The organism is Bacillus sp. OTU530 (genome assembly GCF_038440375.1).
In genome coordinates, this window is record NZ_JASATP010000011.1 from 1 (window position 1) to 114,673 (window position 114,673).

The following is a 114,673-nucleotide window of genomic DNA, read 5'->3' on the forward strand; positions in this document are numbered from 1 at the left end:
AGCGAACCATTCAGTGCCCCTTTAGGGGTTGGTCAGTAACAAAGGCTTTCAGCCGTAGAGCAAACCACCCGTTCTCACGGGTGGTTTTGACTTTTGGTTTTTAGTAATTTTAAAATAGCTCTTTAATTGCAGGGAAATAAGCCGTTTTATTGGAATATTATGTAAAGAGGAGGTTGTTTTTATGACATTATTTATAATACTTGCTGTAATCTGCTTTGTCCTGTTTTTAGGCAGTTCTTTATTAAGAATGGATGTAAACAGACATAGATATAGTACAAATAGTTTTAAAAAAAATCATATTGATAGCCCTATGTATATTCATAATGGCTCAGCTTGGACAACTTCTGATTCTTCCTACTCAGATTGTGGATCAACAGATTCTGGAGGATTTGGTGGAGGAGATGGTGGAGGCTGTTCATAAGGTGAAATAAAAGGAGGCAGAGGAAAGTCTCTTCTTACTAGGGGATTATAAACAGGTAGGTTAGTAACCTTATTTCTGATAAGCTATCTTATATCAACCAGTCACCAAAGGGCTGGTTTTTTGTTTGTCTTACCGTAAAACCTTACCACCGAAGACAGACTTATTTTTCACTTCTAGCCTAAGAAATAATGGATAAGTAAAGCTTTTTGATAAGTAAGTCTGACCTGTCTAGATTTGCGAAATCATCTCATAAAACCCTCCAAAATGAAATAAACCCTTTTGTTAAAATTGCCTAACAAAAGAGTGCTTCATTCAATTTAATCAGCCTTTTGTCAGAGCATTCGGTGTCCATCAGGGTTATAGACAATGCTACCCTAATGAAAAACGAGAATATTCGTTATCTCAGCGTTTTCAGCGTTTCTGCTTCGGTAGAGATGCTTTTTTGCTTTCCTGAAAATTAATGAGGAATAAGTTCAAAGCTGACATACCTGCTAAAATGCAGTAGAAGGTGGACGAGCTAAACGAGAAGAGGAACAACGTATTGGATTGACAAGAATTACGTATAATGGAAATTAAGGTAAAAAATTACATAAAGTTATTATATTTCACACATTGGATAAATTATGTATTAAATAGAGCGATTGATGGAGGTACATTTTATGACGGAACATAAAATAGAAGATAGTAAAATGCCGCAATTCCCAGAACCCTATTGGAGAGATTTGTTAGAATTTCCGTCCTTTCCAAAGCTTGATAGGGATATTGAAGCAGATGTAGCAATAGTAGGAGGAGGCATTTCTGGAATTATCACTGCCTACTTGCTTGTACAAGAAGGATTACAAGTAGCCCTTTTAGATGCTAGTACCATTTTAAATGGCACCACTGGTCACACCACTGCCAAAATCACTGCACAACATGACTTGATTTATGATGAATTTATTAATCATTTAGGGGAAGAAAAAGCTAAACTTTACTATGAGGCCAACAACGAAGCGTTGCTTTTTATTAAAAATATGGTTCAGGAGCATAACATCGAATGTGACTTTACGGAAGAAGATGCTTATATCTATGGAAATACCGATTCTTCTGTTAGTAAGATAAATCAGGAATATGAAGCCTACAAGAAGCTGGGAATTGCCAGTCAATATGTAGAAAGTATTCCTCTCCCTTTACAAGTAAAAGCGGCTATTGTCATGAAACAACAGGCACAATTCCATCCGTTAAAGTTTTTGCTTCATCTGCTTCAAGCTTTTGTCAAAAACGAAGGTATGATTTATGAAAATACAACAGCAGTAACTATTGAGAAAGGAGATCGCCCGAAAGTTATCACAAGGGAGGGGTATAGTGTTACATGCAAAAACGTTGTATCCTGCTCGCATTTTCCTTTTTATGACATGCCTAACTTGTATTTTACACGGATGTATGCAGAAAGATCCTATGTACTCGGAATAAAGGCAGAAAAAGACTACCCTGGTGGAATGTATATAAGTGCAGATTCCCCAACACGTTCCCTTCGTTATACAACCTTTAACGGAGAGAAACTCATCTTAGTCGGGGGAGAAAGTCATAAAACGGGTCAAGGGATACCTACAATTCAGCATTATGAAGCATTGGAAGCTTTCGGAGAGGAAGTTTTTGGTATAAAAGAAATCCCTTACAGATGGTCTGCCCAAGATTTAATCACCTTGGACAAAATCCCTTACATTGGCCGTATCTCAGACAATCAATCCAACATCTTTGTCGCGACGGGATATCGAAAATGGGGGATGACAAATGGAACCGCAGCTGCCTTATTGCTGAGGGATTTAATTATAGGGAAGGAAAATCCTTATACGGAATTATATAGTCCTTCAAGATTTCATGCTGATCCAAGTATTAAGAACTTTATCAAAACAAATGCCGATGTGGCGAAGCATCTCATTGGTGGGAAAATAGGAATTATTTATAGAACCCCAGAGGATGTCGATATTGATGAAGGTGCTGTTGTCAATGTAAACGGAGCAAGGGCTTGTGCATACAGAGATGAGAAAGGATGCTTACATCTCGTCGACTCCAATTGTACTCACATGGGATGTGAACTTGAATGGAATAATGGAGAGCGGACATGGGATTGTCCTTGTCATGGTTCAAGATTTTCTGTAGATGGCGATGTAATAGAAGGACCAGCAGAAAAGCCTTTGAAAAGAATAGAATTAGAATAACCCTTGATACTTAGCGGTAGTTATCAGTAACCTTGCCAGGAACGAAAAAACTGCCAAGCATTAGCTACTCTATGATTCAGGTTGCCTTGTTGAAAAATAGCTTACAGAATCTATGATAGACAAAGTATAAGAGCGGGATAATTTGGACAAGACTGACATTGAAAAAGGAGGTTTTGTCCATGAAATATACTCGGAAATGGCTGTCTTTTATTGTTCTTGCTGGAGCTTTGTCTGTTACAGGCTGCGGTGCTTCCGGAACTGGAGAGGGCGCACAACAAGCGCCGAAAGAGGAAGCTCAATCTGTAACTCAGCTGCAGCCTGATCTCAAAACGGGAGTGAACAGCGTGCTGCAGGAGGTGCAAAAGCTAGAAAATTATTTAAAAACCTCATCTCAGCAAGAAACGATTAACAAGTTTGGAAAAGAGATCGCTAAAAAATGGGACTCATTTGAAGAGGATGTAGAGAAAGCATATCCAGATCAATATACCAAAATTGAGGCGAATTTATATCCTCTCATTGCCGAGACAGGAAAGCAACAGCTAGATATAGCCAAAATTCAGGAGTTGGTTAAAAAGGTACAAGCGGATTTGAACATATTCCTAAAGCAGCTTCAATCGTAATTGGAGACTCTTGATGTGTTAAAATGCGACGGGGTTATATGCAAAAAGTCATTGACAGAAGAATCATAACTATAATATGATTATTTCAAATAGTCGAATAAATCTCCTAAAGGGGAGTAGCTTTTACAACAAAGTCGTCATTTCGGAGCTGTATTGCTTCCGGCTTTGTTGGCAACATAATGTTGTTAGCAAGACCTTTACTTTTTCTGTGGTAAAGGTCTTTTATATGTACGTAAAAAACCTTTACCAACAACGGTAAAGGTTTTTTTGCGCTTTGCGTGCCCAGCTAAGCTGGTTATACAGTATTTACAATGAAAAGAGAGGTAGATGGAGCTATGAAAAAAGTTAAAGTATCTTTATCAGAGTTAATCAGAAAAAATAAGGAGGAACTTTTAAAAGATAAGAAACAACTTGAGAGAATTGAAAAACGTATCGATGAAAAATATGTAAATGCTAAATAACACTATTGTATAAAAAATGTAATATCAAATGACAGGATGCTTTCTAAGAAGAAGCTTGATATTACCTAGACATTTTTCGTGGTGCTATGACTTCTAAATAGTATGCAAAGCAATGTTAGTTGGCTTTTGCTTAGATGAATTGCCCTAATCAATAACATAGATCGTTTTTTCAGCGTGGAAATGAGGAGTGTATACGAGTGGAGAACTGGATTACAAATATCATAGAACAATTCGGATATATGGGGATTTTGTTATTAATTGCCTTGGAGAATATATTTCCGCCGATCCCTTCAGAGGTTATTTTGACGTTTGGCGGCTTTATGACTACTACGACAAATTTAAGTGTAATGGGAGTTGTGCTGTTTGCTACGGTTGGGTCTGTAGGTGGAGCTGTTATGTTATATGGTATTGGCCTTCTTATGGATGTAAATAAGCTAGAGAAAATAGTCGATAAATGGGGCTTTATTCTGCGCTTGACGAGAAAGGATATTTATAAGGCAAATGCTTGGTTTACAAAATATGGGGTATGGACTGTGTTTTTTTGCCGGCTTATCCCGTTAGTAAGAAGCTTAATCTCGATTCCAGCCGGTATGTCACGTATGAACTTCGTTGTGTTTCTCTTGTTGACAACGCTTGGCACGCTTATCTGGAATGTGATTCTTGTAAATTTAGGTGCTGCAGTAGGTGGTTCCTGGGAGAGTATTGTAGGCTATATGGATATATATTCAAATATCATTTATGTAGGTTTGGGAATTCTTTTTCTGCTATTTGTAGTGATGGCTATCAGGAAAAGGAAAGCAGTGGAGATGAAATAAGCAAGGCTATGGGGGAGTCCCTATAGCTTTTTATACTGTATTAAGGTATAAACTTCCAGATATCAGCCATTCGGCATAGTCGGAAAGTTTAAGAAGACAGCGTAAGTGCAACTACACTCCGGTCTTTGCCTAACAACTCGCCAATGAGATGAGCTATGCTGCATAAATAGGGATTTTAAAATTTCATGTAATGTATTAATTTTTATTTAAAACATATGCCAATTAATTTTTCAACCTTCCCAACCTCCTCGAAATTTTAACTATTACTTATAGCATTAAGGATTATGAGGAAAACTAAATTTTGTAGAATATGGAAGGGGTGGAAGCCTGATGAGAAATTTAATTTATTTTCTGAATGATAAAATGGAAGCAGAACAATTAGCAGAGGATCTAAAGGTTCAATTAGAAATCAACCGCTTTAGGAATGTGATGGTAGTACCTGTTAATGAGAAAAAAGAACTCATTATCCAAGTTCCTGAGGCAAACGGAGAATTAGAAGAAGCAGTAGAAGCTTTTATGGCGGACTATAAAGAAGGGGTAATGCTGGAATAAAAAAACAGCACAGAGGACATTAGCCTCTGTGCTGTTTTTTTACACTGTAGAAAAGTAGTAATTTCCAGCTGGAAGTCATTTGGCGTAGTGGGAAATTTTCGGAATACAGCGTAACTACACCTTTGTCTTCTAGACTTCTGAATCAGGCAAGATCGGACGAAATGTTACAGGAGATGTTAAGACAACTGAGGTATATAAGTTACCATAAGGCATCAAGCGATCTACAAGTAAACGTAAGCCATCCATCCCTGATACAGCTGCTTTCATAAAATACCCAATATGACCTGTTACACGATGACATTCAATAATATCCGAGTCTTCAGCAACCATCTTCTCAAACTCAGTTGTAGATACTTTAAGATCGCTGATTTGGATAATTAAGAGGGTATCCTTTCCTATCTTAGCTGGAGAGATTCTCGCAGAGAAGCCTTCGATGACTCCACGCTCTTGAAGCCGAAGCAGCCGTTCGGTAATGCTTGGCCGGCTTAAGGACAATTTCTTAGAAAGGTCGCTAACAGTCATACGAGCATTTTCTTGTAAAAGATGAAGTAAATCAATATCAATTTGATCCATATTCATGCGCCTCTCATAATGAAGGATATTTTAATGAAACGTATTCAATATGTAAACTGAAATGGTGATAAAATGTTTATTTTTTTATGTAAAACCTCCATTTTAAATTATATCATGTAAATGGTAAATGTACATATACTGAAACTGTTTGGTAAGGAGAAGGTTATGAAGAGATCATTCTACATAGTATTAGGATGCTTACTTACGAGTATCGGAACAATTATTTTACAACATGCTCATGTTATGACAGGGGGAACCGCCGGACTTTCATTGATTTTAAGCTATAGGTTAGATATTCCTTTTGGTGCGGTATTTTTTCTAATCAATATTCCATTTTATGTGTTAGCGGCTAGAGTAATGGGCTGGAGCTTTACAGTAGCGACCCTTGTTTCTGTTACCTTGGTGTCTTTTATGACAGGACTCGATCGATTGCTTCCTGGTTTTTCTATTCCTATGCCTGTTGGGGCTGTGCTAGGTGGCGCAATTATTGGCTTTGGAATATCAATGTTGTTTATGAACCGTACTTCGCTTGGAGGTACGAATATTCTTGCGCTTATCTTGCAAAAAAAGCTGAATTGGAATCCGGGAAAACTTAATTTCACATTTGATTTTCTTGTTGTGTGTTTCGGATTTTATTCTGTAGGGGTAGTACAGGGTTTACTCTCTATTTTATCCATTGCAATTACCTCCAGCGTCATTAGCTATTTTAAAAGCAAGATTGCGGCTAGCAATCAGTCTACTCAACATCATGGCTATGTAAAGCAATACTCAGCTCAGACAACGATTAAAGCCAGTTAATGAAAAAGCAGGTTTCTCTGCCTTAGGGTAGGAGTATCCTGCTTTTTTACAATGTAGGAAAGTAGGAATTTCCAGCTGGCAGCCATTCGATGCGGTCGGAAATTTGAGGAATACAGTAGAAGTGCTACTGTTCCTCTGTCTTAACCAATCGGTGAGTTTTCTTTAAATTACGATATAGAATTGGATGATGCTATAATCACTCAATTGGATGAGTACAAAAGGTGTTTTTGATTTTATACTTTAAGTATAAATTTCTAGCTGGCAGACCATTCGACGTAGTGAGAAATTTTAGGAATAAAGTATAATACGGAGAGGTTATAAATGAAACGTTGGACAATTGAATGTCTGTTACTTGCTGTTGTTGTAATTTGGGGTATTAATTATACGATTGGAAAGTATGGGGTCGTCGAATTAACTGCTATTGATTTTACTGCAATTCGGATGCTGATAGCTGCTCCTTTATTATTATTTATTACATTAGGGATAGAGCGTTCTATTCTTATTAGACGGGAAGATCTAGGGCGCTTAGTGATTGTGAGTATAGTGGGAATTACTCTTTATCAGACGCTATTTATGGAAACCATTAAATATATTTCTGCGACGAATGCTTCCCTTTTAATTTCGCTATCCCCTATTTTTACAACGATCTTCTCCTTGTTAATGAGACAGGAGAGATTTTCAATTCAAAAACTGCTCGGCTCTCTTACAGCATTTATAGGAGCTGCGCTTGTATTGCTTGTGCAAGATCCAGCAAATCATCAAAAAAATGTAGTAATGGGTACGATGATTGGGATTCTTGCATCTGTGAGCTGGGGAGTGTATCCTATTTTGGCAAATCCATTAATAAACAAGTATTCTGCTTTAAGAGTGACAGCGTGGTCAGCTATGATAGGAGCTGTGCCATTATTCTTGTTAAGCAGCTCAAATTTGCTTTCTCTCTCTTTTCACTTAAAGCTTACAACCTGGCTAGCATTATTGTATTCTATTCTCTTTGTTACAATCTTCGGTCTTGTTGCATGGTATGTAGGAGTCCAAAAAATTGGTGCGACGAATACCATGGTATATATGTATGTAACGCCTTTAGCTGCGGTTTTATTTGCAGCTATCTGGGCACATGAACATGTTTATTTTCAACAGATTATCGGAGGCAGTATCATTTTTATTGGGTTATGGCTTGTAAAACATAAGAGAATCGTCCGGATGAGCAGAGCGGAGCATGATTAATTCAAAGCTGGTTTGTTATCTATTTAATTAGGTTCAAAAAACAGTCACTTGTGTAAATATACTAAAACTTACTGATATTTAACTAAAACAGCTTCTTTTGGAATGAAAGGAGCTGTTTTTCTATTCCATGAGTATATGAAATATATAGCAAAATACATACCAAATACGATTACTATTTGTTATATGATTACTAATATTGACCCGTTACTTTAAGTGTAATTCTTCACAATCCGTTTAGTAAATCAAATAAGCAAAAGGCGATGCCCTTATTCAAGCACCGCCCTCGAAAATGATAGTTTTTAAAAACACGTAAACGAAAGAATTCTCCTTGTATCAATACCAAACATCATCCAAAACCTGCCATTCCATCTGAAACTAGCAACAGATCTTGGACCTACGAAAATGGGATAAAACCAAAACCCTTCACCATTGTTGAGCCATATAAAAGTATTACGAAACAGGCACAACCTAATTGCTCCTGGATCAACAGCAAATGGTGAAGCAACTGCTTGTTGAGGAATAAATGATGGAGGAGGAGCAGTTGGGGGTTGTGATCCGGGTAGACCTGGTAAACCCGATGGTCCCGGAAACTCAGGTCCTGGTAACCCCGGTAAACCTGGTGGTCCCGGAAACGGGGGCGCTGGTAAACTTGGAAATTGACGCTCCAATTGCTGATCATAATTTATATAGGAGTATACTGTCTGATCATACATTTAAAAGATCACCACCTTATCTAAAATAAATTTCTAAAGTATTAGTATGTTGTACTGTTCCTTTATGAAGCTCATTCGCAGTCTAAATTACTGCCCATTTGCTTCCGAAACATATTGTATTTGGCAATTAAAAAATGGTTATGGCAGTATGTTTTTTGAATGTAAAAAAGCCGAAAATATGCAAGAAATAAATAAAAATTTGCATATTTTCGGCTTGTTGATAATTTCAATTTATTTTAACACATAATGCATTAGTCAGCTTTCACAGGTTCTACCGAAAATTTCTATATCACTATATAAAGTAAAAGTGCAAGGGGATTTGTAGTAGTAAAATCATTGTAGAAGGCGAGGTTTATGCTTTAAATCGCGCCCTTTTATTAATAAGATTTCGTATATGTTTTGGTACATATACGAAATCTTCAAACTAGTAATATCACCGCTTAACTTTGTTTTGGTATAGATTTTACTCTATATTTTTGTGTGGGGCCGTTTTTTTCTATAACTTTTGGAGGTTGTGTCTGTTGCTCTTACATTTTAAGAAAGGCCAAATTTCTAGCTGGGGGACTATTCGACGCAGTGAAAAATTTGAGGAATAAAGTATAACTGCAACTACGCCTCTGTCTTCGCCAATCGGCGAATTTTCTTTAATAGAAGCAAGGAAAAAGCAGCCCTAGGCATTTTCTGGTCATTGTAAAAACAACCCAAAAGGATACTTACATAAAAAATATTCAACATCTAAACCTCTTTAATCTTCATAAACGTTCTGCACATGAAAAAAATAAACGATATAATGAAAAAAAAGATAAAGAAGAGGTACATCATATGTATAAGCCTGAGTATTATATTGTTTTTGATATTGAACGGAATTTTAGGCCGTATCAGTCGGATATTCCGGCAGAAATTGTGGATATAGGTGCAATTAAAATTGAAGCGTGTACGATGAACGTAGTGGCTAGCTTTTCCTCTCTTGTAAAGCCAAAATCCTCTCTTTCTCGACATACAACAAAACTAACAGGAATTACAAAGCAGGATATAAGGGAAGCGGAACGGTTTCCTCAAGCGATTGAACGATTTCGGGAGTTTGTTGGAGAAGAGTATATGCTAGTAACGTGGGGAAAGGAGGATTACTCTTTTTTGAAGGAGGACTGTGCGTTGCACGGTGTAGAATGTCCGAATTTAGAGAAGGATAGACGCTTTGATCTACAGAAATTTGTCTTTCACGCTTATGAGGAGTTATTTCCTAATCAGCCAAGCTTGAAGCTGGCGGTTGAGAAGCTTGCTTTACAGTGGGAGGGTGAGCAGCACCGTGCGTTCGATGATGCGAAAAATACTACAAGTATTTTTCTAAAGGTAGCTATGGAAAAGGATTTATATGGTTCATATAGAAGACAGAGCGAGCCGCTGCTTTTGGAGGAGGGAGTACTTACAGATAAAGGAAGAAAGAAGCTGACCCGCTGGGTGTTTAAGGAGTTGAAGAAGGGACAGCACTCTTCGTTGACATGGGGGGCTTTTACAAAGAGCCGTACATGGGAAAATGCACTCGATCAGCATGACTTTGACGATACAGCTTTACAGCAGCTGCAAGGGTATTTTAAAACGGCTCTGCGTAAAGCAAAACAACAGTTGCATGCATTGAATGCGTTGAAAAAGAAAAGTGACGGAATGGATCAAAAGCCAATCTAGGTTTGAGTGATAACCATAAAAATATTATGTAAACAGATAAGTTTATTCTTATCATAAATATATGCTTTTCGGGAAACGTAAGAAAGAATATGGGTGGAGAGAGGGGAAAGACAATGAAGACAACAAAGGCCATCATATTTTTTCTTTGTTTCTGTATGATCCAATCTGCAGCAGCTGCTGCTAAACTTGAGGATGAACATACACCAATTAGCTTCAAAGTTGAAATGCTTCCGTGGAAGCAAGTAAATGAAGTGCTGCCGAACAAATCGAAATTTACCGTGATAGATGTGGAGACAGGTTTGCATTTCAGGGTGCAAAGAAGAGCTGGCAATAGACATGCTGATGTACAGCCTTTAACGAGGGAAGATACAAAAATTATGAAAAAAATTTACAATGGCAAATGGAGCTGGAAACGAAGAGCAATCATTGTTTTATCTCATGATCAAATGATTGCCGCTTCTATGCATGGAATGCCGCATGGTGCAGGGGCACTTATAAATGGCTTCCCAGGGCACTTTTGTATTCACTTTGCTGGAAGCACGACACATAGATCGGGTCGCGCTGATGTATCTCATGAGATGATGATTTTGAAGGCAGCGGGGAAGCTAGAAGAGTATTTGCAGTATGCTGATCCTTATCAAGTAGTGAACACGTTTACGGTTGCCGTGAATCAACAGGATGCGAGCATGTTAGATATGGTCATCACAAACCCAAGTAAGGCAAACAAGCTGCATCGTGCTGTTTCAAGAATTGAGTCCATCAGATTTGCAAATCTTCCTTCACGGTCTCAAAAGAACACAAGTGAACTGCTGTGCATGGAATTTGCATTAAAAGCGGATTTATATTTGAGAGAGGAAGGGAAGAGCAAAAAAACGGTTCGTTTTATCATGCGGCGTGATCATGTAGCAGATCGGTGGAGAATTGACTCAACTGCTTTATTAGAAAGTTTTATCAAATAGTTCTATAAGGTCTAGTAATAAAGTAATAAAACAAAGGAGGGAGAGAAATCTTTTTTTCAGCTCATCATAATCACCATTTTAAAGCCTATTCCTTTGAACATATTTTCATGATAGGAGTATTACTAGCTGGTCTTGCAGTAATCTTTGTATACCGTCTATTTTTTCGGCGGCATGAGGATGCTTTTATTCGTACTGCACTTTTGTTGCTAATCGGATTTGAAGCAGGATATCATAGTTGGCTGATTTGGGATCATTCATGGAAACTTAGTACATCCTTGCCGCTTGAATTGTGTGATATCAATATGTACATATGTATTCTGCTTTTATACACTAAACGTTTTTTATTATTTGAGATTCTATACTTCAATGGCATAGGCGGAGAGCTGCAGGCCATTTTGACTCCTGCTTTATCCTTTTCATTTCCGCATTTTCGGTTTTTTCATTTCTTTTTCGTACACTCTATTGTGATTTGGAGTATCGCTTTTTTTGTATTTGTTAAGCAATATCCAGTATATGTCCGTTCTATTTGGAAAGCATATGTTTTTTTGCATATAGCAGCAGGAGTCGCTTTTATAGTGAATAAGCTGACGGGTGGAAATTATATGTTTTTGGTGCATAAACCACGGAGTCAATCCTTGCTGGATATACTTGGTCCATATCCATGGTATCTTCTATCCTTAGAAGGGGTGACTATCGTCATATTTTTTCTGTTGTGGCTTCCTTTTCGTCGACGAGAAAGGATTATGTGAGTGATTTGTTATGCGGATAATCCGATTGGATAAAAAGGGTTTCCGTTAGTGCCCACAAAATTAAGTGCATGAGGTTTTTTTATTGACTAGAAGGATGTTGCTCTCCCTTGTTGAATGTAAAAATAGAGGGAGTGATAAAAATGAAAATAAAGGAGCTCATCGAACAACTGCAAAAAGTGTCTAACCAAGAAGCTGAAGTTTTGGTAAATCATTGGCTTGTTGCTACTAAATCGGATAAAGTGATTGTTAGCTTAAGTAAAGTGCAAGATGTAGTGTTTCCAGTTGACGGAGAGTTCAACACAATTACAATTAATACTGAAAAAGTAGAAGAGGATATTTGAATGATATTAGCTGAAACATCCTTGATTGGATGTTTTTTATTTTTCCTAAGTGACTATATAGGTTGAATTTAATTTTTGCATCTTGTTACAAAGCCTATTAATAACCTTCTCAGAGGTCTTATTAATAGATACCACTTTTTGCTTCATCTCTTCTGAATAACTTGAGATTGAAGGAAATGTTTGTGTAATTTCATTCACCGTAATTTAAGAAATTTTAACATATGGAAAACATCTTTTTATAGCATTTTCTTAGCTTAGTGGTTATAGAAACAACAGCCCTAATTTCCATCGACGAACATGTTGTTTTAAAACTGGATGTAAATGTACAAGAAGATTCATTTCGCAAAAAAGATGGCGCGATAGACCTTGAGGGGCTAAATAGGCATGTATTAGTATAAAGGAAAGTAAAAGATAAGTAATAACCTGATTCCTTAAATGGGATAAGGAGAATGAAAATATGATAAAGGAGGTGGATTATGCTTAAGGCTGCTGTTGTAGGAGTTAATAATATTGGCAAGATACACTGCCAAAACTACGTAATGAATCCGGATACTGAACTTGTGTGTGTATGTGATTTGGATGAAGAACGGGCACGATCGATTGCGAATCAGTACGGGGTAATGGCTTATACGGACATGCAGACCATGTTACATAATGAAGAAATCGATATTGTTAGCATTGCTACCGCAGGAGAGGAGAACGGTGGACATCATTATGCACCAGCTATTATGGCAATTGAAGCGGGGAAGGATGTCTTAGTTGAAAAACCTATCTCCAATCATATAGGAGAAGCAAGAGAGATGGTTCGCCTTGCTGCGGAAAAACATGTCCGATTAGCTTGTAATTTAAACCATAGGTTTGTACCATCTGCTTATAAGGGAAGAGAGCTCATTGATAAAGGAGCTTTAGGAACGCTATTATTCATTAATATGAAGTTAGCTATTAAGAATCAAAAGGAAATGACTCCTTGGTTCCATCTTCGGGCATTGCATCCACATTCTATTGATGTTATGCGTTATTTCGGAGGAGACATTCAGAGGGTACAAGCTTTCTTAACACAGGCACCGGGGAGAACGAGCTGGTCTACGGCATCCATTAACCTCGAATTTTCCTCAGGAGCAGTCGGTCACTTGACCGGAAGCTATGATATGTCTATGCGCCATCCAATTGAGCATTGTGAGGTTGCAGGGGATAAAGGCAGATTTATCATCGATAATGTGTATGAGAATTTTACATTTTATCCTCATGAAAGTGATGGGCTCGTAGTACTTCGTAATTCTATTATGACAGGTGTTGGAAGTTTCCATGAAACATTTAAAAATAGGCTTGATCATTTTATCAGTCAAGTGAAGGGAGGAGTTGACCCGAGCCAAGTCGATGCTTCAGGCTATGATGCACTTGCATGTCAGGAGGTGATCGAAGCAGCAATTCGCTCTCATAGGGAAAACGGAGCAGTCATAGAGGTTCCTCAAGTGAAAAAAACGGTAGTGAAATAACTAATAAGAATTAGGTGTCTATTAGTAACTTAGAAATTCATCCTCAAAAAATCTACTTAAAGAATACTTTTATATGTTATTCCTATGACATTTCAAAAAGACTGAATCCGGATCATTTCATTTTTTTAATAATAATTTCTGATTTTATTTTTCTTAATATTAGATTAATTACATATCGGTAAAGGGGGTGTTTGTTTTCTGGCTCTTCTTGCTAGCATGATGAATTAAAGAGGTAACAATCTTCTTAGAAAAACAGACAGCCTTAAAATGAGCAATAATAGATAATTCTAATCGGTTATAAATAATTGAAAACGGTTTCAACTTTGTGTATGTTTCTATATTTTATCTGTTTGTGAATTCATTGCTGAATGAGGGGGAGATAAAAATGCTTAAATTGAAATCGAAAATTTCCAAATCGTTAGCGGTTGGGATCGCACTTTCTACTATATTGGCAGGGTGTAGCGGAAATAGTGAGTCAACAAGCGGTAGTGAGTCTAATTCAAATAAGCCGGTTACTCTTACGATGCTTTTGGGGGAAACGCAGAACACACCGGGTTTTCAAGCTGTTGTTAAAAAAATTGAGGAAAAGTACAATATTAAGACAGAGGTAGAAGTACATCCAGGTGGACCAGAAGGCGAGAATATCATGAAAACACGTCTTGCTACAGGAGAGATGGCCGATTTAACAATCTTTAATTCGGGTTCATTATTAAAAACGTTAAATCCTGAGCAGCATTTCGTGGATCTTACGAATGAGCCATTTATGGATAAAGTATCAGATTCGTATAAAAAGGTAGTATCTGATAATGGAAAGGTTTTTGGCATTCCTGCTTCCTCCAGCCAGGTTGGCGCATGGCTTTATAACAAAAAAGTATATGCAGAGCTAGGTCTTTCTGTTCCGAAAACATGGGATGAGCTGATGGCCAATAACGAAAAGATAAAAGCGGCTGGCAAAACTGCTGTAATAGGTTCATATGCTACTAGTTGGACATCACAGCTCATTTTACTTGCAGATTACTATAACTTGCAAGCTGAAGAACCAAATTTCGCAAAAGATTATACGAAAGGGAAAGCAAAGTATGCATCAACTCCTGCTGCCCTTAGAGGGTTTGAAAAATTGCAAGAGATTGGGCAAAAGGGCTATATGAATAAAGACTTTAATGCAACTACCTATGACCAAGCTATGCAAATGCTTGCTGAAGGTAAAGGTGTCCATTATCCAATGCTGACTCAAGCTCTTCCAATCATTGCTAAAAATTATCCTGACAAGATAAATGATATTGGCGTCTTCCCGCAACCAGGTGATAGTGCGGATAAAAATGGATTTACTACCTGGATGCCTAATGCGGTCCTCATTAACAATAAAACAGAGCATCTAGAGGCTGCAAAAAAATGGTTAGAATTTTATATTTCTCCTGAAGGTTTAGAAACTTATGCGTCTCAATCTAAGAATATTGGACCGTTTGTAATAGAAGGTGCTTCTGTTCCTGATGATGCATATGAGGCTGTCAAGGACATGATGCCATACTTTGAAGAGGATAAAGTAGCCCCTGCTCTTGAATTTTCTACTCCGATAAAAGGTGCTAACTTACCACAAATTACTCAACAGGTTGGCGGTAATATTACATCCGCGAAGAAAGCTGCAGAGATGTATGACAAAGATGTTGAGAAACAGGCGCAGCAGCTTGGCCTTGAGGGATGGTAAACCAATGCTTTTACACTTTAAGAAAGTATAAATTCCCAGCTAGAAGTTAATTCGACGTAGCGGGGAATTTTAGGAATAAAGTGTAAGTGCAACTACACCTCTGTCTTCGCCCAAGAGCAGGGCTCGCCAATCGGCGAGTTTTCTTTAAAAAATAAATAAAAAGAGAGCGCTTACAAGAGGTGCCTCCAAGATAGTGACCATCATATTTGGAGGCGGCCTCTTGCTCGTTCTAAAGGAAATAGGAGGGATAGACAAATGAATAGTGGGACAAAAAACATGTATTCTTATGCCTTTCTCATACCAGCAACGATTATTTACACTATATTATTCTTAGTGCCGACAATTATGTCATTATTTTTCAGCTTGACCAGATGGACACTTTTTGACTGGCAGTTTATCGGATTTGAGAATTACCTGAACTTTTTCTCCGAGCCCTCACTTCGTATCGGTTTTAAAAACACCCTTATTTATGCCTTTACTACGATGGGGCTAAAGGTAATTATTGGACTTTTACTTGCACTATTTCTTTGTTCTAAAATTAGAAACAAAAATTATTTGAGATCCGTTGTTTTTTTTCCGGCTCTGCTAAGTACAATTGCAGTCGGTGTTGTATTTAAATCAATGATGCATCCTACTTTAGGGCTTATTAATAAAACGCTAGAGGCACTAAACATCCCGGGTATCGACTGGCTGGGTAATCCTCACATTGCGTTGTTATCCGTTGCTTTGGTAGACGTATGGAAAGGTGTGGGGATTGCTACAGTTATATTCATTGCGGGTATCATGGCCATTCCGTCTGAGTATTACGAGGCGCTTAAAATCGATGGAGGAAATTCATTTCAGGAATTTGTCCATTTAGTACTCCCATTGTCAAGACCTGCTATGAATACAGTTATTATTCTAGCGCTTATTGGTGGATTACGTACATTTGACCTTGTTTGGGCAATGACAGGAGGAGGACCGGGATTTACAACCGATTTACTTGCCTCCATTGTTTATAAACAATATGCCGGGGGCTTCTACGGACTTGCGACAGCTGGTAATGTTCTCTTGTTCCTATTTGTAGGACTTATTGCGTTTCCGATCTTTAAACTACTTAACCGAAAAGAGGTGGATCTATGAGCATTAAGCATGAGGATAGTAATGTTGTCCTGCAAAACAATTTCGTAACGGAAACGAAAACGGAGACAGTGAATAATAAAAAGAAGAATAGATTACTTGCTATTGAAAGTTTTGCTGTTCTGGTATCTATTATTCTATTTGGGATACCGTTTTACTTTGTTATTATTAATTCGATGAAAAGTGGTAAGGAAGCTGCCGAGATGAATTTAGCCTGGCCTAGCGCTTTTCACATGATTGAAAACTATAAAGAAGTACTTACGGTAAGTAACGGTGTTGTTCTTCGTGCTTTCTTTAACAGTACGCTGATCACTATTTCATCGATAACAATTTTAATTCTCGTATGCTCTATGGCAGCATTTGTGTTACAACGTAGAGAAGGAAAAATTTCAAAAAAGGCTAACTATCTAATTCTAATGGGGCTAATGATACCGCCTGCCATCGTTCCAACGATTTGGGTTATGCAAACGATTGGTTTGTTTAAAACGTTACCAGGGATTGTTCTGCTCGAATCTGCACTGCATTTCTCATTTGCATGTATGCTATATAAAGCTTTTATGGCAACCATACCGCGTGAGCTCGATGAGGCAGCCCTCATGGATGGCTGCAGCAGCTTTAGATTCTATTTCCAAATCATACTGCCGTTATTAAAGCCGGTAACATCAACAATTATCGTTCTATCGTCAATTCAAATTTATAACGATTTCGAAAACATGCTTTACTTTTTCCCAGGTGCAGAGAATGCAACTGTGCAATTAACGCTTTATAACTTCATGGGCATGTTCGGGACTTCCTGGCATTTACTATTTGCTGATGTGCTGCTCATCTCTATTCCGCCACTGGTTCTATTTATTTTCTTTAACAAGAAAATTGTTGCAGGAATGACGGCTGGAGCTGTTAAAGGATAAAAATCAAAAGGGGATGGCTGTATAGACCATGTCGATGGCTCAATAAACAATGAATGGAAATTTTTGTAGTTTTACTATTTAGATAAGCGAAACAGAGGAGGAGATTACCGAAATATAATCGGATTTGTAAGCGCTTATATTAAGTAGTTATACGAAAATTTTTGATAAAGGGGAGACCGGAATGAAACTAGGCGTCAATTCAGTTCTATTTGGCGGATATGACCTAAAAACAGCTGTAGAGTATATCAAATTTAGCGGGTACAAGGGGATTGAACTAGCCTCTATAGTTGGGATGGCGGAGCACCTGAGCGACACGGCAAGTGATGCTCATCTGCATGAAATTCGAAAGCTGGTAGAAGATACGGGACTTGAATTGTATTGTGTTGAAGCAGCTACCAATATTTTAGTTCCTGAAAATCTGGAACGAACAAAAAGGGTATTTGCGAGAGCTGCAAAATTAGGGATTCCTATCGTGACAGTAGGAAGCTCGGGTGAATCCGACAATGAAGAAAAAACGGAAGCTTCTATTTTAGCAATAGAAAAACTAGCTCAAGCAGCAGGGGATGTGGGCATACGATTTGCACTTAAGCTGCATTACGGTCAAAGCATTTACAATACGAAAACAGCTCTTCGTCTTATGAAAGAAGTCAAACATCCAGCACTCGGGCTGAATTTTGATGCCACTCACGTGGGACGTGTAGGAGACGATCCAGTTGCTGCTATTGAAGCACTAAAGGACTATATTATTCATAGTCATATCCGTGATACTTTCATTGAACAGTTGAAAATTGCTGCGCCAGAATATCAAATTGCTGGCAGAGGAACTGTGCCGTTGAAGGACGTAGTCAATAAGATGGTGGAAATTGGATATGAGGGTGCTACTGTATTAGAAATTATCGGAGCAAAAGATTATGAGTTGCCAAAGGTAGTAGCTATCGCGGCAGAAAGCCGTGGATACTTAGGTCGTCTGTTCCAAGAAGCTAGGGAAAGAAAGGAGAATGTAATATGCTAAAAGTTGCCGTTGTGGGGGTTAATAATATTGGGAAAATTCACTGTCGCTACTATAGCCAAAATCCAGATGTTAAGCTTGTGGCAGCCTGCGATTTAATCGAAGAACGTGCAAGAGCAATGGCTGATTTATATGGATGTAAGGTCTATACGGACATGAAAGAAATGTTAAGAAATGAAGAAATAGATATTGTTAGTATCGCTACTTCGGGTGAAGAAAATGGTGGAGATCATTTTGAGCCCGCAATTATGGCGATAGAAGCTGATAAGGATGTTCTAGTAGAAAAGCCAATCTCCAATAATATTGAAGAGGCTAGGGAAATGGTTCGTTTAGCTGCAGAGAAAAATGTCCGATTGGCTAGCAACCTAAATCACCGTTTTGTTCCTGCAGCGTATAAAGGAAAAGAGTTAATAGATAAGGGAGAGTTAGGAACTCTATTATATTTAAATATGAAGCTTACGATTCAAAATCCAAAGGAGACAAGTCCATGGTTCCATTTACGTGCGCTGCACCCGCATTCAATTGATGTGTTGCGTTATTTTGCAGGTGATATTAGACGAGTGCAGTCATTTATGACGAAAGCACCAGGACGAAATATTTGGTCTACAGCTTCAATCAATCTTGAATTTGCATCTGGGGCAGTTGGCCACTTAACAGGAAGCTATGATTCTGCCGGCCGTCACCCGATTGAATATTGCGAAGTAGCAGGTAATAAAGGAAGATTCGTTATCGATAATGTTTATGAAAACTTCACTTTTTATCCACATGAGCGGGACGAATTGTTGGTTCTACGTAATTCCATTATGACTGGGGTCGGCAGTTTTCAAGAAACATTTAAAAATAGACTTGATCATTTCATAAAACAGGTTAAAGAAGGGGTTGCCCCTGATCAAATAGAAGCTTCAGGTGCACACGCGCTTGCAGGACAAGAGGTGATCGAAGCAGCTATTCGCTCCCAGATGGAAGACGGTGCCGTCATTGAGGTTCCCCAAGTTAGAAAGGCGATGTTGCAATGATCGGGAAAAAAAGCTGGATTATTCCAGATGGTTTTTTACAGCCTAAAAGCCTGGGGGAACAGATTAGTCATGAAGCAGTATGCGTTTTGAATTTAACAGAAGAACACGCATCCATTCGGTTAACCTTTTATTTCGAGGATATGGATCCGATGGAAAACTTTATCACTGAATGTGGTGCAAGGAGAACCCATCATATTCGTCTAGATAAAATTGTGGACCAAGATGGTAAACAAGTACCTAGAAATGTCCCATATGCGATAAAAGTAGACAGCTCCGTACCCATTGTCGTACAGCATAGCAGGTTGGACACTTCCCAGGAAGCATTAGCATTGTTTACGACAATGGCATATCCTACGGAGTAGTTTTATTATCGGGGATTAGTGGAATAGCAGCTCCTTTAAATAACATGCTACATGTTGAATTGACAGGATAACGAACATATCTAGTGAAGAAAGAGAGGCGGAACACTATTGAGATTAGTAAGCAGCCAGTTCATGAATGAAAAGGAATTTCCTTTTTATATCCGTCGCTATATTCATACTAGTCATAACATGCCGTCTATTCATGACCATGATTTTGTAGAACTGGTTTATGTTGTTGATGGTGAAGCAACACATGTGTTTGAAGGAGAACATTACGATATTTTTGCCGGAAATGTTTTTATTATTAATCCTGGAGAGATACATACCTATCATATTAAGCCAGGAAAACGCTTAGAAATTATTAACTGCCTGTTTATGCCATCCCTTATTGATAAAATCTGGTTGAATTACTTGGGGATATCAGAATCAATGGACTACTACTATATTCATCCATTTTTAGATAAGCATGAACGGTTTCATCACTGCTTACATGTAAAGGGAACAGATGCTGGACATGTTCTTGCGTTATTAGACGGCATAGCTGCTGAATTTGAGGAAAAGAGAACCGGATACCCAACCCTTATCCGTCTTCAATTGGTTCAGGTGCTTATACAGCTATCCAGAATTTATGGAGAGCAGCAAATCACAACGAAACATGCTTCTTTGCGTTCACAGGAAAGAAATACACTCATTCAAAGAATTTGTGGTTATTTAGAAAGACATTATGATCAGAAGATTTCGCTTGCAACCCTATCAGAATTATTCAATATTAGCTCAAGGCATCTTAATCGGGTGTTTAAAGAAGAAACTGGAAAAACAGTGATCGAGGCTGTTCATCAAATTCGTATCGACAGGGCAAAAAGTCTCCTTCTTGAATCAAATGAAAAAGTTCTTTCGATTGCGATTGAAGTTGGATATGATGACCCGGCATTTTTTACTCGGTTATTTAGCCGGCAGGTTGGATGTTCACCTGGAAAGTTTCGTGACTCTTTCATCAATGATAAAGCTCTGTAATTAGACTTTAATTGAATGAAGTAGACTTTTGATGGAATGTTTTAAGAACTCTTACTTTCTTAGGAGGAAATCGAAACTATGAAAAAACCAAATGTGATTTTGTTCGGTATTGATAGCTTGAGACGAGATTATATGAGCAGTTATGGATATCACCGCTTGACCACCCCTCATATGGATAAAATTGCAAAGGAAGGAGTTTTATTCGAGAAGCATTTTAGCCCTAGTATTCCAACTACTCCAGCTTATGCTTCTATGCTGACTGGTATGGATTGCTTTGGAACAGACGTTGTTGCACTACGGCACGAAGGTCCTTTAGGTGATCACGTTCATACATTAGCAGAGGTTTTAGGGGACAATGGCTATAACACAACTTGTGTAGGCTTTACCGGGAATCCTTCATCAAGAGGATTTGACCATTATTTGGATTATGAGGCATGGGTCGCCGATGAAACCGGACGGTGCCCTAAAGCAGAAAATTTGAATGGAGTAGCTATTCCAGAGTTAAAACGACTAGCCAGGGAGGAAGAGCCATTTTTCTTGTTCCTTCGTCATATGGATCCACATTCACCATATCTTCCTCCTCGGCCGTTTGAAAGAATATTTTACGATGGAAATGAGAAGGATCCTGAAAACAAATCGATGGAGCCTGTATACAACTTTAAGCCGCATGCGGACTTTTTTAAGTCCTGGATTCCTGAGGGTGTGACGGATGAAAAATACGTTTCGGCACAATATGAAGGGGCTATTGCCTATATGGATGCGTGCATCCAAAATATCTTTGCAACTGTTGAAGCCTTAGGCATCGAAGAAGAAACGTTAATCGTTATTACCTCTGACCATGGTGAGACACTTTACGAGCATGATTGTTATTTCGATCATCATGGAATATATGATAATTGTTTAACGGTTCCGTTAATTTTGAAGTTTCCTGGTAAACTTCCTGAAGGAAAAAGGTATTCTGATGTAAGCTTAATCCAAGATATCATGCCGACAATTCTTGAACTTATTGGAATTGAAACAAATATTCTATTTAATGGACGTAATCTTGTTCAACTAATAAAGGGTGAAGAAGTTCCTTCGGTAACGGAGTTTTATATTACAGAATGTACTTGGATGCGGAAGCATGGATGGCGGACACCTGAGTGGAAATTGATTCAGGCTCTCGAACCGGATTTTCATTTCAAGCCAGAGATTGAGCTCTACAATTTAATTGAGGATCCTAATGAAAATAATAACGTAGCACAGCATGAACCTCATATCGTAGCAATGCTTCAAAAGAGAATGAAGGATTACATTGCAAAGCGAGAGGAGCAAACAGGCAGAACCAATCCGATGTTCACAAATACAAATTACCATGGACAAGGTGACGGACCAATCAAGACATCTGAGGAAGCATATGAGAAGCTATATCTTGGGTCAATTACAAGTGCTAGAGCCATTCAAGCCAAAGAAAAACAGGATGTAAAGTAAGGAAAAGAAAAGGAGTTGACATAAAAAGCCCGCTTTCAGCAGACTTTTGGATTAACTCCACACTCTGACAAAGGGATTGCTATCGCAATCCCTTTGTCATTTATCAAGAATATTAAAATGCTTTCTTAAAAAATATCCTCTCTTCAGTGTGATAATTTATGAAATTTTGATTATAGGGATGCATAAAATTAACCTTTTTTATGCATCCAATTCTCTGCTCTAAAACCCAAAAAAAGTTGTATTATGATATAGTTATCTTAATAAATGAAAAGGAGTTGAAGTTTTATGTTTAACAAGCATATTGCTGAGATTGTAGCGAACGGGGAGGGGTGTGCAAAATAATACCTGCATAAGACCTCCCAAAGGTTACAATTGAAACTTTAGGAGGCTATAACTTTGAATACAATAGATATGAAGCATTTAGGACTTACTGAAACATTTATTCAGGAGTCTCAAAAATATAGAGATCTTTATATAGGGCGAGTGTCATCTCAATTTAAAAGTGTATATAAGGTAATCACAGAAAAAGGGGAATTAACAGCTGAAATATCGGGAAAGTTTCTCCACAGCGTAGGAGCAATGTCTGAATACCCGTCTGTCGGAGATTTTGTCATGGTCGATCGAACTGATAATGCACAAGGAAATGGAATTATTCACCATATACTTACACGGAAAAGCGTGTTTGCGCGAAAAGTGGCAGGAACTACAAGTGATCTCCAAGTAGTGGCTACAAACATTGATACCATTTTGATCTGTATGTCATTGAACAATGATTTTAATCTTCGGAGACTAGAGCGTTATCTTTCTATCGCTTGGGATAGCGGAGCGACTCCGGTTATTGTGCTGACTAAATCGGATCTTTGTAAAGATCTTGAGAGCAGGCTTTACGATATATCATTGATTGCTATCGGTGTGGATGTTCTTGTAACGACTAGTTTATCGGACGATTGGCAACCAGCCATGAAAACGTATCTATCAGGTGGTCAGACTGTAGCATTCATTGGCTCTTCTGGTGTTGGAAAGTCAACCTTGATTAATTGTCTTCTCGGTCACAGCGTATTAGATACCGGTGGCATCCGAAATGATGATAAGGGGCGGCACACGACGACAAGACGAGAGCTAATCTTTTTGCCTGGCTTAGGTGTTGTCATTGATACACCCGGGATGCGGGAACTTGGGATTATTAGTGCGAATTTGTCAAAATCGTTTGCAGACATTGATGATCTCGCGGCTCAATGTCATTTTAACGACTGTTCTCATAAAAGTGAACCGAAATGCGCCGTGCAAAAAGCCATAGAGGATGGTCATTTGTCAGTTGAACGGTTGGAAAGCTATTGGAAGCTAGAAAAAGAAGCGAAGTACGATAACTTGAATTCTAGAATGATTGAAAAAGAAAAAATAAATGGCATCTTCGGCAGCATGAGTGGCATGAAAAATGTAAGGAAATTTTTTAGAGAACAAAACAAAAGAAGATAAAAAGTTGTTTAGGAGCGCAATTACAAAAGGTCCTAATGAAGTCAAAACCACCCGTGAGTAAGGAAACGGGTGGTTTTGACTTTGGGTTTTACAAATGAATTTAGTCCTATTGAGGTATGAATTTGTTACAAAAGACCTTATATGCAGCAGCTAAACCCTACCTAATTTACTTCTTTGTAGTTGACGAGTTTGTTTTCAACAGTCTGAGACGTTGATAGCCCTAAATTTTTAGCTTTATATATTTTGAAGCATATTGAAGGGGTTTTTGTATATGTACTATGAACGAGTCATAACATCTAGTCTTTCACGACTTGGATTCCTTTTCCATTCATCCCATGAAAGGCCTGATTCAGAAAGGATTTTTTCAATTCTTTTACGAAATGGCAGGCCTTCCTTTTCTAACTGAATGAACATGGGATCCTCCTTGCCTTGTAAGACTGTATCCACCCAATTATGAAGATCCAGCTCAAACTGGTCTGCCAGTTCGATATGTGTTTCTGCTAGATTAATCGTTTCCTCGGGATCAGAGGATAAATCATATAGTTCTCTTTGGGGACGTGTAAAAGGTCCGCCGTCAAACGTTTGGATATATTTATATTTTTCTGTTCGTACCCCTCTTGCTGCCTGCCAGGCGCATTCACTGAGATAAACTTTTGAGCGCGTCCCATCCTCCTGGCCGAGAATTGATGGCCATAAGCTTTGACCATCAATATTTTCAGGGATTTTAATAGAGTCTATGTCGATTTCGGTGTTTGTATTAATAGCTTCTAAGATGGTTGGAAATAAATCTACCTGTTGAATGAGCCCCTTTACTCGTCTGCCTTGCGGGATATGTCCAGGCCATCTCATAATGATGGGGACATGAACTGTTGCATCATATAACCCACAGTGATCCCAGTAGACATCATGCTCTGTTAGGCTCTCACCGTGGTCACCAAATAAAATAAGAAGAGTTTCGTCTTTGATTCCAAGTTCTTCTAGATAATGATCGATTTCCTTCAGTTTATTATCTAAGTAGCGTATTTCAGCATCGTATAAGGAATTGATATAATCAGCATCCGTAACAGGGCCAAGTAAATCAAAATGGTGATGCTTAAAAAACGGATAGGCCATATGATTATAGGCCGGTTCCATACTGCGATTTTGTTGATCGAATGGATCTTTATTTTGATCGTAAAAAAGAGGGATATATTCTTGCGGTGGCAGATACGGTGTATGAGGATCCCAATAGTGTAGAAACAGAAAAAAGTTTTCATCTTTATGTTCTTTAAGCCATGGCTTTGCCAACTCATTTATTGTGTGTCCATCAATCCAACGAGTTCTCCCAACGCTATTTGTATAATAACGAAAGCCTCGAGCAAACCACTCTTTTAGTTGATATAAATTATCTACTGCCCCTGTTGTGAAACCCGCTTGACGAAGCATTGTCGGAAGCCAATCTATTTTTTTAGAGAGAGTTGTTAACTCCGATCCATGTGATACGACTCCATTGTGAAGTCCTATCCTTCCAGTGAAAATCGAGGTATGTGCTACCTCGGTTGGGATATCTGAAGCAAAGGCCTTTTCAAACAGAACACCTTCAGAGGCAATCTTATCTATATAGGGACTTGTTGGTTTAGTATATCCATAGCTGCTTAGTCTCTTAGCACGGAGAGAGTCAAGTGAAATCATAATTATTTTCATGGTGTTCCTCCTTTATCTTTCGTTCAAATGAAGGCTTTTAGATAGTTCTTGCATATGCGTATTACCATTATAAATTCCTGTATGTAAAATTTCGAAACCGATTACGCCATACAAATGGTTGATTCGGACATAATGCTTATATTAATCTAGTACCACGGTTTTTTCTTCTTTTCGTTTTAAATGTGAAAATGCAAGGTAGGCGGACCACATGACAATAAAGCCTATTAAGCTTCCTCCAAAAAGAGGGATTAGTCCCGGGAAATTTGACATTGTAAAGTAAAGGATGATCCCTGCTGCTATGAGCATAATTGTTGAAAGTGGAGAAACACTCATAATCAAAAAGGTGGTTTTGAGAATCTGTGGTATTTTCATTTCATAATGCACAAATACAGGGAACACGTATAAAAGAAATACAATGTAAATAATTGTGATGATAACAAGTGGATATCGAAGCCATACTACAACCTCACTAACGGTTTGGTTCAGGAGAAGATAATACATAAAGAGAGTAAATCCTATAAAGGTTAGAATATATCCTAGAAGGTTGCTTCTTAAAAAATCTTTTTTATAGGAAACCCAAAACGTTGAAAAAACGGGGATTTCAGTATCACCCATAAGCCATTTTCGGATGACAGTAAGCATGGCTGTTGTTGCCGGAAAAACTCCTCCAATGAGACAACCTAGAAAAGAAAAAGCAATGAATAGAGCATTTAAATAAGCAAGCTTTAAAATCCAGTCAGAAATCTTTAAAATGCTAAATGCCTTTTGTTGCATAGATACAACCTCCTAATCCTTTAAGAATAAATACAGCGCTTTCAATTTTATGTAAGGTTTGATACATATTTGATTGATTTAAAATTATAGCAAATACAGGAAGAATAAACAAACTTAATTTTCTGAAAATGGTTAATGCTCGAGGATTATTATTGTTTATTAAATTGTTCCTAGTACTTGATAGATTATTTTGGACCTTATCTTTCTTCCCATCCTTTAAAAAACTTCTAATCAATAAATCGTTTTATTTGGGTGAATTTATATAAAAACAAAAAGAATCTTCATTATGTCCGGATAAACTTTGTGCGGAAAATTAATAGTGTTTAGCATAAGGATATAACTACATCAAAAATATCGGGAATATTAAAAGTGGGGTGGGGGAATGGGAATCCAACGGGTCAACCTTTGGGTTGTTTTATCCATTAGCTTAAATGCATTAGGAAATAGTCTTATGATCACTGCAAACCTAGGAAGTTCCCCTTGGACATCTGCAGGCCAAAACCTTGTGTCAATCATGCCATTGTCCATTGGGTCCGCCATTATTCTTTTTAATGTATCTTCTTTTGTTCTTAGTTATTTATTGAAAGTAAGGTTTACTTTGTGGACGATTGTAAAAAGTATCGTTCTTTCTCTTGTGTTTGGTTTATTCATTGATGTATTTGTCTTTTTACTTGGTCTAATTTTTGCGTCAGAAAACATATGGATCCGGTCACTATATTTAGTAATCGGGATCAATTTTATCGCAATTGCATTAAGCATTCATTTCCAGTGTAACTCCGTTTATTTACCATTAGATTATCTGCTGCAAGCGTTTGCGAAATTAAAGAAAAGCTATACTGTCGGAGCAATCTTATGCATGTCTATTCCTTTATCTATTAGCACCAGTATTTGTTTATTTCAACACCATGTAACTGGTGTAGGAATAGGGACAATTCTTTTTGTTCTTGGAGTTGGGTTTCTAATTGATCGATATAATCAAGTGATTTTCATTAACAAGCCTTCATATTCGTCCATGAAAGTTGATGATTCATTATAAAACTGTACTGGATTAAAAATATATACAAAAATTTCCGTTTAAAACCTGAACAGGTACTCCTAGGCAGTTCGCAATCATTTTTTGCTTCTCTCCAAGGATATCCCATGTTTGGTTTCATAGTAGATAAACCTGATTATGCAGTTACACAAAGTATTGTCGAGAAGTTGTTGATGCGTCAAGCTATTCATGAGACAAGAGAACTCCTTTTCATAAATAGTGGGTGGTATTTCTATTCTGTGGAAAGAGGATTATCTTGTCTTTTTTGTGTTCCATTTTAAGAAAGGATAAGCGTAACTACACCTCTATCTTCGCCCAAAGGCAGGGCTCGCCTTTAATTTGTAGGTTCTTGGGGAAGTGTTCGAGTACAGCATATGTACTGGGACTTTAAACCTTCGATCAAATTTCCAGAAGAGACTATTTCGTGATAAAGTAGAAGAAAAGGTATTTTTGAAAACAAGAGGGGGAGAGCAATTGACTCAACCATATTTTTACGGTGCTGTGCCTATTACTATACAAACATCTGATGCTGACAGACAGGAGATTTTAAGAGAATTTCCTGCTCCTAGGCTTGTAAGCGGGTCGGAAACATTTGATATTGAACAAGCACAAGCAGGACACCGTCTAAACAATGCCCGCTTTTTATATATAGATCACTCCGTAGAACGAACAAAAACAGATAAACCTTATCTGAAAATTCGTTTTAGCAACAATGTATGTACAATCAATACGAAAATGTGGGACAATGACGGGTCTGTCGCCACATCTATACCATTGCTAGAAGAGTACGCTGTCTTCGAAATAGCAGGAAAGGTGGAAGAATATCAAGGCTTTAAAAGTGTTACCATTGATCAGCTTATGCCGGTAACCAGACAGGTGAATCCTTTTTCTCTTATACCAGCTACACAGCAAAGCCTGGAAGATTTTATTGTAGAGCTATATTGCTATGTACAGGAGACAGAGGAGCCGTATCGGACTCTTATGCTGTCAGCGATGAAGCGGTTTTGGAACGATTTTTCAGTGCGTCCGGCTGCAAAAGGACATCACCATGCATATTTGGGCGGACTGCTCAAGCATACGGTAGGATTAATGCGTTTAGCTCGATATATTGTAAAGTCAACCAATCCATATAAAGGTATCTTAGAGCTTATTGCTGTTATCGAACGAGAATATAAAAATGAGCTTCGGAAGGATTATATGTCGGATAATCCTGGCGGAAATGTAAGGAACCTTGTTTGGAGAGATGCGATTGATCATGTGTATAATCATTTTTATAGCATGGTGAAGTATAAGGAGGAAATACCGAATGCTTCACGGTTAATATGCTCCATTTTTTACCATGATCTTGGCAAATTACTTGAATATCATCATGCGGGAAAAGGGTACGATGATTTTCGCTTTCTCTTTCCAACAGCGGATTTGTCAGCTCTTGAAGAGAGAAAGCCGACCGGTATTTCTATGGACCCTATCGGAATGTATGTTGGGCATATTCCTTATGGGACAATGCTGCTAGCGAAGATGTTAGAGACGGAGCATATTTCACTTCCGATTGCGGATGTTCATCAGCTGATGCACAATATTTTATGTCATCACGATAAATTGGAATGGGGAGCATGTGTAACACCAGCAACAATGGAAGGACATCTCATTCATATTGTGGATTTTCTCGATTCTAGATATGAAAGGACCGAGGAGATCAAGTGAACTACTATGCTCAAAAAGCTTCCGTAGCTGCTCAATAGCAGGAAGCTATAGATGTCTCGTCAGGGGGAGTGTATCAAATCTAGTAAGGAGAAGTTTATATTGTCACAAAAGAAATTACGTAGATACTTAGCCGTTGTCATTAGTCTAGTGACTGTGTACATCCTGATCCTGCAGACATTTATGTATCGGTATAGTCATATGGAACTGCCATCCCATGCCGATTATCTGATAGTGTTAGGCGCACGTGTAAAAGGAGAAGCTCCTTCTCTGTCACTGCGTTATCGTATTGACAGGGCAGCGCAGTATTTAGAAGATAATCCGCAAACCCTTGCAATTGTTTCAGGTGGAAAAGGGAACGGTGAGAATATGTCTGAAGCTGAGGTGATGAAGCTTGAGCTCATAGAGTACGGCATCCCTGAACATCGCATCCTCATGGAGGATAAGTCTACAAGCACAGAAGAGAACATCGCATTTTCAAAGGCTTTTATTCCTGCAAAGGCAAAGAAAGGTCTAATTGTCACTAATGATTATCATGTATATCGAGCAGTATCAGTTGCTAGGAAGTCAGGATTATCTGTTCAGGGATTAGCGGCGGATACTCCAAAGCGTGCGCTCATTCAATCGTATATTCGCGAATATGTGGCATTGACAGTATACTTCATAAAAGGAAGAATGTAACAAATAGCACAAGATATCAAAACGCTAGCAGTTATAGCGGTAAGTTAGGGTATACAGTATAAACAGCACTGGCCACAATTGGGTATACTACACTATAAATTCCTGAGATAGCAACTAGCACAAATAGGATGATAATAATAGCTAGTAGGAATCCTTGTGTGTAGTTGTTATTGTCAGCAGCCTCTACTATGCTCATGGTGTATGCCTCCTTAGCCAAATATGATTATCTATACGATATGCAAAGGGACGCTGCATGTGCATAAGCTAAAGAAAACTTGTCGATTGGCGAGCCCTGTCTTTGGGCGAAGACAGAGGCGTAGTTGCACTTATACTTTATTCCTAAAATTTCTCGCTACGTCGAATGGTCTTCCAGTTAGAGATTTATATCTTCTTACAGTGCAAAAGAGGCTCAAACAATCCGCTGCTTTTAGATGAATAACTGCCTTTATACGTGTTATACGGAGAAGTTTTGATTTTAGCGAAGGTTCTTCTAAACTGGACAAGTTTAATAAAGAGCGGAAATCCATAATGGAAGCAGCAGCTGTTCCATAAAGAATAGTAATGCAAATGCAGGCAGCCTAAATCCGTTAGGTGCGGAAAGGAGACGAATTATGTATAAAACAATTAGCATATTTGTTCTTATATTATTAACATATTTAGCAATAAATATTTATATCGGTTGGCATGGCTTGTACGCTTTATCCTATTTTTCAACAAATATTATTCATACTGTATATTGGGTCATATTCTTTGTGATTGCCTTTTCCTATCTGTTCGGAAGAATCAAATTGTTGCCAGGATCCATTCGAAGGTTCATGCAGCTCATTGGCTCCTATTATTTTGCGGTGATGGAGTTTGCTATTATTCTTTTACCTTTAGCTGATCTTGTTGCATGGTTTTCGAGAATAGCAGATGTCCCCTTTAATATGTACATGCCAATTCTTATAGCCGCAGTTTCGCTTCTCTTCCTTGGTTTACTGGTTTGGGGATCTTGGAATGCATGGGTACCTATTGTGCGCACTTATGAAATTGATATTGATAAGCCAGCGGGGGATTTACAGGAACTGCGAATTGCGGTTGCATCAGATCTTCATTTAGGAAATATTGTCGAGAACCGGCACTTAACTCGGCTTGTTGAACGAGTCAAGGACATGCAGCCTGATCTAGTACTTCTTCCAGGTGACGTGATCGATGATGTGATTGAGCCATTTATACGAAAGGAAATGTCCAAAGTTATGAGCCAGCTGCAAGCACCGTTTGGTATATATGCTGTGCCTGGTAATCATGATTACTACGGCGGTCATATCAAGGAGTATGTAAAGCAAATGGAGGCAATTGGCATTCGTGTTTTGCAGGACGAATCTGTGCTTATTCATGGTTCCTTTTATCTTGCAGGAAGAAAGGATAAAGCAGCGGAAACAATCGATCCTGCTGGCCGGGTGAGTGTACAGGAGCTACTACAAGATTTAAATGTAACACGGCCAATTATTATGATGGATCATCAGCCTTATCACTTTGATAAAGCCGCAGCAGCTGGTGTTGACTTGTTGTTATGCGGTCACACGCATCGCGGGCAGTTTGCTCCTAATCACTGGATTACACGCAGGGTATTTGAGCTGGACTGGGGATATATGCTAAAGGAGAAGATGCATGTTATTGTGTCTTCCGGTTTTGGTACGTGGGGTCCGCCAATTCGGCTTGCCAGCCGCTGTGAGATACTTGAACTGACTGTACGTTTTCGTTCGTAACTAGGCGAAGTTGCTCTTACACTTTGTTCCTCAAATTTTCCGCTACATCGAATTCGTTTCTGGTTGGAATTTTATATGCCAAAATGCAAAAAGACCGCTCCAAGTATGTATGATAAACGGAGCGGTCTTTTTGATGTAATCTAATTATAGCGCGTTGAATGTATCTGTTAAAACAGGAACAATTTGCTTTTTGCGTGATACAACGCCCTTCAATACAGCTGTATTGTTTGTAAGTGTTACGTTGTATGCTTTTTCTACCGCATTTGTTGCACGACCAAGAGCAAGTCCAACGGAATCGTTTGTTAAAATATCAGTCACGACGAATAAGAATAAATCTAATCCTTTTTCTTCGATTACACGATTTAATACTGATTCGACTTCTGCTTGCTTGGAAAGAACATCATTTGTGTCAACTGCGTTAACTTGTGCGATTTCTACCTTGTAGTTACCCATTTGGAATTCTTTTGCATCAAGGGAGATTAATTGCTCAACCGTTTTGTCACTCAAATCAGCGCCTGCTTTTAACATGTCTAATCCGTACTTGTCTGCATCTACACCTGCAATTTCAGCAAGCTCGCGAGCTGCTGCTACATCTTCCTCTGTGCATGTCGGAGATTTAAAAAGTAAAGAGTCAGAAATGATAGCAGATAGCATAAGACCTGCAACTTGTTTGGAAATTTCTACGCCGCGCTCTTTGTACATTTTATTTAAAATTGTTGCTGTGCAGCCTACAGGCTCTGCGCGGTAGTATAATGGGTCGCTTGTTTCGAAGTTCGCAATGCGGTGATGGTCGATAACTTCTAATACACGAACTTGATCGATATCATCTGCACTTTGTTGGCGTTCGTTATGGTCTACTAAGATTACGTTGTTTACTTCAGCTGCAACCTTTTCCACTAAGCGAGGCGCTTCTGCTTTGAAGTAGTCTAAGGCAAATTGCGTTTCGTTATTTACGCCGCCTAAACGGATTGGCTCTGCATCTACTCCAAGCTCCTTCTTTAATGCCGCATAAGCGATTGCGGAACAAATTGAATCTGTGTCTGGGTTTTTGTGTCCGAAAACAAGTACTTTTTCCATGTGTATTCTCCTTTATCACTGTAAAAATCTCGCGGAAGGATATAAAATCTCCGCACCAAAACTATTTTAGCACATTTCTACTCTATTTTACCCCTGAATATTGTTAGCTGATGAAATATCTTCTTGTAAAAGTAAATTTTAATCATTTTACAGCATTCATCGGCAATCTGATAATTTCGATAGGGGATTTTCTTGTGATCGCTCGATAAAAGGAAATAAAACTCGATGGCAGCAGAAAAATGACGAGAGGAAATCGGTATAGATACAGAAGGAATATAGGAAATTTATGAGAAATTAATAGTTACAGGTAAGAGATACCTGTAAGTGTCCGGAGAAGGTGGGGATAGCATGGAAGTTGTGAGAACGCAGCTAGAACAGAATCACACTTGCATCTTTGTTAGCTTTTCTGGTTTAAAAGCAAAACTTGCTGATGGGGCAGGAGTTGTCAAGGAGCCGCTATTGCGCGTGCTGTTAGACGAGCAGGGCGAATTACAAGAATTCGGCTTTGTAGGCAAGGTGGCGCTGCTGCAATCTAACTTTGCTGCTAAGAAGGAAGGAAAACCGGCTCCGCAGCTCTTGAAGCTGAAGCCGCCTTCGCCAATGAATACGGAAGTGGCAGGCGAAGAATTAGAGTGCATGATAACACCGATGCTTTCTATTGTTCGAAGAGACACAGCACAGGGATATGAATACATGCTCGTGCACAAAGAAAAAGAGCAGGCAACAGTACGGCGCAAAATGAAGCGCAAGAAGGCTGAGACAATGAAAGTCACAGAACAGCTATTGTTCATTGTTCCGAAGACGGGTGAGAAAGGAAACCGAAAAGGACAGGAGAAAGCTGTGAAACGAATTATGACAAGAATTGCCCGAGTGGATCACAAGAAGACGCAAAATAACATATATGTAGCTCGTGAAAAATTGAAGGATACTCCAATTAGGGTGCTTAAGATGAGGCTGTTCGAAGAAAACGCTTGGCTTGGTATGGTTTCTTTACGCTTTCTTGGTCCAGGTGATTGGAAATTTCCGCTTCCGCGTGCAGAACCATGTGCATGGAAATAAATCATAATCCATTTTAAGGAGGGGAGCTTATCTTTTATTTGAGAATAAGATCCGTAGGGGATCTTCTATAGATAAGAGAAATAATGAAGGGAGGAATAAAGAAATTTCTTTTATGTTAGCTGCGCACATAGGCGCGGCTTTTTGTTTTGTGTTCAAAACGTGGCACGTGTTACTTGGGATAGGAACATGATATGATAGCTAAGAATTATTTTAAATGGAGGCTATAAAATGAAAATTGAAGTATGGTCTGATTTTGTATGTCCATTCTGTTATATTGGAAAACGCCGTTTTGAGCAAGCGCTGGCGAAATTCCCTCAGCAAAATCAGGTGGAAGTGATATACCGTAGCTTTGAGCTTGATCCGCATGCTGATCGTGATAGTAAGCATGATACGCATGAAATGCTTGCTGCGAAATACGGGATGAGCTATGAACAAGCACAAGCAATGACAAATAATGTTGCGCAGCAAGCAGCAGGAGTTGGATTGACCTTTCACTTTAATACAGCGATTCAGACAAACACATTTGATGCACATCGCCTGATGTATTTCGCGGCCCATCACGGAAAGATGCATGAAATGACAGAGCGGCTATTGCGAGCTCATTTTACTGATTCAGAACATATTGGCAATCATAAAATATTGGTGGCTTTGGCTAAAGACATTGGTTTAGATCCAAATGAAACTGCCAATATGTTAGCTGGAGAGGAGTACGCAGAAGAAGTGCGCAAGGATGAGCAGGAAGCGAGAACGATTGGTGTCCAAGGTGTTCCGTTCTTTGTCATAAATCGAAAATACGCAATTTCCGGCGCGCAGCCAAGCGAGGTGTTCTTATCAGCATTAGAAAAAGCGTGGAGTGAAGAACAGCCCCTTACGATTTTGCATGATTCTGCGGGTGATGGATGTACTGACATAGCATGTGCACCTAACAGTGAAAACGAAGCAAAATAAAAAATAACAAAGAAGGCTCCACTGTCTAATGCAGCTGAGGTCTTTTTTGTTTACACTTTAAGTATAAATTTATAGCAGGAAGCCCATTCGACGTAGCGAGAAATTTTAGGAATAAAAAGTATAAGGGCAACTATGCCTCTATCTTCGCAGGGGGCAGGGCTCGCCAATCGGCGAGCTTTCTTCAGGGGATGCTTTGTTCTTTCTTTACACAAGCTTCATTTTTTATGGTATTATAAGGAACAAACATCGAACAAAGACAAGGGGGGCTGATGATGACTCTTCCATTTTTTGCGAAACTATTGATTTCTCTTTTCCTTGGTTTGTTCATCGGTCTTGATAGGCAGTTAAAGAATAAACCGCTTGGAGTGAAAACAAGCATGGTTATCTCTGTTGCAAGCTGCTTAATCACAATTGTTTCGATTCAGTCGGTTGCTAAATATTCTGTGCCAGGGCATACGAATATGGATCCAATGCGTCTTGCTGCACAAATTGTTAGTGGAGTGGGTTTCTTAGGAGCAGGTGTAATTTTAAGGAGAAGCAATGATGTAATTTCAGGTTTGACGACTGCTTCCATGGTTTGGGCAGCTTCGGCTTTAGGAATCGCCGTAGGAGCGGGTTTTTATTTAGAAGCTGTTGTCGCTATGCTACTTATTATTCTTGCCATTAACGTATTTCCATTTGTTATCAAGCGAGTCGGTCCTAGCTCTTTAAGACAGAAGGATTTGTCCCTTAAACTGATTGTGAACGAGAGCCAAGACTTAAATGCAATTTTCAAGCAAATCAAGAAACTACATATCCAGGTGAAGCGTGTCAAAGTGAAGGATGTAAAGGATGGTCAGCGGCAGTTGGAGATGGTAATTCTCGCTGCGGAAAATCTGTATACAACGGATATATATAGTTCCTTAAAGGAATTGAACGAAATTGTATCGGTTGATGTTGAAAGCAGGTAAATTTGCATGATTTTTATGTTTGCGGTCAAACTATGAGCGGAGAAGGGAGCAGTGGCTATTTCTCCAATCGTGCTCAGGAGGCCAAAACATGGGAAAAGATAAAGCATCTAAAAACAATCGAATTCATGCAAACCTCAACACAGAGTATTCTAGGGAGTTCAGTGCACAAGCTACAAATAATGGAAAGCAAAAGTATCAAGATACACCGAATCATCAAAATGCTGGAAAACAGCAAGGATAGTATATTAGAAATCCCCGCTCTAAGGAGCGGGGATTTTTGGTTGCATCACAAAATATGTTGGCTGTGTTCTCTGCTTCTACACTATTGCTGTTTATTCGCATTTTGTTTTTTACTTGTATTTCCAGCGGCTCCCATAGCTGACTTTGGGTCCGTTTCTGTGGAGAATTCATATTTGTTACTAGAGGTTGCATCTGCATTTTGGTTAATCTTTCCCTCTTGAAAATACTTTTTAGCCATAGTGGTTTAACCTCCTTTTAACAGCTATTGCAAGCAAATGAGGATTGCTCACATTTTTTAGTATGGATTGTTCAGTGCTTTTCATTAGTCCAATCGGCGATTTTATGGATTATTTCTTTGGAAAAAGTTTGATGGCTTATCTGATATTTTCAAATGCCCCAGAAAAACTGTGGTATAATACAATATATTGAAAACATGTAGTCTTGACATATATACAATAGGAGTGAAAGAGAGATGTTGCAACAAATAAATCGGCAGTTGGAAAAGTGTATGCCGGCTATTACTCCCATTAGTGTAATAATAGGAGTTATCTTGACGGATAGCTTTAAGTCTTACTCCTATTTAGTCCCATGGATTTTTGCTTTTATGACTTTTGCTGGCAGTTTAAGTTCCAATTTCAAATCTCTGCGGCAAGTGATTTCCCACCCTTTGCCTATGCTAACAGCACTGCTTATTTTACATGTCATTATGCCTGCTTGGGCTTGGGGAATTGGTCACCTTATCTTTAGCAAGGATATGTTTACCGTTACAGGACTTATTTTAGCGGTTATGATCCCAACAGGAATTACAAGCTTTATTTGGATTTCTATTTACAAAGGAAACATAGCCCTAGCTCTTTCTCTTATTTTAATTGACACATTTCTTTCTCCCTTTATTGTGCCATACAGCCTTTCGCTATTTGTCGGGGAGAAGATCGTAATGGATGTGTTTGGAATGATGAAAGGGTTATTTGGAATGGTGGTTATCCCTTCCGTTTTGGGGATGTTTTTGAACGAGCTTACTGCGGGGAAGGTAAAAGAAACCTGGGGAACAAAATTAGCCCCTGTTTCTAAAGTCGGCCTGGCTGCCGTTGTAATGATTAATAGCTCTATTATTGCCCCGCATCTATCTCATATAGATGGTAAGCTCATTTTAATTGCTGTTGTTGTGTTCGGTATTGCTTCTTCAGGCTATTTATTTTCTTGGCTAATTAGCAGTCTTTTTAAGTGGGGGCGAGATGATACTGTGACACTCGTATTTACTGGCGGTATGAGGAATATTAGTGCGGGTGCTGTTTTGGCTGTATCCTATTTCCCGGCCCCTGTAGCTGTGCCAGTTGTAATTGGGATGTTATTTCAGCAGGTGTTAGCTTCCTTGTATGGTTATATGATTCATAAAGTGTATGCGAAAAAAGATCTTAAAAATAGCATGGTAACGGAGTATATACCAAAGAAACAGGTACAGCAATAATAAAGAAGTGAAATAGGCTTATACTGCCCATTTCGCTTCTTTATTTTTTTAAGAAATTTTCTTTAATCTTCCTTTTCAGAATCGGTGGAGCGGTCCCAAGCGATTGGAGATTCCATTATTTGTTTCACATTTGCTATTTCCGTTGTTTTTCCGAGTGTCCACATGAGCTTTGTGACAATTGCCTCTGTGTTCATATCACCTGATAAGATTACATTATAGTGGGCTACTTTTCTTCCTACCTCGTATAGGCATAAATCTTCGCCTTCTTCTAAGCATTGCGTCGTAATTACGACCGAAATGCCAGCTTCTGTTAAATTCTTTATTTTTGGCAACAAGCTTCGGTCTTCAAAGGGTAACCCTCCATTTCCGAAGCTCTCGATAATAACACCTTTGTACATTTTCTTGATAAAATCAAACACTTCAGGCTTCATTCCCGGATATAATTTCATTAAAAATACATCAGGACAAAGGCTGGCGTTAAGTGCAAACGGACTTTGAGTTTGTGCCGGCTTCCAGCTATATGCAACATCATTTCCGCTTATATATGCGACATATGGATGATTAATACTTTCAAAGGCATCATAGCTCTTCGTTCTCATTTTTACAGCTCTTGTCCCAATAATAACCCGGCCGTCGAATACTACAAAGACACCGCCAATATCTTCGCTTGCAAACCGAAGCGCATCTGCAACATTCTTTTTCGCATCCGTCTTCTTAAAACTAATTGGAACCTGCGAACCTGTAATGACAACAGGCTTTTGTAAATTTGTTAGCATGTAAGATAACGCAGCGGATGTATAGCCTAGTGTATCCGTCCCATGAGTAATCACAAATCCATCATACTGCTCATAATGCTCTGCAATGGCTTGTGCCATTTGAATCCAATGCTCCGGCTGCATGTTTGTACTATCGCGATTCATCAGGATTTTGCAATCTACCTGGATAGTTTGAGGAGTATTTTCAAAATGATGTAACAATTCCTCAGCAGACAATCCTGGAGCCAGCCCTTCATTGCTTTCTATAGATGCTATTGTTCCTCCCGTTGCAAGTAATAATAATTTCTTCATGATTAACCCCTCTATTTGTAATTTCGTGCGCAATTTGCGTATTTATATGGAATATTATAAAATCAAAAGCATTAAAAAAGCAACTATTGTATTCAAAATGCGTACATTTATCTTTCTTATTATTTTCCTGCGTGTTATAATCAGGAAAAATTAGTATGGGGAGCAGAAACAGAATGTTAAAACGTTTGGCAGATCTTAGAAAAAGCAGAAATTGGTCTATGCAGGAAACAGCAGATCGCCTCGGAATTGCCAAAAGCACATATGCGGGTTATGAATCAGGATATAGAGAGCCGCCGCTGCATGCTTTATGTCAAATGGCAGATTTATTTGATACAACAGTCGATTATATCCTAGCCCGATCAGATCATAAAATCGTTCAGCTAGAGCTCGCGTCATTATTAAAAACGGCTAACCAAAGCATCAGCTTAGACCAACAACTGTTAACATCTGAAGAAATTCGTGATTTTATCGCCTTTATTAGGTATAAGCGGGATATGAATGTACATGGAATGGATAAACCTTAATATATCAAGGTTTATTAGGGAGCGTTTTATTACACTGTAGGAAAGTATAAATTTTCAGCTAGGAGTGAATTCGACGTAGCCGAAAATTGTAGAAATACAGTGTAAGTGTAACCAAGCCTCTGTCTTTACCCAAGGGCAGGGCTTTCCAATCGACTCTAAATCACTACTCTCCGAGAGGCCTCTCATGAGCTCATTAGGCTTGTGAGAAGCCTCTTTTTGTGTTTTTTTCTATGCAAATAGATTTATGTAGGCGTTTCGTCTGAAAAATTGGCATATTTTTCATATCCTTACATGATAAAATGGATTAAAAAGGAAGGGTGATAATATGGAGATTTTGTTTGATGAATTAAGAGGAGATCTTGTGCGAATTGTACCCATGGAGAGATATCATGTACAAGGTTTATATGAAAGTGGGAAAGAACGAGATATTTGGACACATTTACCGAGAGGAATGAACACATTAGCTGATATGCAATCCTTTGTAGAAGAAGCGTTAAAGAGAAAACGTTTGGGAGAAGAGTTTCCATTTGTTATTTTGCTTCGTGAGAATAATAAAGTGCTTGGTACCACAAGATTTTTAGGAATTTCCCGGCCAAACAAAAGTGTGGAAATTGGCTGGACCTGGTTGAATCCTTCTGTATGGGGGACAAACATAAACACAGAATGTAAATACTTGTTATTAGAATACTGCTTTGAGACTTTAGGGATAATCCGAGTACAATTTAAGACGGATGAACGAAATTTGCGGTCACAAAAAGCGATTGAACGAATAGGAGGGGTAAAGGAAGGGGTTTTAAGAAACCATATGATCCGGCAAGATGGCTCTTATCGTAATTCAGTATTTTACAGCATCATAGAACAGGATTGGGCTACTACAAAAGCAAAAATTAAAAACTATCTTGAATCCAAAAGAAGGATATAACTGTTAATAAGACATTCCGTATGGAGGAGTGCTGGTTGCTTTGTGTATGATTTTTATATATTGAGAGTAGGATTGTTACATAATTTATGAATAAATTTTTTTATGAGGTATGCAATGGTCAGCAAGAGATATAGTAGAGCGTACAGACAGAGCTGAAGAGCATGCTGAAAGACGAGTGTTTTAAGCTCGTTGCAAGAAAGAGCAGATAGTTATTCTTTTTATGAATTAATTCTCCTAAGTAAAAGTAGATATAAATTATACATAACTATTTAAATCAAAATGATATGAAAGATTTTTTTGATAGTTCATTCATTTTTGATGATTGGCCGAAAGGAAGGGCTGGACAATACACGCATCATACATAGTAACTCTTGTTAGTGAAGTCGGGGTAATTTAAAAGAGCAGGAAAAAGTGCTTCAAGCTAAATATTTACTGTGCGTTTAAAGTTATTCATTCTAGGAATCTATAAAAAAGCTTCTTGTAAGGCAAGGGAGGAACTGTATGTTTTCACTGTTAGTCGGTCTAATATTGCTGGTTTTCTTATTGATAGGGATTTGGGTTATTGCAGGGAAATTAGGAGCCTTTGATTTTATGGGAAATGTAGCTGCAAAAATTAAAAACTTTTTTAAGGAGGAGAAAAAATAATGAGAAGAATTGTAGGAGCATCCATATTAGGTGTAGGACTTTTAGTTGGCGGGATTTTAACAGCAATGAGTGTGGAAGTAATTGATCAAGGTCATATGGGAGTAGTTTATAGCAGAAGCACAGGTGTCGAGAAGGAAACGCTTGGTCAGGGGTGGCATTTAGTGTCCCCATTCAAACGTGTGACGGAGTATCCAGTATCTACTGAGACGGTACATGTACAAGAATTTAATGTTCAAACAAAGGATGGTAAACCTTTAGCTATTAGTTTGTCATATGATTACTCAAATGATGCTGAAAAGCTGCCGGACATCTACAATAAGTTCAAGGGGCAGGATCCAGAAGTGATTGAAAGCGGCTGGCTGCAAACTCGTATCAAGAAAGCAGCATTGAATGTATTTTCCACGTATTCAGTGCTTGAGGTGTTTCAGCATCAAGGCGAAATTAACGCAGCTATTGAAAAAGAGTTTCGTGACATTGTAAGTGCTACTGGTTTTATGGTGGATTCTGTGACACTTGAGGCTCCTAAGCCAGACGAAAATACAGCAAAAGCCATTCAAGGTGTAGTAGATGCACAGCAGCAATTAGAAAAGTTGGAGATTGAAAAGCAACAAGCCATTGTTGCAGCTGAGCGTGATATTGAAGAAGCGAAGGGGAAAGCAGAAGCAAACCGCATCTTGAAGGAGTCCTTATCTCCAGAGATTGTCGAGATGAAGAAAATTGAAAAGTGGGATGGCAAGCTTCCTCAAGTTAGCGGAGATGCTGCTCCGTTTATTCAAATTAAGTAAATATAGTGGGTAAAATATTGTTTTATAGTAAGTTATCTTGAGAAGTAAGGCGATGTTCTCCGAATAGTATTATTACGATGGGTAACTACAGATATAGTCAATATTTTAACAGGCTTTCCGGAAAGAAGTCCTCCTCCTTAAGGAATGAGGAGGGAGGCACTGAAAAAGCCCATTGAACGAAGAAAAGAAGCTAGACAACTACTAGGTGTAGATGGATAGCTTCTTTTTTTCTGTATATTGATAAAAAATTCTATTTCTTACTTAAGGCAGGTGCTTTGTAAGCAACGCTGTATCGACACGGTGTTACTTCATAGTGCTTCATCAAATGGTTGAATATAACCTTTGTGTTCAAGGCTTGTTGTTCCACATTCTGGATTTGAGCAGTTAGCAACATCCTCGAGACATTTTTTACAATACATTTTTTTACAATCTTGACAACGATAAACCTCTACCGTAGCTTTATTACATCCGCAATTTGTACAAATAGCATAACCTATTTTCATCATAGTTCCCCATCCCTTTACTTTATTGTCTTGTCTAGAGCTGCAAGCCGTATTTAAAGAAAATAAAAATACAAATCTTATCAACCAATGTACAAAGCTTGTATTCTATATTAAAAATTTGTATTTGTGCTTAAAGAATATCGTTCTTTTCTTGTTATGCTTGTTAAATTCAAATCGAGAAATAGTTTTTTATATTCAACGGCAGATAATTCTCCGTATATATAACTCTTCTTAATATAGCGGAGCAGCTCACTAGAATGTGAAGGCTCTCGTTTTTTAATTAAGATGAATTGATGGATTAAATCTTCGATTAACATAATAGTTCCTCCAGTTTCCCTGCTTCATTCCCACTTTTGTTAACTTTTACAAGATTATAACATGAAATACTCTTTAGATAACCTTAAAGTGATAGACATTTTCCTTCGTTTTTTGCAGCAAAATTCTTGCTATTTTTACATTAGAGGGAATATTTGTAATTCGTTTAATGAGTAGATATAATCTATGCTAGGATTAAGAGACTCAATCTATTAAATCTCCATTCCGAATGATGGTGTATACTTGAAATAATCTGATTTTCATGTTGAAATTGTGTAAAAAGAAATGTAAGGGAGAAAGAAGAAATATGCTTAAAAAATTCACATTGCGTACATCAACACGAGATGAAATGCTTGAAATTACAGATATCGTTCAGTCATTTATAACGGAACAACATCTCAAGGAAGGCGCAGTTGTCGTATATTGTCCGCATACAACGGCTGGGATTACAATCAACGAGAATGCGGATCCTGATGTGAAACGGGATATGATCCGTCGCTTTGATGAAGTATATCCTTGGCATCACCAGCTAGATCGCCACGCAGAAGGGAATACAGCTGCACATATGAAGGCGAGTACGGTTGGCGCGTCACAGCATGTGATTGTCACAAATGGGCAACTCCTGCTTGGAACTTGGCAAGGGATTTATTTTTGTGAGTTTGATGGGCCGCGGCAACGTACATTCTATATAAAAGAACTGCGAGACTAGACAATAGTATAACGTTACGATGCATTCCTGAAATACATATGAAATCGCATGATTTTTAATGAATAGTTCGTTAATTATCTAATGTTTTAGAATATGAACGATTTCAAATTATATATACGCTCTAAAAAACGAACAAAAACGTTTTTGTTTTACAATAGTTCGTTTATAATAACTGTGAAGAGATAAGGGAGGGGCAATCGTATGTATCAATCGAAGAAAATTTTATTATTAGGATCAGGTGAATTAGGGAAAGAGGTTATAATTGAAGCGCAGCGTCTTGGTGTTGAGACGATTGCTGTAGATCGATACGAACATGCTCCAGCTATGCAAGTGGCGCATCGAAGCTATGTCATTGACATGCTGGATGCGGAGCGAGTAAGAGAGATTGTTGAAAAGGAACAGCCTGATTTAATTGTACCGGAAATCGAGGCAATCGCCACATCTGAACTAGTCAAACTAGAAGAGGAAGGATTTCAAGTAATTCCTACTGCACGCGCAGCCAAGCTCACGATGGATCGTGAAGGGATTCGTCGGTTAGCTGCTGAAACGCTACAGCTTCCGACAGCCAAATATCAATTTGCTGATACATATGAAGAATTTGTACAGGGTGCTAAAGAAATTGGTTTTCCATGCGTAATTAAGCCGCTTATGAGTTCTTCGGGAAAAGGACAAAGTGTCTGTCGTTCTGAAGAACAATTGGAGGAGTGCTGGAAAATAGCTATGGAAGGAGGCCGAGTGCAAAATGGAAGAGTTATCATCGAAGAATTTATTCGATTTGATTCAGAGATTACTCTTCTTACTGTGCGCACGGTGAATGGAACGTTATTTTGTCCTCCAATTGGCCATATACAGAAGGATGGAGACTATATTGAATCTTGGCAGCCTCATTATATGACAGAGAAGCAAATCCAGGAAGCAAAACAGATTGCTCAAACCATTACAGAGGAGCTTGGAGGCTATGGGTTGTTTGGGGTAGAGCTTTTCTTATCTGGAGATCAGGTGTACTTCAGCGAGGTGTCTCCGCGTCCGCATGATACAGGCCTTGTTACCCTTGCTACTCAGAATTTATCAGAGTTTGCATTACATGTTCGAGCAATTTTAGGATTTCCTATTCCTGAAATTACCCTTGTAACACCTGGAGCGAGTCGTCCATTAAAATCAACTGAAGAATTGAATGAGTATGCAATTAGTGGATTGAGTGAGGCTTTAGCTGTACCAAATACACAGGTTCGGGTATTCGGAAAACCTGTGACAAAGGTAGGCCGCCGCGTGGCTGTAGCATTATCGTCTGCTGATACGGTAGAAAAAGCAAGAGAGAATGCTAAGCTGGCATTAGATTACTTACATATACAAAAGGCATAACAGCAACCCCCCACTTTAACCATTGTAAGGTGGGGGGTTTTGCTGTTTATTATTCTTATCGGCTAGTTTAGCGGAAATAATTTGATTACACTAATACGTATTTGTAAAGCAGGAATTGCAAGGGAATAAATGGAATATAACACTGTATCTATCATATGGTTGAGGTGATGATTTTCTTATGAAGATTTTGCAAGCAAATGCAATAGAAATCCTAGATAGAATCACCGATGGTTTTTTTTCACTAGATGAAAATTGGTGCTTTACCTATATAAATGATGAGGCTAGTTATCTCTTATTTCGCAATCGTGATGATCTAATCGGCAAGAATGTATGGGAAGAATTTCCGGAAGCTGTTAACCTGCCGTTTTATAAACAGTACCATAAAGCTCTTACTGAACAAATGCCTGTAATCTTTGACGCATATTTTCCGCCGCTAGATACATGGTTTGATGTACGAGCATATCCTTCATCAAATGGTCTCTCTATATGTTTTAAAGATATTACAAAACAGAAGAAAACCTTAAAACAACATGAGCAGCATTATAAATCATTGTTTGAACAAAATCCTGATGCAGTTTATTCCTTTGACTTAAATGGAAATTATCTAAGTGTAAATTCAAAAACAGAATCATTGTTTGGTTATACTGAAGAAGAGTTATTACAATTATCGTTTGTGCCGTTAGTTCATGAAGACGACTTAGCAAGGGTAAAGCAATATTATCGAAATGCTGCCAACGGTATAACTCAAAATTATGAAGCAAGAGCATTGCATAAGGATGGGCACATCGTTTATGTAAATGTTACAAATATTCCCATTATAGTAGATGGCGATATTGTAGGTGTGTATGGAATTGCGAAAGATATCACAATGGAGAAACAAACGGAAGAAAGGTTGCTTCGATCTGAAAAGCTCTCAGCTGTTGGACAGCTTTCCGCTTCCATTGCGCATGAAATCCGAAATCCTCTTACATCACTTAAAGGTTTTTTGCAGCTCATGAAAACTTCGAGTACAGACAATTTACAAGATTATCTTCATATTATGTTAGAGGAAATTAATCGGATTGAAACCATTACGGGGGAGTTGCTTTTATTAGCTAAACCGCAAGTCCATCAGTTTCATTTTGAAGACATAAAAGAAATGGTAGACAACGTCGTTATATTGCTTCACTCCCAAGCCCTTATAAATAAAGTTGATATTGATGTAAGTTCGGACGAGCTGCCGCTTGTAAATTGTGTTGGGGCCCAGATTAAACAGGTTTTTATTAATCTTATAAAAAATGCCATCGAATCCATGCCTAATGGAGGAAAGATAAGGGTCAACTTACAAAACGATTGTAAAGAGGGTGTGTGTATCCAAGTTGTTGATCACGGTTGCGGGATTCCAGAGGAGTTGTTGCCTAAAATCGGACTCCCATTTTATACAACAAAAGATAAAGGAACTGGATTAGGGATGATGACCACCTTGAAAATCATTGAAACTCACGGTGGAACGGTGGATATTTTGAGTGAGGCTGGCAAAGGAACAACAATTAATATATATATACCTATAAATCCATTAGCTATTAAAAATATTGACGAGGCGTAGTTGTACTTATGCTGTATTTCTAAAATTTCTCACTACGTCGAATGGTCTCCCGGCTAGAAATGTCTATTCGAACCTTACTACCAAGAAGATCAGGATCATAAATCTGATGACAATTATAATTACAAAGAAGGTTACTCCAATGATGATCATCAAAAGGGTTACTACGATTATTATAAAAGTGATGACGATTATGGTCACAAATAAGATTGCTAATTAAAATATTAGTATACTGGTGAACATGATAGGTTGAACTAAAACAAAACCTATCATGTTCCATTAGTTAACGATCAATAAAAGAGCAGCTGGTTCTTGCTCGGCAATTCCTTCGCAGAAAGAGGCGAGCATTAGCATTGTTTGCACTTGATGTTATTCACGCAATCCTAACTCTTGTTTTAGCTCTTCAATTTGCGCCAAATGGCGCTTCTCATGCAAACCAATGAACTCTACCCATTGTTTTATATTGAGAAGACCAAAAACTGGGTGGAGTAATGAACGTTTTCGCAGCTCCTCTTGATCAGTATCAGCAAGAAATTCCTCTAGAGAAGTACGTGACGCAAGCAATTTTTCTTGTATCGTAGCAAGTGTTATAAAATCGTCAGAAGGTGTTAAAAATTGTGGAGCTACAATTTTATGATCGCGATTTATTACTAGATGAATAGGTCTATCCTCTGCCGCTGCTTCCTCACTACTTGCCATTACGGCCTTCAGCTTATTTACAATTAACTTCTCTGTTAGGTATAGGTGTTCCAACACTTGCATAATACTCCACTTGCCATCCTGTTTTTCGTTTAATTGTAAATTTGTTAGGCCTGAAACGCTTTGCAACACTTCTTTGCGAACTCCTTGGATATCATTCATCAAACGTAACGCCCCCTTAGCATTTTACTCTTACACAATCCAGTCGGTAGTGATCCTTGCCGACCCTTTTATCATAGTTATTCAGAAATAATCAGGAAATGAAAATGGGTATTTATGTTCCGTACTATGTAATATCTCAATGTATATTGATTACTTTACCAAGTTTTCTAGTTGTTTTTTCTCCGTAATATTACATAAACCACCGTGATAACAAATCACTGTTTCAATATCGAGGTGCAAAAGCTTTTTTAGAGAATTTATTGCAGTTGTCATATCCGATGTCGTTTGTGGAACAGGTCCTTGTAAAACGCCATCAGCTACTACCATAGCATCACCTGCAACAAGGGTTTTACTTTGTTTTAAATAGAGGCTAATATGCCCAGGCGTGTGACCTGGTGTAAAGATAACTTGGATACCGCCACAATAGGAAAGTTCTTGGCCATCTTCCAAGGTTTGATCTACCTTTGCTTTTGGGGGATTTTTGTATAAGAACTTCATTTGTTCTGGCAATGATGCCCATTGTTCTTTACTTATTTTATTTGGGTTTGTTTTAAGGAGAGGTAATGTTCCTTCAATATATGGTTTATCATGAGCGTGTGCATACACTTCGATGTTGTTATTCGATTGGTTGAGAATCTCAGGAAGAGAGCCAATGTGATCTAAATCCTGATGGGTTAGAATTACCGCTTTCAATTTATCAAAAGATACTCCCGCTTCACTCATAGCTAGGCGTATTTGCTCCAATTGTCCAGGCATACCAGTATCAATTAAAACCGCCATTTCATCATCCCATATCAGTGTTGGGTTTAATCTGAAGCCTTGAATTTTTAATTCTAACATTGCTAATCCTTTATGTAGTTTCATTTAATCCTCTCCCTTTTTATATTACATGAATAATTTACCACCAAAGAAAGAGTTTGTAAACGTTTAAATATTAATCATATCATAAATAAAAATTATTGTCAATATATTTGTTCGAGTTTGGCTAACCTTTATCATTTTCTAACAGAAGACCCCCACTTCAAGCACGTGGTGAGCGTAGCCCAGTGGTAAGTGGGGGATGAATGTCGGCTAGGCGATTCGCCTAGCATGTTTGAATAGGAAAAGCCCACTAGACAAACGTATGTTCCTTTGGTAATATATAATTACCAAAATGAACCAGAAGGGAGGAGGGGGGAATGAAGAAGTGTTATTTTTCCAATCGAATCTATAAACACAGGGTCCCCCACGATTTGAATCAGGAACTCTCTCATTCTCTCCGTCTCTATAATAGAGCCATGCGCACGGCTTATGCTTGGCAAACAAAACATCTACGCACGGGGAACAAGCCGTATGAAGGCACTCTTCACCTTGCGATTAAGAAACGATTTCAACTAGATGACTACTATACGAATAGCGCAGTCCAACAGGCAAACGCTCTTCGTACATCGCAAAAGGAATTACAGGTGCTGTATCTGAAACAGGTAGATGTTACCCTTCAATCCATTCAAAAGAAACTAAAAAACGAGCGCAGCAAGCTGACGGCATTGCGAAACATGAAGCAATCAATTGTGGATAGAAAACCGAAATTGCATAAGCGAATGGGGTATCGGGTGCATCAAACCCCTTCCGGTGCGGTATATGCGCTTCATCGTAAGAACGAGACACAGGTTTGGTTCTCCCTCTACCTGTTTGAACATCGGTATATAGATAAAGAGCTCAAACTTCTCAAGGCAAGAATCGGACAACTTCGGCATCGTCTCCTTCGGCAGGAGCAGAAAAAGGAGACATTGAAACAGACGATTTCTTCTGCTTTGTTTGGCTCTCGTTCCTTCTTTCGTAAGCAATATACAATGTGTAAGGATCAAAAGAGTCATGCAGCGTGGAGACATGCATTTTGTTACAAAAGAAACGCCAAGATGACGCTCTCTGGACGGAAGGATGCGAAGTATGGGAACTTTGTGTTCCAATATGATGCGCCAAGCAAAACCTTACACGTCAGAAGTATTACGGGACAAGCGCTTATACTTCCCTATGTGTATTTTCCTTATGGACAAGATCAGGTGCAAGAATCTATCGCCACGCAGCTTTCCTGTCAAAATAAAAAGAAGGATGGCCAGTCAATGGGTTGGTCCATCGAAGACCATGGTACGTACTACATCATCAAATGCATGATAGAAGAACCAGAACATCCTCCTATCAATTATTCAAAAGCAGACGGTGTCATTGGTGTAGATCTCAACTACAATCATATTGCCTTCTCCCATGTGAATGGACAAGGACAATTACTTTCCTCCTCCTGTCTCTATTTCTCCTTAGAAGGAAAACGAAGCGGACAAATTACAAAAATCCTAGAAGCAGAAGCGATTTGTTTGGTGGACATCGCCGTTCAAAGGAATAAGCCAATTGTGTTAGAAGCATTGGATACAACCCTCTCCAAGTCTGCCGGACGTTACCGCAATCGGAAGCAAAACCGAAGGATGAGCCTGTTTGCCTATAAAAAGATGCAGGATAGTATTCACAGCCGAGCTGCTAAAATGGGAGTCGCTGTGTTTGAGGTGAATCCTGCCTTCACAAGCCAGATTGGGAAGATGAAGTATATGAAACAGATGCATATTTCCATCCATCAAGCAGCTTCTTATGTCATTGGCAGACGCGGCATGAACCTGAAGGAACAGGTGCCAAAGGTGTTGCAAACCTATACAGAACGTAAGGATGGGGAGCATCACTGGAAACAATGGAGTGTGTTGACAAAAGCATTCAAAGCGCTTCGTCCGTACGTATTCTATCATGTATCGGGCCAATCTTATCCATTATTCAACAAAGAGATTTGTAACTATGGGCTGACACAAGCAGAACGTGATGTTTTGCAGAAGTATGTACCAAAAGTTTGGTTAGAAGAAAGGGAAGCCTGACTTCGTTTGGAATGGCATCATCTGTTCTTGCATCACCATCATTTTGCCGCAAAAGCCAGAAGGATTGAGCTCCAGAATGGTGGGTGCATTGGTGCAAGAACAGCGCAACACGTATAGGGTGAAAAAAGAGAAGCAACTATCACTACTTGTGTGAGACAAGGTCACCTCGGTGGCTTTGTCACGTACAAGGAAGTGTGAGCTCTCCCTATTTGTCCTATGAGAAGCCTGTTGAGCGGCTCTGTATTTCGCTTCCTAGGAAGAAAATACAGAATTCCGCACCTCAAGGAGCATTAGCGAGTAGGTGGGGGTAGTTCAATGGAGCGACTGAAAGAATGCAACCCGTGCTTGCGAAAAATGCGGGATGAATGGAGAAAGAAAAATGAAGCCAAACGAGATAGATTTGTTATATGGTAAAAAGCATGAATGAGGAGAAAGGACATTTCTATGAAGAAAACATATTGGCCCTGCTCTTTCTCATATATACTATAAACTAGCATGAGTTAGAAAATCGTATCAAATTAGAGGGAACAGAAGGTGAATGATTATGATTAAGTATATTTTGTTTGATTTCGATGGCACGTTGGCCGATTCAAAAGATGTATTCATATCGACTTGGAATCAGCTTGCTGATAAGTATAAATTTAAAAAAATACATCATCAGGATTTAGATGCTTTAAGGAAGCTGTCTATAAAGGAGCGGGCCAAACAGTTAAATTTCCCACTGTACAAAATACCTCTTGTAGTACCTGAGGTATATCGTTTATACAAGAAATCTATTAAGGATATTATTTTGTTTGATGGAGTGAAATTACTATTAGATGAGTTAGAAAGCAGAGGTTATCAAATCGTTATTATTTCTTCTAACTCTGAGGGGAATATTAAGGAATTTTTGCGGGAAAATGCAGTAGATAGCGTGAAAGAGGTCCTATGTTCAAGTAAGATTTTTGGAAAAGATCAAGTTATTAAGAAATTCTTGCAAACAAATAAGCTAAAAGGGTCTGAGGTTATTTATATCGGTGATGAGTGTAGGGATATCATTGCCTGTAAGAAAGTTCCTGTGAAAATAATTTGGGTCGGATGGGGATATGACTCAGTTGAGCTGGTTACACCGGAAAAACCAGATTATATGGTTCATATGCCAGAAGAGATTTTAAATATATTATGAAACAAGGAGAACACCAGTATTTATGAAACTCATTTCTTGGAATGTTAACGGCATTAGAGCATGTGTACGCAAAGGATTTTTAGAATATTTTAAAGAGGTGGATGCGGATATATTTTGTGTCCAAGAAACTAAGTTACAGGCAGGACAAATTGAACTTGACTTAGAAAACTACTTTCAATATTGGAATTATGCGGTGAAAAAAGGATATTCAGGCACGGCTATATTTACTAAAAAGAAACCGTTATCTGTAAAATATGGCATTGGCATAAAGGACGAAGAGCCTGAAGGTAGAATCATTACCCTAGAGTTTGCAGAGTTTTATTTGGTTAATGTATATACACCAAATGCTCAAAGGGATTTAGCCAGACTTGAATTTAGGCTTTCTTGGGAAGATGAGGTACGTAATTATCTTCAGGAATTGAACAAAAGCAAGCCTGTAGTTTTATGCGGAGATTTAAATGTAGCTCACTGCGAAATAGACCTAAAAAATGCAAGAGCCAATAGGGGGAATTCTGGTTTTACGGAAGAAGAGCGCGAGAAGATGACGGCATTATTAGAAGCGGGGTTCGTTGATACGTTTAGATGTCTACATCCAAACAAAATAGATGCTTATACATGGTGGTCCTATATGAACAAAGTGAGGGAGAGAAATATAGGATGGCGCATTGACTATTTTATCGTCTCAGAAAAATTGAGGGGTGTAATAAAAGAAGCGCATATTCACTCACATGTAATGGGAAGTGATCATTGTCCGATTGTTTTAGAGCTAGCATTGTAGCACATAGGTATTTGTACGGTCAGGATTGTTGATGAATTGAATGATATATACTACCCATAAGCACGAGAAAAGATTACAATAAGCTTATACATCATTAGGAGGTGCTCTGTTAGTGCGATTAAAAGAGAAGAAAGTCATTAGTCTTGTGCATCATGAATGTGAAGATTTAGAACTGTGGTATCCTATTCTTCGTTTGCGCGAGGAAGGTGCAATTGTTCATCTTGCAGGGGAGAAAGCAAACGAAACATACATAGGTAAATACGGGGTTCCGGCAGAATCTGATTTTGCATTTGGCGATATTAATCCTGAGGAGTATGATGCATTGCTTGTGCCGGGAGGATGGGCGCCTGATAAGCTGCGCCGTTTTCCTGAAGTTCTTGCGCTAGTGCAGCATATGGAGGAACGAAAAAAGCCAATTGGTCAAATTTGCCATGCGGGTTGGGTGCTTATTTCTGCAAAAATTCTAGAAGGAAAAAAAGTAACAAGCACACCGGGTATCCGAGATGATATGGAAAATGCAGGCGCACAATGGTTGGACGAGCCTGTGGTGGTAGACGGACATCTTGTATCAAGTCGCCGTCCGCCGGATCTGCCTGAGTATGTTAAAGCGTTTGCTGATGTATTGGCTGAGCGATAAGAAAGAAGAGAGAGTTGCTCTTTTTATCAGAATCGGATTGGATAGCTTGAGGATTCCTCTAAGGGGTCCTCTTTTATTTTTTGCACTGTAGGAAAGTATAAATTTCCAGCTAGGAGTGGATTCGACGTAGTCGGAAATTTTAGGAATACAGTATAAGGGCAACTACGCCTCTGTCTTCGCCCAAAGGCAGGGCTCGCCAATCGGCGAGTTTTCTTTAATATTTAGCTAAAACCGCTGTATACCGCAACTCATATAATACTCACTCTACTGCATTCTGCTTTTTTATTTGCTTAAACCTTTTTTTTCATAAGTGTTTACTGTAGAATAACAAATAGATAGTAGATATTATGAACTGGTCATAAATTAAGGAGTTAGGGTGATGAAATGAAATGTGTTGGGATTATCGGTGTGGGTGCTTATGTTCCAGATAATATTGTAACAAATTTTGATTTGGAAAAAATAGTGGACACAAGTGATGAATGGATTCGTACAAGAACAGGCATTGAAGAACGCAGAGTTGCGACTGATGATATGGATACGTCCCATATGGCAATTATGGCTGCGAAAAATGCCCTTTTACATGCATCTTTAGATGCTGAGGATATCGATTTAATTTTAGTTGCTACAGCAACACCTGATGCTGCTTTTCCATCAGTTGCTTGTATGGTACAAGCGGCTCTCGGTATAAAACATGTACCTGCGATGGATATTAACGTTGCTTGTTCAGGATTTATATATGCTTTAGTTACCGCCCAACAATTTATTGAAACCAGTGCATATAAAAATGTTTTAGTAATCGGCAGTGAAAAGTTTTCTAAAATTATTGATTGGTCAGATAAAAATACATGTGTGTTATTTGGTGACGGTGCTGGCGCTGTTGTACTTAGTGAGGTCTCAAAAGGAAGAGGCATTTTATCTTTTGAACTAGGTGCGGACGGTGCTGGAGGTAAACACCTGCTAGTAGATAAGATAACTAATACCGTAAAAATGAACGGTAGAGAGGTTTTTAAATTTGCCGTTCGGCAAATGCCTGAATCCAGCCTGAATGTTGTGGAAAAGGCAGGTCTTCAGAAGGAAGATGTTAATTTTCTTGTGCCGCACCAAGCAAACATCCGCATTATTGATGCAGCAAGAGAAAGGTTTGGCCTTGAAACTGAGAGGGTTTCTGCAACTGTAAAGAAACATGGAAATACTTCTGCAGCTTCCATTCCGTTAGCTCTGTTTACTGAAATCCAAAATGGTCTCATTCATGAGGATGATGTTATTGTGATGGTTGGATTTGGAGCTGGGCTAACTTGGGGCTCCGTATGCTTAAGGTGGGGAAAGTAGTTCTATATAAAAGAGGGGGAAAAACAATGAAGAAAAGAGTAGTTATTACAGGTATTGGAGCTGTAACGCCTTTAGGAAACGATGCTTACACGACATGGGAAAATATTAAAAAAGGTGTGTCAGGGATTTCTCCTATGACTAGGATTGATACGGAGAAGTTTAATGTAAAAGTGGCAGGGGAAGTAAAGAACTTCACACCAGAAGAATTTATGGACAGCAAAGAAGCAAAGAGAATGGCTCGTTTTACTCAGCTTGCTATTGCTGCAAGTAAGATGGCCGTAAAAGATGCGGGACTTCAAATAGGAGAAAATGTAGATCCAGAGCGTGCTGGAGTATGGATTGGTTCTGGGATTGGCGGTTTAGATGCATTTGAGGAACAACATAAGCGGTTTTTAGATAAAGGGCCAAAGCGTGTAAGTCCGTTTATTATTCCAATGCTGATACCGGATATAGCTTCAGGTCGTGTGTCTATTGAATTAGGGGCAAAGGGAATCAACAACTGTTCTGTTACTGCATGTGCTTCTGGCGCAAATTCTATCGGGGATGCATTTCGTGTTATTCAAAACGGTCATGCTGATATTATGATTGCAGGCGGAACAGAAGCTGCTATTACAGAAATGACAGTTGCTGGATTTTCAAATATGACAGCTCTTTCTGCGAATCCTGATCCAAAAACGGCAAGTCGTCCATTTGATAAAAACCGTGATGGATTTGTAATTGCAGAAGGTTCCGGGATTATTATTATGGAAGAATTAGAGCACGCATTAGCACGTGGTGCCAATATTTATGGAGAGCTTGTTGGTTATGGTGCTACTGGGGACGCTCACCATATTACGACTCCTGCACCAAATGGCGAAGGCGGTCAGCGAGCGATGAAATTAGCAATCCAAGACGCTGGTATTTCCCATGAACAAGTGGATTATATTAATGCCCATGGTACGTCCACGTATTATAATGATTTATATGAAACAACGGCAATTAAAGAGGTTTTTGGAGAGCATGCTTATAAGCTGGCTGTTAGCTCGACAAAATCGATGACGGGACACCTATTAGGAGCAGCTGGAGCGATTGAAGCAATTTTTTCTCTTTTAGCCATTCGTGATGAAATTATTCCTCCAACAATTAATTATGAAGCACCTGATGAAGAACTTGATTTGGATTATGTTCCAAATGTCGCAAAGCAGGCAAATGTGAATGTTGTTTTATCCAATTCATTAGGATTTGGCGGTCATAATGCAACATTGATTTTTAAAAAGCTATAAAAAGAGCTTGTAGTAATATTTGAATGATAGCGGCAACAGCATCGGTATTCCTTTTATATCGATGCTGTTGCTTTTTTACGTTTTTAAGAACGTATAAATTTCTAGCTGGAAGAGTGTTATTCTTTATATGAAATACCCTTATTTACTGTGTATGTTTTTATACGTATCCTCATCGCAGACTATGAATAGTTTTGCTTCTTCTGGAATGACATCATCTAATCTTTTCATGATAGAAAAGTCGGTACCATCAGAAAGCAGCGTAGCTCCATGAGAGGATAGATACGCTTTAGCATCTGCATATGTACCCCAAACGGGTTTTTTATCCATTATGTACAAATCATAACCTTTATTGCTTGTTAGTTGGCGAATTACCTCGCTCGCGCCGCTAAATAAAATCGTTCGGGCGGCTAAATGACCGGCTGTATCGTTAGGGGTAATGAATTCCTCTACGTTGGCATTCCTAAAGCTTTGTACATGCTTAGCATCTTGGATTTCACAAATTGTGTAAATATTTATCTTGTGTTTGGAGCCGATTCCTTCGATGGATAAAGCTGTAAGCACTGTTGAGCCGTCAGCTTCTCTAGAAGATGCAGCAGATTCCGGCGAAAAAATAAATACTTTTGAACATTCTAGGACGTTTGCCTGAAGAAGACAGTGTTCTGAGGCGGGATCTCCCTTTACAAATTTCACACGCTCATGCAAAATCGGTGTTTTCTCTAAGGTCTCGTCAATAATCACAATAATCATCTCTTCTGAGGCCTCTAGAATTTCCTGTAGTGTGATTTGCGCTTTTTTACTCCAACCTACTAGAATGATATGCTTAGCATCTTTAATTTGCAATTTTCCTTCCTCCCTTAGCCTTTTTCGCATGATTAGAAAATCAATTACTTTCCCGATAAGTAATGTCATTATCCCAATGCCTACAACATACAGAAGCATAGCGAATATTTTGCCGATGACAGTAGTGGGGTAAATATCTCCATACCCTACTGTTGCGAGAGTGGTCATTGTCCACCATAGACCATCAAAGCTGCTTGGAAAAGCTTCTGGCTCCACATGATTCATAAATATGCTGCTGAACAAAACAAGGGAAGTAGTGGCGAATACTAATGTCCAGGTATTAAATCGGATTGCTCGAATCCATAGCCTTTTTAAAAAAATCAATTTGTTCACTTCCTTTGTAGGTAGCTGGATGACCATGATAACTATCTTTATCTTACTTTTTCAGTATATGAACTGTTGGGTATTTGCTTGCTTAAAGTGTATAAACTCTCATAATTTTGGGTACCACTCTTTTGGTCCGAGAAATGCGGTTGAACACTTGTTTCATACGTTGAAAGACAAGTGAGTGATATTTGAATATTTGCTTTAGTTTTGCGATACACTCTTTCTCCCAAATGTATTAAAAAATGGAAAATAGGCATTCTAAATAACTAGAGAACACATCGAAACATTCTTTCGGTGACACTATAAACTTGGAGTGCTATGAGAACATGAACAGTGCATGGGACCGGCTAATAAACAAGCGGAAAAGACAAGAGCAGACGCTACAGTACGAGGAAACTGAAATAACCTCAAATGAACAGAAACTTAGTTCAAATATAAATGAAAACCTTACCAACATTAGGACGGTTTTAGGGAATAGCGGTGACTTAATTATTCGCGAATTTAAAATGGGAAAACCTTTTCTGCATAAAATTATCCTACTTTATATAAATGGTTTAGCGGATAAGGAGATTCAAGGCAGTTTTATCATGGAAAGACTGATGAGTAACTTTAACCATACTGAAAGCGATGATCCGCAGCAAGCGCATCAATTATTTGTATATATTAAAGAAAATATGTTAGCGCTTGGAGGGATTGAGGACATCACGAATTGGAACAAACTGTTCCTTTCCCTCGTATCCGGGCAAACCATTCTTCTGATTGATGGTTGTGATCGAGCGATTGGTTGTGCTGCACAGGGCGGAGAGTTAAGAGCGATTACGGAACCTACGACAGAACCTGCTGTCCGGGGGCCTAAAGAGAGCTTTGTTGAGTCGCTTATTACCAATACAGCCATGGTTCGCCGCAGAATTAAAAGCCCTAATCTATGGGTTGAAACTATGAGACTAGGGAAGATCACACAGACAGATGTGGCCATTATGTACGTAAAAGGAATTGTCAATGACAAGCTTCTTAAGGAAGTCCAAGAGCGGCTGAATAAAATGGAAGTAGATGAAGTTACCGGTTCCAATACAATTGAAGAATGGATTAATGACGACACATGGACACTTTGGCCAACCATCTTTATAACGGAACGTCCTGATGTTGTGGCTGGAAACTTAATGGAAGGACGTATTGCTATTTTTGTTGATGGGACACCAGTTCCTTTACTTTTACCAGCGACATGGATTCAATTTTTTCAAACAGCTGAAGATTATTATTTGCGTTGGAATATGGCCAGTTTTTTGAGAAGCTTAAGAGTGATTGCATTCTTAATTACCCTTCTTGGACCATCCCTGTTTATTGCGTTTATTTCGTTTCATCCGGAATTGATTCCGACACCTTTATTAGTTAGTCTGTCAGCACAGCGGCACGGGATTCCATTTCCGGTATTTATAGAGGCGTTGCTAATGGAATTTACATTTGAATTTTTACGGGAAGCAGGCGTTCGGATGCCGCGTCCGATTGGGCAGGCCGTTTCAATCGTTGGCGCACTTGTATTGGGACAAGCAGCTGTTCAGGCAGGGATTGTTTCCAGTGCGATGGTGATTGTGGTGGCAGGGACGGCAATCGCCAGTTTTACCATACCCCATGTGGCGATGACGGATGCGACACGTTTACTTCGACTTATGATGATGACGTTGGCAGCTTCTTTCGGGCTTTACGGAATTGGACTCGGGCTCATTGTTTTAGTCGCTCACACTTGCAGCATTCGTTCTTTTGGTATTCCTTATTTAACTCCCTTTGCTCCACTCATTATTTCTGATTGGAAAGATACCATTATCCGTTTCCCTAAGCCGTTTTTGTCAAAACGTCCTCGATTGATTAACCAAATGAAAAGAAAGAGAGTAGGTAATACGCAAAATCTGGGCCCGTCACCAAGAGAAGATCAAATAAAGGATAACAAATCGAAGAGGGATTCTAATGAAACATAAACCATTCATCATTCTCTTTATGATTTTATCGACTATGTTATTGTCCGGATGTTGGGATCGTGCTGAATTACAAGATATTGATATAGTAGGTGCCATTGGTATTGATGATGGAGGTGATAATTTGGAAAACAGATATCGCGTTACAGTGCAAATTATAAATGAAGGACAAATAGCAAGTGCGGCAGGGATGGGAGGAAAAGCGGAAGTGGCGCCTGTTACGGCTTATTCGGCTACAGGAAGCACTGTTGCGGAGGCGCTCCGGAAAATTGCACCAAAGTCACCTCAGGAACTTTTTTTTCCTCATGTTCAATTAATGGTCATTGGCGAGGAGTTAGCAAGAAAAAAAGGGATTCAAGATTTGTTTGATTGGATTGAACGCGACTCCCAATTTCGTACACTTTTTCCGATTCTAATCGTCAGAAATAATACAGCAAAGACACTTCTCCAAATCACGACCCCTTTAGAGGACGTCCCTTCTGCCAAAATTGTTAGCGGACTGGAAGCTACTAAAAAAATCTGGGGAGAGTATGCAAGTACCCGTGCTGATCAAGTCATTCAACAATTGGGGAGAGGAGGAGCAAATTTGACAGGTGTTGAGCTTACTGGAAATCCGAAAAAAGGGAATAGTTTACAAAACGTTCAACAAATATCTCCAAAGACAGATATGGAAATAAGAGGACTTGCGATTTTTAAAAAGGGGAAGCTCAAAAAGTGGTTGGATGAAGACTCTGCCCGTGGTGCTACATGGATTAATAATGAATTGAAAAAAACCATTGTAGACCTTGATTGTAAAAAGAAAAAAAAGGGGATTGCAGTGGATGTTATGCGTTCCAAAACAAAAATTAAAGCGAAAATAAGAAACAATAAACCTGTTATTCAGATCACAGTTCGAACAGAAGGTCACATCTCAGAAGTCCATTGCCCAATCGATCTTGCTAAACATGAATCCATTGAGAAACTTGAAAAACAGATGAGAAAGGAAATAAAATCGGAAGTGGTGATGGCCGTAAAAGATGCTAAAGAACAAAAAAGTGACATTTTTCGTTTTAGCGAATATATCAATCGCAAAAGCCCGAAAGTGTGGAAGAAGATTGAGAAAAAATGGGATGATGAAATCTTTCCCGAGACAGAAGTTAACGTAAACGTACAAGCGTTTATTCGACGGTCAGGCTTGCGGACAAAACCATATATAAAATAAGGCGACAAAGTCAAGTGAAGAAGGGGGATTCCAAGCAAATGCCGATCTCAAGAATTTACGATTAAGGAACGAAGGGAGGTCTTCTAGGAAGATGGAGAAAGCCAAAGTAAGTGTCATCCAACTATTTTCCATGATGTTTATATTTGAACTTGGAAGTGCATTGGTCGTAAGTTTTGGAATAGGCGCTAGAAAGGACGCTTGGCTTGCTATTCTTTTAGGCTTGTGCGGTGGGGTTGCTTTGTTTTTCATTTATTACCCTGTATTTCGCCAATATCCTGATCTGCCGTTTACCGGATATGCTAGAGAAATATTTGGTAAATATTTTGGATGGGGAATTGGTGTCTTATACATCGTATATTTAATGTACGCCGCTTCCCGAAATCTGCGTGATTTCGGGGACATACTACTTGCATCAACAATGCGAAAAACACCGTTATTAGCGGTCAATATCCTAATGATTCTTGCTATTTGTTATGTACTTTATCTAGGGATTGAAGTATTGGGAAGAACGGCAGAGGTATTTATTGTCGTTATAATCTTTTTTGGAGTGACAGGAAGTCTGTTAACCTGGGTTTCAGGCAATGTCCATCTTCCTAATTTGCAGCCACTTCTTGAAGATGGATGGAAACCAATCTTAACGACAGCATTTCCGATTACTACTTTTTTTCCTTTCGGAGAAATGTTTGCCTTTAGCATGGTGTTTCCTTATCTAAATCAACCTCAATCATTGAAAAAGGTTTGGTTGTCTGCCTTAATTTCAAGTGGTCTGATCTTAAGCTATACAACGACCTTAAATATCGCTGTTCTTGGGGTTGAAGAAGTGGAGAGGGCTACTTTTCCATTGTTATCAACAATCGGCAAGATCAATCTTATGGAGTTTCTACAACGACTTGATGCTATTGCTGTTTTGAGTTTTTTGTTCACTACGTTTTTTAAAGTGTCAATTTATTTTTATGGTGCGGTCATAGGAATGGTCGATTTATTCAAGTTAAAAAACCATCAACAAATTATTTTGCCGGCCGGGATTATTATCATATTTTTATCAATGAGTATTGCCTCAAATTTTGCTGAACATATTGACGAAGGTCTCATTATTGCACCTTATTATCTTCATAGTGTGTTTCTTTTGATTATTCCGTTATTAATGCTGAGTATTGTCATCATTCGTAACCATGTTAAAAATGTTAAAAATAAAGCTAACTAGAACCATTTGATTTGTTCGCTTTATTTTTTATGATAATCACGATTTGTTGACCGATTGTAAGTAACAAAAGAAGTACTAACATCACATATTCTCCACTTTCCATTACCCAAAATGGGTTGAGTAAATGCAATAATGCTTGAGGGAGAGTAAAGCCCAAAAGAATGTCCATAGATAAGCTAAGTAAAATGGATAATAAAAGAATGAATATAAATATTCCTAACATTTTCATGATTGTTCTCCTTTATTCATTATGGTGTAAGGATAGTATTTGTCACATGGTAATCTTTTAATAAAGAAAACTCGCCGATTGGCGAGCCCTGCCCTTGGGCGAAGACAGAGGCGTAGTTGCCCTTATACTTTATTCTTAAAATTTCTCACTACGTCGAATGGTCCTCCAGCTAGAAATTTATACGCCCTTAAAGTGTAAAGAAAACTCGCCGATTGGCGAGCCCTGCCCTTGGGTGAAGACAGAGGCGTAGTTGTCCTTATACTTTATCCCTAAAATTTCTCACTACGTCGAAGAGTCTTCCAGCTAGAAATTTATACGCTCTTAAAGTGTAAAGAAAACTCGCTGATTGACGAGCTCTGCCTTTGGGTAAAGACAGAGGCGTAGTTGCCCTTATACTTTATTCTTAAAATCTTTTGCTACGTCGAATGGTTCTCCAGCTAGAAGGGATAAAACCAAAGATTTTGGAGAACTGTTAACAATAAAATTCCTTGAAAGGTACACTCCCAAAATTTAGCGACATATTTTTAATCTTTTTTTCTAAACTAAAGGATATGACGATTGAAATGCAGAAAACTAATTAGGGTAGTAAATGCAGGTTATATTTCTTGAGGAGGATTCTTATGGACTATAATCAGAATGTTAGTCAAGTTGATCAACAATATGCCTTTGCTAATTTATCTATGGATTTGGTTGCGGACATTCAAATGTTAGAAAAACGTTTGAAGGATGCGACTCAAAAAGAAGTTATCTTAATCGCATATGAGGATAAAGGAGATTTTAAGTGAACAGTTTCTCAACTTCCAGAAAAGCAAACATGCGACAGTAAGTAATCTAAAGCTCCGGTAGTTTTCATGGAAGCAAGACCTTGATATCTAAATTCCCTGGTAATAAGAAATCCTTCTAGTGCAATGCTAGAAGGATTTCATTCGGTTAAGTGAACTTAAGGTAATAAAACTCCCTAGTCAGATTTGTAAAGCTTTCATTTTATCACCTATAATAAATATAAATGAAATGATCTATATGGAGGCGATCGTAATCATGCAGCGAAAGAATATACTGTATTCCTTCCCTATACTGATTGTAATCCTTGCTTTAATTTTAGGAGGATGCAGCACAAACACTGATAAAAAGGAAACGCAGGCACAGGCTACGAAAAAAATTCAGGTTGAGAAAAATCCAGTTGTTACAATTGTCATGGAGAATGATAAGCAGATTAAGGTGGAGCTATATCCTGAAGTCGCTCCGAATACAGTCTTGAATTTCATTTCCTTGGTGCAAAAGGGCTTTTATGATGGATTAACGTTTCATCGAGTTATTCCTGGTTTTATGATTCAGGGTGGGGATCCTGAAGGCACAGGTACTGGCGGGCCTGGGTATACAATTAGAGGGGAATTTAGCTCGAATGGATTTAAGAACAATATCAAACATGAGACAGGGGTCATTTCGATGGCTAGATCCAACAACCCAGATTCTGCGGGATCCCAATTTTTTATTATGGTAAAAAACGCACCCCAGCTTGATGGTCAATATGCTGCTTTTGGTAAAGTAATTGAGGGGATGGAGACAGTTAACGAAATTGTAAATGTGGAACGGGATAGTAAGGACAAGCCGATTCACGAACAAAAAATGAAGAAGGTGACGGTAGAAACCTTTGGTGAAAAGTACAATAAACCTGAGGTTATGTCAAAATAGTTTTTTGTTGGATCGAAAGAAGATACATGAATCTTCCTTCGATCACAACGTTTTTTATACTGTAGGAAAGTATAAATTTCCATTAAGAAATAGTTGTCTTATTTAAGCGCAGATTCGGTAGCTTTAACTGCATACCCTTCTTTGCTGCTCTTGCCATCTTGACGGTCATGGTTCTCCTGATTTTTTTCCATATACATATTATATACATCCTCTGCAGTCAAACCGACCTTCATAGATAAGCTTGGTAGAAAGTGCCATAAATCAATAACTTCTTTACGCAGTTCCTCCATATCTATTTCTTTTTCATTTTTCCACCATTTCCATGGTAATAACTGGCGGATTTCTTCGATTTCAGAATCCATTGCAACTGTAATACCCAAGACCCAATCAGCTACGTTTTTGTCAATTTGGCGTTCCTCAATAATTTTGTCGTCTAGTTTCTTTTGCAAAGCGAAGATTGTTTCTAGTTTATCCATTAGTGTGATCCTCCTGTAACTCCTCGTGTTCTTATATTCCTACCTTCTTTACCATACAATAATTTAATAACATAGAACAACAAAAATAAATAGAAAGAAGGTAGGGATGTGTCCATTTTCCGTCGTAGTGAAGTTCTTAATTATTATTGCATAATTATTCTCATGTTTTGGACCCTTAATTTTTTCCTAAGTTGCCATATTACTGTAATTTCCTGTATGAAACAAATATTAACCTTCATAAGATTGCTAATCGTTGGATGGATTTGTCATGCCTGCTGATAAAATAAACTTCATTGCGTCTTCTGACTTTATATCAAGTACTTCAATATCGTTTTTCGGAACAAGAAACGTTACTCCGGCCACTTGGAATGTTTGCGGGATGAAAACAGCAACATATTCCTGTAAAGGCTCATATAGCATATGCAGCTCTTCGGATGTTACAAATCCAAGACTTTTCATGTTTGTCCCCGGAATAGTTACAAGTACAACCTTAGAAAATGAACGTTTTTTTCCTAACAATGATTGAAGGATGTCTTGAATAGAAGTGTACAATACTTTTACAAGGGGAACTCTGCGAAACAAACGGTCTACTAAATTTAAAATCCCCTTTAACACATAATGAGTTGACAGCCAGCCGATACATGTAAGAAACACTATCGTCACGATGATCCCTATTCCTGGTACATAGGCTTCCCCTATATACTTTTTAATAAATTTACCTACTATCCCATCTAGGAATGTGAATGTTGCAAACAAAACATACACGATTAAAAGGATTGGAACAATTGTCAAAACCCCGTTTAAAAAATGCTTCAGCCAACGTCTCATGTAGATGAACTCCTCTCATCACAGAAATAACAGTCTATTTTATATATTATTGTCTAACCTGTAGTAAAATGTAAATAAGTAAGCTGTGTTGTGTATGGATCATGGGAATGAAGCTAAAAGTTGTAGTGATGTATCGTGCTTCAAGCAGACAAATAAGAAAAAGACTACGGTTATTCTTCGCCTGTTTACTCGAATAGCGGAAATTCTAAAATATAAAAGTATTCCTGTTTTTAAATTTCTTGCTTTAATTTTAAGGTAATATTATTTGCGAGCGAAAGGTGAATTAGGTATATAATTGAAGAATCAAAAGAGAAAAGGTGTTTTCGATGCAAACATATATTGTAGTTGGAGCTGGAATTCTTGGGGCATCTACTGCATATCACCTCGCAAAGGCAGGAGCGAGTGTTATAGTAGTGGATCGTCAAGATTTAGGACAGGCTACTGATGCGGCAGCGGGGATTATTTGTCCTTGGCTTTCGCAACGCCGCAACCAAGCCTGGTATCAATTGGCGAAAAATGGAGCGAAATATTATACTTCTTTAATTCAGCAATTAGAAGGGGATGGTGAGACAGACACGGGTTATAAACAAGTAGGGGCCATTAGTATCCATACAGAGGATGAGAAGCTGGATAAGATGGAGGAACGCGTACATAAACGGCGTCAGGATTCGCCGGAAATCGGTGAAGTTAATAGGCTATCAACGACTGAAACTAAAGCTTTGTTTCCGCTTCTAGCTGAACAATATAGCTCTGTTTATATAAGCGGTGCAGCCCGTGTAAACGGAAGAGCTCTGCGTGAGTCTCTTTTGAATGCCGCTAGAAAACATGGAGCCAGCATTCTTTACGGAAGTGCAAAGTTAGTTCATAAAAATAACAGAGTTATTGGGGTTCAGGTAGAGGACAGGATGGTATTAGGAGATCAGGTTATCGTAACGGCCGGTGCTTGGGCAAATGAGTTATTGCAGCCGCTAGGTATTCATTTTTTAGTAACTTATCAAAAGGCGCAAATTGTGCATCTTCACATACCAGATATGGATACTAGCGCATGGCCCGTGGTTATGCCTCCAAATGACCAGTATATTCTCGCGTTCGAGGACGGGCGAATCGTTATAGGGGCCACACATGAAAATGAAACCGGAATGGATTACCGAGTGACAGCAGGCGGACTGTATGAAGTTTTTCATAAAGCATTGTCCGTTGCTCCAGATTTGTCAAATGGTACGGTACTTGAGACAAGGGTAGGGTTTAGGCCGTTTACACCAGGATTTCTCCCGGTGATTGGTGCTTTACCGGGTTATGAGGGAGTGTTGGTAGCTAACGGGCTTGGGGCTTCAGGATTAACAGTTGGACCTTACCTAGGTTCCGAACTTGCAAAGCTTGCTCTTGGTCAATCAATAGAAATCGAACTTAATCACTATAGTGTAGCTGGAGCAATTCAAGAACTAGAACATTAATATGTCTTCATATACCTAATGAGGATTCGAGTAGTATATAGACTTAAAAGGAGTTTGGATAGGAACATCAATCCGAACTCCTTTGTGTGTTAGTTTATTGCACCCGAAAAGATTAAGGTTAAAAATGAAACAAAAAACAACTATTCCTGTTCTTGTAATAGAAACATAATTCGCTTATCCGTAAACTGTTGAATATCACTAATGATATCGTATCCCCAATTTATAGCATATTCTAAAGGTTCATCCTTTGTTTTTGTCTTGTATCGATAAGAGAATACAAAGCGTGTTTGCGATACATCATTTTGAAAGTAATCCATTATTAAATATGGATACTCTTCTATGGTTTCCTTCATTTTTTCTATGTAATCATCATATAAAGCGTTGTTCTCCCAAGCCTCATGGGAACCAGTTGCTTCAAATAAAATACGGATTTCGCTGCTGTTTAGCACGTAAAGGGAAAAGGATATATTGATAGCATGCGTACTTGTAGTCCAAGTACCATCTGTCATTACTATAGGAGTGTTGAGAGGGAAAAGGGAAGCTGACTTAACACGTAAGAAATTTGCAGATGCTCTAACTGTCTTCCCATCAAAGGTAAGCCCTTGACCAGCAACAGATGTTGCAGGTAAAACGTCATATGCATTTTCAACTGTGTCAAACTTTCTATAACTTGAAGTATCAGAGCTTGAACTGTTTAGAAGTGTAAAATATTTGTCTATATCAAACTCATTTTGGTTAATAATTTTTATTTCTGCACATGCTTCAATATAAATCGGAATATAGGTTTTATTTTTTTTGTAATTGATAAGGTAAGCAGGAATCCCCGTGTAGGAACCATCACTATTACTAAGTAGGTTTACGCTTGAATGCAAAAGAGGGTATATTTCGCCCCTTTTCAATACTACTTTTTCTGCTTGATTGGTTTGGTCGGTGTGATTCACTTCAAATGAATGTGTCACTAATAGTACAATGCCTTGGCTTAGATCCATATTTTCACCCCTCCTTGTTGTCGTATTATTACTTTTACTATATAACTCATCTATTCTCCTCCTTACTTACTTAAACTTCTGTAATTCATTTTTGTTTTTAATGGTACATAAATTAGGGAATATAGCAGCTTCAATCAAGGGATTTCACTTTAAGGGTATAAATTTCTGACGAGAAGTTGATTTGATGTATTAAGAAGTGTTAAGGGGAACCGCGCCTCTGTCTTCGCCCAAGAGCGGGGCTTGTCAGTCAGCGAGTTTTCTTTACACTGTATGAAAAGATAAATTCCCAGCTGGAAGTTCATTCGACGTAGTGGGGAATTTTAGGAATACAGTATAAGTGCAACTACGCCTCTGTCTTCGCCCAAGAACGGGGCTCGCCAGTCAGCGAGTTTTCTTTATCATTTGATTTTGCTCTCCTGCATATATGTATAACCACAAGAAATGAAAACGGGGGTGCAATCAATGAATTACCCAATTTATAATCAAGACCGCCCGCATAGATGTGAAGAAATATTTCGATATCTTCAAACATTTCCTCATCACATTGTCTACATTTCGAAAAATTTCCGTTCTAAGGGCCAACAGCAGCTGCAATCCACTCATATATATCCAAGGGATGGATTATCGATAGAACTACATTGGGAATGTCAGTCTATTTGGATTCCCTCTAAATTATCTACTATGGGGAAATTACTCAGGATGCAGGAGGAAGACCTCATCACATTAGTTGATTTTAAAATTTTACGTTTTTCTAAAAGCCACTCCTTATCACATCGATCTTTATTAGATACAGCAACTAGAAATCTATATTATTCTAAAGTTCTTCAAAATACGGAAAGACAACTCTACACGCAGCAGGAATACGAGCTGCTTGAACATCAAGTGAGGGAACCAAGCTCTATCCCAGATTTGTTTTTTATATTTTTAGCAGATGAGATAACAAAAGCCATTGAATTTGAAAAGTATTATGAGAATGAAAAGAAAAAGACGGAAGAATAAAGGAAACAGACAGAATTTGCTGTATGTTCGGGGAGCGTAGCAGTAAAGGATAACGGTTGGAAGGGAGGTAGCATTGCTTATGCAAGGAATGCTACCTTTCTTGGTGATAAAAAGGTGTGCTTGTGAGGATACCTTACATATACACCTGAAATCTTATCAAGTAAATAATTTGTCTAAATACAAGGTGAACTTTTCATCCTCTAAACAGGCTTCACAAATTTGCAAATCGTTTTGATCTAGCCGTTGCTCCAGTTCTTCCTGCGTTATACTACAAAGGCAAGCTTTATCAACTCGTTCCATTTTTCTCACTTCCTTGGTTCTATACTTTAATTAATGAGCTCTGTATGTATAGCTTGACCAAAATCATCATTTTCAATCTCCTTCAAAACAAGTTGTTCGCTTCTGGTCGTCTTTAAGGAATAAAGCATAATTTCAATGAAATAATAAGATGGAAGACAATACATTATAATTGTACAAAAGCACGGAAATTGGAGGCGCAATAAGATGACAGACAAACAGCAGCAAAAAAGGCCGCTTGGATCACCTGGGGAGCGGAACCAGCAACAATATCATATGGATTTACCGCCGGTTAACTTTAAAAAGAACAGCAATGTTGTTTCTAACCCTTATGAGGATGATTTAAAAATGAAGAATTAAACCAAAAAACCACGCTAGCCAAAAAAAGTAGCGTGGTTTTTTGCGGCTGCGAGAATAAATAAATACATTAGTGATTGGTATTTGTGACGAAAATGTGAACGGAATAAAAAATCATGTTAGATTTTATTACAACAAACGACATATTATACAAGGTTGATAGTATGATACATTCATGAAAATAAGAGAGTCATCAATTTTATGTTATTAAATATGACATTATAAAAGCAAGGCAGGTTGATACGATGGAAGAAAAAAGAAGAACCTCAATACTAATGTTATCTACAATGGCAATGATAGTCTCATTTGCTGTTTGGTCGGTCTTCGCACCTATCGCTACAAAAATTCAGCAAATGTATCATTTAAGTACAACAGAAAAGAGTATTCTAATAGCTGCCCCAGTTTTGTTAGGATCTTTGTTGCGTATTCCCATGGGAATTTTGACGGATCGCTATGGCGGCAGGAGAATATATGCTCTAACATTATTATTTCTTATAGTACCCATGATTGGAGCCGGATTTACTCATTCCTATGAGATGCTATTATTCTGGGCATTTCTTATCGGTATGGCAGGAACAACATTTGCTATTTCGATTACATACGTGTCCAGATGGTATCCTCCACAAAAACAAGGTCTAATTCTTGGGATTGCAGGTATGGGGAATTTAGGATCAGCAGTAGCAAACTTTCTAGTTCCTGTGATCTTTGCTTCCTACGGTCTTCCTTGGGTATTTTGGGGATTGGCATTTGTAACAGGGATTACGGCTATCATCTTTTGGTTTGGAACAAAAGATATACAGATTTCGGGTGGAGCGAAGACATTAAAGGAATCTTTGTCTGTATTAAAGTTTAAAGAAACATGGTTATTATCTATTTTTTATTTTCTAACTTTTGGAACCTTTGTTACTTTTAGTAGTTATTTACCTACTTTGTTATCTGAATTATTTAACATTACAGGTTTAGCGGCAGGAATCAGGGCAGCGGGGTTTGTTGTGCTTGCTACACTTATCCGTCCAGTTGGCGGGTATTTATCTGATCGATTTGGAGCTAAGAGATTATTAAGCGTTGTTTTTTCTGGTGTATTGTTATGTAGTATTTTCATCGCTTTTACTATAGAAAATTTAATTCTATTTAGTGTAGGGTGTGCCATAATTGCTATCATGGTAGGGATAGGAAATGGATCTGTTTTCAAGATGGTTCCTGAAATCTCCTCGGCAAATACAGGGGCAGTAACAGGTATTGTAGGTGCCATCGGAGGCATTGGAGGCTTTTTTCCTCCTATTGTCCTTGGCCTGGTAAAGGATGCAAGTGGAAGTTATTTTTTAGGATTTGTATTATTAGCTGCTTTTTCTCTATTTTGTTTAATCCTTAATTACACAGGAACCAATAAAACAAAAACAAGTATAAGTGCTAATCTGAATAAAAGTGCATGAACTATAAGAGGTACGAGGAAAGTTATAAAGGGGTTAAAAAACAGTTTGCTTTTAATTATTTAAAGTTACTCATTAGACGATATATTCTAAAAATCAGTAAAACAAAAAGAAATACTGGATCTCCTATCTAGGGAGGCAGTATTTCTTTTTGTTTTACTTTAGTAAGAGGTAAATTTCCCGCTAGAAACGGATTTGATGCATCTGGAAATTTTAGGAGCGAAGTACAAGTGCAACTACGCATCTGTCTTCGCCAATCGGCGTGGTTTCTTTATCAAGAAGGATTTATAGATTTCAAGCATTGTATAATTTCAATTACCACAACATTTTACAACACGTAAAAATAATTTCATTTACTGAAATATAATTATTATAAAAAAATAATTACAATTAATCCATTCTAAGCTAGTCAAACATTTGTTGACAAGATAAAACCCAAGCAATAGAATTAGGAAGGAATTCTGGTATTTACGTTTACTAATATTAAAAATATTTAAATTTTTACAGACAGTTTTAGAGAACTATTGAATAGAGTTTCATTTGAAAATTTCATATTTTGAAAATGGGTGCAAGATACAATTATTTTAGGTTTTATCTGCTTAAATGGGAAGTCGGTTACAATCCGACACGGACCCGCCACTGTGTTGGGGATCAGCACATTATGCTGATAATTTTCAGAAAAACCACTGGGTTATGCCTGGGAAGGTCTGAAAGATATACCCTTAGTCAGGAGACCAGCCTATTTTAACATCACTGTTTGACCTACGGGATACTAGGAAGGTGGTTAGTATGCACTAATGACCATATGTCTGGACTAATACTGCATTTGGACTACATAGACATAATAAGTCTTATTTCGTATGTTAACTTACTGAGCATTTCTGACCTCCTATAATAGGCAGAGATGCTTTTTTATTTGTAAAAAATCGCAAATGGAGGATTGTACATGAGAAGAAGTAGGAACAAAAAACATGCATGGGTTATCTGGATGACTACCATTGTTTTCACGCTATCACTAGTCGGATGTGCTGCATCGCCTGAAGCAACAAAAACGGATAAAAAAGAAGCCTCCGCAAATATAGCTTCTAGTAAAACATTGACGATGGCTTTCGCCTGGAGTCCAGCAAGTCTTGATCCACATGGCAGCGATAGCTGGGAGATCATGCGCTCTGGTGTGGGTGAAACTTTAGTAAAATTAAATGAACAACTGGAGCCAAAGCCTTGGTTAGCAAAAGAGTGGAAGCAAGAAAATGAAACGACATGGGTATTTACCCTACAGGAAAATGTACGCTTTCACAACGGGAAGAAAATGGATGCAGAAAGTGTGAAAAATTCTTTGCTGCGCTCAATAGAAAAAGACCAAAAAGCAAAGGATTTATTGCAAGTGAAATCGATAGAAGTATTGGCTCCAAATCAACTGAAAATCGTGACCGATCAGCCAAATGCAGCCTTGATCCCACACTTGGCTGATCCTTCTACTATCATTGTTGATACAAAAACAATCGAAAATAAGCTCAGCTATCCTGCTCTTACAGGTGCTTTCAAAATCAAGAAATTCAATAAAGACGAGTCGCTTGTTGTAGAGCGCTATGAGGATTATTGGGGAGAAAAAGCGCGCTTATCAAAAGTGACAATCAAATATATTGCCGATGGAAATACAAGATTAATGGCTCTGCAATCTGGAGATGTTGATGCTGCAACGGATATTCCAGTTGATTCTATCGAAGTATTGAAGAAGGATAAAAACATCGAAGTTTTAACCGCTCCGTCTCTGCGGACGCACATGTTGCTGTTTAATATGAAGTCTCCTTTATTTAAAGAGTTGGCTTATCGAAAAGTTATCGATATGTCCATCCCGCGCAAAGCTATTGTCAGCTCGGTTATGAAGGGGGAAGGAACGGAGGCGAAAAGCCCGTTTGCTGAAGTCTTGCCATTCGGTAAGGTGGAAAAAGTCAAAGAAACGCAAACAATCGACCAATTGATGAAGCAAAGCGGTTGGGAGAAAAATGCAAAGGGCATATGGGAAAAACAAGGGAAACCATTTGAAGTAAAGATGTTAACTTTTCCGCAACGACCAGAGCTATCCGTCATGGCAGAGATCATTCAAAATGAATTGCTAAAGGCGGGCATACAAGTAAAGCTTCGCCAAGTGGAGAATATCGACGAAGTCTTAGCTAATGAAGATTGGGATTTATCCATGTACAGCATGTTGACGGCACACACGGGCGATCCACAATATTTCTTAAACATTTTCTATCGTTCTACTAGTGAGTCGAATGTGAGCCACTATGTCTCACCTGCCCTAGACAGCATGATTGATCAACTGAATCAAACAAGTGATGCTACAAAACGTAACGGATTGGCTGTAGAAATTCAAGAACAGATTAATCAGGATTTCCCACAATCGTTTATCGTTCATCCTAAGACGATTTTTGCTGTTAGAAGTGGAGTCAAAGGCTTTACTCCTCTTCCAATTGAGTATTACTATAATAACGCACAAGTTGATGTGAAGAAGTGAGAAACTGAATGGTACGCTTCTGGATAAAACATATTGCGCAATTGTTATTTGTGATATTGTTCACCGCTACCTTTACTTTTCTGCTGTTGAGGTTAGCTCCGGGCGACCCCGCCTATATCTTGCTCACAAAGAATGACATTCCTGCGTCTGAAGAAGCATTAAGTGCGGTACGCAAAGAGTTGGGATTAACGGAGTCGCTAGGGAGCCAATACGTACAGTGGATTATGGATATTTTTACGTGGCAGTGGGGAATCTCCTATGTTTCTAAGGAACCTGTATTAGAGGAGCTGCTTAAACGGTTACCGGCAACTATTGAACTGGCTGCTGCTGGATTGCTGGTGATGATGTCAGTTACCTTAATTATAGGGATCTCCACTGCTATTTATTCTACTGGCTGGCTGGATCGAATGGGGAGAGTCATAGCTCTTTTAGGCTCTTCCATTCCTTCCTTCTGGCTTGGATTTTTATGTATTTATGTTTTTTCTGTCCGGTATGGATGGCTGCCCCCAATGGGGCGTGGTTCTTGGAAGCATCTTGTTTTACCGGCCTTGACACTTGGATTAGGAATGGGTACTGTTTACGCCCGTATATTACGATCCAGTATGTTGGAGATGATGAATCAAAGTTTTGTAAAAGCAGCGAAGGCAAGAGGACTATCAAACAGCCGGATTTTATTATTTCAAGTTTTTCGGCATGCCGTCCTGCCTATTGTGACGATGCTAGGAACGAGCTTTGCGTTTATGTTGGGCGGAAGTATCATTGTTGAGTCAATCTTTTCCTGGCCGGGTTTGGGTAAATACATTATGAAAGCAATTCAGCTTCGGGATTATCCTATCATTCAAGGCTATGTCATTTTATCCTCTTTTTTGTTTGTGATTATCCACATTCTTGTTGATTTTATTTCTGTACTTATAGACCCGCGTCTACGGATTTGATAGGAGGTCCATTTCATGAAAAAGATTTTATTTACCACTAATAGAAGTTTGCTAGCAGGGGTTGGATTGCTTATATTGATTATGTTATTGGGTGTTTTTGCTCCATTTATTGCGCCTCACGATCCTTTAACAGTTAATCTTTTTAATAGATTATCACCGCCCACTTGGGTCTATCCGTTCGGCACAGATCACTTGGGACGTTGCATATTATCAAGGATCCTGTACGGAATCAGAATCAGCGTGACCTCCTCGTTTTTGATTATGCTGTTAACTTTGCTAATTAGTCTTCCTATCGGGCTATTAACGGGATACTTACGCGGACGTACTGATTATTTTTTTATGCGGATGGTCGATAGCACACTGGCTATTCCTGATATTGTATTGACTATCGCGATTGTCGGTATATTAGGACCAGGTCTGTTTCATTTAATTCTAGCCATCACTATTGTTCGGTGGGCTAATTATGTTCGGTTCATTCGCAGTCTTGTTCTAAATATTTGCCAAGAGGAGTATATCCTGTCAGCTCAGATGTCAGGGAATTCACGCATGCGTATCATGCGGCGTTATATTCTCCCGCAAATTGGTTCGCCTGTCGTCATTTTTGGGGCATTGGATATGGGCAGGATTGTCCTGTTGATTGCAGGACTTTCCTTTTTAGGATTAGGTCCTCAGCCGCCGACGCCAGAATGGGGTGTGATGTTGCATGATGCTACGGCATATTTTCAATTGGCTCCTCATGTAATGATTTTTCCAGGTCTGGCCATTTTGTTTTTTGTTTTGTGTTGCCAATTAATCAGTGAACCGTATCAAAAAGCGAGTTCAGCCATTCCAAAAGAGGTGTGAAGTGACAACATTTGCTAATTCTCTGTTACGCATTGAACAGTTAGAAATTTCTTGTCAGCATGATGGCAAGTGGAGACCAATTGTCCAAGATGTATCGTTTCAAGTATGTCCGGGAGAGATAGTCGCTCTTACTGGTCCCAGTGGATGCGGGAAAAGTTTGACGGCACATGCTATTGTTGGGTTATTGGAAGCGGGATCGAGGGTGACAAATGGTCAGGTTTTTTATCAAGATAGAGATATTCTTACTTATAATATTCATGATTGGCAGCAGCTTCGGCGTGAAGAGATTGCTCTGCTAATCCAACACTCTTTAAATGGGTTAAATCCGATTCGTACGGTCAGAAAACAGATGGTGGAAACAGTCTTACAACGGAAACAGAGCACTAGCAAAAAAGAATTAGACATGTATTTATGTTCACTGTTACAACAAGTTGGATTTACAGATCCAGAATCTGTTTTAGCTTCTTACCCCTTTCAATTAAGCGGAGGTATGCGTCAACGAGTTTTATTGGCAATGATGGTAAGCTTACAGCCGAAGATACTCATTGCTGATGAGCCGACAACTGCTCTGGATGTGATCAATCGCGAAAGGGTTTTATCCTTACTGAAGAAATTGCAACATGATTTTGGGTTGGCAGTTTTGCTTATCTCTCACGATCAACAAAGTGTAAAGAGACTTGCTGATCGCGTTATCCAGATGGATCGAGGTGCGATTATTAGATGACACTGCTTGAATTACGTCATGTCACAAAAGAATATCCAATAGGACCAAGACGATTGTGGTTCCAGCAATGTCCGACTCTACAAGCTGTCCGACAGGTGGACCTAACAGTGGAAAAAGGGGAAAGTCTAGGATTAGTGGGGGAGAGCGGAAGCGGGAAAAGCACGCTAGCCAAACTTATCATGAACTTGGAATCCATAACATCAGGTCAAATTCTACTGAGTGGACAAGCCGTTAATGGGAAGCAAATAAAGAAACGTCAACTTTACAAACGAATGCAACTCGTGCTGCAGGATTCATCCGCCTCGCTATATCCCAAAATGTGCGTAAGTGAGATTCTAGAAGAACCGCTTCGCAATTATTTTCCAGAAGAAAATAATCGCGAAGAATTATGTGTGGAACTTGTGAAATTAGTGGAGCTTGATCGTTCCTTTTTATCTAGGTATCCACATCAATTAAGTGGAGGTCAAAAACAGCGGGTGTGTATTGCCAAGGCCCTAGCTGTGCAGCCAGAACTCATTATCTTTGATGAATCCATCGCCAGCCTAGATCAGCCATCTCAAGCATCTATCATTGAGATGTTAAAACGTATTCAAAAGGAAAAGCAAATCGCCTATTTGTTCATAACGCATGATTTGCAATCCGCACAACAATTATGTGACCGGATTTCTGTTATGCATCAAGGGGAGCTCGTGGAAACTTTGACTCAGCTGGAGTGGGATTTTCAACAATTCCAGCATCCGTATTCGCGTTTATTATTTCAAACTCTTAATCTGGATTAATACCTTTCGAAAGTGCAAATATAATTGGATTCATCAATAAAAAATAAAACATGATAGTTTTGATTAAAACCAAAACTATCATGTTCGCTAGGCTACTCAGATTGAATTAGTAGTAGCGTTTTTTACAACTACAGCTATTGTCAGATTTATGATCATAGCCATAATCAGATTTATAGCCGTAGTCTTTCTTATGATCATAGCCAGAATCAGATTGATAACCGTAGTCTTTCTTATGATCATAGCCAGAATCAGATTGATAACCTTCACCATATGGGTAATAAGGTTCGAAACAACATTTGCAATAACATTTCTTCACGTAGTACTTTTTGTAAGAATAGTCATAGCATTTTTTCTCTTCCTTTTTGCACTCGTCATCGTGTTTTTCATATTCATATCCGTATCCCATTCATATTCACCTCCCTATGAAGTTGTCTTGTTACATTGGTAGTATATGCATGTCCAACTTTAATGGTTAGTATTTTTAACGTTTTTGTGCATAAGTTTAGTAGAATGTTAAGGTTATTATAAGAATACCCAGAAAACGCCCTTTGTCTACATATACAAAAGGCGTTTTCTGGGCGATTATTCAATCCTAACTTTAATTTTAGTTATAGCATTATAACCATATCCCTTTCTATTCCAGAAGGGGCTGGTAGGTTGGCTTTGATTATGCGAATCGGTTGCTTTGACCATAATTGTATAATCCCCTTTTTCCAATACAACCCATTCGTATGACCAGGAAAACCATCTATAGCGTTCCTGATCTTGATTCATAATATTTGCATATGACCAAGTTTTTCCGAAATTCGTACTAATCTCAACCTTTGAAATAACTCCCTTACCTGTCCAAGCAATACCTTTAATGATATGCTTGCCGGTGTCGAGAACTTCCATGTTTAGAGGTCGCTGTATAGTAGAATTCACATTTATTGTTGTGACAGGGAAAGAATTATCATCATTCTCTTTGTTTGGATAATACATGTAATCAATCGACTGAAACGGCCCTTTAAATGGGGAATCAACGATACTAACTTGCTTAATCCATTTTACGGAGGCCATTCCATACCATTGTGGAACAATTAATCTTAACGGGTAACCATGCTTAAAAGGAATAGGTTGATCGTTATATGCATAAGCAATTATGGTGTCAGGGTGAAGAGCTTTTTCCAAAGGCAGGCTCCTGGCGTAAGTATAGATGTTATCTAGGTCAGTTCTCTTGCCATAATCATAACCTTCCACTACAACTTCTGTTGCACCTGCTTGTATTCCTGTTAATTCAAGAAGGGTCCTTAGGGGAACCCCTTTCCATCGTCCTTGACTAATACCACCATTTTCCCATTGTTCACCAAATACCTTTGGCTCGAATAAACTACGCTTATTTCCAGCACATTCTAGGACAGCTGTGATTGTTCTTGAAGGTAACTTAAGGATGTCTTGCGCGGAAAATATTCTCGGTGATACAACCGAGCCGTTTATGGGCAGCCAATAGTTTGAATAAGTAAGTGTTGGATAGGAGAAATGATTTCTCCTATAGAACATTTTATGATCGATTTCATCTCCAGTAATAAAATGTATCGGTGTTTCTTGATTCTCTGGATGCAATTTGCGTACAATGAGGGATGGCTTTGCACCTGGATAACGTGAACTTGACATATCTGCCTCCTAGATAAAAAAGTTGTTGATTATATATATGTTTGTAGATCTATCCATTTGTGAACAGCTTCAAGTTTTAAAAAATAATATAGTGCAGAATGTGGCTAAGAATCGTCTCAATTGTTTGAACATTTTTAAAAAGTTGTTATGATAATCTTGAATTAACAACTGACCAAAAGGATGCTGAAACTGTTGAAACAATCATCCGCATCGCTAATATGTTTTCGGGTAATAATACAGTTGAAGATCGTATAGAAGCATTTGTAGGGCAAGAAGGAGAACAACGAATTGAGTTGAATAATGGTTATTTAGAAACAGATGGTAAAGTGACTAAGCTGTATTTAGAGACCTATCCTTTTTAAAATATTGCCAAAAAAGGCATAACTCCTCACTTGTTGAGGTGATTATGCCTTTTTAATTCCATGTAAGGGGGATTTTTCTATTGTCTATATGCAGCCTCAAATGAGTTTTCACCAGCATGAACGGAGAGGAGAGTGTCGGCATATCCAACTAAGCGATTGACCAGTTCATCTGCAATGGCATAAACAAGAGGGTGGAGAGTTGTATTATGTAAGGCGGGATCATCTAGGATAACAGTTGTATTGATAAACACATCTCGATTGCCATAAAGATTATAGTGAATAATCGCTTTTCCCGCGGCTCCTCCTGTTCGATAATCTTGAAATCCGGGAAGAAAAACATACCATTCTTCTGCTGTGGCAGACCGGAAGTTTTTTGTGAATGTCAAGCCATGGATTGTATGTTCAATTTGCTGTTTCATTTCTGGACTTACTGTATCTATAGTATTATCTTTCATAAAAATCCTCCTGCATTTAAGCGAGATATCTTCACTGGTTATAAACTTTCTTTTTTTCTCTATAGTTTATTTTGACATTTCCATTGTTTACTTTGCTTGAAGGGATACGAGAGATTGAAAGGAGGTCAATGAGGTTACCCGGAAACAAATAAGGCAGTTGTTGACAAAAAGCTCATAGTGCCGCCAACCGCCCCTTTAGTTATTTGAGAGTTTTGTCTTTTTCCTCATGGGATATTATTTTTGTATTGCTAATAATCTCTTTAAGTTCACCTTCATCTCCTTTAGCATTAATAATTTCAATAATCTGGTTTAACCCTGCGCTTGTTTCATCTATTTTATCTGTTTTATGTTTCAAGATAGCAACCCCCTTTTTATGTTAGAATGACCACTTCTCTAGAAACTATTTATGTAAATACACCCGAATCTTCTAAAATGATATTAAAATCTGCCCCAACTCTTGTTTTTCAATGTATAAGGAGAAACCTTGTAAGTTCCTCCCCTATCAATTCAAGCATATCTGTATGAAAATTTAGATGGTTTTTCTTTGCTCATCATATGGTAAGTCTTGGTTTGAAAAACGTGTTAATAATGGTTCAAACAAGTTTGCAATTTCCCTTTCAGCACTTACGATAGAGTCGGAACCATGAACAATATTTTCTTGTTTACTGTTTGCAAAGTCTCCTCTAATAGTCCCAGGAGCTGCACTTTCAGGGGATGTGCTTCCTATCATAAGACGGGAGACTTGGATAATGTTTTCTCCCTCCCATACCATTGCAAAGACAGGACCAGATGTAATGAAATCCACCAATTCCCCAAAAAACGGTTTTTCCTTATGTTCCATATAATGAAGTTCCGCTTTTTCTTTTTCGATTACCATAAGCTCAGCTCTCAATAACTGAAACCCTTTTTGTTCAAAACGTTTTACGATTTCTCCAATCAAGCCTCGTTTTACACCGTCAGGCTTAACCATAATAAATGTACGTTGTAATGTCATATTATTCACCTCGTTATAAAATTCACAACCAATTCCCTTTATAAGGAAAAAAATTCTTCCTTAAGTTTGGAAGAGCTGTTGTCAGAATAATTTCTCTATGAACATTATTACAACTATTCCATTTTTTATAACATGCATGTTATAAAAAATGATTGAATATGCCAGTTTTCTCTGGATTTCCTAATGTTTTTTTGTGAATTGAATGGATTGGGTCTATTTATAGTCATTGAAACACATCAAAAAACAACCACTTTTTTGGTAATTGTATATAATGGAGTTATGAATGTAGAAAAGGAAGTTGAATTATGAGACGTAACATCAGAATAGTAGGTATGGGCATGTATTTGCCAAAAAGAAAGGTAACCTCTGCGGAAGTAGATGCCATCATTGGCACGAAAGAGGGCTGGTCAGAAGGTAAAACCGGGGTCAAAATACGGTACTACGTAGATGGAGAAACTTCATCTTTTATGGGTGCGGAGGCAGCTAAAGAGGCGGTGAAGGATGCTGGACTTACATTTTGTAATATTGATTGTATTATTTCTGGCAGCGGAACAGTACAGCAGGCAATTCCTTCTACAGCTTCCCTTATTCAGGAACAATTGGGACTTCAGCATTCGGGAATTCCATGCTTTGATGTAAACTCCACTTGTTTGAGCTGGGTAACAGCACTTGATATGATTTCGTATGCGATTGAAGCAGGAAGATACAAAAACATAGTATTAGTTTCTTCAGAAATTTCTTCTGTGGGATTAAACTGGGGACAGAATGAAAGCAGTATATTGTTCGGAGATGGTGCCGTTGCTATGGTAATTTCAAAATCGGCAAGTGGCACTGCTGGCATTATTTCTTCCCATATGGAGACATATAGTGCTGGTGCGCATTTGTCTGAAATTCGTGGGGGCGGTACTATGATTCATCCAAGAGAATATAATGAAGAAACAAAAGAGGATTTTTTATTCGATATGGATGGCCCGGCTATATTCAAGTTATCTTTGAAACTTCTTCCTGACTTTGTAGAAAAGGTATTTCAAGGCACAAACCTTTCTCTAGACGATGTTTCCATGGTTGTCCCGCACCAGGCAAGTGGTCCTGCTATGAATTTGATTCGAAGAAAACTTGGAATCTCGGAAGATAGATTTATGAAAATTATTGAGAATTATGGAAATATGATTTCCGCATCTATTCCGCTGGCTTTTTACGAAGGGGTAAAACAAGGAAGAATTAAGCGTGGAGATACAGTATTCCTATTAGGCACATCAGCTGGCTTGTCCATTGGAGGAGTATTGCTTGAGTACTAGTTGTGAACCTAAAAACATTTTGGTTACTGGTGCTCGAGCACCAGTAACTTTGCATTTATGCAGACTGCTGCAATCTCAAGGCTTACAAGTGTATGCTGCGGACAGTTGCCCTTATGCGGTAACAAAGGTGTCAAATGCGGTGAAGAAATTCTTGCAGGTCCCTTCCCCAAAGTTTGAGACAGCCTTGTTTGTTCAGACCATGACAAAAATAATTGAAGACTATCATATTGATCTGATTATTCCTACTTGCGAGGAAACATTTTATATTGCAAAGTACAAGGAATATTTCGAATCGTACTGCAGTGTGCTAGTAGATGATATCGACACATTAAATGTACTTCACAATAAGGCTGAATTTATCCGTTTTACAAATGAATTCGGGTGGGATGCGCCAGTTACAATAGAAACGGATGGTTCCTTTTCCTATCAAGAAAAAATAGAACAGCTTCATATAAAAGAGTTTGTCTTGAAACCAGTATATTCCCGTTTCTCAGATAGCGTTCGATTTGTTACAAAATCAGAGTTATTATCGCAGGAAAAGCTTTTAGGGGTAGGGTGGCTCATTCAAGAAAAGCTAGATGGAACTCAATATTGCTCTTATACAATTGCAAAAAACGGCAAGCTTCTTGCCCATTCTGTATATCAAACAGAATTTACAGCTGGTCTTGGGGCAACCATTGCGTTTCAACATACAGAATGTGATCCTATTTTTTCATTTGTTTCAATACTCGTTGAAAAGCTGAAGTATTCTGGTCAAATTGCTTTTGATTTTATCGTAACAAAGGACGGTAAGGTGTATCCGATTGAATGCAATCCAAGAACAACCAGTGGGTTACATTTGTTTTCCAGCGATATTGTTTCTGTATTTGTAGGAACAAATACAGAAGATGTGTTATTTCCCAATAAAGAAACAAAAATGGCTCTTACTTTAGCTTTGCTCTTATACGGAGGTTCGTTCCTGCGGGATGTAAAAGTTAGAAAGCGTTGGTTTCAAGTGATTACTTCCCATCGGGACATTACCTACTTACATAGGGACAAAAAGCCGTTTTTTTATCAATTTTATAGCGTATGTAAACTTTGGAGAGAAAGTAGAAAGAGAAACATCTCCCTATTGCAGCAAACAACGTATGATATTTCCTGGGACGGTGAATAAGTATGAGGATGTTAGTAACAGGAGCGACTGGTTTTTTAGGAAAAAAGCTGGCACTTAGGCTGCATAGCTTAGGTTATGAGGTAACAGCAATTGGCAGAAATACAGAGATCGGAAGCGGTCTTGAGAGGGATGGCATTACATTTATCCCTTGTTCCTTAGAAGATAAAGCGGCTATCGCGTCCGTATGCAAAGATAAAGATTATGTGTTTCATAGCGGAGCGCTCTCTTCTCCATGGGGGAAATATCGGGATTTTTACCTTTCGAATGTCATTGGTACAAAGAACGTCATCGAAGGAAGCAAACACGCCGCTGTGAAACGTCTTATCCATGTGTCTACACCAAGTCTTTATTTTTACTATAATGAGAGACAAAATGTGAAAGAAATGGATTCTTTACCGAGGACATTTGTAAATCATTATGCCCATACTAAATATTTAGCGGAACAAGAAGTAGACGCTGCTCATCGCGAGGGGTTTCCTGTTATCACTATTCGACCAAGAGCTTTATTTGGCCCTGGGGACAATGCTATTCTTCCTCGTCTCATCAAGGTATGCGAAAAAGGTATGTTCCCAAGAATTGGAGGTGATGAGGTTTTAATCGATCTTACATATATAGAAAATGTTGTAGATGCTTTATTACTTTGTATGGACTCTCCGACATATACATTGGGACAAAAATATAATATTACAAATGGTGTGCGTGTAAATCTCTATTCTGTAATTGAAACTGTCATGCATCATCTCGGGCGGGAGTTTCGTTATAAACATATTTCGTTTCGAAAGGCTTTTATGATAGCGAACGTGTTAGAGCTGCTTTCCAAAACCATATTGTTTGGCAAAGAACCGCTTCTTACCAAATATACAGTAAGTGTGTTGTCAAAAAGTCAAACGTTGGATATTAAGAAAGCAACAACTGAACTTGGCTACCTTCCAAGGGTCAGTATAGAAGAGGGAATTCAACACTTTGTAGAATGGTGGAATACACATGGGCATTACGAGACTAAAATTATATGAATGCGGGTATTGTACACACCCTGAAAGAATTGCATATGCGAAAGGCAGCTGGAAGCAGGTGAAGTTTCCTGCGATTGTTGCCTTGCTTCATCATGATAAATATGGGTACATCTTATTTGACACAGGATATGCGAGGCACTTTATGGAGGCAACAAAAGGCTTTCCTTATTCTATATACGCCAAATTAACGCCTGTCTTTTTTCAAGAACAACAATCTATTAAAAATCAGCTTCTCCAGGATGGCATATCACCGGATGAAATTCACTACATCATTTTATCTCATTTCCATGGCGATCACACGGCAGGGCTGAAGGATTTTCCTGATGCAACTATCCTAACATTTCATAAAGCATATGCGGATATTCAGGGCATTAGCAAGTTTGCGGCCTTACGAAAGGGCTGCTTGCTAGATACCCTTCCCTCTAATATAGAGGATAGGATGAAAGTTCTTGATCAGCAGGCTTCTGTAGAGCTCCCGCCTCAGTTTTATCCCTTTACTGCCGGGTATGATGTGTGGGGAGATGGTACAGTATTTGCAGTAGATGTGACAGGACATGCAATTGGACAATTAGGGATATTCGTTACGCTGACGAGCGGAAAGCAAGTTTTCCTCTGCGCAGATGCGGTGTGGCTAAGCAAAACGTATCAAAATTTAATTTATCCAAGCGCAATTGCCAATATCTTAACTGCTGATGTAGTTTCTTATCAAAAGAATATTATGAAGCTTCATCATTTAGCAAAGCAAAATTCTGAGTTGGAAATATTTCCTACGCACTGTGAGTACACATGGAGAAAGATTCAAGAAGGTATCGTGTATGAATAACTTGAAAATTCTCCAAAAATACATCGAAACTAAGTACAGGACCGGACTTAAGACAGAGGAGCAGCTGCGAAATTTTCAAAATGCACGAATAGCAAAGCATATGCAGTTTGTGCTGCAACATTCTGTTTTCTATAAAAATATGTATCAGCCATATATGAATGAAGTTTCGTCGCAACAATGGGAGCAGCTTCCGATTATTGATAAAAAAATCATGATGGAACACTTCGATAGCTTAAATACAGCAGGGATTACAAAAGAACAAGCATTCCAGGTTGCATTTGAAGCAGAGCGTACACGGAATTTTTCTCCTACGATTCACAATATCACAATTGGATTGTCTTCCGGTACAAGTGGAAATAGGGGGCTATTCTTAGTTTCGGAAGAGGAACGTTATTTGTGGGCGGGGAGTATCTTAGCAAAGGTTCTTCCCTCTAGCATTTTAAAGAAGCAAAAGATTGCGTTTTTTTTGCGAGCAAATAGTAATCTGTATGAAACAACGAAAAACAAACGGATTTCATTTCACTTTTTTGATCTATTGGATTACTTTGAAACTCATATCAAAAGGCTGAACGAAATACGACCTACTATATTGATAGCTCCACCTTCTATGCTGCGTAAAATTGCGGAATGGAAAGAGGAGGGACACATACATATAGCTCCTAAAAAGGTTATATCAGTAGCAGAGGTTCTTGAAGATCTTGATAAAGAATATATGCAATCTGTCTTCGGACAGGTGATGCATCAAATTTATCAGTGCACAGAAGGATTTTTAGCTACTACATGCAAACAAGGAATTCTTCATATGAACGAAGACCTTGTCTATATAGACAAGGAGTACGTAGATAAGGGACGAGGGATATTCATTCCAATTATTACGGATTTCAGTCGTAAAACACAACCCATTATTCGTTATCGTTTAAATGATCTGTTGATTGAAAAGAAACAGCCTTGTTCCTGCGGATCACCTTTTCTTGCTCTAGAGAGAATCGATGGTCGATGTGATGATGTCTTTATAGGGAGAGGAAAAACGACCGCCAAAGAGATTAGTTTGTTTCCAGATTTTATTCGAAGGGCTGTCATGCTGGCAACCGCCGATATTGAAGAATTTAAAGTTATCCAACATCCCAATCTATTCATTGAAATAAAATTAAAGATAAAACGGGATGACAATAGGTCAAGCATTGAAAATGCTGTAGGTGAAGAACTGTACCGTTTGTGGAGGGATGCAGGGTGCGAAAGACCGACAATTTTTTATTCGGAATATGATATACTGCCCTCTGAAAAAAAGCTAAAGCGAATTGAAAGGATTTTAAGTTGAGGTGTTATATGCATATCAAACTCCATGACAAATCCACCTTGCATGAAATTGATTGGTCCACCAAACAGGATGGTCACTATATAAGAGATTATTTTACCCCTATTCTTAGGAATGGAGCAAAGTACTTCATACAGAATGTCAATACAAAGACATATATGTTAGAAGTGGATCACTTACTTCTGCCTCTGACAATAAATGATGAGGAATATGAAAATTCGTATGTTTGTTCTCCTTATACCCATTATATTTCTTATGCAAAAGAGGAGCTTTGGGAACTTAAGAATCCCTTATTAGAGAAGCTTTTGTTACTTCCGATTCAGATAATGGGGCACTGGTTTAAACGGAGTCAAATCAACAAAGTAGTTATAGTGAATAATTGGTTTTTATCTACAAACCTATATCATCAGCTGACTCATAAGCAATTAGAACAAATCGCTCTATTCTTGAAAGAAAAATTCCCTGCGCATGCAATTATGTTTCGTTCATTGAATCGCCGTTTATATCCTGAGCTTTTCTCACGTCTTTCCGGATTAGGATTTTGTCCATTATTTGCTCGTTCTGTATACCTTTGTTATCCAGAAAAGCTGCAAAAAATGAACCGGAAATCTCGAAAGGATTTGAACAATGACAGACGATTATTAAGAAACAGCGGCTATGAAATCTTAAATCAGAATGCTCTTACTGAAGATGAGATAAAAATGGTAAGAAAATTATACAATCAGCTGTATATAGAAAAATATTCAGAGCATAACCCTATTTTCACGGAAGAATATTATTTAAATGCTTTCAAGCATCATTTATTGGAATACAGGGTGCTGAAAAAGGATGGGAAAATAGATGGTGTCATTGGCTTTTTTACGAGAGACGGGATTTTAACAACTCCGATCCTAGGTTATAATACGTCGCTTGATAAAAGGAAAGGGCTTTATCGCATGTTGTCTTACCTTATTCTTGAAGAGATCGTTCAAAATAACTATATAGGTCATTTTAGTGCAGGGGCTGGCCGATTCAAGAGAAGCCGGGGGGCGGAGCAGGAAAATGAGTACAGTTTTGTATATGTACAGCACTTACCAAAACATCGAAAGCATATATGGAAAATCCTACGCTTCATTTTGCAAACAATCGTCGAACCGTTAGCTCGTAAATCGGGATTTTAATAATGGATGGGTTTCTAGGAGATGAAAGTGACATAGAGAGAGGAAAGCAGGATAAAGTTCAAACTATGAAATGAAGCTTATAGGTTGCCGGAATACCGGCAGCCGTATGAATTGTCGAATCAGCAACTAAAAATAAAAAGAAAGGGAGGTAAAAGGCATAAGTATACAAAATCAGATAATTTCACTTACCGTAATAATTTAATAAAACCAAAAAACAAAAAATAATAAAAAAAATACTGTTTTCTAGGAAATACTTCGAAAAGCAAATAGCATATTCAGAAGAGCATCAATAGGATTGCATAACAGGAATGCTAAGATAAACCTTTTTTATGTTGTCCAACCATCCTATGGTGACCGTCTCCATATTATTTTTTTTGTGATAGCTATCAAAAGGAAGGATAGTGTATAGAAATAACGGAATGTAAAAACAAACAAAAGAAACTGTGCTTCTATTCATTTTTTATTCGCGTCTCTCCTAGTATCAGCCCCGCCTACGCTGTATACCTTTGGCGGCCACGCGTGCCACCCTGCCCGATTAAAAGAATAACAAAGAAAAGTGAAAAAATCGTAAAAAACAAAGGATCAAGTGTTTTTTCATAAAGAAAATTTTCCGATTGGCGAGCCTTGGGCGAAGACAAAGACGTAGTTGTACTTATACTGTGTTCCTAAAATTTCCGGCCACGTCGAATTCACTTCTGGCTGGAAATTTATACTTTCTTACAGTGTAAAGAAAAAAGAATTTGAGCAAGCTATATCTGTGATATTAGATCAAATGAAAAAGGTGATATTTTTATGGCAGATTTTCTAGAGCCCATTCAATACGAAACAGGTACATCTATTCAAACCTTCAACATTATTGAAACGAGCGTTAATGCTGATGGATACGAGGTCCTTTTGAATATTGATTTGGACAGCGGTTATGAATTAGAGAATGTAAAGCTGAAAATTACCTTTGAAGACTTGGCCGCATACGAGACAAATGATATTCAAGAAGGAGTGAAATGTGCTTTAGGGTTCTTTGACAACTCATTGAATGATCATCATGAATCATTGTAAAACAAACAGTAGGAGGAAATAGAAGTGAGGAAGGAAGAAACAGTCACACCAAGAGATCGGATAGAAAATAATACTGATAAGAAGTTTACAAAGACTCCATTAAAAGATACTTTAAAAGATAAAAGCAATATAAAAGATTACGACAGAGCCTGGGAAGATGATCGTCTTTAAGAAGGATATCCTTCAGCATCGGAAATTTTTATCAAGATATTTCTAACAATAACTTGCTGTATTACGGCAAGTTATTGTTTTGTTAAAAAAATAAAATAGGGATATAATACCGCATATTTTCTCATTTTATTAGAATTCTTCTATATCGAAATAGTTTATCGGATTAAAAAGGATTCCTAGTATTGTCAAATTAATAAAGAAAACTCGCCGATTGGCGATCTCTACTTATACTGTATTCCTAACATTCCTACTACCTCGAATGAACTTTCAGCTAGGAATTTATACTTTCTTACAGTGTAAATGTAAAAACAAATAAACACACTATTTTGTATGTTTATTTGTTTCAACTTTTTCGGTGAAATTGTATTAATGCGGTCTTATTGACCCAGGATTTATATTTTTCCCATAAAAAATTTCGTTCATTTCTTGTTGCAGTTTGCTTGTTATGTTCTCCATTTCCTTGGCACTTAACGAGTTTTTTGTATATCCAAACAAATAATGATCTAGGTCGAATTCCCGAAGTTTGCATTTAGTGTGAAAAATGTTTTCTTGATAGATATTCACATCAATCATGTCATATAAATGTTTTATTTCTTCCGGTATGTAATTTTGAATTGAGCTAATATTATGATCAATAAATAATTTATGGCCTCGTATATCTCTAGTAAAGCCGCGAACGCGATAGTCAATAGTCATAATATCTGCTTCAAATGAGTGAATCAAATAATTTAGAGCTTTAAGTGGTGAAATTTCTCCACACGTAGACACATCAATATCAGCTCTGAACGTACTAATACCATCTGTTGGATGGTACTCTGGATAAGTATGAACGGTGATATGGCTCTTATCTAAAGCTAAAACTACAGATTCGGGAAGAGGGCCAGGTGACTCTTCGAATGATTCAGTTGGCACTTCCACAATGGGGCCTTCTGACACTAATACAGTAACACTTGCTCCCTGCGGTACATAGTCTTGCTTAGCGATATTCAAGACATGCGCGCCGATAATATCTGATACATTCCTTAAAATGTTTGTTAGTCTATCTGCATTGTATTGTTCATCTATGTACTCAATATAAGCTGCACGTTCTTTTTCGTTTTTGTACCAACATACGTCCCAAAAATTGAATGAAAGTGTTTTTGTCAGGTTGTTGAAATCGTGCAATTCAACATGCTGTTCCGGCTGCCAGCTCATGTTTTACCCTCCTTAATCTTAGCGTTTCAACACGTTTAAAGGTATTTTTATGTTGCCCATCCTAGAAAAAAACACACATATCAATTTGTTTCCGTTATTACAATGCGTCTATTGGTTACAATTGTAACTTATACTATAATTAAAGTGATAAACATTTTCATGCTTATTCGTGTAGAGAGATCACTCGGACTTCATAGTATATCGCATGGCAAGAAAAATGTGTCATAAATAAAATTTGTAAAAAAGGTGATTGTATGAGTGATAAGTTAACAAAAATTGAGATTATTACACGCCCAACTAAATTTGATGAACTTAAACAAGAGTTAGCAAAAATTGGCGTTAGCGGTTTAACAGTTTCAAATGTGCTTGGATGTGGCTTGCAAAAAGGTTTTACGGAATTATATCGTGGTATCAAACGTGAAGTAAACATGCATGAGCGCATTAAAGTTGAAATTGTTGTATGCAAAGTACCTGTCCAATCTGTCATTGATACTGCACGCCAAGTATTAAACACCGGAAAACCCGGGGATGGGAAAATTTTTGTATATGAACTTGCAAATGCTATAAAGGTTCGGACCGGTGAAGAAGGTTGCGACGCGCTGCAAAACGAGAACTAAAGCCGCGATAAGACTTACAGACAGTTGTGTTACAGAGGAAAATAAAAAACGGCAGGGATGTTTCCTTTGTCGTTTTTTTTATGATATGGAAAATTTTGTGTATTCTAGGCATAATACTGTTATTGAGGATTTTTATTGGATTAATCGGCAGCAACGGCAGTGGAAAGACAATCTGGATGGAGCTGCTTGCAGGTCTTGTTCGGCAAACAGAAGGCGAGATATATGTAGACGGCAAGAAGATTGGCAGGAAAACAAAGGCGGTTGTTTCGTATTTACAAGACAATCCTAGCTTTGACGGTTGGATGAAGGTTGAGGATGCTCTTCACTTTTATGAGCTTTTTTATCTGGATTTCGAGATGGATCGATGCTTGAGGAAATGAAGAAGATAAAATCTCCTCTCTTTCAAAGGGAGCAAAGGAAAAGTTATATGTTATCGTTACATTGGCACGGAGAGCAAAGATGTATTTACCTGATGAATCGCTTGGGGGCATTGAAAAAATTAGCTGTTGATTCAAAAACGTAAAACAGAGGAGTGTAAATATAAAATTTCAAGAACGCACACGTAGTATAACTAATATGTACGTTCTCTGTGTTTTTGTATCTTACTCTTAACCAATCACTTACCTTCTTTTTTTCTTCGAATTATCTACAGTAGTAACTTTACTTTTGTTAACGTTTTCTAAGATAACTTGCACATGAATATTTTTTTCATCAATATTAGTAACAGTTGAAACTGTGCCTTTACGACCTTTAATCGTTAAAGCCTCACCTACAGCTGGGACACGTTTAAGAAACTGACTCAATAAAGGATTTTTATTCTCAAAAAAATAAACATTAAACATTTTGGTCTCACCTATTTCATGTGGTATGTGTTACAGAAAAATGCTTGTAGTGCATTCTTCATATAAAATATATGATTATAGTTCGATTTAGACCAAATTACCGCTATAAAAATTTTAAAAAATGATACTGTTCTTAAAGACACTTTTCGCAACCTGATAATGTGATGGTGAAAGATGGCATGGTCCAGAAAAATGGGAAGAAGATATGGAGCGCCAATATACTTTAGAACGAGCAGATTGGAGGTTCTGCTCAACTTTCATGTTAATTTTAAGTTTTATTTAATAATCGTATTGAGCTTATTTACAATCAGAAATAAAATGCAATTTTTAGAGGAGAGTAAGGTTGATAGCTTTAAAACAGCGATGATTTCCATTGGTTATGAATCTAAGGGGGAAAACGGGATAACTGGACGGCGATACTTCCAAAAAGGAGGAGACAACAGAACTCATCATGTACATATTGATGAATTGGGCAATTCTCAAATTGAACGTCATCTTGCATTTCGAGATTATTTGCGGGCACATCCAAATGATTCGAAAAAGTATGGAGACTGAAAAGAGGAATTGTCACAACGTTTTCTTTATGATGTTAACTCCTACATTAAAGGGAAAGAACAATTCATATTCGAGATTGAACGAAAAGCTATAACTTGGTATCAAAGTTTAAGAACATAACTTATTTACTTCCATCAATGCTAATTGTGTGAAAACACAACACCCCTTCAGATTGTTTAACTGAAGGGATGTTGGCAGTTTTCTAGACACATTGATTCTTTGCGCTCAATATGAACTCCCAACTTTACTAAAGTAGCACGTCAAGCTGAGTGGGGAAAGTGATCCATTAGGAATCGTGCACCAAACGACAACGTTTACATAAAGTTAGATTAGCATTTACAAATATTCTTATGGTTCTACACAAATGACATCTAGTATATAGTATGTATGCAAAGTCATTTTGAGGAGGTATAACCTATGCAACTCGAAACGTTGGTTATATACAAAGAAGCTGAAGAGATGTTTATTGATGGATGTGTAGAGGCAATCTTACAAAATGATACAAGTCAGACACATATTTTACAATTAATTGGGGATCGCCTTGTGTATAAAAAGGAACTCGATTTTGAAGAAAGTACCTGGGTTCCATCAATTATGAAAGGGGAAGTTGCAGATATACTTTACGTCTGTGTATGCAGCCAATCCATGATTGCATATCTTCATCATAAAATGATACAAAAAAAGGCTTTGAGCAGAGAAATAAAAGAATGTGTAGAACACTTTCTTATTGCAATGAAACAAGCTCTTGCCTATAGAATCATAAATAGGCATTAATCATGTTGGAAGAAACATAGTATCTACTCCTAAATAAGAATAAGCAAAGAATTATCTCATATATGTTTAAATAAGAACATAATGGAATTGCAGCATAATATGGGTATTCTTTTTTCTTTATAAGGAGTGTTATCTATGTTTTTCATTCCATTCCAAAATACAATAACCAAATTCATAAATTCCACTGAACACTTATCACAAGTTCAAATGTACCTGCCTTTCATTATTTCGCAAACAGAACTTCAACTGCATAGAATCATTCATGAAGCAGATATCGTTAGTCTTTCTTATGTAAGCCATGTTTGCAGATTAATTGAAAGAATATGCAATAATACTATGATACAAGGAAAACCTTGGTTTCAGGCAGCTGCTCTTGAAATAGACTATAATGGATACAAAGAAATCGCTACTAATATCTTCAAGCAGTTTTTCCCTAATATTACTTTATCTGAAGCAGAGATAAGTTTCCTTGTTTTATATTTTCATCGTTTACAAACAACGTCCGAAGGCATAATAATCAATTCGTAGGATAGTCTATTCGTCTTATATGGTACGTTCTAAGATTCGGAAGGAGCTTATCCTTTCTTTTTTTGTCCTTTAAAATTTTAAAGCAATCGTTGTTATTGGGTCTACTGACAAAACGGATTAGAGGATTAGACCGTTATGACCCAGGAGTACATAGAAAATGGTACATTGTACGTAAAAGCTAATATGCTTGCTTACAATATAAATGGCGCCCACGCTGTTCCATTACCTTCAGAATATATTAGAGTAAATGGGAATTGACGGAGGGGCCGATTATGGACGAATTGGAAAAGAATCAACAAATGAGCACAGATGAAAGACCTCTTGTTCATCCGAAGGCAAAACAGAACGTAAAAGAAATTGTTTGGACTGCCATAGGCTTGACAGGAATTGGAGTGGTTTTATACAGTGTCGAAAAAATTTATGAATTATTTATAAAGTAGTTGTCGTTCGACAGAATCTGTAAAATATTGCTGTGATAGGGATGTATAGCGGATTAAAAACGATGAAGGGACAACTTCTTACCGTTTTTTGGCTTTGGCAAGAGAAGAACTCTTACTTTGAAGAAAAGAAATCCTAACTCCTAAACCCTTTTGCGGACCATATATGCTAATGGGCAGGAGACTTTAATAATAATAGAGAACATATTGATGAAATAAGGGTGTTGTTTATGACAGCTCCTTTTTTGTTCTTAATTAAGTAAATGGGATAAGTTCGTTGGATGAAAAAAGGGGCACACTTCAACTATTTTTAATGATGCAGAGGGGAGTTTGGGGATGAAACAAAACATCTATGATAATCCTACCTTTTTTGAAGAATACAGGAAATTACGTGACTCTGGGATTAATTACAATAATTTTGTTGAACAACCAGCATTCAAAGAAACCTTACCAGATCTGAAAAATAAAAAGATATTAGACTTAGGGTGTGGTATGGGTGAGTTCACAAGGTACTGTGTAACAAAAGGGGCAATAGAGGTAGTTGGAGTAGATATTTCTAAAAATATGATTGATGTTGCAAGACAACACAATTCATACGCTGAAATCAGCTATATAAATAGCTCTATAGAAGAATTAGAACTACCGATAGGTTATTTTGATGTAGTGGTCAGTTCCCTTGCGCTTCACTATATAAAAGATTACAGCGATGCGATAAAAAAGATAAATAATTGTTTAAAAAAAGGGGGTACATTTATTTTTTCTACAGAACATCCTATTGTTACAGCAAGAAAGAAAATGGACGGTTGGATAACAGATCAGAATGGGGATACGCTGTACTTTCCGGTGGATAACTACCAAGAGGAAGGGGAGCGCACACAATTTTGGTATATCGATGGAGTGGTGAAATACCATCGCACATTCTCCACCCTTATCAATCAATTAATAATAAACGGATTTCAGCTTGAACAACTTGTAGAACCAGTTCCCATAAAAGCAGGGTTAGATGCTATGCCGAAGATAAAAAACGAACTAAGAAAACCATCCTTTTTAATTGTAAAATCTACAAAACTTGAAGGGCGGGATAATTAATGTCTTAAACTAAAATCTAAGCTGTATCGACAACTCCTTTTCAGTTAGTTTTCTTATAAAGTAACTCATAATAAGAATAAAAAAATTACATTAGGGAAGTATGGTTGTCAGAATGTAATTATTGTTGTTCATTGAAAAGGAGTGGATTGAATATGAGAAGATATCGAAATGTGAATACTGGTGCTATCTTGACTGAACAGGAGCTACACGAACTACATTTAAGGGAATACGAAGAAATGTGGGGGAAGATAAAAGATAATTTAGAACAGCATGCACTTCAAAATAAAAAAGAAGATTTTATTACATATATGTTTGAAAATGATTTAGATTTCGATTTTGAAGAGATTGAAGAAGCTTAGTAAAAAAGGGTGGGGGTTGAGATGAAATCTTGGCCCCTTTTTCTGTACAGTATGTTATAAGTCGGGTTTTATATTTATGTCCTATCCCGTAAGATAAAAATCTCTCTGCTTCGCACGCTTTATCATATATTAAAAAAATAAATTCAGAGTATAAAGTCGTTATTTTTCTCATTTTTCTCTTAAATAGTTATATTAGTAAACTTTAATTTATTTAAAATTAATAAATCATAGATGCTGTCCTTTAGCATGGCCTAAGATAAAGGTACTTCACTTATTTACTGTTGTGCACTTTTTCTGTTATATATTCATAGCTGAAAGTCTCGATGTTTTCGGGGCTTTTTATTTTTTATGTTGTGAATTTCTTTAAATCTGTTTTTCTCATTCAGTCTTCGTATTAATAGTTTTAATTGGAAAAGGTGAATAAGGTGACCCTCTACATAATATTACCAATTTTAATGGAGGATGATAAAATATTACATATAGTATCTTAGCTTATATTTCCATTAGTAGAGAAAGAAAATTTATTCTACGACTATATAAAGGGAGTGGATGATTTTGCAAGAAGCGTTATATGAGGGCAATCACTTTGATTTAAGAGTGTACTTAGAATCAAAATCCGATACCAAAGATGAAATTGAGCAGCTCAAAAAGCGAGCTGAGAAAGGCGCTTTTCGCTGTCCTTACTGTGATGAAACCCTTATTGTAAAATCCGGCGATATTCGGGAAGAACATTTTGCTCACCGCCACTCAAAATCATGTGAAGTCAACTGCTCTTGCTTCTATTACTAAGTTGTAGGGAAGGGGGAAGATATTATGCCATTAGAAATCGTCCGCAATGATATTACAAAGATGGATGTAGATGCGATTGTGAATGCCGCGAATACATCACTGAAAATGGGTGGTGGTGTATGTGGTGCTATATTTCGTACGGCGGGTATCGATGAACTGCAAGAAGCATGCGATAAAATCGGTGGATGCAGGATTGGACAAGCATTGATCGTCGATTATTTTCAAAAATTCGGAATGAAGCAGATTATACTCCAAAGAAGAAAACAGCCATTGCCTTTGCCATTGCTTTAAAATTGAATTTAGAGGAAACAATAGAGTTGTTAGCTGCTGCAGGTTATACTTTATCACATAGTAGTAAATTTGATATCATTATTGAATTCTTTATCAAACAAGCTAACTATTTAAAATGTCGCTTTTCAAGCGACCATTTCTGATCGGAGTATTGTTATCCTAAGTTTATCAAATAACAGAGGGTGACGATATTGAAGAGGAATTTAACAGAATTAGTTTTTATTTTAGATAAGAGTGGCTCAATGGCAGGACTTGAAGCAGATACAATCGGCGGTTTCAATGCGATGCTGATGAAACAGCAAAAGGCTGAAGGAGAAGCCTTTGTTACGACTGTATATAACCTTGATATTAAATTATAACAATATGATAAATTTTCCAATTAACTCTTTTGCAGAAAAGCAGGAATATAATCATAATTCAAATTATGCTGTATAAAATTCGGTAATAATAAAATAAATTTGGAGATGGTTTTGAGATTTTATTGAGTCAAGTATAGCTTTTTACGTAAGGCTTATGCACACTGGTGTCAATTTACAGAAGGGCTTGTCAATTTTACAAAAATGCTCTTAACATACTTTAAGAGCATTTTTGAAGAAAGATCCATATTTTAATATTTCTTTATTTCGTGTCTAGATTCCTCTGACCATTATAATTACTAATAACAATAGTTTGTCTTATGTATGTTTGATCATCAACCAGCTTAAGCATAAGTTCTGCAACATCTGCACGTGATATCTTGGGGATTACTCCTATGTCAATGTTCTCCCCGAATTGATAGGTTGATGACTTCGGTTGATTTGTTAGTATTACTGGATGAATCAATGTCCAATCTAAATTACTTTGTTTTAAATACTTTTCCCCCAGAGTTTTATCATCGAAAGTTTTCTTTAAAAGTGTTTTATAAATAACTTTAAGTAGAATTGGTACCTCAGTAATGCTTTTATCCACGCCAAATGCCGACATGATAATGACTCGTTTACATGCACTTATTTCCATTGCATCGACGATGTTTTTTGTACCTACGGAAAAGACATTTCCTCTAAGTGATTTACCATTACCTAGAGCACTAATTACCACACCATGTCCTTGTACTGCATTCAGTACTCTTTTCGTATCTAATACATCTCCAGTGATGATGTTTAGTTTTGAATGACTGATGGGTAACCTGTCTGAATTCCTAACGAACGCTGTCATTTCATATCCTAATTCGAGACCCTGATTAACAATCTGTTGACCAGTAGGTCCTGTTGCTCCAAAAACTAATATCTTCAAGCACATCCCTCCCACAATAGTTTTAGTAAGTTGGATCATTCAACGGGCATCGTAGGTCTCAAATAAATGCCCTCGTTTCTATACAAGTTTTTAGGAATAAAGATCTAATTGTGCAAACCTAACTTACTTTCACTGAAACCTGCGAACAGAATAATCATAACACACAACAATAAAGTGGACCCATCGTCAAAATACGGATCTTAAGAAATTAATAACTTCTGCTTTTGAGCATTATGGTGATTTCGCATGTAACGGAGGGGTCTGTTGTATTTGAAGATGGACATACCCATCATTATAAGGCGTATTCAGGACCAGCTATTCCTGTTGGAAGTGGAATGCACGTTCATTATTACGATTTTTATACAACTGAGGATAATGGACATAGACACCATGTAAAGGGAGTGGATCATCCTGCTCCAGGAAATAAATAAGAATTCTAATCTATAATATACAAAAAGAAAACATCAGAGGGGAAATCCCTCTGACGTACAGTTTGCCTCTGATAGTCTGACTACGCTTTTAATACCCTAAATGCTTCTCTTACTTTTTTGGCAAAAACTAATGGTGGTTCAACGGATTCAAAGTGCATATACATAGCACGTGGCTCTTCAAATAACCAATGATTATGAAGGGCTGTAACGATAATATTTTTTTCTCGAAGTTCAGTTAATAATGGATTAACTTCTTCTTGTAAAAGAACTGTTTCTCCTAAATTTAATGCATTGCCTCTGCTATCTAAGCCTTCAAATGAGAAAAATTGAGGGTTAACTAATGGAGATTCCGCTCTACGTCCAAGAATAGTAAAATTGATGTCGCGAAACTTTTGTACTAAACATACTCCCTTCGGAGTAACCATTCCTGACCCACCTAAGATTCTTGCAAACTCATCACATAATTGTGCTTTAGGTAGCTGCCGACTGGATTGGTTTGAGTAACGATCGTTATTTGAATGACAATCAGTGTTTGAACAATGACAGGTATTTGAATAATGGTTCTTATCACCTATATATTCCCAACTGTTTGAATACATAAAACGCCTTCCTTCCGTACGTGGCAGAGTTATTCAGCTTGTTTTCGCTAATTATAGTATTCAGGTTGTACGAGATGAACCTGGACGATATACTTACTCTTAATACCAAAATTTTATGATTTGGGGACTTCTTTCAGAGGATCCATAAAAAGTAGGTACTTCCTGAATAATTTATTGCAAAGGGATGACATTAATAAAGGAACCTACATGAAATCCCATAGTTGATCTTCTGAAATGAAGGAAGCAAGGGATTTAGTGCAGTGTTAACTGAGGTAGGAACATTAAGATAAGAATGAATTTAAGATTAAGAGCACCCAGGTGCTCTTAATCTTATTTTGGGAGGAATATTTAGGTAAGACGATGATGACTGAATACTTGCGCCGGTAAGGATACAAAAGGGAAATGGAAGTGTCAATAAGGAAGGTGTATGAACGCATCCGCTTTCTATTCTGGGTTATATAAGGAAGTGAAAATATTTTTTCAGGTTCTGCTACATACATTTTTTGTTGATGTAAAGCTAGTACCTTTAGCTAAATTTATTTCAATTCTCAAAAGAATGAATGGGTAGGAGATAAAGTATGCAAATAGATACTTTTAATTAGTCTAACAACTCATTTTAGTGTTCCCTTGAGGATTCCGACTGAAAATATTCCCTACCTTTAAGTTTAACCTCTGGTAAAAAGAAGGTTCCGATGAGGCTAAGAATGGCGAAAATTAATCCAACCATGAAAAGGCGTTGAATACCATATGTTAACGAAGCCTTCACCGCATCCATAAATTGAAGATACATCTGATGCCCCGCAGTACCAAACATATTAAATTGAGCAGTAATTGCATGTTGTGCTTCAGAAGTCAAAAGTGCTTGTGGATTTAGTTCAACCAACTTACTTTTTAACTGTTGCAAAGAAGCTGGCAGCGTCTCGTTAAACTTTTCATTGAATGATTTGTTTAGAATGGAACCAAAAATGGGTGAGGCAATCACTCCTCCAAGTGAACTCACGAATTGCTGTGTTGAGTTCACGGTACCCATCATTTTGTAAGGGAACGCATTTTGAACAACCATATTCATAAGTGGCATCAACGAGCCGATTCCAAGTCCTAGAACAACCATGTTACAAGCAACTGATATCCATGTTGTATGGGTATTCATTTGATTCAATAATATGGAGCCCACCACTATCACCGCACCGCTTATCCGTGCAAGGTACTTATAACGACCTGTTTTAGACATGACTTGACCTGAAACGATGCTTCCGACTATAAAACCAAGCATCATCGGCGACATTACCCAGCCGCTGCTTTGTGCATTGAGTCCAAGTACTCCTTGAACAAAGACAGGCAAGAACATTAAGCTCCCAAACATTGTCATCCCAATCAGGATTCCTAAAATCAACGACATACTAAAAATACGATTCTTAAACAAGGACGGTGCAAGTAGTGGATCTTCCGTCTTCCGCTCCCATAAAACAAAGAGTAAAAGGACAATTAAACCGCCAATAAAGAGCATTATTTCAGTTGGTGAGCCCCAGGCGTATTTAGTACCTGCCCACGTAAAACCAAGTAAAATCGGGATTAATCCAATGACCAAAATAATAGAACCGGGCCAATCTACCTTTACCCTATGTTCTGCCCGTACTTTAGGTAACGTTATAGCTACGCCGATGATAGCGAGTATTGCGAACGGCAAATTAATATAAAACACCCATCTCCATGAAAATGTGTCCGTAATCCATCCGCCCAGTGCTGGACCGATAATGCTGGATAATCCAAACACAGCCATCATAACGCCCATCCATTTCCCTCGTTCTTTTGGCGTAAAAATGTCACCCACTGTGGCACGTGGCATACTCATCATGGCACCGGCACCAATACCTTGAAAAGCACGTGCCCAAATTAGTTCAGTCATCGTATGTGCCTGCCCTGATACCGCAGATCCGATTCCAAACATTATAAGACCAAATAAATAGAACGGCTTACGCCCGAAAACATCTGACAGCTTTCCATAGATCGGAATTGTCACAGAAGAAGCCATCATATATGCTGTGAATACCCACGCATATAAATTTAATCCATGTAAATCCCCAATAACAGTGGGCATTGCGGTTGATACAACTGTCTGGTCCATTGATGAAAAAAACATCGTCAAAAGGACCGTTGCAAGTGCCCACCACTTTTTTGAACCTGTTATTTGGTTCGTCGTTTGTACTTCTTGCTTAGCCACTAGCTATTCCCCCTTATTCTACAATTCAATAACTCTTCAATCTGCATTATCTGATAAATGAGGAATATTTCTTTCAGATACTGGATAAAAGAATCTAATTCATTAGGATCCATCTTTTTAAAGCAATGTTGCATGATTTTTTTCTTATTGCTAAAAAATGATCCGATTTTTCTTCACCAGTATTAGTTAACTTAATAATGTCAACCCTGCGATCCGTTTTATCCTGTGATCTGGTAACAAAACCTTGGTTTTCCAATCGATCAAGCATAACTGTGATAGCACTTGGAGCGACCTCCTGTTCCCGACAGCTTTGACACACTACATTGGTGTTCTTTTCGGATTAAATGCAACATAAAAATCCGACATCCGTTGACCCTAATTGGGCGTGATTAATAAGCTGTGGACCCAGGTTTTTCATCAAGATAATCAAAGGTTTATCAAAGCGCTCCATCAAGGGGTCAAAATTTTGGCTTATAAAGTCCCTCTTTTATTTTTTGTTGCTTAAATATTAAGTCGTATAATTTTTAATATTATGAAATTTCAAACTTCAAGATTTAAGTCCATAGTAGTAAAAAAACAATTCACATCTTACTCATTTATTGGTAAAAAATTAAATCCTGTTTTTTTTAATTTTGGGATTGGGATGCCAAACACATATTATTTGTTAAAGGTATTCCTTTAGCTAATGATTCGCAGGGACTGTAAGATCAAAATGTCTTTCCTATTTATGATTAAAAAAATCATTTTAACCTTGGATAGTAAAAAAGGGGCACCACTTTGGATGAGTGTTCTGCAATCTATACATCATTAAGAATGGACTCATCAATGTAACCAAGCAATAAACCATTGCTTTATAAATTTATTTTTAAAGCGGTGATAATTGGAAAGTAAATAAGAAACCCATTTACAATCGGGATGGTCTGAATGTTGTCTATCAATCCTTATACAATTGCAAAAGTAAAATTATTCTCCCTTACATCTGTCCTCTGATCAGTTCCATAAGATTCTTTTCAGGTGATTCCTCCATACCTTGGAGTAATTCATCTATAAGTTAAGATGGTTTTTTTGACACCCCTTGATTAGCCAGATGTTTTATCATATGCATGATTTCTTTATCAATGAATTAGATTGTTGTTTGCTTCACTAATATAGTGGAAGATATTTTTAGGGCATGCTTGAAGCACCTCTTTTATCTATCTCATATTCCAGCAGAGGTGATACAGATATTAGGGGAACATCTCGTCTCTTCTGTATTAGTGGAAGGCGGTGGAACTGTAAATGCTTCCTTTATTGAGAATCAACTTGTAGATAAAATTGTTCTGTATATTGCTCCAAAACTTATTGGCGGGCAACATGCTCCTACATTCTTAGAAGGTACAGGGACTGAGAAGCTGAAAGATGCAGTTGAACTTTCGAATGTGAACTTGACTCAAGTAGGAAAAGACTTCAAGTTTGTAGGTTATCCGATTTATGCAGTGTGATAAAAAATAGAAGTCAGAGGAATATGTATGGCGGAACCATATTATATAAATAGGAGCCCCAGTTAACCTTCTATATGCGATTTTATGGCTGATGCGTAAAGAATATAAAAACATCTGAAGGCTTAAAGTTCCTCCCGATATTTTAGCAATTAGTTGCTTAGTACCTCACGTATTTCTCTAACTTTTTAGAGAAAACCTAATCTCCATAATAAAAAAAGACTATTCAAAAATGGCAGATCTTATCTCCTTTTTGAACAGTCTTTTTGTTACAAGTCTAAACATTGGATATTGGGGGATGCATTTAATATTCTTTGAAAGATTAGCTGAAATATTGAGAAACTAGCTGTTTAATTTTATCTTGATCCACGATATACTCATCGTTATAATTCTGCAAAATGTCATCATACGCGGTTTTATACTCACCAGGTAATTGGTGATATTGAAGTTGTTTAGATTTGAAATCCTTTAGTGCAAATGCAAGGCTTAAAACGTCCTTCTGTGTCATATTTGTAGACGTGATAACCTTCGGGAGCTCTTGAACAAATTGTGGTAATTTTATAATGTTCTGCGGCTTCAATACTGATTTTGCCACACCAAGAAGCACCTTTTCTTGAAGCTGTTGACGACCAAACTCCCCATCTGCGATAGCATGACGTTCTCTCGCAACCTCTAAGGCCATCGTTCCATCTAGGTTCTGCGTTCCAGCCTTCACAATCTTGCCGGCGTTTTGTGGAATCCATGAATGAGTAATTTCTACATCATAAGGAATGTCTACATCAACCCCACCTAATGTATCAATAATATCTCTTAAACCCCAGTAAGTTGTTTCAGCGTAGTAGTTAATAGGTACTCCTGTAAAATCACTAACAGCTTGGGCTGCTGCTTTTACACCTTTATCTAAAGAGTTATTGTCAGCTTGGACAATGTACTGGGCACTTGTCAGCTTCGTGTATCCATAGCCTTTTAAATAAATCCGTGAGTCACGTGGGATACTGACCGCATTATATTGTTTCTTGTCTATATCCATATGGATAAGGATCATGGAGTCAGAATGTCCCGCTGGATCTTCTGGTCGTTGATCTGTTCCCATGATAAGCACGTTAAATACGCCGCTCTTTGGCTTTACTTCACTTGCTGTGGTCGGTCGAACTGCTGTCGCAACATTTTTAAAATAGTTTTTTGGCAGGAAGTTTTGGTATGCATATATTCCTAATCCACCACCTACTACAAGCAACGCTAACAAAATATAGATACTATTTTTCCATTTAATCCTTGCCCTTTGTTTTCTTTCTTGTCTTCTCTCTCCCATAAAATTGTTTCCTTCCTGTATTCATTTTTAGTATGACAGACTTCCGAGATAATGCAGCATAAGTATGCTTTATCCTGGAAAATATGGATTCAAGTGAATGAGTACCTCTTTAATATTGTCATGCTTATCCATTAAAGCCTTTTTGATTTCCTTTCCTAGGTCATGTCCCTCTTTAATTGTTTTAAAGTGATCAATGGAAATCCGTACATCTACTAACACATAATGTCCGTGTTCCCGTGCTCGGATTTTGTCTATTCTTTTGACATCTGAAAAGTTCTGGATCACTTGGATATAATCCTGTAATAATGTTTGTTCGACGTTACGCTCCAGGAGGATGTTAAACGCTTCAGAAGACATCTCCTTTGCAATTTTAAAGATTAAATAGGCTACCAACATACTCGCTGCCTTATCCCCGTATAACAAGAAGGTGAGATCATACTTACCGCCAATAACGGATAGTACTACCCCTACGGCTGCGGCAATAGAAGCAACAATATCTGCCTTATGATCATAAGCGATTGCCTCAATCGCCTTACTTTGATACTTTTTAGCAATAGCAAAAGAATATCGATACAGAATTTCTTTGGCCACATAAGAAAAAAGCGCAATCCACATGGCTAGCAGGCTCGGTGCTTCCATCGGATGGAAAAAGCCTACAACCGCTTCAAATACAATATAAAGAGAAACTAAAAACAGTAAAATCCCTACGATTCCTGAAATAATGACTTCTGCCTTTCCATGACCATAGGGGTGCTCTTCGTCAGCTGGCTTATTGGCCAATCCAATTACAAGTAAAACAATGATTGAAGCAAATACATCAGCAGCAGAGTGAATCCCATCTGCAAACACAGCTTCACTTCCGGCGTAAAGACCTACAATCACTTTTCCTACTGTTAAAATAATGTTACTAATTACACTAATCCAAGCCACCTTTTTGGCAACGTTCTCTCGCATATGACCCACGTATTCCACACCTATCCCTAATCATTTTTATGCTTTTGCATATTACCATGGAGAAATCGAGTGGGTCTAGAGAAACAGAATGTCTCAAAGTTAACTTTGTTGCAGGAAAGAAAGACTGTAATCATAACCCAAATTACATCGTATAAAACTCGGTAATATTTTGATGTATACTCGCACCTATTTATTACTGTATTGTCCATTTTGAAAATGAATAAAACCTATATTAAGCAGATACAGAAGTATTACTTTTTAAGTATAAATATAAACTTGTATTTTATAGGATGTTTGTAATAAACTAAGACTAAGGTTAGCTGCGGGATCGATCCCGCGAAAAATAAAAATATGAAAGAAGAAAAAATTAAGGTGATGGAATGCCAACTATTTTAGATGTAGCAGAAAAAGCTGGGGTATCAAGATCCACGGTTTCCCGAGTTCTTACCAATAGTGGTCGAGTGGATCCAGAAACAAAACAAAAAGTTTTAGCAGCGATGAAAGAATTGAACTACCAGCCGAGTCAGGTTGCACGTAATTTACGGAGAAAAGAAACCAACTTAATTGCCGTTTTAATTCCTTGTATTTCCAATCCGTTTTTTGGTAGTCTAGTTCAGGGGATGGAAGAGGTAGCTGTTAAAAAAGGATATCATGTTATCCTTTGTAATACGGGAGAAGATCCTGTTCGACAGATGGAGTATCTCCAGATGCTGGAGAGAAAACAAGTAGATGGTGTGATTCTAACTGCTTTACGAAACCCTCTAGAGGAGGTGAGATCTTACCTTCAGCATGGTCCAATTGTACTAGCTAGTGAATATGTAGAAGACAATTCTCTTCCTGCTGTCGTGATTGACAATATAAAAGCGGCGGAGCGTGTAACTGAACATTTAATTTTAAAGGGTCACAAGAGAATAGGCTTTATCAATGGACCGGAACATATTATCCTCTGTCGGGATCGACAAAAAGGGTATATCCAGATGCTAGAAAATTATGAAATATCGGTTTCTCATGATTTAATCACGTGTAGTGATTTTACCATTGAAGGTGGATTTGCATGTGCTAAGCAACTTCTTGCACTAGAGGAGAAGCCAAGTGCTATTTTTGCTGCGAATGATGAGATGGCTGTTGGTGTCATTCAAGCTGTGCAGGAGCAAGGACTACGGGTTCCTCAAGACGTAGCGGTAGTTGGATTTGACAATGTACAAGTTTCTAAAGTAGTTCAACCAAATTTAACAACGATTGATCAACCAATTTTTCAACTTGGAGTAAAGTCCATGGAACTTCTTATATCATGTTTAGATGGAGATGTATTGGAAGGTAAGCGAATCGTTTTAGAAGCAAATCTGTGTATCCGAGAATCAACGTGAGTCAATTAGACTTTTTTCAAGTTGCTGAATCGATCCCACAACCTGAGATTCCATAGAGTGAACAATTAATCGGCTGGAAGAACAAATTCCACAGTAATCTAACATCATTTTAAACATATTTAGGAGGGAGCAGGATATATGAAATACCGTCGACTTGGAAAAACAGAACTTAAGGTTTCAGTAATTGGAGTGGGGACCTGGCAATTTGGTGGAGAATGGGGGAAGACTTTTTCCCAACGAGAGGTAAACCAAATGTTAGATAAAGCAAAAGAAGTAGGAATGAATCTGATTGATACGGCAGAATGTTATGGTGATCATCTATCTGAAGCTTTGATTGGAAAGTATCTTCAACAAGATCAGCGGGAAGATTGGGTTGTGGCAACAAAGTTTGGTCATCATTTCCATGGTCATGTAAACCGTACTAATCATTGGGGAGCTGAAGAGGTTTTAAAACAGCTAGACGCTTCATTGCAAGCGCTTCGTACTGATTATATTGACCTTTATCAGTTCCATTCTGGAAGTGATGAAGTGTTTGATAATGATGGATTGTGGACAGCACTAGACAAACAGGTACAGGCTGGAAAGATTCGTCATCTTGGTATTTCAATCGGTAGTAATGATAATGTATACCAAACTGATGCTGCTACAAAGGTAAATGCAGAGGTGATCCAAGTTGTGTACAATCGAGTGGATCAAAAGCCCGAAGGCCAAGTTTTCTCTTCCTGCCAGCGGCAAGACTTGGGGGTATTGGCCCGTGAACCTTTAGCTAATGGATTTTTAAGTGGAAAATATAAGCCAGGTGCTGTATTTGAACAAAACGATTGGCGTAGTTTAAAAAATCAGGAACAGTTGAAGCTGGTTGAAGAAATCCAAAGTAAAGAAGTACCTGAGGGTGTACATATGGCGCAGTGGGCATTAGCTTGGTGCCTGAAAAATCCTGCTGTTACGTGTGTAATTCCAGGTTACAGAAATGCAGAACAATTAGAGTCGAGCGCTAAAGCAGCAGATTTGGAACTTATGAATGATGCTCATCCGCAAGCATGGAATTCTAAAATAAATAGTTAAATTGAGGAGTTAACCATTGAACAATGGGACCAAATTGTTGGAGTGAATCTCAATGGGGTTTTTTATGCATCTAAAGCCGTCTTTCCTTCTATGAAGTTACAAAACTCAGGGTACATTATTAACATTTCCTCAGTAGCCGGTAAAAAGGGGTGGCCAAATGCCACAGCCTATTGTGCTACTAAATTCGCATTAACTGGATTCACACAGGCATTGAATGGAGAAGGAAAGCCGTACAATATTCGTTGCTCTGTTGTGTATCCAGGGGGAATGGATACGAACGGGCATGAAGAAAGACAACAAGAGTTCTTAAATCCAGAAGATGCGGGACGTTTTTTCCTTCACATGGTGACACAAAATCCTCGGTTTGTAGTAAATGAGGCAGTTATTACACCAGTTATCGAGCAGGGCTATCCTTAAATATTGGGGATTCTCTAATTGTTTCCATACCGTGAGGAAGTGTTGGGAGGTCATTTTTTGATTTTGCACGGCTTTCATAGAATGGTAGAACTTTTTGTCACCGTTCAACAACATGAATAGAATAAATACGGTTGTATAACAATGCTCACGAGAAAAGAATTGTCGTCTCTTTTCTATGCATAACAACATCTGTTATTGTACATAATGCAAACAGGATATGTTATAATTTAACAAATACCTCCGAAAAGGAAGTGGCGTATGTGCCTGCTTTAAAAAAGGATGTAGTGAATGACTTACAGGATTTAATTGAAAAGCTAAATGAACGAGGAATGTATGATTTAGCAAAGCAAGCTGCCCGAGTTTTACAAGGTATTCACTCATTTACAACTATAGAAGATGATGATTTATACAAAGGTATTATAAATAAATCCTTAGCCGACGTATGGGATAACGAAAAGGACGATGTGTACAATGATTTATGATAAAGGAGACATTGTATTAATTCCATTTCCTTTTGCTGATGGGGCCGGATATAAAAAGCGTCCGGCTCTTGTTATGAGCTGCAAACCACACCATGAGAAATATGCTAGATATATGTGTCTAGCTATTACAAGCCAACCTGCAAACCCACGAATTAACCGCTATGAACTTCAATTCGATTTCCCAATTGAATTTGGTCTGATCCTTGAGCCATCTTGGGTTGTAGTAGACAAAGTATTTTCGATAGATGAAAGCTATATTATCAGAAAGCTAGGACAGGTTGATTTTGATCATCTAACAAGAATAGATAGGATGTTTTCGCAAATATTGCACAAAGATCTACATAATCTATAAATTAACTAATAAGGGGGCCTATGTATGGCCAAGTTAGTTCATCTCAAAAAAGTTTCATTAGCTAACGGAGAAACGCTAGGCTATAGGGAAAGAATAGGTGGAGAAGAAAATCTCCTGCTGATTCATGGGAATATGACTTCATCGAAGCATTGGGATCTTCTGATTGAAGAACTAGATTCAAAGTATAAATTATACGCGGTAGATATGAGGGGATTTGGGATTTCATCCTATCATACACCCATTGAACGTATTAAGGACTTTTCCGATGACATTAAATTGTTTGTTGACGAAATGGGACTTAAAAATTTCGGAATCATTGGATGGTCAACAGGCGGAGCAGTAGCAATGGAGTTTTGTGCCGATTATCCTGGCTATTGTAATCGTCTAATTTTGCTTTCTTCTGCTTCGACGAGGGGATACCCTTTCTTTGGAACAGATCAGAATGGTCAACCAGATATAACAAAGCGATTGCAAACAGTTGTCGATATACAAAAGGACCCTCTTAGAACGATTCCTATTCAGAGGGCTTACGATTCGAAAGATAGCGAAATGTTAAAGGGAATTTGGAATGCTTTAATTTATCGCAAAGCACAGCCTAAGCCTGAAAAGTATGAGGAATACATAGAAGACATGATTACACAGAGAAATTTAGCTGACGTCTATCATTCTTTAAATACGTTTAATATAAGTATGAAATATAATGGGCTAACCCAAGGTTTAGATAAAGTGAATGCTATTACCATACCTGTACTTGTGCTAAGAGGGGACGAAGATCTGGTGATTACAGATGAGATGACAAAAGAAATCTTAGAGGATTTCAAAGGTCGGGCGCAGTATGTAGAATTAACAGGATGTGGGCATTCACCGCTTGTTGATAACTTAAAGTTGCTAACAGCGGAGGTTGAAAAGTTTCTTGGTTAGTCTGTAAAGTGCAGATTTCCGCAATGTCTTTGGATATTATAAAATAAATTGTGAACCTTCGAGAAGTAATTGTTTTTTCTTTAAGTAAATTGAATTTTTATAAAATAATCTATATAGTAAATAAAAAAAGAAGGTGACTCCAAAAAGGTTTTTTAAAGACCTTTTGGAGTCACCTTTCTTTCTAAGATAGTAGGAGATGCTTTTTACTACTTTAATCCCCTCTTCGGATATGGTGCTTCAGTCACTTCTATAGAAGTTCTAGAATTAGGAAAACATCTGAAAAAGCATTTAAACAAGGTTATGTTTATAAGGAGATTTGAAATAATGGGTAATACGTTTCCAAAATATTATGATTTCTTTATGGGTCCTTTAGAAAAAGGGAAATTTCAATCGATTAGAAAAAAATTACTCCAAAAAGCGAACGGGGTAGTTCTCGAAGTAGGTTCAGGAACTGGAATTAATTTTCCGTATTATGAGTCTGTTATAAAGGTAACTGCCATTGAACCCAATCAGCACATGATTAAACGTTCTAGTAAAAGAAGAGAAATGTCTGTAGTTCCTATAGAAGTTATTGAGGAAAGCGCAGAACGATTGCCCTTTGCTGATAATACCTTCGATACCGTAGTAGCTACTTTGGTACTCTGTACAATTCCAAATCCTGAATTAGCTGTACAAGAAATGAAAAGGGTTTGCAAATCTAAAGGTAAGATTCTTCTTTTTGAGCATGTTCGAGTGAAAAATCCCTTTCTGGCTACATTACAGGATTGGCTAACGCCTTTATGGAAAAAAGGATGTGATGGTTGTTGCTTAAATCGAGATACGGTTCAAATGATACAGGCAAATGGATTAGAAATATTAAATAAAAGAACTTTTTATAATGGATTTTTCATTGAATTAGAACTTAAGAAATAAAAGGAAATATTTAAACTTTTACACCAGCCATACTATTTTTACTCCCGGCTGTTTTGAAAATTGATCTTGCTAAAGCAAATCCGATTCATTCCCTGGAATCAATTGGTCCGAGACCAGTTTTGTTTATTCATGGGGATAATGATCAAAAAATACCTTATACAGAAAGTGTTAAGATGGTAAATATAAATCCCGAACTATTCGAATTATGGATTCCTAAGGGAGTTGACCACGTAGCTGCGTTTAAAACTTATCCGAAGGAATATACAGAACGTATTATATCCTTTTTGAGCGTACACTACATAACCAAACAACGGGATTATAGGTTATTTGATAGTCCTCATATCATAGCTCTCAAATGCAAAGATATCAAATGTAGTTGATAACTCAAGTATTTTTGTAAAACCAATAATGTTAGAAACAAAAATTTCAGCCTATGAATTAAGTGGTAAAGAAATCATTTTCAATTGGCAGCTATTTTTCGGTGGAGCAGAAAGGACATATCCATCAACAGATCTTTAAAAGATTGGATTGTAAAGAACAGAAATAATCGGACTACATAAACTTGATTATGAGCAACGCAATTTTCGCTGGCGCTGGTTTTGTATTCATATTGAGAAGAGAGTAGGAGCGAAAACTTTACTGTGAAAGTTGGTGTTTACTTAATATGTCTGAAGATAAAAGGATTTTGGCCTTGGAAAATCGAGTTTCAATGCTTGAAAAGGAAGTTGCGTTCCTAAAAACAAAGGCTTTAGAGAATGAACGTGTTAAAAATGGTCATGTAGCATTTGAAGAAAAAGAAAAAGGTGTAATTGCGGAACAAAAAGATACAAATATTGCAGTCTCTCTAGAACCAATTATGATAAACAAACCCACTGTTCAAGTTAACTCCGAACATGCTCCTGCTATTCCCTCTAAATCTAAAAAGACAGAAGTTGATTGGGAGAAACTCCTTGGGCAAGTATGGTTGCCAAGAATTTTCATATTTGTATTAATTTTAGGGATTCTTTGGGGATTTAAAGCTGCTGTTGATAGTGGGTTCATTACCGAACCGATTCGAGTTGTTCTTGGAATGATTACTGCTGGTGTTTTAATTTATTTAGGAGAAAAACAAATCAAGAAGAACCATGAAGCTTTGGGTCAGGTCTTGCTCGGTGGTTCTGTTGTAATTTTTATTTTATCAACGTTTGCAGCTCATATGTTGTATGGATTAATAGTTCCTAGTATTGCCTTCATTTTGAACGTATTGTGGGTTATTTTAGGCATTTACTTATCACACAGACATAATTCACAACCTATTTCAATTATAGCTACTGTTGCTGGATTTCTAGTTCCTTACTTGGTTGAAAATAAAGGGGACGGTACACTGTTCCTTGTAGCATATGAAGTAATATTTTATCTTTCATTGCTTAAATATGCATTGCTTAAGAACTTTATTTATTTATACATTACAAGCGGAGGGCTTTTACACATTTCTTTATTAATTATGTGTGTATTCCCAGGAGACCAAATTGAAGCGGCAACTGTTGCTATTATGGTTCAACATGTATTTTTATTGCTAACATTTTTAAGAAAAGAGTTATTCATAACTGCTCAAAAAGCAACATTGTTTACTAGCTTTGTGTTAACACAACTTTGGGCAGGTGTTGGATTTGCAGATGCCCTATATTCCTCATTCTTGGCTATTTTCTTTGCTGTTTACACTGTGTTATCGTACGTGTATTTTGGAAAAAACAAAGAAAAGTTAAATATTACCCTTCCAATTGCAACATATGCATTATCCATGTTTCTATTGGATATATCAAAAGAAGAACATATAGGTCTAGCATTTTTAATTGAAGGAGTAATTGCTTTGTATATTGGATTAGCTGGGAAAATTAAAAACCAAACTATCGCTGGAGGATCAGTTTATGCTTTAGGTGTTGTTTTAACTGCATTTGATGAGATTGAAAGATTTTTATCTATTGAAACAGTAGAATGGCTAATGATGATTGTTTCCTTATTTACAGTAGGCTATGCGTTTAAGAAATTTAAATTAAGAATTGAAAACAAAAGATTTAGTTATAATTCTATCATTAATCTTTTATCTGGTTTTACAGTGTTTTCTATATTCTCGTTTATTGTTCAGGTTTTTGATAATAAATATGAAGGTGTTGCAGTTCTTTTAGAAGGTTTAATAGCTTTTTATATTGCCGTTAAACAAAGATTACAAAACCGAGTTGTTGTTTCTGCAACTTGATTATGAGTAGTTACAACAGTACAGAAGAAAGAAACGGCAAGGTATTATTCCTTGCCGTTTTTTACATGATAGGGAGGATTGTATTGTTTGTTAGGTCTATATCCTGATATGTTAAATCAATAATTTCTTGCCTTCTCATACCCGTTGTAGTTAATAAATTAAACAACAACAGATTTCGATAGAGGAGGGGGAGAGAGGGCTATCATCATTTTCCAAGAATCGAAACAGTTCTTTAATTTCATATATGCTGAAAGCTTCTTATCTGCTTTGGGAACCTGAATATAAAGTCTATGGGAGGGTAGTTTTTCTTTAAACAAAACTGACTAAATAATTTTAAACAAGAGATTCGCCGCTGTAAGGTTCGAGGTTTAATAGCATAGTTTAATTAACACCTGATCTTGGATAAAACGTCTTCGTCATCAGGAAGTTGAAACAGGATCAAGTTATTGGTACGCTTGAGCTTGTTTCAGGTTTACATAATATATAGTGGTTTTAGAAATTATCGGAAGGAGTGAACTCTTGAACAGAACCATCCATTCATGTTACATAATTTATAGCAGGCGTGATTGAAGGGAATGGATAGGTTCAAAAAACAGGATATGTTATGAACATTACGACAGGCAGCTTACAGTTTACTAAAGGACTTTTATCTGTTTTCCAGACATGGAAGTTACGGTCTGAAGTGGCTACTGAAACGAATTAATCAGGTAATACAATATACCGAGTTTGGGTTAAAGGTAAAGATGACCTTCCGAAATTGGCAAAGATAGTATATAATGACATTGCTGTAATCTATGATTCTTATAAGAAAAATCACATAGAGCAGCATACAGAGCGATATTAATCTACAATACTTAGGAGGTGCCATAATATGTGGAAATCTGTAAATGGAAGGTTAATTCAAACAACAGATACTGCTAGAATCAAATTTAGAACAAATGTTAGTAAATCAATAATAGATACATTACATGCTTTGGCGATTGAACATGATACTCATCCGAACTACTTACTTGAAAGCGGCCTGCAGATGGTGTTGTCTCAAGGAGTCATTACATTTAACAAACAATCAAGACCTAAAGACCGGATTCAATATAAAACAACTTATGATAAGGAATTATTAGAGCAAGTTAAAGAATTTGCAAAAAACCACAACTTGTTTATTAATGATGTCTTAGAATACAGTGTTGATTTTATCGATTTTGAAAACATTAAAAATAGTAGCCATAAACATCGGATAGAGTAGAGCCTTTTTTCTATCTCCTACAACGCCCCGAACATAATACATATTATCGGAAGTTATAAAGAGAAAATAGATTTTGTTTCAAATACAAAGTAAACTTTAGATATTGAGACAAAAGAGAAATTTAAAGATATGACTCATAATCCTATTTTATAAGCTTTAAGCTGCATTTCATTTATGATCCTGTTCCCAATCCTCATAGCATGTCCAAATTTATATTTTGAACAATAAATGACCTTAAAAATCAATTGGGTACCGGAGTGATTTTTAACATAATGAGTGTATTTCTTCTTAAGATGGTGTTTTGCATAGATTAGCCTCCTCTAAGAATTTTACATTCTAAATATTGAATATAAATCCAGAACCCTTTGTCATTGTTTTAAATTATCAATAAAAATTCGTAATGGAATCAAACCACTTCTTGGCATACAACTGCTTATAGCTGCTGTGAGATTTAGTTCGGGAACAACGATAATATATTGTCCTCCGTATCCCATTGCAAAGTACATGTCCATCGGTACTTCAAATTTCTTTCGGTCCAGCACCCACCAATGAAATCCATATGAACCAATATGTTCGTAAGTTTTAAAATGTGGAATTGTAGATTGACGGATCCAGTCTGAGGAGATAATTTGCCTTCCTTCCCAGTTGCCGTTTTGTAAAAATAGCCGACCAATCTTCAGCATGTCCTTTGTCTTCATTCTCATACTGAAGCCTCCTATGTAAACGCCTTGTGGGTCTTGCTCCCACTCATATTGTGTGATTCCTAAAGGGGCAAATAAGTATTGCTGAGCAAATTGCCTTGTCGACATTCCTGTTATGTTTTGTAAAAGGGCACTAAGCAGATGCGAGGAGCCAGAATTATAGTTCATTTTAATGCCTGGGCATTCTAGCAAGGGGCGTTTGAGTACATACTGAGTCCAATTTTTTGATTTTACAAAAAAGGATGGAAATCTTACTCCGCTTCCGTTCCCAAACTCCTCCCACTTTTCCCCTGTTGTCATTGTTAATAAATGATATAGGGTCAAACTTCGTTTATTTTCAGGAAGAGTAGGGAAAAAGTGATTAAGCGGTGTTTCAATGTTTAGAATATATCCTTTATCTATTGCTATTCCAATGAGTGCAGCTGTAATGCTTTTTGTAATAGAATTGATTTTATGGAGCTGAATGGCATCTTCTGCTTTTTTGTAGTATTCCTTTATGATTTTGCCGTCCTGCACTACTAAAAAGGCATTCACTTTCTTCTTTGTGTATTGCTTTACTATTTCTTCAACGTTCAACATCGCACCTCATTTCTTTGCTAAAAAGCCCCTTCACTAAACTCGAAGGAGCTTTTGTTATTACTTAGTGTTTTTGTTGTTTTAATTCCGTTATGCTTTCCTGTACAAGTGTGACAGCTTGGCTCATGGCTGCTCCTCCTGCAAATGCAGCTGCAACACCGCATGCCTCTAAGATTTGTTCTTCTGAGCACCCTTGGTCTATACAGCCTTTTGTATGGTAGATGGTACAATATTCATCCTGCAAAGATAAGCTAATTCCTAAAGCGATAAGTTGCTTTTCGCGCTGTGATAATGCACCCTCTTGAAAGCAAGCCTCTGTAAATGCATTAAAGGCTTGTGCGATATGAGGCACCTTTTGTGTGAATTGTCCTAATCCTTCCTTGTAATGATGTAAGGATTGATGCGTAGAGCTTTGAAATTCACCTTGCATGTGTGTTTCCTCCGTTTCGTAAGTTGTTCGTCGTAGCTTAGTATGCTTTATAACATCAAATTCCTATACACAAAAAAACAGGAGTAAAATACTCCTGTTACACAGCTTTATTCGGCAATACGATACGAAATGTTGTGCCCTTATTTAGTTCGCTTTCGATATCCACTTTGCCATGGTGATTTTCAATGATTTTAAAGCTAACCATTAAACCAAGACCGTTCCCATTTTTCTTTGTTGTAAAGAAAGGCTCTCCAATTTTAGCTAACTGATCCTTAGAAAGTCCTACGCCTGTATCTTGAATAGAGATTTGTACTTGATTGCTATCAACAAGTGTTTTAATAAAAATATCTCCACCGTTTGGCATAGCTTCAATTCCATTTTTAATAAAGTTTAAAAAGACCTGCTTTAGGCGATCTTCATCACATTCAACTTGAATTATCTCTTGATCTCTATGAAAATGGATACATACACTTTTCTTTCTTGCTTCAAATTCTAGTAAAGATACAACATTTTGGATTACCGAGACAATATTTCGTTCCTTTAACTGAACTATTTTTGGTTTTGCCAGTACAAGAAAATCTTCGACAATTGAATTCACACGATCTACTTCATCAAGGATAATATCGAGGTATTCTCGTCTTTCTTCACTTTCCTCATCAAGCTGCAAAAACTCGGCGTATCCTTTCATAGAGGTGAGTGGATTGCGGATTTCATGAGCGATACCAGCCGCCATTTTCCCAACGGCCGCTAGCTTATCTTGTACACGCAGCAAGGCTTCTGTATTTTTTCTTTTCGTAATATCATTCCGAATTGCTAGATATTGATATGGTTTGCCGTTGTCATTTAAAAATGGGACAATCGTTGTGTCAACCCAATAATACGTCTCATCCTTTGCTTTATTTTTGATTTCACCTTTCCATACCTGCCCTTGCCCGATTGTTCTCCACATTTCTTTAAAGAAGCTTTTAGGATGATAACCAGAATTTAAAAGACGATGATCTTGCCCGACTACCTCTTCGCGGCTATATTTGGATATTTCACAAAACTTATCATTTACACTTGTTATAACGCCCTTTTCGTTTGTAAAGGCTACAATAGAAGATTGATCTAAGGCGAACTTGATATCACTTAATTCTTTAAGTGTTTCTTTCAATCGGCTTTCTGCAGTTTTTTGATTTGGAATGTCAGTCCGATTTGCTATTTCGTTCATTTCGTTCACCGCCCTCCTTAGTTGCAAAAGAATCCCCTTCGATTGTAATGTAAAAAATGAATATTTGGAAGTAAAGCTTTCATGGATTTGTCGAAATTAAACATTTTGTGTAAAAGAAACAAATCTTTTATTTTTAATATAAATAAAAGGAATGTGTCTCCCATATTGTGGATGATATTAAAGTATTGTATAATAAAAGGAATTATATACTATGAGGAGCGATTGTTTTAGGAATCCCTAAAATAAAGGAGAGATACTAAATGAACATTACCATTTATTTTGGAAGTCATGAAGATAAAGACGTGCGCACTATGGATTGTTATATAGAAGACGAAGAAATTGAAGAAGTTGCTGTTTCCTAAACATTTCAATACTTTGAGAATATACCTCACTTACAAGATGCCTATAGAATGGCATCTTTTTTTATTTATTTTTACACAAAATAATTTACTTTTATTTCATTAAGTGGTACGATATTACAAATAGAACTAATGTTCGATTTTATTTTATGTATAGGAAGGAACGAATACATCGTGAAAAAGAACAGAAAAGGACGCAAACTCCCCTCCCCTTCTATCTCAAACACTGGTTTTATCGGATCTGTATTCGTGAATACGAACGACCTGCAAAAAAGGCAATATTATTTCTCTCGTAAGTATATGCAAGTTGCACACCATGTACTGGACGGATTAGCAAAAGCAATCAGTGCCCTCTTCTCTGAACATCAGCATCCGGTTTACTTATCTTGTATATATTTACCTAAACAGAAAAAGATCGGATTTGTTTTATCTGTTAAACCTTTTGATGAAGCAGAAGGAATTGCTTACTTTACGAATTACTTAATAGAGAAGAACTTCTACATAGGTATGGAGGATGAAGCGCAACTACCGGATATATTTAATACTGGGTTTATTGGTGTAGTATTTGCGGATTTGCTGGAAATTGAACGGTTTACTTTTGAGTTCGAGATGAATGTTTTGGTCAAGCTTATGAAGGATATGATTATACCTGCAAAAGAACTTTTTTTACGACATCAAATCCCGGCTTATATCTCTGCTGTACATTTAGAGGATCAACATAAGCTTGG

122 protein-coding genes, 2 pseudogenes and 1 riboswitch (1 of these 125 cut by a window edge) are annotated in these 114,673 nt (G+C 37.8%); of the genes and pseudogenes, 89 read left to right on the plus strand and 35 right to left on the minus strand.

Annotated elements, in window-relative coordinates:
• Window positions 1-181 precede the first annotated feature (181 nt).
• From AAHB12_RS10315 to AAHB12_RS10340, 6 genes are all read left to right on the plus strand, one after another.
• Window positions 182-421, plus strand: a complete 240-nt coding sequence (locus AAHB12_RS10315; protein WP_342045252.1) for a hypothetical protein — start codon at window positions 182-184, stop codon at window positions 419-421.
• A 674-nt stretch (window positions 422-1,095) separates the two neighbouring features.
• Window positions 1,096-2,622: an FAD-dependent oxidoreductase gene (locus AAHB12_RS10320; protein ID WP_446715545.1), complete on the plus strand. Its 1,527-nt coding sequence runs from the start codon at window positions 1,096-1,098 to the stop codon at window positions 2,620-2,622.
• Between the two features lie 179 nt (window positions 2,623-2,801).
• Window positions 2,802-3,242 carry a hypothetical protein gene (locus tag AAHB12_RS10325; RefSeq protein WP_129726344.1) on the plus strand — a complete coding sequence of 147 codons (441 nt, stop codon included), beginning with the start codon at window positions 2,802-2,804 and terminating at the stop codon, window positions 3,240-3,242.
• 335 nt (window positions 3,243-3,577) lie between these two features.
• On the plus strand, window positions 3,578-3,703 hold the full coding sequence (locus AAHB12_RS10330; RefSeq protein ID WP_129726343.1) for an FbpB family small basic protein: 126 nt from the start codon (window positions 3,578-3,580) through the stop codon (window positions 3,701-3,703).
• A gap of 197 nt (window positions 3,704-3,900) precedes the next feature.
• Window positions 3,901-4,518, plus strand: coding sequence for a DedA family protein (locus AAHB12_RS10335; protein ID WP_342045254.1), 618 nt, complete (start codon window positions 3,901-3,903; stop codon window positions 4,516-4,518).
• 330 nt (window positions 4,519-4,848) lie between these two features.
• Window positions 4,849-5,070, plus strand: a complete 222-nt coding sequence (locus tag AAHB12_RS10340) for a hypothetical protein (protein WP_129726341.1) — start codon at window positions 4,849-4,851, stop codon at window positions 5,068-5,070.
• 129 nt (window positions 5,071-5,199) lie between these two features.
• Here the strand turns inward: AAHB12_RS10340 and AAHB12_RS10345 are convergent, their stop codons facing one another.
• The gene (locus AAHB12_RS10345; RefSeq protein ID WP_342045255.1) at window positions 5,200-5,643 is read right to left on the minus strand and encodes an Lrp/AsnC family transcriptional regulator; all 444 of its coding nucleotides are present in this window, start codon (window positions 5,641-5,643) and stop codon (window positions 5,200-5,202) included.
• Between the two features lie 165 nt (window positions 5,644-5,808).
• On the opposite strand from AAHB12_RS10345, the gene AAHB12_RS10350 reads away from it, so the two are divergent.
• Complete coding sequence (locus AAHB12_RS10350; RefSeq protein WP_342045256.1) at window positions 5,809-6,441, plus strand: YitT family protein; 633 nt, start codon at window positions 5,809-5,811, stop codon at window positions 6,439-6,441.
• A 321-nt stretch (window positions 6,442-6,762) separates the two neighbouring features.
• Entirely contained in the window at window positions 6,763-7,665 is a 903-nt protein-coding gene (locus AAHB12_RS10355) for a DMT family transporter (RefSeq protein ID WP_342045257.1), read from the plus strand.
• Window positions 7,666-7,964: 299 nt separating this feature from the next.
• Here the strand turns inward: AAHB12_RS10355 and AAHB12_RS10360 are convergent, their stop codons facing one another.
• A complete protein-coding gene (locus AAHB12_RS10360; RefSeq protein WP_342045258.1) occupies window positions 7,965-8,378 on the minus strand; it encodes a collagen-like protein in 414 nt (137 codons plus the stop codon).
• 822 nt (window positions 8,379-9,200) lie between these two features.
• On the opposite strand from AAHB12_RS10360, the gene AAHB12_RS10365 reads away from it, so the two are divergent.
• The 14 genes from AAHB12_RS10365 (at window position 9,201) to rsgA (ending at window position 23,685) form a co-directional block, all read left to right on the plus strand.
• Window positions 9,201-10,061 (plus strand): exonuclease, encoded by an 861-nt coding sequence (locus AAHB12_RS10365; RefSeq protein WP_129726336.1) that lies wholly within the window; start codon window positions 9,201-9,203, stop codon window positions 10,059-10,061.
• Window positions 10,062-10,174: 113 nt separating this feature from the next.
• Entirely contained in the window at window positions 10,175-11,020 is an 846-nt protein-coding gene (locus tag AAHB12_RS10370) for a hypothetical protein (protein WP_342045259.1), read from the plus strand.
• Between the two features lie 47 nt (window positions 11,021-11,067).
• Window positions 11,068-11,769 (plus strand): YwaF family protein, encoded by a 702-nt coding sequence (locus AAHB12_RS10375; protein ID WP_342045353.1) that lies wholly within the window; start codon window positions 11,068-11,070, stop codon window positions 11,767-11,769.
• Window positions 11,770-11,909: 140 nt separating this feature from the next.
• Window positions 11,910-12,110: a hypothetical protein gene (locus tag AAHB12_RS10380; protein ID WP_129726333.1), complete on the plus strand. Its 201-nt coding sequence runs from the start codon at window positions 11,910-11,912 to the stop codon at window positions 12,108-12,110.
• Window positions 12,111-12,586: 476 nt separating this feature from the next.
• On the plus strand, window positions 12,587-13,606 hold the full coding sequence (locus AAHB12_RS10385; RefSeq protein ID WP_342045260.1) for a Gfo/Idh/MocA family protein: 1,020 nt from the start codon (window positions 12,587-12,589) through the stop codon (window positions 13,604-13,606).
• A 385-nt stretch (window positions 13,607-13,991) separates the two neighbouring features.
• Window positions 13,992-15,311 (plus strand): ABC transporter substrate-binding protein, encoded by a 1,320-nt coding sequence (locus tag AAHB12_RS10390; RefSeq protein ID WP_129726331.1) that lies wholly within the window; start codon window positions 13,992-13,994, stop codon window positions 15,309-15,311.
• A gap of 255 nt (window positions 15,312-15,566) precedes the next feature.
• The gene (locus AAHB12_RS10395; RefSeq protein ID WP_129726330.1) at window positions 15,567-16,433 is read left to right on the plus strand and encodes a carbohydrate ABC transporter permease; all 867 of its coding nucleotides are present in this window, start codon (window positions 15,567-15,569) and stop codon (window positions 16,431-16,433) included.
• Window positions 16,430-17,338, plus strand: coding sequence for a carbohydrate ABC transporter permease (locus AAHB12_RS10400; RefSeq protein ID WP_342045261.1), 909 nt, complete (start codon window positions 16,430-16,432; stop codon window positions 17,336-17,338). The genes AAHB12_RS10395 and AAHB12_RS10400 overlap by 4 nt, the downstream gene beginning before the upstream one ends.
• Window positions 17,339-17,519: 181 nt before the next feature.
• A complete protein-coding gene (locus AAHB12_RS10405; RefSeq protein WP_342045262.1) occupies window positions 17,520-18,350 on the plus strand; it encodes a sugar phosphate isomerase/epimerase family protein in 831 nt (276 codons plus the stop codon).
• Complete coding sequence (locus tag AAHB12_RS10410; protein WP_342045263.1) at window positions 18,344-19,363, plus strand: Gfo/Idh/MocA family protein; 1,020 nt, start codon at window positions 18,344-18,346, stop codon at window positions 19,361-19,363. Before AAHB12_RS10405 ends, AAHB12_RS10410 begins: the two co-directional genes overlap by 7 nt.
• Entirely contained in the window at window positions 19,360-19,725 is a 366-nt protein-coding gene (locus AAHB12_RS10415; RefSeq protein ID WP_129726326.1) for a sensory rhodopsin transducer, read from the plus strand. The genes AAHB12_RS10410 and AAHB12_RS10415 overlap by 4 nt, the downstream gene beginning before the upstream one ends.
• A gap of 108 nt (window positions 19,726-19,833) precedes the next feature.
• Entirely contained in the window at window positions 19,834-20,739 is a 906-nt protein-coding gene (locus AAHB12_RS10420; protein WP_129726325.1) for a helix-turn-helix domain-containing protein, read from the plus strand.
• A gap of 78 nt (window positions 20,740-20,817) precedes the next feature.
• Window positions 20,818-22,209 (plus strand): sulfatase family protein, encoded by a 1,392-nt coding sequence (locus AAHB12_RS10425; protein ID WP_342045264.1) that lies wholly within the window; start codon window positions 20,818-20,820, stop codon window positions 22,207-22,209.
• A 396-nt stretch (window positions 22,210-22,605) separates the two neighbouring features.
• On the plus strand, window positions 22,606-23,685 hold the full coding sequence (rsgA, locus tag AAHB12_RS10430) for a ribosome small subunit-dependent GTPase A (RefSeq protein ID WP_342045265.1): 1,080 nt from the start codon (window positions 22,606-22,608) through the stop codon (window positions 23,683-23,685).
• A gap of 276 nt (window positions 23,686-23,961) precedes the next feature.
• On the opposite strand, the gene AAHB12_RS10435 is transcribed toward rsgA, so the two are convergent.
• Together AAHB12_RS10435 and AAHB12_RS10440 are read right to left on the minus strand one after the other, a co-directional pair.
• Complete coding sequence (locus AAHB12_RS10435; protein WP_342045266.1) at window positions 23,962-25,368, minus strand: sulfatase; 1,407 nt, start codon at window positions 25,366-25,368, stop codon at window positions 23,962-23,964.
• A 141-nt stretch (window positions 25,369-25,509) separates the two neighbouring features.
• Entirely contained in the window at window positions 25,510-26,142 is a 633-nt protein-coding gene (locus tag AAHB12_RS10440) for a YesL family protein (protein WP_342045267.1), read from the minus strand.
• Between the two features lie 382 nt (window positions 26,143-26,524).
• Here AAHB12_RS10440 and AAHB12_RS10445 point away from each other — a divergent pair, with 382 nt between their 5' ends.
• The 3 genes from AAHB12_RS10445 to AAHB12_RS10455 all read left to right on the plus strand — a co-directional run bounded on the left by AAHB12_RS10445 (window position 26,525) and on the right by AAHB12_RS10455 (window position 29,557).
• Window positions 26,525-27,178 (plus strand): YczE/YyaS/YitT family protein, encoded by a 654-nt coding sequence (locus AAHB12_RS10445; protein WP_342045268.1) that lies wholly within the window; start codon window positions 26,525-26,527, stop codon window positions 27,176-27,178.
• Between the two features lie 471 nt (window positions 27,179-27,649).
• Complete coding sequence (locus AAHB12_RS10450; RefSeq protein ID WP_342045269.1) at window positions 27,650-28,879, plus strand: TraI domain-containing protein; 1,230 nt, start codon at window positions 27,650-27,652, stop codon at window positions 28,877-28,879.
• A gap of 99 nt (window positions 28,880-28,978) precedes the next feature.
• Entirely contained in the window at window positions 28,979-29,557 is a 579-nt protein-coding gene (locus AAHB12_RS10455; RefSeq protein ID WP_342045270.1) for a YdcF family protein, read from the plus strand.
• A 31-nt stretch (window positions 29,558-29,588) separates the two neighbouring features.
• On the opposite strand, the gene AAHB12_RS10460 is transcribed toward AAHB12_RS10455, so the two are convergent.
• Window positions 29,589-29,753 carry a hypothetical protein gene (locus AAHB12_RS10460; RefSeq protein WP_342045271.1) on the minus strand — a complete coding sequence of 55 codons (165 nt, stop codon included), beginning with the start codon at window positions 29,751-29,753 and terminating at the stop codon, window positions 29,589-29,591.
• Window positions 29,754-30,168: 415 nt separating this feature from the next.
• On the opposite strand from AAHB12_RS10460, the gene AAHB12_RS10465 reads away from it, so the two are divergent.
• Window positions 30,169-31,305, plus strand: a complete 1,137-nt coding sequence (locus AAHB12_RS10465) for a metallophosphoesterase (RefSeq protein ID WP_342045272.1) — start codon at window positions 30,169-30,171, stop codon at window positions 31,303-31,305.
• A gap of 144 nt (window positions 31,306-31,449) precedes the next feature.
• Here the strand turns inward: AAHB12_RS10465 and AAHB12_RS10470 are convergent, their stop codons facing one another.
• Window positions 31,450-32,382, minus strand: coding sequence for a manganese-dependent inorganic pyrophosphatase (locus AAHB12_RS10470; RefSeq protein WP_129726316.1), 933 nt, complete (start codon window positions 32,380-32,382; stop codon window positions 31,450-31,452).
• 348 nt (window positions 32,383-32,730) lie between these two features.
• Here AAHB12_RS10470 and AAHB12_RS10475 point away from each other — a divergent pair, with 348 nt between their 5' ends.
• The 4 genes from AAHB12_RS10475 to AAHB12_RS10490 all read left to right on the plus strand — a co-directional run bounded on the left by AAHB12_RS10475 (window position 32,731) and on the right by AAHB12_RS10490 (window position 35,580).
• A complete protein-coding gene (locus AAHB12_RS10475; protein WP_342045273.1) occupies window positions 32,731-33,441 on the plus strand; it encodes a hypothetical protein in 711 nt (236 codons plus the stop codon).
• A gap of 228 nt (window positions 33,442-33,669) precedes the next feature.
• Window positions 33,670-34,389, plus strand: a complete 720-nt coding sequence (locus tag AAHB12_RS10480) for a DsbA family oxidoreductase (RefSeq protein WP_342045274.1) — start codon at window positions 33,670-33,672, stop codon at window positions 34,387-34,389.
• Window positions 34,390-34,661: 272 nt separating this feature from the next.
• Complete coding sequence (locus AAHB12_RS10485; RefSeq protein ID WP_342045354.1) at window positions 34,662-35,339, plus strand: MgtC/SapB family protein; 678 nt, start codon at window positions 34,662-34,664, stop codon at window positions 35,337-35,339.
• 88 nt (window positions 35,340-35,427) lie between these two features.
• On the plus strand, window positions 35,428-35,580 hold the full coding sequence (locus AAHB12_RS10490; protein ID WP_165350678.1) for a hypothetical protein: 153 nt from the start codon (window positions 35,428-35,430) through the stop codon (window positions 35,578-35,580).
• 81 nt (window positions 35,581-35,661) lie between these two features.
• On the opposite strand, the gene AAHB12_RS10495 is transcribed toward AAHB12_RS10490, so the two are convergent.
• Window positions 35,662-35,817 carry a hypothetical protein gene (locus AAHB12_RS10495; RefSeq protein WP_165350677.1) on the minus strand — a complete coding sequence of 52 codons (156 nt, stop codon included), beginning with the start codon at window positions 35,815-35,817 and terminating at the stop codon, window positions 35,662-35,664.
• Window positions 35,818-36,051: 234 nt separating this feature from the next.
• On the opposite strand from AAHB12_RS10495, the gene AAHB12_RS10500 reads away from it, so the two are divergent.
• The gene (locus tag AAHB12_RS10500) at window positions 36,052-37,047 is read left to right on the plus strand and encodes a bile acid:sodium symporter family protein (protein ID WP_129726312.1); all 996 of its coding nucleotides are present in this window, start codon (window positions 36,052-36,054) and stop codon (window positions 37,045-37,047) included.
• A 62-nt stretch (window positions 37,048-37,109) separates the two neighbouring features.
• On the opposite strand, the gene AAHB12_RS10505 is transcribed toward AAHB12_RS10500, so the two are convergent.
• Complete coding sequence (locus AAHB12_RS10505; protein ID WP_342045275.1) at window positions 37,110-38,114, minus strand: asparaginase; 1,005 nt, start codon at window positions 38,112-38,114, stop codon at window positions 37,110-37,112.
• Between the two features lie 173 nt (window positions 38,115-38,287).
• Between AAHB12_RS10505 and AAHB12_RS10510 the strand changes: the two genes are divergently transcribed.
• The 4 genes from AAHB12_RS10510 to AAHB12_RS10525 all read left to right on the plus strand — a co-directional run bounded on the left by AAHB12_RS10510 (window position 38,288) and on the right by AAHB12_RS10525 (window position 40,990).
• Window positions 38,288-38,638 carry a helix-turn-helix domain-containing protein gene (locus AAHB12_RS10510; RefSeq protein WP_129726310.1) on the plus strand — a complete coding sequence of 117 codons (351 nt, stop codon included), beginning with the start codon at window positions 38,288-38,290 and terminating at the stop codon, window positions 38,636-38,638.
• 325 nt (window positions 38,639-38,963) lie between these two features.
• Entirely contained in the window at window positions 38,964-39,560 is a 597-nt protein-coding gene (locus AAHB12_RS10515; RefSeq protein ID WP_342045276.1) for a GNAT family N-acetyltransferase, read from the plus strand.
• A 501-nt stretch (window positions 39,561-40,061) separates the two neighbouring features.
• The gene (locus tag AAHB12_RS10520) at window positions 40,062-40,205 is read left to right on the plus strand and encodes a hypothetical protein (protein WP_342045277.1); all 144 of its coding nucleotides are present in this window, start codon (window positions 40,062-40,064) and stop codon (window positions 40,203-40,205) included.
• Window positions 40,205-40,990: a prohibitin family protein gene (locus tag AAHB12_RS10525; protein ID WP_129726308.1), complete on the plus strand. Its 786-nt coding sequence runs from the start codon at window positions 40,205-40,207 to the stop codon at window positions 40,988-40,990. The genes AAHB12_RS10520 and AAHB12_RS10525 overlap by 1 nt, the downstream gene beginning before the upstream one ends.
• Before the next feature lie 308 nt (window positions 40,991-41,298).
• Here AAHB12_RS10525 and AAHB12_RS10530 read toward each other — a convergent pair whose 3' ends face one another.
• Both AAHB12_RS10530 and yppF read right to left on the minus strand, forming a co-directional pair.
• A complete protein-coding gene (locus AAHB12_RS10530; protein WP_342045278.1) occupies window positions 41,299-41,496 on the minus strand; it encodes a hypothetical protein in 198 nt (65 codons plus the stop codon).
• 107 nt (window positions 41,497-41,603) lie between these two features.
• Complete coding sequence (yppF, locus tag AAHB12_RS10535; RefSeq protein WP_342045279.1) at window positions 41,604-41,810, minus strand: YppF family protein; 207 nt, start codon at window positions 41,808-41,810, stop codon at window positions 41,604-41,606.
• Window positions 41,811-42,115: 305 nt separating this feature from the next.
• Here yppF and AAHB12_RS10540 point away from each other — a divergent pair, with 305 nt between their 5' ends.
• The 3 genes from AAHB12_RS10540 to AAHB12_RS10550 all read left to right on the plus strand — a co-directional run bounded on the left by AAHB12_RS10540 (window position 42,116) and on the right by AAHB12_RS10550 (window position 45,464).
• Window positions 42,116-42,517, plus strand: a complete 402-nt coding sequence (locus AAHB12_RS10540; protein WP_129726306.1) for a secondary thiamine-phosphate synthase enzyme YjbQ — start codon at window positions 42,116-42,118, stop codon at window positions 42,515-42,517.
• Window positions 42,518-42,718: 201 nt separating this feature from the next.
• On the plus strand, window positions 42,719-43,879 hold the full coding sequence (purT, locus tag AAHB12_RS10545) for a phosphoribosylglycinamide formyltransferase 2 (RefSeq protein WP_342045280.1): 1,161 nt from the start codon (window positions 42,719-42,721) through the stop codon (window positions 43,877-43,879).
• Window positions 43,880-44,057: 178 nt separating this feature from the next.
• Window positions 44,058-45,464 (plus strand): PAS domain S-box protein, encoded by a 1,407-nt coding sequence (locus AAHB12_RS10550; RefSeq protein WP_342045281.1) that lies wholly within the window; start codon window positions 44,058-44,060, stop codon window positions 45,462-45,464.
• 366 nt (window positions 45,465-45,830) lie between these two features.
• Here AAHB12_RS10550 and AAHB12_RS10555 read toward each other — a convergent pair whose 3' ends face one another.
• Both AAHB12_RS10555 and AAHB12_RS10560 read right to left on the minus strand, forming a co-directional pair.
• Window positions 45,831-46,322 carry a DinB family protein gene (locus tag AAHB12_RS10555; protein ID WP_342045355.1) on the minus strand — a complete coding sequence of 164 codons (492 nt, stop codon included), beginning with the start codon at window positions 46,320-46,322 and terminating at the stop codon, window positions 45,831-45,833.
• Window positions 46,323-46,472: 150 nt separating this feature from the next.
• Window positions 46,473-47,186, minus strand: a complete 714-nt coding sequence (locus AAHB12_RS10560; RefSeq protein WP_342045282.1) for an MBL fold metallo-hydrolase — start codon at window positions 47,184-47,186, stop codon at window positions 46,473-46,475.
• Window positions 47,187-47,500: 314 nt separating this feature from the next.
• Here AAHB12_RS10560 and AAHB12_RS10565 point away from each other — a divergent pair, with 314 nt between their 5' ends.
• From AAHB12_RS10565 to fabF, 6 genes are all read left to right on the plus strand, one after another.
• Complete coding sequence (locus tag AAHB12_RS10565; protein WP_342045283.1) at window positions 47,501-49,216, plus strand: IS200/IS605 family accessory protein TnpB-related protein; 1,716 nt, start codon at window positions 47,501-47,503, stop codon at window positions 49,214-49,216.
• A 544-nt stretch (window positions 49,217-49,760) separates the two neighbouring features.
• Entirely contained in the window at window positions 49,761-50,381 is a 621-nt protein-coding gene (locus tag AAHB12_RS10570; protein ID WP_342045284.1) for an HAD-IA family hydrolase, read from the plus strand.
• A 22-nt stretch (window positions 50,382-50,403) separates the two neighbouring features.
• Complete coding sequence (locus tag AAHB12_RS10575) at window positions 50,404-51,159, plus strand: exodeoxyribonuclease III (RefSeq protein WP_342045285.1); 756 nt, start codon at window positions 50,404-50,406, stop codon at window positions 51,157-51,159.
• Window positions 51,160-51,271: 112 nt separating this feature from the next.
• Window positions 51,272-51,796, plus strand: coding sequence for a type 1 glutamine amidotransferase domain-containing protein (locus AAHB12_RS10580; RefSeq protein WP_129726300.1), 525 nt, complete (start codon window positions 51,272-51,274; stop codon window positions 51,794-51,796).
• A gap of 384 nt (window positions 51,797-52,180) precedes the next feature.
• Window positions 52,181-53,125 (plus strand): beta-ketoacyl-ACP synthase III, encoded by a 945-nt coding sequence (locus AAHB12_RS10585; protein WP_129726299.1) that lies wholly within the window; start codon window positions 52,181-52,183, stop codon window positions 53,123-53,125.
• A 26-nt stretch (window positions 53,126-53,151) separates the two neighbouring features.
• Complete coding sequence (gene fabF, locus AAHB12_RS10590; RefSeq protein WP_342045286.1) at window positions 53,152-54,387, plus strand: beta-ketoacyl-ACP synthase II; 1,236 nt, start codon at window positions 53,152-53,154, stop codon at window positions 54,385-54,387.
• 138 nt (window positions 54,388-54,525) lie between these two features.
• Here the strand turns inward: fabF and AAHB12_RS10595 are convergent, their stop codons facing one another.
• Window positions 54,526-55,551, minus strand: coding sequence for an ion channel (locus AAHB12_RS10595; RefSeq protein ID WP_342045287.1), 1,026 nt, complete (start codon window positions 55,549-55,551; stop codon window positions 54,526-54,528).
• A gap of 329 nt (window positions 55,552-55,880) precedes the next feature.
• On the opposite strand from AAHB12_RS10595, the gene AAHB12_RS10600 reads away from it, so the two are divergent.
• From AAHB12_RS10600 to AAHB12_RS10610, 3 genes are all read left to right on the plus strand, one after another.
• Window positions 55,881-57,527 carry a spore germination protein gene (locus tag AAHB12_RS10600; RefSeq protein ID WP_342045288.1) on the plus strand — a complete coding sequence of 549 codons (1,647 nt, stop codon included), beginning with the start codon at window positions 55,881-55,883 and terminating at the stop codon, window positions 57,525-57,527.
• Window positions 57,517-58,725 carry a Ger(x)C family spore germination protein gene (locus AAHB12_RS10605; RefSeq protein WP_342045289.1) on the plus strand — a complete coding sequence of 403 codons (1,209 nt, stop codon included), beginning with the start codon at window positions 57,517-57,519 and terminating at the stop codon, window positions 58,723-58,725. The genes AAHB12_RS10600 and AAHB12_RS10605 overlap by 11 nt, the downstream gene beginning before the upstream one ends.
• Window positions 58,726-58,816: 91 nt before the next feature.
• Window positions 58,817-59,929: a GerAB/ArcD/ProY family transporter gene (locus AAHB12_RS10610; RefSeq protein WP_342045290.1), complete on the plus strand. Its 1,113-nt coding sequence runs from the start codon at window positions 58,817-58,819 to the stop codon at window positions 59,927-59,929.
• On the opposite strand, the gene AAHB12_RS10615 is transcribed toward AAHB12_RS10610, so the two are convergent.
• Window positions 59,922-60,158: a hypothetical protein gene (locus AAHB12_RS10615; RefSeq protein ID WP_342045291.1), complete on the minus strand. Its 237-nt coding sequence runs from the start codon at window positions 60,156-60,158 to the stop codon at window positions 59,922-59,924. The genes AAHB12_RS10610 and AAHB12_RS10615 overlap by 8 nt on opposite strands.
• Window positions 60,159-60,778: 620 nt before the next feature.
• Between AAHB12_RS10615 and AAHB12_RS10620 the strand changes: the two genes are divergently transcribed.
• Both AAHB12_RS10620 and AAHB12_RS10625 read left to right on the plus strand, forming a co-directional pair.
• Entirely contained in the window at window positions 60,779-60,943 is a 165-nt protein-coding gene (locus AAHB12_RS10620) for a hypothetical protein (protein WP_165350674.1), read from the plus strand.
• 253 nt (window positions 60,944-61,196) lie between these two features.
• On the plus strand, window positions 61,197-61,850 hold the full coding sequence (locus AAHB12_RS10625; RefSeq protein WP_342045292.1) for a peptidylprolyl isomerase: 654 nt from the start codon (window positions 61,197-61,199) through the stop codon (window positions 61,848-61,850).
• A 98-nt stretch (window positions 61,851-61,948) separates the two neighbouring features.
• Here the strand turns inward: AAHB12_RS10625 and AAHB12_RS10630 are convergent, their stop codons facing one another.
• Window positions 61,949-62,326, minus strand: a complete 378-nt coding sequence (locus AAHB12_RS10630; protein WP_342045293.1) for a dUTPase — start codon at window positions 62,324-62,326, stop codon at window positions 61,949-61,951.
• A gap of 246 nt (window positions 62,327-62,572) precedes the next feature.
• Window positions 62,573-63,154 (minus strand): DUF502 domain-containing protein, encoded by a 582-nt coding sequence (locus AAHB12_RS10635; protein ID WP_129726290.1) that lies wholly within the window; start codon window positions 63,152-63,154, stop codon window positions 62,573-62,575.
• Window positions 63,155-63,480: 326 nt separating this feature from the next.
• Here AAHB12_RS10635 and AAHB12_RS10640 point away from each other — a divergent pair, with 326 nt between their 5' ends.
• On the plus strand, window positions 63,481-64,608 hold the full coding sequence (locus AAHB12_RS10640; protein ID WP_342045294.1) for an NAD(P)/FAD-dependent oxidoreductase: 1,128 nt from the start codon (window positions 63,481-63,483) through the stop codon (window positions 64,606-64,608).
• A gap of 140 nt (window positions 64,609-64,748) precedes the next feature.
• Here AAHB12_RS10640 and AAHB12_RS10645 read toward each other — a convergent pair whose 3' ends face one another.
• On the minus strand, window positions 64,749-65,597 hold the full coding sequence (locus AAHB12_RS10645) for a hypothetical protein (protein WP_342045295.1): 849 nt from the start codon (window positions 65,595-65,597) through the stop codon (window positions 64,749-64,751).
• Between the two features lie 462 nt (window positions 65,598-66,059).
• Here AAHB12_RS10645 and AAHB12_RS10650 point away from each other — a divergent pair, with 462 nt between their 5' ends.
• Entirely contained in the window at window positions 66,060-66,596 is a 537-nt protein-coding gene (locus tag AAHB12_RS10650; RefSeq protein WP_129726287.1) for a hypothetical protein, read from the plus strand.
• Window positions 66,597-66,752: 156 nt separating this feature from the next.
• On the opposite strand, the gene AAHB12_RS10655 is transcribed toward AAHB12_RS10650, so the two are convergent.
• Window positions 66,753-66,896, minus strand: coding sequence for a hypothetical protein (locus tag AAHB12_RS10655; RefSeq protein WP_165350673.1), 144 nt, complete (start codon window positions 66,894-66,896; stop codon window positions 66,753-66,755).
• A 204-nt stretch (window positions 66,897-67,100) separates the two neighbouring features.
• Between AAHB12_RS10655 and AAHB12_RS10660 the strand changes: the two genes are divergently transcribed.
• The 7 genes from AAHB12_RS10660 to AAHB12_RS10690 all read left to right on the plus strand — a co-directional run bounded on the left by AAHB12_RS10660 (window position 67,101) and on the right by AAHB12_RS10690 (window position 74,479).
• On the plus strand, window positions 67,101-67,253 hold the full coding sequence (locus tag AAHB12_RS10660; protein ID WP_165350672.1) for a hypothetical protein: 153 nt from the start codon (window positions 67,101-67,103) through the stop codon (window positions 67,251-67,253).
• A 242-nt stretch (window positions 67,254-67,495) separates the two neighbouring features.
• A complete protein-coding gene (locus AAHB12_RS10665; protein ID WP_342045296.1) occupies window positions 67,496-68,683 on the plus strand; it encodes an MFS transporter in 1,188 nt (395 codons plus the stop codon).
• A gap of 544 nt (window positions 68,684-69,227) precedes the next feature.
• A riboswitch (cobalamin riboswitch) is annotated at window positions 69,228-69,437 on the plus strand.
• Window positions 69,438-69,626: 189 nt separating this feature from the next.
• Window positions 69,627-71,198: an ABC transporter substrate-binding protein gene (locus AAHB12_RS10670; protein WP_342045297.1), complete on the plus strand. Its 1,572-nt coding sequence runs from the start codon at window positions 69,627-69,629 to the stop codon at window positions 71,196-71,198.
• Between the two features lie 8 nt (window positions 71,199-71,206).
• Window positions 71,207-72,133, plus strand: coding sequence for a nickel ABC transporter permease (gene nikB / locus AAHB12_RS10675; protein WP_129726284.1), 927 nt, complete (start codon window positions 71,207-71,209; stop codon window positions 72,131-72,133).
• Window positions 72,134-72,148: 15 nt separating this feature from the next.
• Complete coding sequence (locus AAHB12_RS10680; protein WP_342045298.1) at window positions 72,149-72,976, plus strand: ABC transporter permease; 828 nt, start codon at window positions 72,149-72,151, stop codon at window positions 72,974-72,976.
• Between the two features lies 1 nt (window position 72,977).
• Complete coding sequence (locus tag AAHB12_RS10685; protein ID WP_342045299.1) at window positions 72,978-73,700, plus strand: ABC transporter ATP-binding protein; 723 nt, start codon at window positions 72,978-72,980, stop codon at window positions 73,698-73,700.
• A complete protein-coding gene (locus AAHB12_RS10690) occupies window positions 73,697-74,479 on the plus strand; it encodes an ABC transporter ATP-binding protein (protein WP_342045300.1) in 783 nt (260 codons plus the stop codon). The genes AAHB12_RS10685 and AAHB12_RS10690 overlap by 4 nt, the downstream gene beginning before the upstream one ends.
• A gap of 106 nt (window positions 74,480-74,585) precedes the next feature.
• Here AAHB12_RS10690 and AAHB12_RS10695 read toward each other — a convergent pair whose 3' ends face one another.
• From AAHB12_RS10695 to ndk, 5 genes are all read right to left on the minus strand, one after another.
• Window positions 74,586-74,885, minus strand: coding sequence for a hypothetical protein (locus AAHB12_RS10695; protein WP_342045301.1), 300 nt, complete (start codon window positions 74,883-74,885; stop codon window positions 74,586-74,588).
• Window positions 74,886-75,061: 176 nt separating this feature from the next.
• Window positions 75,062-76,132 carry a sulfite oxidase gene (locus AAHB12_RS10700; protein WP_342045302.1) on the minus strand — a complete coding sequence of 357 codons (1,071 nt, stop codon included), beginning with the start codon at window positions 76,130-76,132 and terminating at the stop codon, window positions 75,062-75,064.
• Window positions 76,133-76,571: 439 nt separating this feature from the next.
• Window positions 76,572-76,949 carry a hypothetical protein gene (locus AAHB12_RS10705; protein ID WP_129726277.1) on the minus strand — a complete coding sequence of 126 codons (378 nt, stop codon included), beginning with the start codon at window positions 76,947-76,949 and terminating at the stop codon, window positions 76,572-76,574.
• Between the two features lie 199 nt (window positions 76,950-77,148).
• On the minus strand, window positions 77,149-77,304 hold the full coding sequence (locus AAHB12_RS10710; RefSeq protein ID WP_165350654.1) for a hypothetical protein: 156 nt from the start codon (window positions 77,302-77,304) through the stop codon (window positions 77,149-77,151).
• Window positions 77,305-77,478: 174 nt separating this feature from the next.
• Window positions 77,479-77,943, minus strand: coding sequence for a nucleoside-diphosphate kinase (gene ndk / locus AAHB12_RS10715; RefSeq protein WP_342045303.1), 465 nt, complete (start codon window positions 77,941-77,943; stop codon window positions 77,479-77,481).
• Window positions 77,944-78,248: 305 nt separating this feature from the next.
• Between ndk and AAHB12_RS10720 the strand changes: the two genes are divergently transcribed.
• The 8 genes from AAHB12_RS10720 to AAHB12_RS10755 all read left to right on the plus strand — a co-directional run bounded on the left by AAHB12_RS10720 (window position 78,249) and on the right by AAHB12_RS10755 (window position 85,932).
• On the plus strand, window positions 78,249-79,241 hold the full coding sequence (locus AAHB12_RS10720; protein ID WP_342045304.1) for a beta-ketoacyl-ACP synthase III: 993 nt from the start codon (window positions 78,249-78,251) through the stop codon (window positions 79,239-79,241).
• Complete coding sequence (locus AAHB12_RS10725) at window positions 79,231-80,394, plus strand: ATP-grasp domain-containing protein (protein WP_342045305.1); 1,164 nt, start codon at window positions 79,231-79,233, stop codon at window positions 80,392-80,394. Before AAHB12_RS10720 ends, AAHB12_RS10725 begins: the two co-directional genes overlap by 11 nt.
• Window positions 80,395-80,396: 2 nt before the next feature.
• Window positions 80,397-81,407 (plus strand): NAD-dependent epimerase/dehydratase family protein, encoded by a 1,011-nt coding sequence (locus AAHB12_RS10730; protein WP_342045306.1) that lies wholly within the window; start codon window positions 80,397-80,399, stop codon window positions 81,405-81,407.
• A complete protein-coding gene (locus tag AAHB12_RS10735; RefSeq protein WP_342045307.1) occupies window positions 81,379-82,230 on the plus strand; it encodes an MBL fold metallo-hydrolase in 852 nt (283 codons plus the stop codon). The genes AAHB12_RS10730 and AAHB12_RS10735 overlap by 29 nt, the downstream gene beginning before the upstream one ends.
• Complete coding sequence (locus tag AAHB12_RS10740; RefSeq protein ID WP_342045308.1) at window positions 82,223-83,548, plus strand: F390 synthetase-related protein; 1,326 nt, start codon at window positions 82,223-82,225, stop codon at window positions 83,546-83,548. The genes AAHB12_RS10735 and AAHB12_RS10740 overlap by 8 nt, the downstream gene beginning before the upstream one ends.
• 8 nt (window positions 83,549-83,556) lie before the next feature.
• Window positions 83,557-84,705 (plus strand): hypothetical protein, encoded by a 1,149-nt coding sequence (locus tag AAHB12_RS10745; RefSeq protein WP_342045309.1) that lies wholly within the window; start codon window positions 83,557-83,559, stop codon window positions 84,703-84,705.
• 792 nt (window positions 84,706-85,497) lie between these two features.
• Complete coding sequence (locus AAHB12_RS10750) at window positions 85,498-85,761, plus strand: hypothetical protein (RefSeq protein ID WP_129726269.1); 264 nt, start codon at window positions 85,498-85,500, stop codon at window positions 85,759-85,761.
• A 24-nt stretch (window positions 85,762-85,785) separates the two neighbouring features.
• Window positions 85,786-85,932, plus strand: a complete 147-nt coding sequence (locus AAHB12_RS10755) for a hypothetical protein (protein WP_165350670.1) — start codon at window positions 85,786-85,788, stop codon at window positions 85,930-85,932.
• 366 nt (window positions 85,933-86,298) lie between these two features.
• On the opposite strand, the gene speD is transcribed toward AAHB12_RS10755, so the two are convergent.
• On the minus strand, window positions 86,299-87,126 hold the full coding sequence (gene speD / locus AAHB12_RS10760) for an adenosylmethionine decarboxylase (RefSeq protein WP_129726268.1): 828 nt from the start codon (window positions 87,124-87,126) through the stop codon (window positions 86,299-86,301).
• 254 nt (window positions 87,127-87,380) lie between these two features.
• Here speD and AAHB12_RS10765 point away from each other — a divergent pair, with 254 nt between their 5' ends.
• Window positions 87,381-87,743 (plus strand): P-II family nitrogen regulator, encoded by a 363-nt coding sequence (locus tag AAHB12_RS10765; protein WP_129726267.1) that lies wholly within the window; start codon window positions 87,381-87,383, stop codon window positions 87,741-87,743.
• A gap of 122 nt (window positions 87,744-87,865) precedes the next feature.
• Complete coding sequence (locus AAHB12_RS10770) at window positions 87,866-88,123, plus strand: ATP-binding cassette domain-containing protein (RefSeq protein ID WP_342045310.1); 258 nt, start codon at window positions 87,866-87,868, stop codon at window positions 88,121-88,123.
• Between the two features lie 240 nt (window positions 88,124-88,363).
• Here AAHB12_RS10770 and AAHB12_RS10775 read toward each other — a convergent pair whose 3' ends face one another.
• Entirely contained in the window at window positions 88,364-88,585 is a 222-nt protein-coding gene (locus AAHB12_RS10775; RefSeq protein ID WP_129726265.1) for a hypothetical protein, read from the minus strand.
• A 318-nt stretch (window positions 88,586-88,903) separates the two neighbouring features.
• Between AAHB12_RS10775 and AAHB12_RS10780 the strand changes: the two genes are divergently transcribed.
• From AAHB12_RS10780 to AAHB12_RS10820, 9 genes are all read left to right on the plus strand, one after another.
• Window positions 88,904-89,140 (plus strand): GrpB family protein, encoded by a 237-nt coding sequence (locus AAHB12_RS10780; RefSeq protein ID WP_342045311.1) that lies wholly within the window; start codon window positions 88,904-88,906, stop codon window positions 89,138-89,140.
• A gap of 417 nt (window positions 89,141-89,557) precedes the next feature.
• Window positions 89,558-89,914 carry a hypothetical protein gene (locus AAHB12_RS10785; protein ID WP_342045312.1) on the plus strand — a complete coding sequence of 119 codons (357 nt, stop codon included), beginning with the start codon at window positions 89,558-89,560 and terminating at the stop codon, window positions 89,912-89,914.
• A 135-nt stretch (window positions 89,915-90,049) separates the two neighbouring features.
• Entirely contained in the window at window positions 90,050-90,442 is a 393-nt protein-coding gene (locus AAHB12_RS10790; protein ID WP_129726262.1) for a PRD domain-containing protein, read from the plus strand.
• 272 nt (window positions 90,443-90,714) lie between these two features.
• Window positions 90,715-90,882 (plus strand): hypothetical protein, encoded by a 168-nt coding sequence (locus AAHB12_RS10795; protein WP_165350668.1) that lies wholly within the window; start codon window positions 90,715-90,717, stop codon window positions 90,880-90,882.
• A gap of 333 nt (window positions 90,883-91,215) precedes the next feature.
• Window positions 91,216-91,968 (plus strand): class I SAM-dependent methyltransferase, encoded by a 753-nt coding sequence (locus AAHB12_RS10800; protein WP_342045313.1) that lies wholly within the window; start codon window positions 91,216-91,218, stop codon window positions 91,966-91,968.
• 152 nt (window positions 91,969-92,120) lie between these two features.
• Window positions 92,121-92,327: a hypothetical protein gene (locus tag AAHB12_RS10805; RefSeq protein WP_342045314.1), complete on the plus strand. Its 207-nt coding sequence runs from the start codon at window positions 92,121-92,123 to the stop codon at window positions 92,325-92,327.
• A 555-nt stretch (window positions 92,328-92,882) separates the two neighbouring features.
• The gene (locus AAHB12_RS10810) at window positions 92,883-93,116 is read left to right on the plus strand and encodes a competence protein CoiA family protein (protein ID WP_129726259.1); all 234 of its coding nucleotides are present in this window, start codon (window positions 92,883-92,885) and stop codon (window positions 93,114-93,116) included.
• Between the two features lie 24 nt (window positions 93,117-93,140).
• The gene (locus AAHB12_RS10815) at window positions 93,141-93,407 is read left to right on the plus strand and encodes a macro domain-containing protein (RefSeq protein WP_342045315.1); all 267 of its coding nucleotides are present in this window, start codon (window positions 93,141-93,143) and stop codon (window positions 93,405-93,407) included.
• A gap of 191 nt (window positions 93,408-93,598) precedes the next feature.
• On the plus strand, window positions 93,599-93,766 hold the full coding sequence (locus tag AAHB12_RS10820; RefSeq protein ID WP_342045316.1) for a hypothetical protein: 168 nt from the start codon (window positions 93,599-93,601) through the stop codon (window positions 93,764-93,766).
• A 259-nt stretch (window positions 93,767-94,025) separates the two neighbouring features.
• On the opposite strand, the gene AAHB12_RS10825 is transcribed toward AAHB12_RS10820, so the two are convergent.
• Window positions 94,026-94,679: an NAD(P)-dependent oxidoreductase gene (locus AAHB12_RS10825; protein WP_342045317.1), complete on the minus strand. Its 654-nt coding sequence runs from the start codon at window positions 94,677-94,679 to the stop codon at window positions 94,026-94,028.
• A 245-nt stretch (window positions 94,680-94,924) separates the two neighbouring features.
• Between AAHB12_RS10825 and AAHB12_RS10830 the strand changes: the two are divergent.
• Window positions 94,925-95,110 (plus strand): annotated as a pseudogene (locus AAHB12_RS10830) (YmaF family protein); the annotation flags it as partial.
• 80 nt (window positions 95,111-95,190) lie between these two features.
• Here the strand turns inward: AAHB12_RS10830 and AAHB12_RS10835 are convergent.
• From AAHB12_RS10835 to AAHB12_RS31740, 3 genes are all read right to left on the minus strand, one after another.
• Window positions 95,191-95,709, minus strand: a complete 519-nt coding sequence (locus AAHB12_RS10835) for a DUF1259 domain-containing protein (RefSeq protein WP_446715543.1) — start codon at window positions 95,707-95,709, stop codon at window positions 95,191-95,193.
• A 616-nt stretch (window positions 95,710-96,325) separates the two neighbouring features.
• On the minus strand, window positions 96,326-97,930 hold the full coding sequence (locus AAHB12_RS10840) for an MDR family MFS transporter (protein WP_342045318.1): 1,605 nt from the start codon (window positions 97,928-97,930) through the stop codon (window positions 96,326-96,328).
• Between the two features lie 94 nt (window positions 97,931-98,024).
• Entirely contained in the window at window positions 98,025-98,249 is a 225-nt protein-coding gene (locus AAHB12_RS31740; RefSeq protein ID WP_446715544.1) for a MarR family winged helix-turn-helix transcriptional regulator, read from the minus strand.
• 892 nt (window positions 98,250-99,141) lie between these two features.
• Between AAHB12_RS31740 and AAHB12_RS10845 the strand changes: the two are divergent.
• Window positions 99,142-99,411, plus strand: a pseudogene (locus AAHB12_RS10845) (RibD family protein); the annotation flags it as partial.
• Between the two features lie 319 nt (window positions 99,412-99,730).
• Here AAHB12_RS10845 and AAHB12_RS10850 read toward each other — a convergent pair.
• Together AAHB12_RS10850 and AAHB12_RS10855 are read right to left on the minus strand one after the other, a co-directional pair.
• The gene (locus AAHB12_RS10850) at window positions 99,731-100,720 is read right to left on the minus strand and encodes an LCP family protein (protein ID WP_342045319.1); all 990 of its coding nucleotides are present in this window, start codon (window positions 100,718-100,720) and stop codon (window positions 99,731-99,733) included.
• Window positions 100,721-100,789: 69 nt separating this feature from the next.
• Complete coding sequence (locus tag AAHB12_RS10855) at window positions 100,790-101,674, minus strand: cation diffusion facilitator family transporter (protein WP_446715546.1); 885 nt, start codon at window positions 101,672-101,674, stop codon at window positions 100,790-100,792.
• Between the two features lie 380 nt (window positions 101,675-102,054).
• On the opposite strand from AAHB12_RS10855, the gene AAHB12_RS10860 reads away from it, so the two are divergent.
• From AAHB12_RS10860 to AAHB12_RS10895, 8 genes are all read left to right on the plus strand, one after another.
• Complete coding sequence (locus AAHB12_RS10860; RefSeq protein WP_342045321.1) at window positions 102,055-103,041, plus strand: LacI family DNA-binding transcriptional regulator; 987 nt, start codon at window positions 102,055-102,057, stop codon at window positions 103,039-103,041.
• A 138-nt stretch (window positions 103,042-103,179) separates the two neighbouring features.
• Window positions 103,180-104,106 carry an aldo/keto reductase gene (locus tag AAHB12_RS10865; protein WP_342045322.1) on the plus strand — a complete coding sequence of 309 codons (927 nt, stop codon included), beginning with the start codon at window positions 103,180-103,182 and terminating at the stop codon, window positions 104,104-104,106.
• Between the two features lie 15 nt (window positions 104,107-104,121).
• Window positions 104,122-104,523, plus strand: a complete 402-nt coding sequence (locus AAHB12_RS10870) for an SDR family oxidoreductase (RefSeq protein WP_342045357.1) — start codon at window positions 104,122-104,124, stop codon at window positions 104,521-104,523.
• Between the two features lie 260 nt (window positions 104,524-104,783).
• Window positions 104,784-105,005, plus strand: coding sequence for a hypothetical protein (locus tag AAHB12_RS10875; protein ID WP_129726248.1), 222 nt, complete (start codon window positions 104,784-104,786; stop codon window positions 105,003-105,005).
• Window positions 104,995-105,357 (plus strand): type II toxin-antitoxin system PemK/MazF family toxin, encoded by a 363-nt coding sequence (locus AAHB12_RS10880; protein ID WP_342045323.1) that lies wholly within the window; start codon window positions 104,995-104,997, stop codon window positions 105,355-105,357. Before AAHB12_RS10875 ends, AAHB12_RS10880 begins: the two co-directional genes overlap by 11 nt.
• A gap of 24 nt (window positions 105,358-105,381) precedes the next feature.
• The gene (phaZ, locus tag AAHB12_RS10885; protein WP_342045324.1) at window positions 105,382-106,278 is read left to right on the plus strand and encodes an intracellular short-chain-length polyhydroxyalkanoate depolymerase; all 897 of its coding nucleotides are present in this window, start codon (window positions 105,382-105,384) and stop codon (window positions 106,276-106,278) included.
• Between the two features lie 324 nt (window positions 106,279-106,602).
• Window positions 106,603-107,190, plus strand: a complete 588-nt coding sequence (locus AAHB12_RS10890; RefSeq protein WP_342045325.1) for a class I SAM-dependent methyltransferase — start codon at window positions 106,603-106,605, stop codon at window positions 107,188-107,190.
• 664 nt (window positions 107,191-107,854) lie between these two features.
• Entirely contained in the window at window positions 107,855-109,426 is a 1,572-nt protein-coding gene (locus AAHB12_RS10895; RefSeq protein WP_342045326.1) for a DUF2339 domain-containing protein, read from the plus strand.
• Between the two features lie 61 nt (window positions 109,427-109,487).
• Here AAHB12_RS10895 and AAHB12_RS31745 read toward each other — a convergent pair whose 3' ends face one another.
• Complete coding sequence (locus AAHB12_RS31745) at window positions 109,488-109,565, minus strand: hypothetical protein (protein ID WP_446715547.1); 78 nt, start codon at window positions 109,563-109,565, stop codon at window positions 109,488-109,490.
• Between the two features lie 732 nt (window positions 109,566-110,297).
• Between AAHB12_RS31745 and AAHB12_RS10900 the strand changes: the two genes are divergently transcribed.
• Entirely contained in the window at window positions 110,298-110,669 is a 372-nt protein-coding gene (locus tag AAHB12_RS10900) for an rRNA methyltransferase (protein WP_129726243.1), read from the plus strand.
• A 368-nt stretch (window positions 110,670-111,037) separates the two neighbouring features.
• Here AAHB12_RS10900 and AAHB12_RS10905 read toward each other — a convergent pair whose 3' ends face one another.
• The 3 genes from AAHB12_RS10905 to AAHB12_RS10915 all read right to left on the minus strand — a co-directional run bounded on the left by AAHB12_RS10905 (window position 111,038) and on the right by AAHB12_RS10915 (window position 113,586).
• Window positions 111,038-111,946: a serine hydrolase domain-containing protein gene (locus AAHB12_RS10905; protein WP_342045358.1), complete on the minus strand. Its 909-nt coding sequence runs from the start codon at window positions 111,944-111,946 to the stop codon at window positions 111,038-111,040.
• A 64-nt stretch (window positions 111,947-112,010) separates the two neighbouring features.
• The gene (locus AAHB12_RS10910; RefSeq protein ID WP_129726242.1) at window positions 112,011-112,376 is read right to left on the minus strand and encodes a carboxymuconolactone decarboxylase family protein; all 366 of its coding nucleotides are present in this window, start codon (window positions 112,374-112,376) and stop codon (window positions 112,011-112,013) included.
• Window positions 112,377-112,473: 97 nt separating this feature from the next.
• Window positions 112,474-113,586, minus strand: coding sequence for an ATP-binding protein (locus tag AAHB12_RS10915; protein ID WP_342045327.1), 1,113 nt, complete (start codon window positions 113,584-113,586; stop codon window positions 112,474-112,476).
• Between the two features lie 491 nt (window positions 113,587-114,077).
• On the opposite strand from AAHB12_RS10915, the gene AAHB12_RS10920 reads away from it, so the two are divergent.
• On the plus strand, window positions 114,078-114,673 hold the 5' portion of the coding sequence (locus AAHB12_RS10920) for a hypothetical protein (RefSeq protein WP_342045328.1). It continues 148 nt past the right edge of the window; the window shows 596 of its 744 coding nt (coding positions 1-596); the start codon lies at window positions 114,078-114,080; its stop codon lies beyond the right edge, outside the window.

Bases quoted from the DNA above. Each gene is read 5' to 3' on its own strand.
- AAHB12_RS10435 (WP_342045266.1), bottom strand. From the start codon at position 25,368: ATGAAAATAATTATGATTTCACTTGACTCTCTCCGTGCTAAGAGACTA.
- AAHB12_RS10700 (WP_342045302.1), bottom strand. From the start codon at position 76,132: ATGTCAAGTTCACGTTATCCAGGTGCAAAGCCATCCCTCATTGTACGC.
- purT (WP_342045280.1), top strand. From the start codon at position 42,719: ATGTATCAATCGAAGAAAATTTTATTATTAGGATCAGGTGAATTAGGG.
- AAHB12_RS10480 (WP_342045274.1), top strand. From the start codon at position 33,670: ATGAAAATTGAAGTATGGTCTGATTTTGTATGTCCATTCTGTTATATT.
- AAHB12_RS10855 (WP_446715546.1), bottom strand. From the start codon at position 101,674: ATGCGAGAGAACGTTGCCAAAAAGGTGGCTTGGATTAGTGTAATTAGT.
- fabF (WP_342045286.1), top strand. From the start codon at position 53,152: ATGAAGAAAAGAGTAGTTATTACAGGTATTGGAGCTGTAACGCCTTTA.
- AAHB12_RS10315 (WP_342045252.1), top strand. From the start codon at position 182: ATGACATTATTTATAATACTTGCTGTAATCTGCTTTGTCCTGTTTTTA.
- AAHB12_RS10745 (WP_342045309.1), top strand. From the start codon at position 83,557: ATGCATATCAAACTCCATGACAAATCCACCTTGCATGAAATTGATTGG.
- AAHB12_RS10555 (WP_342045355.1), bottom strand. From the start codon at position 46,322: ATGAATGATATCCAAGGAGTTCGCAAAGAAGTGTTGCAAAGCGTTTCA.
- AAHB12_RS10850 (WP_342045319.1), bottom strand. From the start codon at position 100,720: ATGGGAGAGAGAAGACAAGAAAGAAAACAAAGGGCAAGGATTAAATGG.
- AAHB12_RS10385 (WP_342045260.1), top strand. From the start codon at position 12,587: ATGCTTAAGGCTGCTGTTGTAGGAGTTAATAATATTGGCAAGATACAC.
- AAHB12_RS10340 (WP_129726341.1), top strand. From the start codon at position 4,849: ATGAGAAATTTAATTTATTTTCTGAATGATAAAATGGAAGCAGAACAA.
- AAHB12_RS10780 (WP_342045311.1), top strand. From the start codon at position 88,904: ATGCAATTTTTAGAGGAGAGTAAGGTTGATAGCTTTAAAACAGCGATG.
- AAHB12_RS10915 (WP_342045327.1), bottom strand. From the start codon at position 113,586: ATGAACGAAATAGCAAATCGGACTGACATTCCAAATCAAAAAACTGCA.
- AAHB12_RS10795 (WP_165350668.1), top strand. From the start codon at position 90,715: ATGGACGAATTGGAAAAGAATCAACAAATGAGCACAGATGAAAGACCT.
- AAHB12_RS10650 (WP_129726287.1), top strand. From the start codon at position 66,060: ATGAATTACCCAATTTATAATCAAGACCGCCCGCATAGATGTGAAGAA.
- AAHB12_RS10800 (WP_342045313.1), top strand. From the start codon at position 91,216: ATGAAACAAAACATCTATGATAATCCTACCTTTTTTGAAGAATACAGG.
- AAHB12_RS10475 (WP_342045273.1), top strand. From the start codon at position 32,731: ATGGAAGTTGTGAGAACGCAGCTAGAACAGAATCACACTTGCATCTTT.
- AAHB12_RS10470 (WP_129726316.1), bottom strand. From the start codon at position 32,382: ATGGAAAAAGTACTTGTTTTCGGACACAAAAACCCAGACACAGATTCA.
- AAHB12_RS10585 (WP_129726299.1), top strand. From the start codon at position 52,181: ATGAAATGTGTTGGGATTATCGGTGTGGGTGCTTATGTTCCAGATAAT.
- AAHB12_RS10790 (WP_129726262.1), top strand. From the start codon at position 90,050: ATGTTTTTCATTCCATTCCAAAATACAATAACCAAATTCATAAATTCC.
- AAHB12_RS10440 (WP_342045267.1), bottom strand. From the start codon at position 26,142: ATGCAACAAAAGGCATTTAGCATTTTAAAGATTTCTGACTGGATTTTA.
- AAHB12_RS10370 (WP_342045259.1), top strand. From the start codon at position 10,175: ATGAAGACAACAAAGGCCATCATATTTTTTCTTTGTTTCTGTATGATC.
- AAHB12_RS10495 (WP_165350677.1), bottom strand. From the start codon at position 35,817: ATGGCTAAAAAGTATTTTCAAGAGGGAAAGATTAACCAAAATGCAGAT.
- AAHB12_RS10570 (WP_342045284.1), top strand. From the start codon at position 49,761: ATGATTAAGTATATTTTGTTTGATTTCGATGGCACGTTGGCCGATTCA.
- AAHB12_RS10490 (WP_165350678.1), top strand. From the start codon at position 35,428: ATGGGAAAAGATAAAGCATCTAAAAACAATCGAATTCATGCAAACCTC.
- AAHB12_RS10560 (WP_342045282.1), bottom strand. From the start codon at position 47,186: ATGAAACTACATAAAGGATTAGCAATGTTAGAATTAAAAATTCAAGGC.
- AAHB12_RS10540 (WP_129726306.1), top strand. From the start codon at position 42,116: ATGCTTAAAAAATTCACATTGCGTACATCAACACGAGATGAAATGCTT.
- AAHB12_RS10890 (WP_342045325.1), top strand. From the start codon at position 106,603: ATGGGTAATACGTTTCCAAAATATTATGATTTCTTTATGGGTCCTTTA.
- AAHB12_RS10895 (WP_342045326.1), top strand. From the start codon at position 107,855: ATGTCTGAAGATAAAAGGATTTTGGCCTTGGAAAATCGAGTTTCAATG.
- AAHB12_RS10805 (WP_342045314.1), top strand. From the start codon at position 92,121: ATGAGAAGATATCGAAATGTGAATACTGGTGCTATCTTGACTGAACAG.
- AAHB12_RS10865 (WP_342045322.1), top strand. From the start codon at position 103,180: ATGAAATACCGTCGACTTGGAAAAACAGAACTTAAGGTTTCAGTAATT.
- AAHB12_RS10880 (WP_342045323.1), top strand. From the start codon at position 104,995: ATGATTTATGATAAAGGAGACATTGTATTAATTCCATTTCCTTTTGCT.
- AAHB12_RS10740 (WP_342045308.1), top strand. From the start codon at position 82,223: ATGAATAACTTGAAAATTCTCCAAAAATACATCGAAACTAAGTACAGG.
- AAHB12_RS10520 (WP_342045277.1), top strand. From the start codon at position 40,062: ATGTTTTCACTGTTAGTCGGTCTAATATTGCTGGTTTTCTTATTGATA.
- AAHB12_RS10500 (WP_129726312.1), top strand. From the start codon at position 36,052: ATGTTGCAACAAATAAATCGGCAGTTGGAAAAGTGTATGCCGGCTATT.
- AAHB12_RS10730 (WP_342045306.1), top strand. From the start codon at position 80,397: ATGAGGATGTTAGTAACAGGAGCGACTGGTTTTTTAGGAAAAAAGCTG.
- AAHB12_RS10690 (WP_342045300.1), top strand. From the start codon at position 73,697: ATGACACTGCTTGAATTACGTCATGTCACAAAAGAATATCCAATAGGA.
- AAHB12_RS10410 (WP_342045263.1), top strand. From the start codon at position 18,344: ATGCTAAAAGTTGCCGTTGTGGGGGTTAATAATATTGGGAAAATTCAC.
- AAHB12_RS10365 (WP_129726336.1), top strand. From the start codon at position 9,201: ATGTATAAGCCTGAGTATTATATTGTTTTTGATATTGAACGGAATTTT.
- AAHB12_RS10600 (WP_342045288.1), top strand. From the start codon at position 55,881: ATGAACAGTGCATGGGACCGGCTAATAAACAAGCGGAAAAGACAAGAG.
- AAHB12_RS10515 (WP_342045276.1), top strand. From the start codon at position 38,964: ATGGAGATTTTGTTTGATGAATTAAGAGGAGATCTTGTGCGAATTGTA.
- AAHB12_RS10575 (WP_342045285.1), top strand. From the start codon at position 50,404: ATGAAACTCATTTCTTGGAATGTTAACGGCATTAGAGCATGTGTACGC.
- AAHB12_RS31745 (WP_446715547.1), bottom strand. From the start codon at position 109,565: ATGAGAAGGCAAGAAATTATTGATTTAACATATCAGGATATAGACCTA.
- AAHB12_RS10635 (WP_129726290.1), bottom strand. From the start codon at position 63,154: ATGAGACGTTGGCTGAAGCATTTTTTAAACGGGGTTTTGACAATTGTT.
- AAHB12_RS10325 (WP_129726344.1), top strand. From the start codon at position 2,802: ATGAAATATACTCGGAAATGGCTGTCTTTTATTGTTCTTGCTGGAGCT.
- AAHB12_RS10785 (WP_342045312.1), top strand. From the start codon at position 89,558: ATGCAACTCGAAACGTTGGTTATATACAAAGAAGCTGAAGAGATGTTT.
- AAHB12_RS10505 (WP_342045275.1), bottom strand. From the start codon at position 38,114: ATGAAGAAATTATTATTACTTGCAACGGGAGGAACAATAGCATCTATA.
- AAHB12_RS10405 (WP_342045262.1), top strand. From the start codon at position 17,520: ATGAAACTAGGCGTCAATTCAGTTCTATTTGGCGGATATGACCTAAAA.
- speD (WP_129726268.1), bottom strand. From the start codon at position 87,126: ATGAGCTGGCAGCCGGAACAGCATGTTGAATTGCACGATTTCAACAAC.
- AAHB12_RS10510 (WP_129726310.1), top strand. From the start codon at position 38,288: ATGTTAAAACGTTTGGCAGATCTTAGAAAAAGCAGAAATTGGTCTATG.
- AAHB12_RS10330 (WP_129726343.1), top strand. From the start codon at position 3,578: ATGAAAAAAGTTAAAGTATCTTTATCAGAGTTAATCAGAAAAAATAAG.
- AAHB12_RS10835 (WP_446715543.1), bottom strand. From the start codon at position 95,709: ATGTATTCAAACAGTTGGGAATATATAGGTGATAAGAACCATTATTCA.
- AAHB12_RS10390 (WP_129726331.1), top strand. From the start codon at position 13,992: ATGCTTAAATTGAAATCGAAAATTTCCAAATCGTTAGCGGTTGGGATC.
- AAHB12_RS10485 (WP_342045354.1), top strand. From the start codon at position 34,662: ATGACTCTTCCATTTTTTGCGAAACTATTGATTTCTCTTTTCCTTGGT.
- AAHB12_RS10550 (WP_342045281.1), top strand. From the start codon at position 44,058: ATGAAGATTTTGCAAGCAAATGCAATAGAAATCCTAGATAGAATCACC.
- AAHB12_RS10705 (WP_129726277.1), bottom strand. From the start codon at position 76,949: ATGAAAGATAATACTATAGATACAGTAAGTCCAGAAATGAAACAGCAA.
- ndk (WP_342045303.1), bottom strand. From the start codon at position 77,943: ATGACATTACAACGTACATTTATTATGGTTAAGCCTGACGGTGTAAAA.
- AAHB12_RS10735 (WP_342045307.1), top strand. From the start codon at position 81,379: ATGGGCATTACGAGACTAAAATTATATGAATGCGGGTATTGTACACAC.
- AAHB12_RS10360 (WP_342045258.1), bottom strand. From the start codon at position 8,378: ATGTATGATCAGACAGTATACTCCTATATAAATTATGATCAGCAATTG.
- AAHB12_RS10695 (WP_342045301.1), bottom strand. From the start codon at position 74,885: ATGGGATACGGATATGAATATGAAAAACACGATGACGAGTGCAAAAAG.
- AAHB12_RS10640 (WP_342045294.1), top strand. From the start codon at position 63,481: ATGCAAACATATATTGTAGTTGGAGCTGGAATTCTTGGGGCATCTACT.
- AAHB12_RS10610 (WP_342045290.1), top strand. From the start codon at position 58,817: ATGGAGAAAGCCAAAGTAAGTGTCATCCAACTATTTTCCATGATGTTT.
- AAHB12_RS10400 (WP_342045261.1), top strand. From the start codon at position 16,430: ATGAGCATTAAGCATGAGGATAGTAATGTTGTCCTGCAAAACAATTTC.
- AAHB12_RS10355 (WP_342045257.1), top strand. From the start codon at position 6,763: ATGAAACGTTGGACAATTGAATGTCTGTTACTTGCTGTTGTTGTAATT.
- AAHB12_RS10900 (WP_129726243.1), top strand. From the start codon at position 110,298: ATGTGGAAATCTGTAAATGGAAGGTTAATTCAAACAACAGATACTGCT.
- AAHB12_RS10615 (WP_342045291.1), bottom strand. From the start codon at position 60,158: ATGAAAATGTTAGGAATATTTATATTCATTCTTTTATTATCCATTTTA.
- AAHB12_RS10750 (WP_129726269.1), top strand. From the start codon at position 85,498: ATGGCAGATTTTCTAGAGCCCATTCAATACGAAACAGGTACATCTATT.
- AAHB12_RS10655 (WP_165350673.1), bottom strand. From the start codon at position 66,896: ATGGAACGAGTTGATAAAGCTTGCCTTTGTAGTATAACGCAGGAAGAA.
- AAHB12_RS10415 (WP_129726326.1), top strand. From the start codon at position 19,360: ATGATCGGGAAAAAAAGCTGGATTATTCCAGATGGTTTTTTACAGCCT.
- AAHB12_RS10680 (WP_342045298.1), top strand. From the start codon at position 72,149: ATGAAAAAGATTTTATTTACCACTAATAGAAGTTTGCTAGCAGGGGTT.
- AAHB12_RS10720 (WP_342045304.1), top strand. From the start codon at position 78,249: ATGAGACGTAACATCAGAATAGTAGGTATGGGCATGTATTTGCCAAAA.
- AAHB12_RS10630 (WP_342045293.1), bottom strand. From the start codon at position 62,326: ATGGATAAACTAGAAACAATCTTCGCTTTGCAAAAGAAACTAGACGAC.
- AAHB12_RS10395 (WP_129726330.1), top strand. From the start codon at position 15,567: ATGAATAGTGGGACAAAAAACATGTATTCTTATGCCTTTCTCATACCA.
- AAHB12_RS10525 (WP_129726308.1), top strand. From the start codon at position 40,205: ATGAGAAGAATTGTAGGAGCATCCATATTAGGTGTAGGACTTTTAGTT.
- AAHB12_RS10860 (WP_342045321.1), top strand. From the start codon at position 102,055: ATGCCAACTATTTTAGATGTAGCAGAAAAAGCTGGGGTATCAAGATCC.
- AAHB12_RS10910 (WP_129726242.1), bottom strand. From the start codon at position 112,376: ATGCAAGGTGAATTTCAAAGCTCTACGCATCAATCCTTACATCATTAC.
- AAHB12_RS10670 (WP_342045297.1), top strand. From the start codon at position 69,627: ATGAGAAGAAGTAGGAACAAAAAACATGCATGGGTTATCTGGATGACT.
- AAHB12_RS10660 (WP_165350672.1), top strand. From the start codon at position 67,101: ATGACAGACAAACAGCAGCAAAAAAGGCCGCTTGGATCACCTGGGGAG.
- AAHB12_RS10445 (WP_342045268.1), top strand. From the start codon at position 26,525: ATGGGAATCCAACGGGTCAACCTTTGGGTTGTTTTATCCATTAGCTTA.
- AAHB12_RS10765 (WP_129726267.1), top strand. From the start codon at position 87,381: ATGAGTGATAAGTTAACAAAAATTGAGATTATTACACGCCCAACTAAA.
- AAHB12_RS10815 (WP_342045315.1), top strand. From the start codon at position 93,141: ATGCCATTAGAAATCGTCCGCAATGATATTACAAAGATGGATGTAGAT.
- AAHB12_RS10605 (WP_342045289.1), top strand. From the start codon at position 57,517: ATGAAACATAAACCATTCATCATTCTCTTTATGATTTTATCGACTATG.
- AAHB12_RS10460 (WP_342045271.1), bottom strand. From the start codon at position 29,753: ATGAGCATAGTAGAGGCTGCTGACAATAACAACTACACACAAGGATTC.
- AAHB12_RS10565 (WP_342045283.1), top strand. From the start codon at position 47,501: ATGAAGAAGTGTTATTTTTCCAATCGAATCTATAAACACAGGGTCCCC.
- AAHB12_RS10625 (WP_342045292.1), top strand. From the start codon at position 61,197: ATGCAGCGAAAGAATATACTGTATTCCTTCCCTATACTGATTGTAATC.
- AAHB12_RS10380 (WP_129726333.1), top strand. From the start codon at position 11,910: ATGAAAATAAAGGAGCTCATCGAACAACTGCAAAAAGTGTCTAACCAA.
- AAHB12_RS10345 (WP_342045255.1), bottom strand. From the start codon at position 5,643: ATGGATCAAATTGATATTGATTTACTTCATCTTTTACAAGAAAATGCT.
- yppF (WP_342045279.1), bottom strand. From the start codon at position 41,810: ATGTTAATCGAAGATTTAATCCATCAATTCATCTTAATTAAAAAACGA.
- AAHB12_RS10350 (WP_342045256.1), top strand. From the start codon at position 5,809: ATGAAGAGATCATTCTACATAGTATTAGGATGCTTACTTACGAGTATC.
- nikB (WP_129726284.1), top strand. From the start codon at position 71,207: ATGGTACGCTTCTGGATAAAACATATTGCGCAATTGTTATTTGTGATA.
- phaZ (WP_342045324.1), top strand. From the start codon at position 105,382: ATGGCCAAGTTAGTTCATCTCAAAAAAGTTTCATTAGCTAACGGAGAA.
- AAHB12_RS10665 (WP_342045296.1), top strand. From the start codon at position 67,496: ATGGAAGAAAAAAGAAGAACCTCAATACTAATGTTATCTACAATGGCA.
- AAHB12_RS10530 (WP_342045278.1), bottom strand. From the start codon at position 41,496: ATGATGAAAATAGGTTATGCTATTTGTACAAATTGCGGATGTAATAAA.
- AAHB12_RS10775 (WP_129726265.1), bottom strand. From the start codon at position 88,585: ATGTTTAATGTTTATTTTTTTGAGAATAAAAATCCTTTATTGAGTCAG.
- AAHB12_RS10425 (WP_342045264.1), top strand. From the start codon at position 20,818: ATGAAAAAACCAAATGTGATTTTGTTCGGTATTGATAGCTTGAGACGA.
- AAHB12_RS10465 (WP_342045272.1), top strand. From the start codon at position 30,169: ATGTATAAAACAATTAGCATATTTGTTCTTATATTATTAACATATTTA.
- AAHB12_RS10620 (WP_165350674.1), top strand. From the start codon at position 60,779: ATGGACTATAATCAGAATGTTAGTCAAGTTGATCAACAATATGCCTTT.
- AAHB12_RS10645 (WP_342045295.1), bottom strand. From the start codon at position 65,597: ATGGATCTAAGCCAAGGCATTGTACTATTAGTGACACATTCATTTGAA.